Consider the following 115,343-nt stretch of genomic DNA (forward strand, 5'->3'; position numbering starts at 1 on the left):
ATTTCTTGAACTATGAATCACACTGCTTGGCACTTTAAGAGCTATTGATCTATTGGAGTTTATCCATTCTTCCGCTATTTCCGCCAGAATCGATGGAGCAGGGTAGTTTGTCCAGTTATCCGGCAAATCTTTTATCTCAATTTCATAAATTGAATCATCAGGAATCTCTAGGGTCAAGATATCCAAAGCTGGAACTATGGCTGGTGGAGTATGTACAATTATTTCGAGCAGCGCTAATTCTTTGCTTTCTCCAGTGTAGAGTACAGGCGAACCTTTTTTATTCCAGCGACCACCAAACATAGCTGCACCTGATCCATAAATATTACTAGCATGTTTTTTACCGGCAATTCGATATACCTTCATGATTAACTGTAAACACCATGCTCGATTCTACCTAAAACATCTCTCACTTTGGATATTCCACCAGGAATTTCAATTAATTCCTGAGGTTCAATATCTCCCAAGGAAGTATTGGGAAGGTGTAACCATTTGAAAAAATTTTCTTTGCTCTCAAAAACTTCGATACCATACAGGAACAAATCCGCAGCCTCAAGTAATTGAACTGAGCTATTCCTTTTTAGATCCTGCTTTGACCTTAATAATCGATACAGCGTTGGTTCTGATAAGTTTAATAAGGTAGCGGTGAAATTTTTGGAGAGATTGAAATAAACGCTAAAATGAACAACAGCATCAGAATTTATGCCTTTGGTCGCTAGTGTAATGAAGTCAAAAGGGCTGTCAACTCTCTCCTTCAAATTGTCTTTGCCAAATACTTCATTCAATTTTTGATACCTATCAATTGTCTTTTCCATGTCTTGTCATTTGATAATATAATTTATCATATGAACGAATATGCGACAAATATGTTAGGAAATGAAATTAATGGAGTAATCTTTATTTCTTTTATTTTAGAAAAATAATCACTGTTGATATTTGATAATCAGTTGATTATACCTATTTATTGAAATTAGCTATTTCTGTTAATAGGATTCTTTTTCAAACTGAATCATTTTCACTCTCTTTTAGTTATCCCAACTGTGCTTTATCCAGATTATCGATTCGTGAATTTCATAAACTCGGTTTGGGATTGGGACGGCACAAAAGTATCTTTACACCTCATTCATCAAAATGATCTATTGTGGCAAATAAAACTGTAAAAGTTGGCTTAGTCCAGTTGGGTTGCTCTTCTGATGTAGCTGAAAATATGGCGAAAACCATCGCTGGTGTTCGTGAAGCTACTGCCAAGGGCGCACAGGTTGTAGTTTTGCAGGAGCTTTTCCGCTCCCTGTACTTCTGCGACGTGGAAGATTACGAAAATTTTAAATTGGCTGAGGCTATTCCTGGACCATCTACCGATACACTTGGAGAACTAGCCAAAGAACTTGGTGTGGTGATCGTGGCTTCTCTTTTTGAGAAAAGAGCCGAAGGTTTATACCATAATACCACCGCTGTTTTGGATGCTGATGGAGCCTATTTAGGCAAATACAGAAAAATGCATATCCCTGATGATCCGGGATATTTTGAGAAGTTCTACTTCACTCCTGGGGATTTGGGTTACAAAGTATTCCCTACCAGATTCGGTAAGATCGGCGTATTGATCTGCTGGGATCAGTGGTATCCGGAAGCAGCGAGAATCACGGCTTTGAAAGGAGCGGATTTCTTGGTTTATCCTACAGCTATAGGCTGGCACAAGGATCAGGATGGACTCACCAATGACGAGCAATATGGCGCTTGGCAGACCATTCAGCGTTCCCATGCCGTAGCAAATGGTATTCCGGTAGTTTCTGTAAATAGAATTGGTATCGAAGGTGATATGAAATTCTGGGGCGGTTCTTTCGTCTCCAATCCTTTCGGTAGAGTGTTGTTCAAGGCATCTCATGACGAGGAGCAAGTACATGTGGAAGAACTGGATTTCGCTGGATCTGACCGATACAGAACGCACTGGCCTTTCTTGAGAGACCGTAGAATTGATTCCTATCAGCCGATCACCAAGCGATATTTGGACGAAGAATAATGAGTATGACAGATATCTTTGCTTTAGCCAATTCGGGTGAGAAGACACCAGCCGAATTGGGATACTATTTCCCTGCGGAATTTGCCCCACATACAGCTACTTGGCTCAGTTGGCCTCATAAAGAGGAATCTTGGCCAGGGAAACTTGACAGCGTTTACGCTCCGTATTCTGAGTTTATCAAATATGTGGCACTAGGCGAAATCGTCAATATCAATGTCGCTGATGAGGCGATGAAGGCTTTTGCTTTGGCACATTTGCAGAAAGCAGGAGTGAACTTGGCGAATATCCGTTTTCACTTTTTCCCAACAAATGACGCTTGGTGTAGAGATCATGGCCCAGCTTTCTTGATCAATCCAGATGCGGATGTGAAGAAGGTATTGGTGAAATGGGATTACAATGCCTGGGGAAATAAATATCCGCCTCACGATCTCGACAACCAGATTCCGATCAAAATCGCTGCTGAATTAGGAATTCCTTGCTTCAAACCTGGAATCGTCATGGAAGGTGGTTCGGTGGAATTCAATGGAAAAGGAACGCTTTTGACTTCAGAAGCTTGTTTGCTTAATGAAAATAGAAATCCACATCTCAACCAAGATCAGATCGAGAGATACCTTCAGGATTATTATGGAGTGAATCATATCCTTTGGGTTGGTGACGGGATCATCGGTGACGATACGGATGGGCATATAGATGATATCACTCGCTTTGTCAATGAAGATACCGTGTTGACTGTGGTGGAAGAAAATAAGTCAGACGAAAATCATTTGTTGCTTAAGGAAAATCTGGAGCGACTGCACAAAATGCGTTTGGAAAACGGCAAGCAATTGAATGTGGTAGAACTTCCTATGCCGGATCCGGTGATTTGGGAAGATCAGCGATTGCCAGCTTCTTATGCTAATTTCTACATTGCTAATCATGCGGTTGTAGTTCCGACTTTCCGAGATAAAAAGGATCAGCAAGCATTGGATATTATTTCAGATTGTTTTCCTGATCGTAAAGTCGTAGGTGTAGATTCCAAAGATATCATCTGGGGACTTGGTAGTTTTCACTGTCTGAGTCAGCAGGAACCGGCGGTATAAAGAATTGGCTCTCGCAAAGGCGCGACGGCGCAAAGGTGAATTTATCTTTGCTCCTCTATCTCTTTGCGAGAGCTATTATTTTTTGAATTTGATCTAGAAGTTCTCTTTGCATCGTTTCTTTAAAAAACACTTTATTCAATGAGCAAAATATTCCTAGCCCTTATTTTTACTTTTTTGATGAGCTCCTGCGCTTTTCAAACACTTCATAGAACAAAAGACATCAACTACATTTCCGCCAACACTCAACAAGATTTGCCTAATAAGAACCTAGATGTTTACGCCCCTAAAAAAGCTAGTAATCTTCCTGTTCTTGTGTTTTTCTATGGTGGAAGTTGGAAGTCGGGGAAGAAGGAGATGTATCACTTTCTTGGGAATAGATTAGCTAGAAGGGATTTGATAGTTGTGATTGCTGATTATCCGTTGTCTCCCGATTATCAGATTTGTACTATGCAGGAATCAGCATTGGCAGCAATTAATTGGACCAAGGATCATATAATTGAATATGGTGGTGATCCGGATAGAGTTTTCGTTTCGGGGCATTCTGCTGGAGGACATTTGGCTTCTTTGATTGCTGTGAAGGAGGATGAATTGAAGCCTTCAGAGAATGGAAAGAAGTTGGCTGGTTCTATTTTGATTGATGCAGCGGGTTTGGATATGTATGGGTATTTAGAAGAAACAAGTGAAGGAGAAGGCAAAAAGTATTTGAATGCATTTACTGATGATCCTGCGGTTTGGAAGGAATATTCTTCGATGTATTTTTTGACAGACAATTTGTCGCCTATGCTGATTTTGGAAGGAGAGCGCACTTACCCTAGCATCCAAGGGAGCAGAGAGCGATTTATGAAGCGTATTGAAGAAAAAGGAATCGAAGATGTGACTGCGAAAATTTACCCTAAGAAAAAGCATATTCCCATGATCACACAGTTTCTATGGACTGGAGGTAGAGTATATAAGGATGTGTTGGGTTTTATTGAGGAAGTGACTGATGATCAATTTTAGCTAACCAAAAATCTAATAATATCATTATAATTTAGAAAGTTGTTAAAATACCAACTTTTTGTTTCTTTTGATGTTAAATAGATAGGCATGACTATCCTTTATCTTACCAAGCTTATTTTGTTTCCAGAAAGCATTCAGATTCAGGGAAGAGTTTGACTACTTGGAAAAATATTGTTGAATTGGCTCAATGGAGGAAAAGTCAAGATATCCTAGATAGCTTTCCCAAAGCTAAAATTATCAAGGGAAATCGAGCACGATTTAAGATTGTCGGTAATAAATACCGATTGATCATTGAGGTGGATTATGAAGATGAAACGGTGGAAATACGTTTTATAGGAACTCACCCTGAGTATGATAAAATAGATGCAACTACGATTTAAAGATTATGGAAAAAGATACGTTCAGAAACTGGTATTTACTTGAGTCAGAAGAGGATTTTGATCGAGCGATAGCTCGCTATGAACTGTTGAAAAGTGCTGAAAAAGGATCAGATGAACATAAAGAAAAAATGCTTTTGGTTCATCTAATTGCAGCTTATGAAAATAAACTATGGGATTTGCCAGAAGTGGATCCTGTGGAAATGATCAAAATTAGGATGGAAGATTTTGGATACAATGCGACAACTTTGGCCAAAGAATATGGAGATAAAGGGACTATTAGCAAAGTTTTGAATTATAAGCAATCTCTCTCACTGACTATGATTAGGAAGTTTAGTCATTTACTCAAAATTCCAGCTGAATGCCTGATAAAGGAATATCCTTTGAAAAAGGCTGTTTGAAGAGAGTATAGGGATTGCTTATTTCGAAAGACTTTCCATCAATTCCTCTGGAGTAATCACTTGCAAATAGGGTTTTGAGAGTTTGAGGAAATCACGGTCTGATGTGACGATAGCATCCATGTGGTGATTAAGACAAATGAAATAATGGATGGAATCTTCTATATCTGTGTGGGTGGATTGAATTGCAGAAAGAATTGAATTTTGATCTCCTTCCAGCAGCGTAAACTTTTCACAAATCACACCTATTATTTCTTTGCAAACGGGAAGATCTTTGGCCTGCTTGAGGTAATATGCACAAGTTTGAATTACTGAGATCGTCACATGACCTTGTATTTGGTTATTGTCCAGTTTTTCAAAAATTGAATTTATTAATTCTTGCTTTGGACTTCTTTCCAAGAAAAAATCAAGCAGAATATTGACATCAAAGAAGATCTTCAAAGCCGTATTTTTTAGCACGTTCCTTATAAATCTCTTCTTTATAATTGTAACCTTTTGGGAATTCTATTTTTGATTTGGGTAAGGATTGCATGTATTCCACCAAGCTCATTCCGTTTTTTAGTTTTGGCTTTGGTTTGATTAGAGCTTCGAAATGCTCTTCTACTAGACTTGAAATACTAGTCTCATTCTGATCTGCATAAGTTTTGATCTTATCCAGCAGATTTTCCTCTATGGTGATATTGAGCCTCTTCTTCATGTGTGTATAATTTTTTTTAAAGGTCACATGGAATCTCGCTTACTAGATAATCATCCAACCGTATGACGATTTCTTCATGCTCGATTTCATAATCTATGCGTATGATTCCGTAATTATACGCATGAATATATGAAAACGTTTTTAACTTACTGATCGAATGTGTTAGTCAATTCTCTGTTTATTAAAAATTCTAACTATTTCAATGTTTTTTAATATCTTAAATTCAGTAAATAAAGAGATATGATAGTTCAAACCACAAATTCACTCAATACAAAAGATTTGCTTCAGAGTTTGAAGAGTCAATTTCCCAATTACTCAGTTTATAGGTTCGATACGAAATTTCAAAAAAGTATAGTTGTACGCAAGTCTGCCATAGTTGGCGCTCAAATAACTGTACATGAAAACGAAATCATGGTTGACGCATGTTACCCAAATATATTTATATCCTCTTTAATGAGTTTGCTTACTGCCAGTACTATTTTCCCCTTCAACTCTTGGCGTAACTTTGAAAGTAAAGTAACTAATTTCTTGAGATCAATATATAACCAGCAAGATTCCTTTCAATAGTTTGATTTTTCGATCTTCCAATCAAATCCTTATGAAGGATCCACATCCACCACAAACCGCACGGAGCGAAACTCAGGTCTTGATTTGAGCTCTTCTGTAATTTTCCAGAGGTGTTCTTTGAAAATTACCGGAGTATTTCCTGAGCGATCTAATTTGATCAAACTCTCAAACTGATACTGATTTTTGATTCTGGCGATGATACCTTTTTCTGGGCCCAGCACGATTTTCTTGATAGGAATTTCAGCCATGCCGTGATGAAGATTCAGCGCAGCTTTTTCCGCTACTTTGAAATCTGTATGCCTGGTCGTGATCTTTACCAGTTTTACAAAAGGCGGATAATAAAACTTCTTACGGTCATGAATTTCATGATTGAAAAACTCAAAGTAATCTCCCTTAATCACCTGAGCATAAATCTGAGTTTCAGGATCTCTGGTTTGCACGATTACCTGTCCCTGAACCTCCCTTCGTCCAGCTCGCCCTGCTACTTGGGTGATTTGCTGGAATGCTCTTTCACCAGCTCGGAAATCGGGGAAGTTTAAAATTCGATCTCCATCCCAAATCCCAACAACAGTCACTCTTCCAAAGTCTAGTCCTTTGGTGATCATCTGTGTACCCACGAGAATATCCAGATTTCCAGACCCAAATTCATCCAATATACGCTGGTATCCATGTTTGTTTCTGGTCGTGTCCAGATCCATTCTGCCGATTCTGGCTTCAGGAAAAAGTAAGCTCAGGGATTCTTCTATTCGCTCCGTTCCCATGCCCATCGTGGTCAATTGGGTACTTCCGCAAGCAGGGCAGGAGCTAGGCGTTTTTTCCTTGTACCCGCAATAATGGCAGCGAAGTTCTTCGGAGAATTGATGGTAAGTCAAGCTTACGTCGCACTGTACGCATTGCCCTGTCCAGCCACAATCCTCGCACTGTATATAAGGTGAGTATCCTCTGCGATTTTGGAAGATCAAGACTTGCTCTTGCTTGGCGAGTGCATCTTGGATTCGCTCGCGCAAAATGCGTGTGGTATCTAGCTTGAGTAAGTTTTTGCGCTTATCTGCTGCCAAATCTGCCAAGTGAAATAGAGGCATGCTGGCATTGCCAAATCTATTGGTCAATTCTACGTAACCAAATTTACCTTGACTAGCATTGAAATACGATTCAAAAGAAGGTGTAGCTGATCCTAAAAGCGTCCTTGCCTGATGAAAATAGGCAAGCATGATTGCAGAATCCCTTGCCTGAAATCTTGGCGCAGGATCAAACTGCTTGTAGCTTGACTCATGCTCTTCATCGACGATGATCAGCCCTAAGCTATCAAATGGCAAGAAAATAGAAGATCTCACGCCGACCACGAAAGAGAACCTTCCGCTTAATACGCCATTCCAAACTTCCACGCGCTCATTATCTGAATACTTCGAATGGTATACGCCCATTTTGCTTCCAAATACCTTTTTCAGGCGCGTCACAATCTGAGTAGTGAGGGCGATCTCTGGTAAAAGAAGTAAAACCTGAGAACCGCTAGCCAGCACTTCCTGAATCATCTGGATGTAAATCTCAGTTTTTCCACTGCCAGTCACACCATGTAGCAAGACAGATTGCTTGCTTTCGAATTGATGCTTGATCTCTTCAAAAGCGGATTGTTGGCTGGTTGAAAGAACAGCTGGTTCGGATTCTGGTTCCTCCTCTGCAAGTCTGTTTACTACTACTTTGAAGGATTCGAAAATCCCGTTTTTGATCAGCGTCTTCAGTGAACTTTCAGAATCTCCTTCTTCTAGCAAAGTAGCCTTGTCCACTCCTTTTTCGTTAGACTTTGGCAACTTCATTACAGGAACGTCACGAAGGTATTTCAATAGGATTGATTCCTGTTTAGCTTTGCCAGCCAAGGCTTCAAAAACTTCCTGCAATGCGTTTTTACTTCCAGCAATCTCAGGAGTCAACCGAACTCTGGTTTCTACTTTTGGCGTATATTTTTCTTGAACACGCTCAAAAATCAGGATCGCTTCTTTCTTGACAAGACTTTTGAGGATAGGATGAATACTTTTGATAGAAAGCACTTTTTCACAGTCCTCATAAGAAAGCTCAGGCTTATCTTCCAAAGCATCTAAGATCATAATCTCCCGATCATCCAATGGATATTTGCTCGTTTCTCTTTCGAAATTCGGATTGAGCTGAACTTTGCTTTCGCTACTTAATCGTAAGCCGGAAGGCAAAGCTGCATGCATGACCTCCCCGATATGGCAGAAGTAATATTCAGCCATCCAAACCCAAAATCGAATTTGAAGCGGATTCACGCTAGGTGTATCATCCAACACTTCCAGAATTGGCTTAGCCTGATATGCCTGCGGAGGCTTATTGTGCACCTTCCCAATAATTCCCGTGAGGACTTTTTTCTTCCCAAACTGTACAATCACACGAGCGCCAAGATTAATCTCGGATTGCATGGAATACGGAATACTATAAGTGAACATCCGTGGAATCGGAACGGGCAGGATGATATCTGCGAAGTTATTTCCGCTTTCTGGTGGGTACAAATCTTGATCTCCAAACAGGCTTTCCAAGGATCAGGCTAAATAGGGGAGTTGTGAAATGGCTTCATCATACGTACCGACTGGTTTGCGGCAGGCATGATCAAAGCAAACATAAATTAAGGCATTTCCTTGAGGATCGGGAGTCTTATCGGAGAGAATTGCGGCATTTTCTGTCAAACTTTCTGAGTAAGCCAATATCATGTTAGGAGAATAGCTCTGCTGAAATTCCTTAGCCTTGTCCAATGCTCCGCTTCCGACAATTGCGATTTCCGCTGTTGGGACCAGTTTCTCCAAAAATAGATTTGCCCAGTTGCAAAGGAAGCTAGGCTCCTTTTGGATGAGTTCTTTCATTCCTCCGAGCATTTTGGAGGCGATTTCCGAGTATTTTTCTTCGTAAGTGAAAAGTGAAAGGCGATGGAGATTCCTTGCCATAACTGAATTGGAAGCAGGAATCACATTATCAAAAAGTTCTTTTTTATTGGCTATCAGCTTTTCTGCTTTGGGATTGTTGAAAAAGAAAAAGCCGTCGCTTTCATCGTAAAACTGAGCGATGCAAAAATCAGTGAGTGACCTTGCAAAATCCAACCATCGAGCATCTCCAGTTGCTTCAAAAGCCATCATGGACGCTCTGATCACAGCTGCATAATCTTCCAAAAACCCGGGAGTATATGCATTTCCATTTTTGTACGCTCGGTGAAGCACACCATCTATCAACAGTTTTTCTTGGAGAAATTCCAGATTTCCGATAGCTAATTCCAGCATGCTCTTTTCGCCGGTTGCATAATAGGATTGAATCAAGCCAGCGCTCATCAGACCATTCCAGCCGCTCAGAATTTTGTCATCTTTCCCGGGATAGATCCGTTTGTTTCGCACCTCGAGCAGTTGTGCTTTTACCTTTTTTAAGTTGGATTTGAACTCAGACAAGCTCATTCCAAACTCTTCCGCTAGTGTTGCTTCGTCTTCTGTTTGGAAAAGAATATTTACTCCTTCTTCCCAGTTTCCTCCCGGTTTTAGGTTGTACAGTTTACTAAACCATGGTAATTCTTCCGGAATCAATTTCTTCAATTCCTCATAGGTCCAGACATAGAATTTGCCTTCCACTCCCTCGGAATCTGCATCCTGAGCTGCATGAAAGCCACCTTCGCCATTTAGCATTTCTGCATCTAGCCATTGAATCGTTTCAGTGACTTTTTCTTTGAAGAAATTATCTTTGCTTACTTGATATGCTTTTGCATACAATTCCAAAAGTTGTCCATTATCATAAAGCATCTTTTCGAAGTGGGGAGCAAACCATTCTCCATCTACAGAATAGCGGGCAAATCCACCTCTCAACTGGTCATAGATTCCGCCCATTCCAATCTTTTTCAAGGTGAAAAAGACTTTTTCTAGCATTTGATCATTTTTACTTAGCACGGCATAGTCTAGAATGAAATGCCAGATTGCCGGCATAGGGAATTTCGGAACACGATTCATTCCCCCCCATTCTGAATCAAATTGAGCAATTATCTTGGTAGCAATCTCTGCGAGTTCATCGGGATCCAATTCCTGATTTCCGGCAGAAATTCCATATTTCTCGGTTTCTTTTCTATTGAGACTGGTACCAAATCCTTCGGCGCTTTCAGCCAATTGATCTTCATTTTTCTCAAATGCTTTGGCGATGTTTGATAACAAACCTTTCCATTGCTGATTTGGGAAGTAGGTACCGCCATAAAAAGGCTTCTGATTTGGCATCAAAAATACATTCAGAGGCCAACCGCCTTGCAATCCCATCGCCTGCACCGCATCCATATAGATATTGTCGATGTCTGGACGCTCTTCCCGGTCGATTTTGATGCAAACGAAATGTGCATTCATTACCTCCGCTGTAGCTTCATCCTCAAAACTTTCACGCTCCATCACATGACACCAATGACAGGCCGAATAGCCAATGGAAACTAAAATGGGTTTGTTCTCGCTTTTCGCTTTTTCCAAAGCTTCTGCTCCCCAAGGCATCCAGTCCACAGGATTGTGTGCGTGTTGGAGTAAGTAGGGGGATTGGCTTTCTGAAAGTTTATTGGTGTGTTTTGGCATGGTAAAGTTGGAACTTGTCACACTGAATAATGAAAATTTAAAATTTATAAAGGAGCGATGACGTTGTCCGCCTGAGCACTTGAGAGACGAGAGTCTCGAAATCGAAGGCTCTTTTAAATTCATGTAAAATTATTGTCCTCGATCCCGATAGCTATCGGGACGCTCGGACTGACACAATTTGCTGTGAAAACATAATCAGTCATTGGTATCCAGGGCGAATTGTTGTAAGGTTAAAAGTTGGAAAGTTGAAAAGAAGTGGATTCGATTTCTTTTGAAAAATCAAATTTCTCATTCAATCGTTCCAGCTTTTGGAGAAGATTTGTAAGAAACGTCAGATGTGCTTCAGTTTTAGGATTGAGTGGTCTGTGGGCTAGTTCTTGTTTCACTTTTTGAATTTGATTGACTTTTTCCTGCGTTTCCGAAGAGAAATGAGACTTACTCCACTTTTCCCAGATATAATCTTCGGCTTCTTCAGATGGGTGAATTAGGTCCTTTTTATAAAAACGATAATCACGTAATTCGTCCATCATCACCTCATAAGCTGGAAAATAAGAGACAAATGAAAAGCGATTTTCCAACTGCGAACTAAGTACCCGAAGTAAACTTTTACTAAGCTGATTTTCCGGAATCCCATCTTTAGTGTGACGGACTGGGCTTACTGTAAGGATGATTTTTAGATTGGGAAAAACTCTGGAGATATTCCCAAAAATGTGGCTAAAATGTAATTCCATTTCGTCCAGCGGCACGAGTTTCTTTCGAAACTGCTTTTGGGGAAGTTTATGGCAATTGGCCACTCTGCCAAATTCTTCTGTCTCGTAAATCCATGCTGTACCCAAGGTCAGGATTAGATGTGTGCCGGTTTCCAGGTATTGCTTGACAGTAGCAAGCTGATGAGCATATTTCTGTTTGAGTTCCTCCGGCGATTCAGCATATAAGTCAGAATGTGCTCCTAGATAGAAGAACAGTCCGTCACGCTCCAGAATCCCGTCTTTCTCCAGCTTGTCCTGAAACATTGCATGGTCCAGCAGATCACCCAGAATCAGAGGATGGAAGATCGTCCCAAAAGGATTCACGATACAATCCATTTTAGCAGCTATCATTTTTTGTCCTATCGTCTGCGCAAAGCAAGAACCCATACTTAGGGTTTTGCTCTGATGGGAGATGGGGAATTGTGATTCAGGAATTGTGAATTCAGTGGACCATTGCATACCCGAAATTAAGCATTGTGACTCGATTCCCTAACTGAAAGAAATATGCGTTTCCAATTAATTTTGGATACTTTCTAAATAATTTTCAGCAATTCTGTGATTTTTCTCAAAGATCATAGACTAATGGAGTAAATGAAATCAAATGAGTAAAGAGGAACAGTTCGTCAATCTTATCCATGAAAATCAGGGACTGATCTACAAGATCGCTACGATTTATGCGAAGGAAAAAGCCGAACAGGATGATTTGTATCAAGAGATCGTGTACCAGACGTGGAAGTCTTTTGATCATTTCAAAAAAGCTTCGAAACCGAGCACTTGGCTCTATAGGGTAGGGATGAACACGGCTATTACTCATTTGAATAAGTCCAAAAAGCAATTGAATACCCTGCCTTTTGATCAGGTGACTATTCAGTTTTCTGAATCAATCGATTCAGAGAAAGAGGAGAAAATCCAATTGCTCTATGCTCAAATTAGAAAATTGAACTTGCTTGACCGTGGAATTATCTTTCTGTTTTTGGAAGAAAAAACCTACGAGGAAATTGCTGAGATATCCGGAATCTCTGTGAGTAATGTGGGGACAAGAATGTCTAGAATCAGGCAAAAATTAAAATCAGAAATGAATCCTAAATCTACTACAGATGGAACTCGATGAAATGAAATCCCTTTGGGCTGACCTCAGCCTGCAGGTGGAAAAACAAGATAAAATTCAAAAAGAACTTCTTATGGAAATCACCAAGCAAAAATTCAGAAGCAGTCTTAATAGTGTCAGGATTCCTGAAATCCTTGGGTCTATCGTGTGTGCTGGCTATGCAATGTATTTTCTTTCCCGTTTTTCAGATTTTGAAATTTGGTACAATCAAGTTTTTGCGTTGGTGAATATATTCATCATGATCGCACTTCCTGTGGCTAGCTTGACAGCGATAAAAGGTATGAGAAGCGTTCGAATTGACTTAGAAGCTCCGGCAGTGATTTTGGAAAAGTTTAATAAAAGTAAGATCCGATTTTGGAAGGTTCAGCGCTACGGAATGATCTTGGGAGCTGTACTTTTATTCACCTTAATACCCCCACTTACAGAGCTGAATGGTTCAATTGAAAAGATTCAAAACCCTACATTTTGGATGATTTACATACCCTCAGGACTATTGTTTATATTCTTACTGACCCGATTTGTGTACAAAAAATATAAAGGAACAATTGAAGCTTCTGAAAAAATGTTACGTCAAATAGATTGATTGAATTAAAACAGAGGAGCTGTTTTGAGCAGCTCCTCTATCTTATTATTCGGATTCTTCTTTTTTCAATTCTTCCCAAAGTCGTTTCACTTGCAAATCGCCGTAGCCATAAATTGCATATTTTATGTGAAATGCTCTGAAAATTTTCCCAAAATCATCTGTTTCCAATTGAGCTGCAATTTCTTTCAATGCTTCTTTTGGTTTGCCAAGGTACTCTCCATGAGGAATGGAATCTTTCCATGCTTGTACAGCTGGAAGTAGAAAAGGTAGCTCAGGACTGACCTGCTTAGAAAGCGTAAGTGCTTCGGAAATGTCTGGTCTTTCATATAGCTCCCACATATGACTTAAAATGTGCTTTTCGTTTGCGGTTAGCAATTTGGCATCTCTAAATGCTTGCTCCAGTTGCAACTCGTTCATTCCTCCAAAACCTTCGATTAAATCAGTGGTAGGAGATATCAGGTATACCGAGCCCGTATGCTTTTCCATCAAATGCATCACAAACCATAAATTCACCTGACAAAAAAGATCATGCTCAAACCAGAGATAGACTTTTGTCTCATGTGAGGCAGTTAGGATTTTTTTAAACTCAGGGACTACTTTGGTGTAATAATTCTCATCAGAAGCAGTAGGGTAAGTTGTAGTGAGGTACTTATCCCGAATCACATAAAGCTCTTCGATAGAGTCAGCATCTACTGGACCATCCACTAGGCATTCCTTCGCGACTGCAATTTCGCCGGGGATGCTTGCTGGAAATGAAGATGCCAACGAATCACCATTTAAAACATGTAGCATATTAGTGTTGTGGGTTATTAGTTCGGACTAAATTTATGGAAGTTCGGATCATTTCCCTAAAAACACCTTCATCAACATCAGAGAATTTGTGGATATAGAGACATCCTTTTGATTTTTTATGTTTACCCAATTTCGCTAGAAAAGGTTACAGATCTGCCTCTCCTAACATAATGTAGATAGATAAAGATTGTTTCCTAGGGGAATAGCCTACGGGAGGTCAGTCTATTTCTTTGCCTGAATTGTATTTGAAGCTACCAAAACCAATGATACTTGATCCCCACATGACTGGTTCTTCACAAGTTTCCTCTTTGAAAAGTTGTAAAAGCTTCAGCCCATCAGCTTTTCGGAGAGGATGTTCTATTGCGTTAAGAAAGTCTTCAACTGATTCATCTGTTGCTTTGGTTTTTGGTCCTGACATAGTAGCTGAATTTACGGTTTTGTAGCTTTAGGTTAAAAATTAAGTCAATAAGTAGCCTTTTCCTGTACAGATGGTAAATCTCCCTTTTATTTTTTCTGATTTATTCAATAAGTTGTAGTTTAAATGGTTTTTTCGCCTTTCATCTTAATCTAAATGTGCTCCTGAAAAGTTTGTGGTATTTTTCATTGACCAAAATATAATATAATGAAATTAAGAGCTTCAATAATCTTTGTGTTAGTTGTTCTACTCGGTTTTTTTGGGTTTGAAGTAACGGCACAAAATACTTATCAAACGCCTCCAAAATCCATTGCTGATTTAGTAAATGCACCAAGTACACCTTCTGTAAGGTTTAGTAAAAATGGTGATTGGATGATCCTGATGGAGAGGTCGGACAATCCAAGTATTGAAGTTCTCTCTGAGCCTGAATTGAGAATTGCTGGTATGAGAATCAATCCTGCTACTTCAGGGCCTAGCCGTCAGATAGGTGTAGAGAATATCAAAATCAAAAAAACTCAAACAGGCGAAGAGATTCAGATTTCGGGATTGCCTGCTCAGCCTAATATGGGCGACTTTAGATTTTCGCATGACGAGAAGTATATGGTTTTTACTCAGACAGAGTCTGATGGAATTAGTCTTTGGATAGTTGATTTGAGCTCTAATTCAGCTAAAAAACTGACCGATAAAATAATTAATGATGTTTATGGGAATTCTGTGCTTTGGACTCCGGGTAATAAACTGCTTGTGAAAGCTGTGAATCCAACTCGAGGTGCTATTCCAATAAGGCCAGCCGCTCCTGCAGGACCTATTATACAAGAAACTACTGGCGATGCAGCGCCTAGCAGAACGTATCAAGACCTGCTAGAGAATCCATACGATGAAACACTCTTTGCTTATTTCATGGACTCGCAATTGATGGAAGTAGATTTGGATGGAACCAAAAAGCCAGTAGGTTCAGCTGGGATGATTAAGTCAATAGATTTATCCCCTGACGGAAACTATATAATGGTGGAATTGATCAAAAAGCCATTTTCCTATTTAGTGCCAGCGAGTAGATTTCCATATGATGTAGAAATTTGGACAAAAGCTGGCGCGAAAGTTAAAGCATTGGCACAAATCCCCTTGGATGAAAATAGACCAACGGGCTTTGATGCGACAGTGACCGGGCCGAGAAGTATCAGTTGGAGGGCCGATAAGCCAGCAGTACTCTATTGGGTAGAAGCACAGGATGGGGGCGATGCTCGTAACGACATGGAAGAGCGTGAAATTGTATACACATTGGCAGCTCCGTTTGCAGGAACAAAGCAAAAACTAGCTACTTCGGCGTATAGATTTGCTGGGATTGATTGGTCAGACGATTCGTTCGCCATCATGAGTGAGCGTTGGTCTAGAAGTAGAAAGGATATGCGATCAGTAATAAACCCTTCTAAACCTTCTCAGCCCAAGCAAGTAATTATCGAACGTTCTTCGGATGATTTGTACAATGATCCAGGTGATCCAGTAATGGTAGAAAATGAATTCGGAGAAAATGTGTTGCTGAGAAAAGGTGATTTAGTATATATGACTAGTCCAGGTGGTTCTTCTGAAGGAGATATGCCATACTTATCTACGTTCAATACAAAGACGAAGGAAGAGGATATTTTATGGAGGTCAAAGGCGCCTTTCTATGAGCGTGTGTCAAAAGTCTTAAATGATGATGCTTCGGAGTTTATTACGATCAAAGAAAGCACAGATATTCAGCCGAATTATTGGTTGGTAAATACTAAGAAAAGAATAGCGCCTCAGCAACTTACTAATTTTGATAATCCTTCTGAATCCATTAAGGGCATTCAAAAGCAATTGGTTACTTATAAGCGAAAGGATGGTTTGACACTTTCGGCGGTGATTTATACTCCTGAAGGTTTTGAAGCAGGTAAAGACGCACCTTTACCAGTTTTGATGTGGGCGTATCCTCGGGAATATAAGTCAAAAGAGGTGGCATCGCAGGTTAGAGGATCGCAGTATTCATTTACTCGTGTGAGTTCCGGGTCTCCTCTTTTCTGGGTTACGCGTGGATATGCGATTATGGATAGAACTGAAATGCCAATCGTTGGTGAAGGTGATAAAGAGCCTAATGATTACTTTATCGATCAGCTTGTTGCAAATGCTGAAGCCGCTATAGACGAAATAGTGAATCTAGGGATTGGCGATAGAGATAGAATCGCTGTTGGTGGTCACTCCTATGGTGCATTTATGACTGCAAATCTTCTTTCACATACTAACTTATTTGCAGCTGGAATTGCTAGGAGTGGCGCATATAATAGGACTTTGACCCCTTTTGGCTTCCAATATGAGCAAAGAACCTATTGGGAAGCTCCAGAGGTTTACTTCAATATGTCTCCATTCTCTTTTGCGCATAAAGTAGAAACTCCGATTTTACTTATTCATGGACAGGCAGATAATAACTCGGGTACCTTCCCAATTCAGTCAGAGCGTTATTACAATGCATTGAAAGGTCATGGAGCAACAGCAAGATTAGTTTTCTTACCAAATGAAAGCCATGGGTATTCTGCAAAAGAGTCTATTAACCATATGTTGTGGGAAATGGATACTTGGTTAGAGAAATATGTGAAGAATAAAAATGAGATAGAACGGACCAAATAATTACCCCTTCTATTAGTGAAAACCCTTCTTGAAATATGTTTTAGGAAGGGTTTTTTTAATTTATATCCATTGTCCAGCTGAATATGGTTTTATGTTTTATTCGTTGTACACGATTTTTTACGTTCATTTTTTATTTAAACGGCTTGCTCATTTTATGTATATCAGGTTATTTTTGCACAATGATTCAAAACAATAATGAATTGTATCAAGTTTCCTGTTTAAAATACCAGGGAAAAAAATTCAAAATGTGTAAAAATTTGAAAAAACAGTTTTTATAGCATTTCGAGAAAAGAGTTGACTTTTACGATTTTCCCAAAATCATTTTTTCGCCTGTCAATATAAGAGTTCAGTTTCAGTCAAGTGATAATTTACAATTAAGCAGTCAACGAAGGCTGTGATTTATGTTAACCTTTAATTAAAATTTATGAAAAAAACTTTACTTAGTTTACTCCTGGGGTTGCTAGTAAGTGTTTCAGCTTTTGCTCAAAGCAGAACTGTAACAGGAAAACTAGTATCAGCCCAAGATCCAGAAGGACTCATAGGAGTCAGTGTTTTGGTAAAGGGTACTACCATTGGTGCAGTATCTGATCTTGATGGTACTTATTCCATAGATGTACCAGCAGGGGGAACCACTTTGGTGTTTAGTTACATTGGCTTTCGTTCCCATGAAGAAATAATAGGGAATAGATCTGTCGTGAATGTGACTATGGAGACAGATTTACAGAATCTAGATGAAGTGATCATTGTTGCTTATGGTACAGCAGATAAAGGCAACTTTACCGGATCGGCTGTTTCTTTGAAAGGTGATCAGATAGCTAATCGTCCTATTAACAACGTTGCTAATGCAATAGAGGGGCAGTCTCCGGGTGTCATTACTACTTCGGCATCAGGTCAGCCAGGATCAACCCCTGATATTAGAATTAGAGGCGTCGGATCAGTAAACGCATCCAGTTCTCCACTATATGTAGTAGATGGTGTTCCTTATGATGCAGCTATTTCAAACTTGAATCCTGAGGATATTGAAGATATGACTATCCTTAAAGATGCATCTTCTACTGCATTGTATGGTTCAAGAGCTGCAAATGGTGTGATTATGATCACTACTAAAAGAGGTAAAAAGAACAAGCCCAACTTTACTTTCAGAGTACAGCAAGGTACAGCAAGCAGAGCACTTCCTGAATATGATCGAGTTAATGCTGATCAGTATTATCCTTTAGTTTGGGAATCATTGAGAAACAGTCAGCTAACTGGCGGAAAAGATCTTGCAATTGCAAACACCTATGCATCGGAAAACCTGATTGGTGTATTGGGGTACAATGTGTATAATGTTCCAGACAATCAGATTGTAGGTACAGATGGTACGTTGAATTCTTCCGCAGTTAACAATTTCCAAAGCTTAGATTGGTTTGATGATATTGTGGAAAAAGGAGGTAGGTCTGAATACAATATGACCTATAGTGGTGGATCAGGTAAAACTGATTATTTCGCTTCTGTTGGTTATTTGGATGAGAAAGGATTTATCATCAATTCAGATTTCCAAAGATTTACTGGTCGTCTGAATATTAATACACAGGCTACAGATTGGTTCAAAACAGGCGTGAATCTTTCGGCTACAATGAGTGAAGGCAACAATGCTAGAACTGGTGGAAGCACGAATTATGTGAACCCAATGTTCTTCGCAAGAAATATGGGTCCTATTTATCCTGTATATGCACAAACACCTCAGACAGGTGGTTATATTTTGGATGAATTTGGAGGAAGAGTTTTTGATACAGGTGATTTAATTGGAATGGGCCTTCCAAGAAGAGGAACTGGTGGATCTCCAGGACGCCATGCGTATCAGGAAGCCTTGCTAAACGTTGATAAATTTGACAGAGACGTGATGTCAGCTCGTGCTTTTGCTGAAGTTACTTTCCTAAAGAACTTTGCTTTGAGAACGAACATTGCCACTGATGTAACTTCTTACCTAGATATAGGTTATGACAACCCAATCGTAGGTGATGGAGCTCCAGCTGGGCGTACCAATCGTGCCAACTCTCGAATAAATTCATATACTTTCAACCAGTTGTTGACTTATACGAATACGTTTAAAGAGAAACATTTTGTTGAGGTTTTGGTAGGTCATGAGAACTACGACTACAAATTAAACTTTCAGTCGCTTGCTAAGCAGGATCAAATCTTGGCTGGTAATATCGAGCCAGGCAACTTTGTGACTATTAGCTCTGCAAATGGTAGAATAGATAGAGATAGAATTGAATCTGTTTTCTCAAGAGTGAATTACGTTTTCGATGACAAGTACTCAATATCTGGATCATACAGAGCGGATGGTTCATCAAGATTCTATCAAGATGTAAGATGGGGTACTTTCTTTTCTGCTGGTGCTGCTTGGAATATTGATAAGGAATCTTTCTTTGATGTTGAGTTCTTTGATATGTTGAAGTTGAGAGCTTCCTACGGAGAGGTAGGTAATAATAATTTGCAGCAAAATGGTAATACGTTGTTTTATCCATGGCAGGCACTTTATGACTTAGGTTATAATAACGCTTCTGAACCAGGTATTTTGCAGGCAAGCCTTGCCTCAGAGGATCTTGAGTGGGAGTCCAATAATACATACGATATAGGATTGGATTTTGCGTTTGGTCGCAGGTTTTCTGGTACTTTGGAATACTATAATAGAGAATCTCAAAACCTACTCTTTGATGTTCCTTTATCATTGACTACTGGTCTTTCAAGTAAGTCTCAAAATATTGGTACTCTTTCTAACACGGGTATTGAATTCAGCATCCAAGGAGATATTATTAGAAATAATGATTTCAAATGGACTGCAAGCCTTAACGTGTCGACTTTCAAAAATGAATTCAAAAAACTTCCTTTTGAAGAGCAGATCACCGGAACCAAGAAGCTAATGGTAGGTAAATCAATCTATGACTACTGGTTGAGAGAATGGATGGGAGTAGATTCTGCAACAGGAGAAGGTCTTTATAGAGCTGAGGAATATGCTGAAAATGATGCTACTACCAGAATTGTAGGTCAGGATACTGTGACTACTCGTCAGAATAATGCTAAATATCACTACGCTGGAACTTCAATTCCTGATTTCTTCGGTGGAGTAACTAATACGTTCACTTATAAAGGCTTCTCTTTAAATGTATTGGTGTCTTATTCTGTAGGTGGTAAAATCTATGATGGAGTTTATGCAAATTTGATGAGTGCTGATCCTAATGGAAATGCGCTATCTACGGATGTACTAAATAGATGGCAAAATCCTGGTGATATCACAGATGTTCCAAAAATGGATGTTACTGGTGCTGCACAAACAAATGCTGCATCTGATAGATGGTTAATTGATGGTTCATACCTCAACTTAAGATCAGTAAATCTGAGCTATACCTTGCCTAAGTCTTTATTGCAGAGAATTAGCGTAGCGGGTGCTAGTATATATGTAGCAGGAGAAAATCTAGGATGGATGTCTAAAAGACAAGGAATGTATGTGTCAGGTAATTTTGCCGGTACTACATCCAATACCTACACTCCAGCAAGAACCTTTACGGTTGGTCTTAATGTCAACCTATAATCTGATATACTTATGAAGAAGATATTTAAATCAATAGTTGTAGTCGCGCTTTTAATGAATTTTAGCTGCGCAGATGATTACTTGGATACTATTCCAACGGATGCAGTATCTGCATCAGCTGTGTTTACCTCTACTCAAAATGCCATGGCGGCTTTGAATGGTATTCATAGAATGTTGCTTTTGAGGTTCGATAGCCAAGGACAAGCTGCGGAAGGTGCAGTGATGATCATGCGAGAAGTATTAGCGGATGATGTGGTAATGACTACTCAAGGCAACGGCTGGTATGTGTCAATTTGTAGATGGCAAAACCTCAATTTAGAGACTAGTGGCGATTCTCGCTTTGTATGGAGATATTATTACAAGATTATTGGTAATGCCAATATGATTTTGCAAGGTATTGATGAGGCAGTAGGTCCTCAGTCTGAGAAGGATGAAATCACTGGTCAAGCATTAGCTTACAGAGCTTGGGCACATTTCAACTTGGTTCAACTGTATGCTCAGCGCTATGATGCTGCTGGTAGCAATAGCCAATTGGGAGTTCCAATAGTAACAGAGCCAATCACAGAAGGTGGTGCAAGAAATACGGTAGAGGAAGTGTATACTCAAATCAATGCGGATCTTGATGCTGCTATTGACTTACTTGACGAAAGTAGAAATGCTAAATCTCACTTGAATATAAATGTGGTGAAGGGTATCAAAGCTAGAGTTGCTGCTACTCAGGGCAATTATGGACTTGCTGCTACACTTGCAAATGATGCAAGAGAAGGCTATTCACTTATGTCTAAGAGTGCCCTTTACGAAGGCTTCAATAATACTTCTAATGTGGAGTGGATCTGGGGTAGTCGACAAGTAGATGATCAGCAAACTTATTTTGCTTCGTTCTTTGCTTACATGTCTCTGAATTTTAGCTCGACTAACATTAGAAACAATCCTAAAGCAATTAACAGTACGCTTTATGATATGATTCCTGACACAGATGCTAGAAAAGGTCTTTGGGATCCAAATGCTTCTAAGCCTGCTTTAAGAGATCCTTTCATTGATGAGATGACACTTACCAGTTTCTCTAAGAGAGACTACATGAACCGTAAGTTCATTGCTCAGGGTAATGCTTCTTCCGTAGGTGATGTGCCTTACATGAGAGCTGCAGAAATGATTTTGCTTGAAGCGGAATCTTTAGCTAGATCAGGTAGTGACACTCAAGCAGCAGGAGTTCTTTTTGAACTTGTTTCTGCTAGAGACGATGCCTATACTTTGTCCACAAATACAGGCCAAGCATTGATCGATGAGATTATGATTCAGAGAAGAATAGAGCTTTGGGGCGAAGGTTTCAGGTTCTATGATTTGAAGCGTTTGAACTTACCTTTGGATAGAACTGGTGCTAACCATGTGGAATCTGTAATAAACGGTAAATTCACTGAGCCTGCAGGTACTAATAACTGGCAGTGGTCAATTCCTATTGATGAGTTGAACGCAAATGATAATATGGTTCAAAATCCTTCTTAATTTGTAATCTTAATTTGGTTTATATCCGAAAGCCCGAGGAAATTTCTTCGGGCTTTTTTTGATTTATAGATGTCCTAGACTTCGTAAAATTCAATTGGTAACTCATCTGGATCGGCGATAAATGTGAAGCGCTTTCCTGTAAATTCATCTATTCTGATAGGTTCTATGATAACTTGATGCTCTTTTAGATGTTCAACGCATTCATCTAAATTTTTCACAGCGAAAGCCAAATGCCTGAGACCAGCTGCTTCCGGTCTGGAAACTCGCTCTGGCGGAGAAGGAAATGAGAATAACTCAATAACGTAATTTCCATTAAGGCAAAGGTCCAGTTTGTATGAGTCTCTTTCCTTACGATATACTTCTCTTACGATTTCAAGACCTAGAATTTCAGTATAGAAATTTTTTGAACGGGTATAATCAAAGCATATAATTGCAATGTGATGGATGTGTTTTAATTGTAGCATTAATTATTGACTAGTCCATGAGGTGTTTTTTCAAGAAATCTGCAGTCGCCTGATCTACTCTGATCATATTTGACCACTTCATCCAGTGATGTGTGTCACCGGGAATTAGAATGGATTCATAGGGTTTTCCTAGCTCTTCAAATCTTCTAATCAAATCTGCAGTTTGACTTACGCTTACATTGCGGTCATCGTCTGCATGTATAAATAGAACTGGTGAAGTCCATGTGTCCAAATCGGCCATTGGTGAAGATTCCCAGGCTATTTTCTTTGCTTTGTCTAAATCCGCTGCCATTTCATACGTTTCTGGAAGTTCATACCTTCCATCCAAATCATGTACACCGTGAATATCCACACCGACTTTGAATAAGTCTGAATCTCGAGCTAAAGCCAAAGCTGTCAAATAACCGCCATAGCTCCCTCCATAAATTCCGATTTTATCTCTATCGACTTGAGGCAAGTCAGCAAGGAATTCACCTCCAGCTTTGATGTCCTGATACTCTACTGCGCCTTGATAATAGCCATAGGAAGGACGATGAAACTCGTAACCATAGCCAATCCCCAGCCGGTAATTCACAGATAAAACCACAAAACCAAGTTCAGCCAAATACTGATTGACAGAATAAGTATTAGAGTAATAATCCATATAGGACCAACCCAACAACATCTGACGCTGAGGTCCACCATGAGCGAAAATAATTCCTGGCTTTTTGGCGGGACCACCTTCTTTCTCAAATAATTGCCCATAAACTGTAGTGCCATCTGGGGCAATGAATTTCACTTGTTTTGGAACAACTAGCGAAGATTGAGGGAAATCATTTGGTATAACAGACTCTTGTAAAAGCTTAGTTTTATTACCGTCATTCACTGCGATCAGATGCGAGCGCTTCGCAGTTGCACTGAAATAAGCTTTCTTGCCTTCATTGCCGACCCAGACTGGATAGGCTTCTATGCCATTTCCAGTAGTTTCCCAAGCTAATTTTTTGTCGGCTATATCAATGGTTCCAATATGTCTTCGATCCAGATCTTGAGGTTCTGATCCGGTATTTCCGGAGAAAACCAGTTTTGACTTGTCAGGGCTGATTTTAATCTGCTCTACCATGTAATTACCAGGGGTGAGAAGAGATGTTTTTCCAGTATCAACTTCTAGTGAGTACAAATGCTGCCAACCATCTTCATAAGATTGGAAAATCAGATTTCCATCGGAACTGAATGAGAAAAAAGGATAGGAGTATGACCCTCTAAGAGTTTCTGGTGCTTGCCAATGGTTTTTTGCTTCTCCGGAAGTGACATCTGCTATCCATATTTCCCAGGGAGTGTGTCTTGGTTCCAAAAGATCAAATGCAGCTCCTTTTCCTCCCTGAAGTCTGATGAAAGCTAGTTTTTTGCTATCAGGAGACCATTGAGGAAGTACGTCACGATGAAATGAAGGGGAAATCCACTGTATGGGAGTTGCCTCATTCTGATATATTCCAACCAAAGAATGCGAACCTCTGTTTGATACAAAAGCCAATTTGTCTCCATCTGGAGAATACTGTGCGTAATTGACGTTTCCTTTTCCTTCAAAAAGTTGAGAAGGGTTAGCTGAGGATTCTAAATCTACAGTCCAGATTTGGCCTGCTTTTATGTAACCTAATTGATGAGGGACTCCAACAAATGGATCATCAGCTTCAGTGATTGCTTCAACCTTGCCATCTTCTAGATTGATTTTCCAGATTTCTACTTTCGGGAGTTTTGGTAGATTCTGAGCATTGACGGTGGAGGAAGCATTACCTCCTCCATGGTCTCCACCACGAACGAAGACTAGCCAATTCCCATCTGGTGTGAACTGTAAGCTGCTGATTTCTTGTCCGTCATCTTCATTAAAATCCGTCAGTTTCTTCGGCTCAAAAGCTGGACCCACAGCCCAGTATATATTCCGTTTTCCTTGTTCATTCATCGCCCAGGCTATTTTCTCCCCTGAAGGCGAGGAGGTCAGTTCAGAAGGGAAACTGAATTTTCCCACTTGCTCCATAGTGAAGGATTGGGCAAGAATTAGCTGTGATAAGAATGAAATGAATAGAGTTAATATGAGTGTCTTTTTCATGTGTCTATAATAGATTTATGGGTCCTCCCGCTAGCTAAAGTGAGGGTTCTTTAATGCCCGATTTCAGGAATTAATACTTGTCGTGAATGTAATAAAGCACTTTTGTCAATTCTGTTTTTAACTCAGTTCCTGAAATAGGATAGTTATTCATTAAGCATGAAAAATGTAGGATTTTACCACTTTTGGTAATTAAGTAGCCACTAAGCGCATTACTCATGGATAGTGTCCCAGTTTTGGCGTAGATATAAGGAGGCTGACCATCATCTGCTGGGTACCAATTTCGAATAGTACCCGATTCGCCACCGGCGGGGAAATAAGCTTTGATCTTTTCGAAAGGCACTTCTGCTCTGATTTTGCCTAGAAGTGCGATGATGCTTCTGGGTGTAAACATGTTTTTAGCAGAAAGTCCTGATCCATCTACCCAAAGTGGTTCATCGGGTAAGTCTGCTAATAAATTCTCCTTAGAATAAGCTATTGCGTCTGAAATACTCAAGGTGTTGTTTAATTGATCTGAAACTAATACCATGAGCTGCTCAGCTAAAAAATTATCAGAGATTTTCATCATCTGTGCATAAATACTGTCTGCTGGAGTAGTTAAGAGTTTGGTAGGTTCCTCTGTCAGGTAATTCCCACCCTTGATTAAAGTGACTTTCTTGCCTGTTTCCTCTGTAAGGAATTGTGCAGCATATTCGGGTGAAGTCACAAAAGGGATATCTGTTTCAAAGGGATCTACTTTGTTGTCATCCTCCAATTGATAGCTAAAAAGGTTGCTATACCGATCTCTTCTAAATCTATATCCTTTCCAATCATCTGTTTTTTCAGCAGCAAGAAAATTGGTAAAACGTTTCGGGTTGATTGTGAATCTATTTTGGCCTTCCTCTAATTTGAACCTGACTACGTTGCCAAAAATTGGTAGAGCTGAGCGCTCAGTTGCATAATAATAGTTGTACCAATCCCAAGACCATCCAGGACCGAAAGCATCTATTTGGCTGAAATTATCTAGGAGGAACAATCTCTTGTCTGATTTTTTCAAGAACTCCAGTGCCACGTCATTTTTAAGATCAGGATGTAATAGTCCTGGATCGCCTGTTCCCCAAAAAATCAACGAATCGCCACGTTCTAAATAATTTAATCCATTGACCAAACTATCGCCTAAAATTGAGTAGGAGGTGTAAAATGTGAATAGTTTAGTGTTTGATGCGGGGATGAAATATTTGTCTGAATTGATATCAACCAGCACCTTGTCCTTAACTGGATCAACTAGCATAAATCCTAAATGACCTTTTTCGAAGACATCAGATTTAGTGAGGGATTTGTTGATACGCTGAACGGTACATGAGCTCAGAATAATCAATGCGTAGAGGAATAGGTTTTTCATTTGGAGTGCTTTGTGGTCTTAAGTTAAAATAAAAAAGTCTCCTATCGTAGGATAGGAGACTTAGTAAAAGGGTCAAGGTATTATTGGTCCCACCAGATTCTGTCAAGAAGTGTTACAGAAGGGACATTTGATCCATTTCTACTTACTTCACTGTCAGGATAAGCCAATCTTCTGATATAATCGTTACCCAAATTTGGATTTAAGTTTTCAGGAAGAGTCATGTCCTTATAGGCATAATCAAATCTTCTAGCATCATTCCATGTTTCAGGGTGTAGGAACATAGCTACATATTTTTCCTTGAAAATGTCAGCCATAGTCAAAGCATCAGATCCCATACTAACACTGGCATCGGCTAGGTAGGTTTCTTTTTCACCTTCAGGAACACTTAGCATATCCATATGAGCATTAATTCCAGCTAGGTAAGCAGCATATGCCGTAGCTTTATTTGTTTCAAAAGCAGCTTCTGCTTCAATGAATTTTAATTCAGCGAATGTTGCTATCAAAAGAGGTGCTTGTCTAGAAGTATAATACTGTCCTTCCACCAAAGTAGAACGAGCACCTTGCTCAGGAGCATTGCCACGACCAGCACCATTTACGGTACCTAAGAATTCTCCATCATCTGTTGTTCCTACCATAAGCTTCAATCTAGGATCAACAGTAGGATAAGAAGTACCATCCAACGCTTGAATAAACTGCTCAGAAATCCAGCCAGTTAATAGCAAGTTTGCATTGTTGATTGCGTCTTGAGCCCATGGGTTAAAACGTTGCTCAAAGAATGTAACTGATGCATTTTCATCATTTGAAGTGAATCCATTTGCTGCAGCAGCAAGAACTTCTGATGCACTGTAGCCAGATGATCCTTTCATATGGATCATGTAACGGGCTTTTAAAGTATAGGCAAACTTCAACCATAAGTCGATATCTCCTTGATAAATGAAATCATCATTTCCGATAGAAGAACTTGATTCTTGATTCAAATTAGCTATTCCTTGATCTAGGAGACTGATGACATTACCATAAAGTGCCTGGTCATCGTCATAGGAAGGTGTAACCGTACTGAAATTAAAACTTTCAGAAAATGGTACATCTCCAAACAAATCTACCGTCATTCCAAGATTCAATGCCATTAATACCTGACCTGCTCCTAAGTACTGAAGAGCACCTTCAGCTTCAGCTTTTTCATTCATAGTGTACAAATCAGTCATTACATTGTAAAGACTAAACCACATGCTGCTGAAATTAAGTGGCTCCATGGTATCTGACCCACTTGCAGGGTTTGGTGAAGCCAAGTATTGCACGTAATTGCTAACGGCGCTACCTTCTCTATATACATTTAAGCTAGTCTCATAAGTAATGTTGGTCATTAGACCTGAGATAGGAGCGTCTTGCGGGTTGTTTGGGTTCTCATTGACATCCAAATATGAATCACAAGCCGAAGCCGTTAGAATCAAGGATGTTCCCAAAACTGCTTTTATTTTATTATTGAATTTCATGTTTCTGTTGGTTTAGTGGTTATAGACCTAAATTCAAAGTGACGAAATAGCTCTGTACACCTGGGAAACCTAGCCCAGTGAACCCAACTGCATTTCCTCCTGCACCTGCCGAGAATGACTCTGGATCAAAACCATCCCAAGGTGTGGAAAGGATAATGTTATTTGCGGCTAATGATATTCTAGCAGATCTAAATGGAGTTCTATCCAATAGTTGTGGCTGTAGACTGTAGGCTAAAGTGACGTTTCTTAGCTTGATGAAACTTGCATCATTCACGAAGTTTTCAGAAACACCTCGGTAATAGTTTCTCCAGTAACCAGCTCCATAATTTACTCCGTCAGGTCCAACTCCTTGGCCTAGCCAAACTTCTTTAGTGTTTTGAGATCCATCAGAGAGGACTCCTGGGAATACCACGGTATCATTTCTTCTGTTAGCATCTTCCTGCTTACCAAATGCAGAGAGGAAGTTTCCAAATTGATCATATTGATCTAATCCTGCTCTGAAGTCGACTAGGAAAGAAAGTTCAAGACCTTTGTATGTGAATTGATTTCTCAAACCTCCAAAGAATTTTGGAATAGCATTACCCAGGATGATCTGGTTACCCGTTCTTACCGGGAAGCCATTCGCACCAATTTGTTGTGTCAATCCTCGATCCAATTCAGTTGCTCCCTCTGCCATATTAGGTCTTATATAATAGCTACCTGAAATGTTTCCGTAAGCTTCTCCTTCTCTTAAGATCATTGTTGTAGTAGCCCCGGCATATCCAAATTGGCTACCCACTACAATTTGATCAATTCCTTCACGGATTGATTTCACTTCATTTTTGTTAGTTGTGAGGTTTGCAGTTACATCCCAACGGAAATCTCCAGTTTCAATTGGAGAACCTCCTAATACGATTTCAAATCCTTTATTTTCGATTTCACCGGCGTTTGTGATGTAAGAAGAGAAACCGGTCGCATCTGAAATTGGAACTGGAATGATTTGATCTGCTGCATTTGACTTATAGTAAGTCACATCCAAATTCAATCTATTATTAAAGAAGGCTAATTGAGTACCAAATTCCACGGAATTTGTTTGCTCAGGCTTCAAATTTGGATCGCCAAAAGTAGAGTTCTTCGAGAAACCTACTTGCCCATTCAGTGGGAAAATAGAAGGAGAAACGAAGGTTGATCCCAAGATATGTGGGTTGGTATCCTTACCTACCTGAGCCCAAGATGCTCTTAACTTACCGAACGTAAACCAAGATGGTAAATCTAAATTCTCGCTAAATACATAACCTAGATTTACGGAAGGATAGAAGAATGAATTATTGTCTTTTGGCAAAGTAGAGGAGATGTCATTTCTTCCAGTAACGTTTAAGAAAAGGAAGTTTTTATAATCTACCATCAGGTCCCCGTAAAAACCAACCAATCTTCTGATACTTTTACCTTGTCCTCCAAATAACTGAGTCATATTACTCAAATTGTAGAAACCTGGAATAACGAAGTTGCTTCCTGAAAGAGAAATACGGTCGTATTTTCTTTCGAATACATCATTACCAAGCCTAAGCTGCGTGTTCCAGTTGTCATTCCACTGCTTTTTCAAGGTAATGTAGAAATTGGAATTGAGGTCTTTGCTGTTGATTCTGGTTTCTTCCATGTTACCAGTAGAGCTCAGTGCAAGTTCCCCATCGATTCCCATTGGGCCAGGGGTGATTTCTGTTCGGCTATCACTGTAAAAATCTGTTCCCAATCGGTAAGAGAGCATTAACCAATCTGTTGGGCTGTAATTCAGATTAATATTTCCTATTAATCTATTTACATCATCTTCATAAGTTGCAAAACGCGCATCATAAATTGGATTTGTATTTCCATAAGTCTTCATGGTGCCGTCTTCATTGATGTAATCTCTCACATCTGTAGTTTCAGACCAGTACATCATTCTTTCCAAGAATCTGTCATGTGGAACTCTATTCCCTCCTGAATTGGAGTAATTGATGGATCCTGAAAAGTTAAATTTCTCGCTTGCTTTTACAGTTCCTGAAAGCTTAGCAGTCGTTCTTCCCCAAGATGAGAAAGGGATGATTCCCTCTTGGTCTAACTGGCCAAAAGAACCATAAAATGTTGCATTTTCATTACCTCCTGCGATGCTGACAGTGTTATCAATTGTTTTTCCTGTGTTGAAAGCATTGGTCCAATTGTCCTGATATACATAGCTCGGATCATTTTCATCAGCGATATTAGCTCCCCAAGATGGCCAGAAACTTGAATCATCTCTTGAACCACTAAAGCCTTGTCCATATTGATCTTGAAGTGCTGGTTTTTTGACCAACTTATCCATTCCAAATGAACTGGAGACATTTATCTGAATTTGTCCTGCTTTACCTTTTTTGGTAGTAACAATTACAGCTCCATTTGCAGCACGCACACCATACAGAGCAGTTGCTGCTGCACCTTTTAGCACAGACATGGTCTCAATATCATTCGGGTTGATATCCGCAATTCTATTGGTCATACCTCTTGGAGTACCTGAAGATTCTACGGTAGAGTTATCTACTGGAACACCATCCACAACGAATAGCGGTTGATTATCGGCACTTGGATCCAATGAGTTGATGCCACGAATAATAATTCTTGCTGATTGGCCAGGGGCTCCACCTGAGTTGGTTACCTGTACACCTGCAACTTGGCCTTGAAGGGCGTTCACAATATTCGGTTGTTTTGAAGTGGTGATAGCTTCAGAATCGATACTTTGAGCTGCATAACCCAATGATTTTTTCTCTTGGGAAATACCAAAAGCTGTCACAATAAATTCATCAAGATCAGAAGCAGCTGTAGCTAGCACTACGTCCAATGTAGTGGCTGAGCCTACGGTAAGACTTTTTGAATCAAACCCTATAAAAGAGAAAACCAATACAGCATCTGAATTTGGAACTTCGATGCTATAAAAGCCATCGATGTCCGATACAGTGCCGGTGTTGGTACCTTGGATCATAATACTTGCTCCAGGAAGAGGTCCCCCATCTTCCTGAGCTGTTACTTTTCCTTTTACCGTTTGCTGGGCATAGAGAGGGATACTCACCAGAAAACCAAATAGAAAAAGCAATGTCATTGCGTAGTTTTTCTTCATTTGTTTTTTGTTTATAGATTAAAATTGGTTTTGTTCTTGCAGTTCCTTGCATTCTTTTAATGATGTAAATGGCAAGAAAAAATTCGTGAAATGGCCTAATTCCCCATATATAATTGAATTATAGAGTTTTATGACTTTTATTCCAGTTTGTGTTTGTTTTAACCTTTTTTATAACAATGTGTTGAAATTGAGCGGTTGTTTGAGCTTTTTAATACCATCAATGCATAAATTACAGATAATAGATTAATTATTTTAATTTTTTAGAAGTGATTTTTATCAAATTGGTAAATATTTTCTTGAATTAAAACAACATTTGCTCTTGCTTGTTTATGCCGTATTATATTTTGAATACATGCAATATTATGCTAACTATCTAAAAATTAGGCATAAAAAAAGACTGCCTTAGTTCAGGCAGTCTTTCTGTTAGCTTTAAGTGTATATTAATTAATCCACCTTCTTTATTTCAGTAATAGTCTCAGTCACCACTTTTTTTCCGTCCTCGTATTTGATTTCTTTTTTGATCTCCACTTTTTCTGACATCGCTCCAGTGTGCGGACGCTGACTGATATGTGGTGCTATAATCAAAGCTACGATAGACATCAATTTGATTAGGATATTCATAGAAGGGCCTGAAGTATCTTTAAAAGGATCACCTACCGTATCACCAGTCACAGAAGCTTTGTGTGGCTCGGACTTCTTATAATGCATCTCGCCGTCGATCTCCACACCTTTTTCAAAAGATTTCTTAGCATTATCCCAAGCGCCTCCGGCATTTGACTGGAACATGCCCATCAATACTCCTGATACCGTTACACCTGCTAGTAATCCACCTAGCATTTCAGCAGAAGATACTTGCTCAAAGACACCTTGGAAACCAAAACCTATCAAAAGAGGAGTGATCAAAGCGATAGCTCCAGGAAGAAGCATCTCGCGAAGAGAAGCTTTGGTAGAGATCTCCACACACTTATCGTACTCAGGCTTGGCTTTGTATTCCATGATACCTGGTATTTCTCTGAACTGTCGTCTTACTTCATTCACCATGTCCATTGCCGCTCTACCTACAGCCGCAATAGCCAGTGATGAGAATATATAAGGAATCATACCGCCAACAAATAAAGCTGCCAATACTGGAGCTTTGAAAATATCAATCGCATCAATTCCAGCTACACCTACAAATGCTGCGAACAGAGCTAAAGAAGTCAATGCTGCTGAAGCAATAGCGAATCCCTTACCAGAAGCGGCAGTTGTGTTTCCTACTGCATCCAAAATATCAGTACGATCTCTAACTTCTTTAGGAAGTTGGCTCATCTCTGCGATACCACCTGCATTATCTGCGATAGGACCAAAAGCATCGATGGCCAGTTGCATGGCTGTAGTCGCCATCATACCTGCTGCTGCTATTGCTACTCCATAAAGTCCAGCAAAAGCATAAGAGCCCATGATACCACCTGCCAAAACAAGGATAGGAAGTACTGTAGATTCCATTCCAACGGCTAAGCCAGCTATGATGTTCGTTGCGTGACCAGTTGCTGACTGCTTGATTATTGATTGCACAGGACGTTTGCCCATAGCTGTATAATATTCCGTGATGATACTCATCAGCGTTCCCACTACTAAACCAAGAATGATGGCATAGAATACATCCATATTGGTGAAATCATAACCACGGATAGACAAGGTCTCTGGCATCATGTGTTTTACTACAAAAAATGAGGCAATTCCTGTAAATAAAATGGAAGACCAATTACCCATATTCAAGGCATGCTGTACGTCACCTTTATCATCTTTAATGGTCACGAAGAACATTCCCATGATAGAGAATACGATTCCCAAGCCAGCCAATACCATTGGAAGTAGGATAGGGGCGATTCCTCCAAAATTATCTACTGAAACAATCTCACGTCCCAAAACCATTGTGGCGAGGATCGTTGCAACATAAGAACCGAATAAATCAGCTCCCATACCAGCTACGTCACCTACGTTGTCACCCACGTTATCTGCTATAGTTGCAGGGTTTCTGACATCATCTTCTGGGATTCCAGCTTCTACTTTTCCTACTAAATCAGCTCCTACATCGGCAGCTTTGGTATAAATACCGCCACCCACACGAGCAAAAAGAGCTATAGATTCAGCACCTAAAGAGAAACCAGCAAGCACCTCAAGTGCTTTTTCCATTTCTACACCATTCACTCCAGCACCTACACTCTGCACATATAGGTGATAGAAAAGAATAAAGAGTGAGCCTAATCCCAAAACAGCCAAGCCAGCTACTCCCAGTCCCATCACAGATCCACCTGTGAATGACACTTTAAGTGCATGCTTTAAACTAGTTCGGGCTGCTTGCGTAGTTCGTACGTTCGCTTTGGTAGCGATATTCATTCCTATATATCCTGCAAAAGCTGAAAGTACAGCTCCTATAAGAAAGGAGATCGCGATAACTGGACTGGATGTCTCTACTGACATTCCGGACCATACCAAAAGTATAACGGCAATAACTGCAAAATAAGAAAGTACTTTCCACTCGGCTTTTAAGAATGCCATAGCGCCGTCGGCTATGTAGCCGGCAAGTTCCATCATGTTTTTGTCACCTGTTTCCTGCTTGGTAACCCAGGCAGATTTAATGGCCATCACGATCAGGCCCACCAGTCCCAACGCGGGGACTACATAAATCAAAGCTTGTTCCATAAAGTATGTCGTACTGTTAATTTTGAAATTGTTAATTGAGCAAATATATAACTTCTCATTTACCGACCAATTGCAGATTATTATTGTTTAAATCACTGTTTTTGAAGAATTTATTGATGATTGTGTAAAGAAATCATTATTTGGTGTCTGTCACTTACTAGAATATCTAGAATTTATTGAAATATGGCAAAAGGAGTAATTGTCCGAATTGTATAAATATTTAAAGTTTTTGGTTGCGGTAATGAGACTATAAAGCAATTTTACTAAATAGACTTTCAGTAGTTTCTCCTCTGTTTTATTTGGGAAATATTTTAAATAACTAAATTTCAATTGTTTAAAGAGGTAGAAGTCAATATAAATAGTAAATTAGTTTCTTTATAATTTTTAAAAATCGTTCCAAAGCCTGTGGATTTACAACTCAAGAATTTTGAATGCACTATTAGAAAATTGTTTGCAGAGCGACTGAATCCTAAAGTTTGCTACCATAATTTAGATCATACTTTATCTATTGTGGCCAAAGTCAATGAAATCGGACTGTACTATCAAATGGGTAAAATTGAATTAGAGGATTTGTTTCTTGCCGGCTGGTTGCACGATGTAGGTTATTGGGGTGGAGTTGCGCTGGACCATGAGAAAAGGGGAGCTGATTTTGCTAGAGATTTTTTGCCCAAGTTTAAGATATCAGAAAATAGAATAGAAGCCATTTGCAAAGCTATACTCGCTACGAAAGTCCCACAACAACCTAAGAGTCTCATGGATTCTATAATTTGCGATGCGGACCTTTATCATCTAAGTTCAGACCAATGCTATGCTCAAACCTTACTTTTGATGAAAGAAAATGAGCAACTGAATGACAGACCTGTTGTGCTTTTGGATTGGCTGCAAAACAGTGAGAAATTCATGGAAAACCATCACTATCATACTGATTATGCCCTCAAATTTTATCAGACGGGCAAGAATGAAAATTTGATATTTCTACAATCCAAAATAGAAGAATTAGAAAAGGTAGAGATGAAATCCTCTCAGTAGGGCAGTCCTTCCAGGTATTTTTCAAAACCCTCCGGTTGCTGATAGGACTGATTTGGGTTGAAATGATTCCAGATCAGATTTGATATTTTTCGGGTCATTACCCATGCTTCATTATCATATCCCCAGCTTTTATCTTCATTATTATCAGTGAAAATAGCACACACATAATCTCCCTGAGGTGAATTCACCAGAAACACTTCTGACCTAGATGCATTGACCATTCCTTGTTTGCTGGCGACATTTACTCCTGCAGGAATTCCTGATAGTGCGTAGTCAGTGTAAAAAGTGTTAGATAACAAACGATACATCTGCTCTGATGCTGCTGTGCTGATCAATTCTCGATTATTTAATTTGATGAAGATATCAGCTATCTCTCTTGGGGTTGTCTGACCCCAGCCATACTTTTCCCAGATGCTTTCTCTGCCAACTGTCCGGCTGTTAACGCGTGTATTTTGGTATCCTATTCTATCCATCAATTCGTTGATTTCAGCACCTCCGCCGGCTAGTGATTGATTCCAAAGAGATGTGGTATTGTCAGAATAACTGAGCATTAAAGCAATCAAAGTGCTTAAGTCTGTTTGGGTAGAATCCTTAAAAAACTGCATGATTCCTGACCCACCGTATCTAATAGAATCCCGATATATCAATGGTTCTCTGTAATGTAATTCCTCTTTTTCAATCTTGTCAAATATGCCTAAGAGAATAGGGATTTTGACAATACTGGCAGTGGGGTAAATCGTATCTGCATTAATTTCCACTGTAGCTCCTGACTGTAGGTTTTGGATATAGATCCCTACATCTCCATGAAATGACTCCGTGAGCACGCTGATAGATGACTCTAATTTTTTGTCAGTTTTCACTTGAGCGAGTATGCTATTGAAGCATATCAATGTTAAAATCAATAAAATAGGCCAGCTTTTAGAAAACATAATTTGAAGTGTTTAGGCTTTAAATATGTGAAATTCTAAGGGCTAATAACAAGGAAATAAAGCATTGAATTTAAAATTTCCTACATTTTGAGTTGCAAATAGAAGTTGAATACCCTTTTTGCCGTGTTAAAGTCTTAGCTAAACTGTAGGAATTCTTTTCCCTGTGAGTCGCTGCCAAGTGCTGCAGTTCCCATAGATCCGGCTGAATTTTGATCCACAAAGGTTCCACTACGTAATACATTCAATGCACCAGTGGGACGAGTTGGGTCAATGGTTACCTGATCCTTGTCGTCAGCACATGAGACTAATCCTAAAAAGCCAACATAAAAGATAATTAATACTTCACTCATGATATTGAGATTTTGGTTGATCCAAAATTACCCTTAGGATATCACAAAAAAGTCACGAAAGAGTAACCAATTTATACCTGAGGTTCTTTTCTTTGGGGAGAAAAAAAAGGAAATGGCACAAGACGATAAGAAAATTGCTGATTTTTTGGAATCAGAAGATAAGGTCAACGAATACACTCCTATACTGAAGGCACTTTGGTATGATGGAAATGGTGACTGGGAAAAAGCACATGATCAAGTGGACAGTATGGATGGTAAGGATGCTGCTAGAATCCATGCTTATCTCCATAGAAAGGAAGGTGATCAATGGAATGCTGATTACTGGTATAGAAGAGCTGGGGCTTCACGGCCAGAGTTAACCTTAGAAGAGGAGTGGAAAATGTTACTTACCCAATTTTTACTTTAGTTATTCCATGTTTTTGGCGAAAATTTTTAGTTAAATCCTAATAAATACCCTGTATAGGGTATGTTTTCATGAGTGTTTGGTTGGTACTTTTGAATAAGTAATAACCTATAAGCATTGCTATGAAATTCTTCTATTTAGCATCCAATCCAAACGATAATGGTTTACATGAAGTACACGATCGTGATTGTGAACATATACCCACCACCTATGATCGAGACTATTTAGGTCCATTCAATACAGGTAATGAAGCAATGAGAAAGGCAATGACACTAAAGAAGAAGGTAGGGTTGTGTGAGAATTGCTGTAAATCGGAAAATAAGCCTCCTATTTTTAGCATAAAATGAAACCAAGATTATTTCTGGTCTCTATCCAATTTAAAAATTGAAGTAGGGGTAGTATATTGGTAGTCAGCGTTTAATTGCTCTTTGTAAAGTAAATTTTTATTGACTCTTAAATTACCCAAAGTCGTTAGTTTTTTGAGAATTATGATCTCCCATGAACTTTCATTTTGGCCTCGCAGAGATATCTCTAGTGAGGTTATTTATTTCTACTAGGGGAAACGATTGGGTTATATATTGATATGAAATGTGACCATCTTTCATTTTTGTTTAGTTGGACATGTGTTTGTCTTTCTGGCTATTCGTAAATTAATTTGAGTTATCTTAATTGCTTTCTATTGCATGCCTTATCATGAAGCCACTTAGAATTTTCATTATGAGATTACTAATCATCTCCATCTTTTTCCTTATGACTCTTCCTTCCTTTGCACAACTTCAACCAGTTAAATCTGGGGTATTCCATTGGAATGATCTTGAAGCCAAATCTAATGGAGACAGACAAGGGAGAGCAATCCTCGAGGGTGTTTCTCCACATTTCGAATACTTAGAGATGCATGCTACGACTCAAGCTGTAGGAGCACAAGCTAGTGCTGCTCATGCCAATGAGAATATGGAGGAACTTATCATTGTCAAAGAAGGGGTTATGAAGGTGACAATAGATGGGATGAGCTCTATTCTAGGAACTAATGGTGTGATTTCATTGATGCCGCAGCAGATGCATTCTATGCAAAATGTAGGCGACAAACCTCTTACTTATTATGTAATTAGATATCGATCTAAGAAGCCTATGAAGTTAGAAAGAGGCATCGCTTCGGGTGGATCTTTGATGATAAATTCAGACTCGTTAGTATTCAAACCTAACGATAATGGAGGCAGCCGTGCCTATTTTGATAGAGCTACAGCGATGTGTGAGCGACTTGAAATGCACGTGACAACTTTAACTAAAATAGGACCAAGTCACGAACCCCATGCCCATGATGAAACTGAGATTATTCTTATGATTTCAGGAGAAACAGCAATGCATATCGATGGCGTAGAATATACTGCCACGGCGGGAGACTTTTATTTCGTAGAGTCACAATTATTTCATGGTATTCGCAATACCTCTGACCAGTCTTGTTCTTATTTTGCTTTTAAATGGAAGTAAAACCTTAATAAAGTTTTGGCTAGTCCTGGATAGGCGTTACAGTTTATAAGGATAAATTTAGAGAGTAGCGAATTTCGACTCGTCTCCATTTTTATTTTTTCAGATTTTTTGTTCCTGATAACTCGTGGCAAATAACTTGACCTAACCTAAATTTTTGTAACGCAAACCTAGATCGACCGAAAAAGCATTCTAGGTAGCGGGGAAAAATAATTGGCCTTCTTTATGCAAATCGTGTTTAAACAAAAAAGACACTTACGAAATATTTATCGTAAGTGTCTGATTATTGAGTGGGCCCACTTGGAATCGAACCAAGCACCTACTGATTATGAGTCAGTTGCTCTAACCGAATGAGCTATAGGCCCGTTACTCTTAAAACTTCCAGTTTTAGCTCGTATTCGCTATAAACCTTGGTTTTGGGAGTGCAATGTTACATATTTGAATGCAAATACACAACCCATATTTCGAATGAAAAATGCACCGGATGCAGACTTTTTGATTTTTGATTTAGGCAATGTCATCGTTGATATAGATTATCAGAAAGCATTGCAGCGTATCAAACAGGAAATATCTTCGGAGTTTCATGATAAGCTAGATGGCTTTTATCTCACTGATTTTCACAAGGATTATGAGGTAGGAAGAATAAATTCTGCTGCTTTTAGAGACGAGGTCAGAAGCTATTTTCAGCAAGAATGGAAGGATGAAAAAGTGGATGAATTATGGAATGATTTGTTGCTTAAAATTCCTGTAGAAAGGCTAGAATTAATTTCAAAATTGAGAGAAAAATATCAAGTTGGCGTTTTGAGCAATACCAATTTGATACATATTCATGCTGTAAATAGAATTTTGAAGGAAGACCATAGTCTTGAAAACTTCGATCCAATCTTTGACTGGGTATTTTTAAGTCATGAAATGGGACTATCTAAGCCTTCTCCTGAGATCTACGAAAAAATGCTAGTTGATCTTGGAACATCTGGTGATCGTGTGATTTTCTTTGATGATTTGATAGCCAATGTGGAAGGTGCTAAAGCAGTAGGTATTCAGGCGGTACATGTGACGGGCCCTGAAGTTATTTTCGATTATTTTAAGAATGTATAGTAAAAAAGAATACCTCCGTCACGGAATCCTATTTCTCGCTACCCTTATTTCCACCACTCTTGCCGGAGCAGAGTGGGTATATGGGAAGTCAGTTTTGGGAGAAGGGGAGAGCCTCCTTACTTGGGAGTATTTCTGGATGTCAATGGCCTTCTCTGTACCTTTTATAGGGATTTTGCTTATTCACGAGTTGGGACATTTTTTTACGGCTATTTATCATAAGGTGAAGTGCACCCTTCCATTTTTCATTCCTGGCTGGTTGGGGTTTATAGGGATTCCAACCATAGGGACATTCGGTGCAGTGATTCAGATGAAAGGTTTTGTAAACAGCCGAAATAAATTCTTTGACATAGGTGTGGCAGGGCCATTAGCTGGATTTATTATTGCATTGCTAGTGCTAATTTATGGATTCACTACGCTGCCTGAGGCTGATTATATTTATGCCATACATCCTGAGTATGCAGACGTTGATTTTCAAGGATATGAAGAAGGGGCTCTAGATTTTGAACTTGGAAACAATTTGCTTTTCTGGGGGCTTGGAGAGGTTTTCGCTGACCCTGATCGCATGCCAGCCATGTCTGAAGTAATTCATTACCCGTATCTATTTGCTGGCTTTCTCGCGTTATTTTTCACTGCGCTAAATCTTCTCCCTATTGGTCAGTTGGATGGTGGGCATGTCATTTTCGGCCTTTTTCCGAAGCGTCACAGAGAGATCTCGCTGGTGGCTTACATTCTGTTTATAGGCTATGCGGGATTGGGAATGATCAGCCCATATTCGGCTATGGAAGATCTAATGCTATGGATTCCATTGTATGTAGGCTTCCTGTTCATTTGCTTTACTAAATCAGGACTCAGTTTAAAGAATAGGATTACACTCATATTATCTATTGCGGCGGCTCAATATGCTGTAGCTTTCGTGATTCCAAACGTTCACGGATACCAAGGGTGGTTATTTTACGGCTTTTTGCTGGGTAGGATAATGGGCCTGAGACATCCAGAAGTTTCTGGCTTTCATGAGTTGGATACCAAAAGGAAAGCGCTGGGTATACTAGCCATTGTGGTTTTTATCCTTTGTTTTTCACCAGAGCCATTCATATTTACAGAAGATTCGAGCTTCTAACTGTATAGGGGATTCTAAAAGAGAAGGATTGGAAAAATGGCCTTCAAATCCAACTGAAGCAGGATAATACAAAGCTGTACAATCTGTATCGGGACTTTGTGTAGTCAGCGGTTAAAAAGTTTAAGAAGGCATAAAAAAACTCCCCGAAGGGAGTCTGTTCTAAAAGGAGTTCCTTATAAGTTTCTGTAAGCTAAAATGCCGCCTGTTGTATTTCGGACTTTCGAAAATCCTTTGGTCTCCAGGAATTTCTTTGCATTCATGCTTCTGGCGCCAGAACGACAATGAACTACTATTTCAGTGTCTTTATAATCTTCTAGCTCCTCAAGCCTAGTAGGTAAATCTGCCAACGGGATATTTTTAGCTCCCAAATTGTCATCCTCGTATTCCCATTCTTCACGAACGTCAAGAAACACGAATTTTTCATTTTTATCCAATCTGGATTTCAGGTCTTCTACAGTTATATCTTCCATATTATTATTTAACTAAAATTCTGTATGAATGCATCCCGGTTTCTGTACTCAAGTTGAGAACGTAGACGCCTGGACGCTGTCCAATAAAATTAACAATTTCTCCTTTAGATGAAAGTTGACGCTCAAGAAAAATCTCTCTTCCGAAGGAATCAAAGATTCTGGCTTGACTAAATCTGCCTTCAAGGTTAAGTAGTGTTTCTACAGGGTTTGGATAAATCAGAATGTTTTCATCTGGTATAGATGCTTCCTCAAAAGGTACATCTAAACTTACATGTGGTCTGATCATCAGTGATCCATGTACTTCTTCATTTTGAGCCCAAGCACCCACTACATTATAAAATAGCTTATCTCCAGTATCATTCACCTTATCCAGTCCTACGTGGATGAAGTCATTCGTGTACTGGGCAAAACCTATGTAGAAGTCCCCATCTACTTTTATATTCGTATCCAGAGAATAGTAAAGAAATTCTTGACCTGCTTCTTTAACAGCGATCAGATCCTCTCTTGTGAAAATTGGATCCTCGTCTAAATCCTTCCAAACTTTGATGTCCACAGCTTGATTGGCTTGGCGAGGATTGGTAAAATTGATAGAAATACCTTTGAGGAATACTTCCTGAGGGGTAGTGTATTTTACAGCCAATTGCCCTGCTCGTTGATTGATTCCAGCTGCATAATCAGCAGAACCATTATCATAAGCAAAATAGTCTAAGAGCGGAAAAGAAGTTCTTACCGTATCGTTCAGTTCATAATTCACACTTGAGAAAAAGGTAGTGTCTCCGGATGCTACTTCGTAAAGTAGCCCATCACCAGATGTAATTGAAGAAATGACTTCTAAGGTGGTTTCATTCTTCGGTACAGGGATTTCCTCGAATTCTCTGCTTCCAAATGCTCTACGTTCCAGTGCGTTTGGAACTGGATTGAAAGGTGTGTTGAGATTGATAGAAGTGGTGGTCATCGTGGAAGAATCTCTGAGCACGATAGAATATTCCATCGCTCTAAATCGATTTTCCAAGTTATAGAATTCATTTTGAACAGTACTCCAAAGTCCATTTTGGTTACCTGCTAGAAGTGCAAAAGGATAGGCGCCATAATCTCCGATTCGAAGATCATTTGTTCGGGTAAGACTTCTGTCTTTGTAATCAAGGGCAGTACCTGTTCTACCGTCATTTAAATAGATGTAGTCAATCAGCCAGCTATCAAATGGGCCTGATTGTCTCCCTTGGGAAAAGAAGCGGAACTGGAAATCAGCATGTTGCCAAGCTGGTAGAATCTTAATGATTTCCTGAGTGAAGGCTGTTCTGTTTAGAGCTACTCCACCTAGTTGGCTCCAAATCGTTACCCAACTCCCTTGTGGATTCAGGATTTGTAAAGTCAACTCATCACTTTCGTCAGGAAGCTCTGCTCTTCCTCCTGCCTGCCAAAAGAAGCTTAAATAAAGACTTTCACTGTTGGATGAATTCAGAGAGCTCAAGTCAAATGGCTTTGAAGTTATAAAGTCCGTTTGGCCCTGATCAGTTTGTTTGACAGCGTAAGGATTGCCATTTGCAGCTACACCATCAAGCAGGACCATGCCAATTGAAGGCGCGTTCAAACCTATGGTTTCTGTATAGGAAGCTCCAGATACCGTCCACTTTAGCGTATCTATACCTTGTGAAAAATCATCCCAAAATGGGAGGATGTTACTTTGTACTATTCGTGCGCTTCGTTCTGCTGAATTGTAACTCTTGATTTTTTGATGTTGAACCGGGGCAAACTCCACCAATTGGCCATGAGCCAAAGTCGAGATGAAAAGGGCTAGGACTAGCCCTGTCATTCGAAACATATGGTGTGTTTGGAGCATGTAGCTTAAAAATTATCCTTGGCGATCCATAGATCAATTAATTCACCTGTTTTCACTTGCACTGACGCAGGAGGAGTTTGTCTCAAGACTTTTCCTGCTCCCACAGAATCAGTATCAAGATAGTATTTATTACCCACTCTTAAACTTGATCCCAAAATCAGGAATTCAGCATCGACTTCATCCATACCTTTAAGATCAGGAACAGCTAGAATCTGATTACCTAGTCCATCACCCACTACTAAATCAATTCTGGCACCTTTAGGGATTTCGAAACCTTCAGGCACATTGACTCCACGGTATTTTTGCTCTAGAACCACATTGATACCGATATCTGGAACGTAAACAATGTCGCCGCGATCAAGTCCCATGTTAGCCAAAATTTCCTGCACATTCTTTAGAGGAGTGTTCACCAAATTAGGCATTTTGAGCATAGGGGGATTTCTGGCATTCAGAGTCAGGTAAACAGTTTTACCACTTTTTACCTGTGCATTTGCTTCCGGGATTTGTTTGAGTACAGCAAAAGGCTTCAGATCAGTATTGAATCCGGAGTCAAGAGAGACATCGTATTGAAGGTTTGCTCGATCTAAAATATCGACGCTTTCATCGAATGTATACCCGGATAAATCAGGCACAGAGACCGATTCCCCATGATTTGTGTACATAGGAAGGTACATTTTCAAAAAAAGGAAACCCAGTAAAACTGCTATTCCGGAAATTACTAGAAGGTTAATTAAGATCTTTTTCAAAAGAGATGCTGAATGAAATACTTGAGAAATTTTAATAGTTAAAGATAAGCGGGAAATTCAATCCTCACAACGAAGGATTCCTCTAAAACTGATGAAATCTACTGGCAAAAAATAAGCCGAAGAGGTTTTCTTCGGCTTATTTGTGATTAATTAATAATCAGCCTTCGAGTTTCCCTTATCGAATTACTTGAAATATTTATAATAAATACACCCTTAGAAAACAGCTGAGTGCTAAATGAATATGTTTGGTTAAGCGTGCCTGGGTATTCTATTTCCTGAATCAGAGCCCCAGTACTAGAGATCACTTGAATAGTTACATCTTCAAAATCAGGCAAGTTGAATGCAATATTAAATACATCCCGAGCTGGATTAGGATATAATACTGACATTCCTACAGCAGGAATTACCGGTTCAGGGTTAGCATTTAGGAAAAGCTCGATATTGTCCAAGAATATTGGAGAATCGGATACACTTCCACCCTCAATTACGAAAGCAAGTCGTGCGTTCGTATTACCTGGGCCGGCAAAATCACTCAGATTAATGAATTTACGTGTGTAGTCGCTTGCGCTGTTTGGATTGGCTTCCCCTACAGAAACTGTAGAAAGCTCGGCACCGCTTGCAGCCCAAACTTCTGTGTAATTAACTCCTCCATTAGTACTTGCAAGAATTTTCAAAGTAGTAGAAGTGCCAACTTGTCCTGCAGCTAAATCAAAGAAGATGCTGGCTTGTTGACTTCCTGAAAGGTCAAAGACAGGTGTGCCTAACCAGTAAGATTGTCCAGTCACACTAGTAACTAGTCTGGCTACATTATTTGGTCCTTCTCCAGATGAAATTGAAGTGATTTTCCAAGCTTCACTATCAGATTCTGGATTAATAGTTTTCCAAGGGTTTAATGCACTACTGTTATTGAAGTTTTGTCTCCAGGGCACAGGTACAGTGGTAGCATCTTCAATAATGTATCTGGTTAAGCTATCAGAGTTATTACCGTTCTGGTCAAAATTTGGCGACGAAACCACAAATTTGAGACTGTTTTTACCTAGTGAAGTTGAGTTAGCTGTGGTTAGATTAAAGCTCTCTCCCGGCTCAGCGTTGGAACCACTTGCCACAAAGGTTTGCTTAGAGCCACCATTAGTGGTTTTTGAAAATACAAAGCTTGAAATAGGGAGGTTTCCTGTATTGGTAACAGACACTATCTCAGATTCATGTGTACCATCAGAGATTGGACTTGGAGTTAGCAAATCATCTATTCCCAATTTATAAACGAATTCTTTATTTGGTAGTATTCTGATATTTCGGATGTAAATGTTATTACCGAAACCATTCTCCGTGATGAAAGCTAAGCGAACTGATCCTTGACTTGAATACTCACTTAGGTTTACTATCTCCGTTCTGAATTGATTGTTATTTGTTGGGATAAATTCATCTAGAGTTACGGCAGCTGTCTGCAATTGCAGACTGTTTTTATCATAAGGCGCATTAGCGATATCAAACGTGTTTCCACAATCCTGAGACAAAGCAACGATTAATCTATCCGCAAAGCCAGACTGATCATAAGGCGCATAAGCCAGCTCAAATACGAGTTGTGCATCTGGATATTGCGTCAGATTTATAATCGGAGAGGTATAATAGTCAAGCTGCCCCTGTGCTTCATATTCGTAGTGTCGGATATAAACCAAATCTTGAGGAGTACCTGAAATCATTAGATTTCTTTTTTCCCAAGTCAATAGTTGATCTGGGTTAGTAATTGTCCATGGAGAGGGGAAAGTGCTCAGATTTGATGTGTAAGGAAGATTGACAGCTTGCTCCAGAATAGGAGTGACAGTCTTACTATTGTTAGTAGAGACGTTGTCAGGAGCGTCATTGGTCTGAGTGATTGTAAACTCGATTATATTAGTACCAGCTAGTAGATTGAATTCTTTGAAATTGAGGAATGCACTTTCTCCAGTGTTTATGTTGAAAGTAAATCTCTTGGATTCTAATAATTCTCCATTTCTTCTAAGTTCCACTCGTCCAGAAGTCAGGGTGTTTTTACCTGCATTCAAAACCTCTATTGAAGGATTAATCTGAGGGTCACATTCGAAGTTTCTAGGCTCAATCACTTTTGCTATTGCCAAATCATTGTCTGCAAGTACAGGTTCTTTAGTAGCTCTGTTGTTGATTAAAGTGACTCTTCGTGGACTATTTGCCAATACTACATTAAATCGCTCTACTTGTCCTTTTGTAAACAAGTTCATACATGCATCAGGAGTATAATCCATGTAATTCTGGATCATATCGCTCGAGTTGCAACTAAAACGAGTAGCATTTGGGCTACAGGTACTATTGGAATTATCTTGCTCTGGAGTATCAGCTACGAAATCATCCACTCCGCAGCCACCGTCACCCCAAATATGGCGTAATCCAAAAAAATGTCCCACTTCGTGTGTTGCTGTGCGTCCTAATGATGCTGAGATAGCGCTTCCACCAATACCAAAAAATCTATAATCAATCACTACTCCGTCAGTAATAGATGAAGTTGGAGCATTATTAAGTCCTGGTAAATCAGAAATTGGAAAGGAAGAATAACCAATATATGGGCTTACCAATGGAACAACATACATGTTCATGTATTCATCCGGATTCCATTGGATCAGCTGTCCGATAGTGCTTGCATCAGTATTAGGATCATATCCTGTTTTTGATCCTTGAGTACGAGTAATGCCATCTGTAGGTAATCCAGAGGGATCTTGCTTAGCTATTACAAATTCAATATTTGTCTGACCAGCAAATGGTAGAAACATAGCAGGTGTATTTGAAGCGTCTGCATTTAACCGCTGAAAATCTTCATTTAGAATCCTGAGCTGCTCAACTATTTGGGAAACAGGGACATTGGTGTGAATTCCTACAGGATCTCCGTTATGTATTACATGGATTACTACTGGGATCAGGATTGGATCAGCATTGATTTTAGCTAGAATTTGAGGTTGATAGGTTTTATCCTCAATTTTCGCATTGATCCATTTTTCGAAATAAGGCTTTGAGCCAAAATAGCCCAACTCCTTTTCCATTTTTTGTTCCAAAATCTCATGCCCACATTTTTCTCTATGTGTATGTGTATTTGACTGGTCAGTGATATCAAAGGTTTGGAATTGCTGCGCAAAGCCTGTTGAAAACACAAAAAGCGCTCCCAGTAGGAGCGTACTGGCTTTGTCAAAAATCCGGAAACCTTTTTTCATTAAAATCTAATTAAGCAACGGTTAGGTTAACGGCTTCTACTCTTACGATTTCAGGAATTGCACGCTTAATTGCTTCCTCTACTCCAGCCTTAAGTGTCATAGTAGACATAGGGCAGGTGCCACAGGAACCTAATAATTCTAATTTAAGAACCATGTCATCAGTTAGTTCTACTATTCTCACATTGCCTCCATCTGCTTCCAGATAAGGGCGAATTGTATCTAGTGCAAATTCTATTTGTTCTCTAAGTTCTGGTTGCATAGTGTTAAGCTTTAATTTCTACTACTTCGGTTTTACCCGTAGAAGCATTTCTTATGGCAATTTGTCTAGCTATCTCTTCAGCTAGCTTCATGTAAGATTCTTGAGTGATTCCATCTTTAAGTACTGCAGGGTAGCCTGAATCTCCACTTTCTCTAATACTTTGTACAATTGGAATTTCTCCCAAAAACGGCACATCATATTTTTCAGCTAATTTTCGTCCCCCTTCTTTACCAAATAGGTAGTACTTACTGTCCGGTAATTCTTCTGGCGTAAAATAAGCCATATTTTCAATAACACCTAAGATAGGTACGTTAATTTGAGGCTGTCGAAACATCGATAATCCCTTATTAGCATCTGCTAACGCGACTTTTTGGGGAGTAGTGACAATCACTGCTCCGGTTACTGGAACAGTCTGTACCATCGTAAGGTGGATATCGGAAGTGCCGGGAGGCAAGTCTATTAATAAGTAATCCAACTCACCCCAATCCACATCAGAAATAAACTGTTTCAAAGCGGAACTAGCCATTGGGCCTCTCCATACTACCGCACTATCAACTGGAGTTAGAAATCCAATCGACATCAGCTTCACACCATATTGTTCGATAGGGATGATGATATTCTTATCACCAACTTTTTTCACAGCTGGTTGCTCAGCCTCTACATTGAACATGGTAGGAATAGATGGACCTGATATATCCGCATCGATCAAACCAACCTTGGCTCCAGTTTTAGCTAAGGAAACTGCCAAATTTACTGCTGTAGTAGATTTACCAACTCCGCCTTTGCCTGACGCGATAGCGATGATGTTTTTTACTTGAGGTAAAACAGGTGCGGCATCTCTTACCGTCGTGACTTGGGAAGTCATAAACAACTCCCATTCTGGTTCCTTGCCAAAATCTTCCTCCAAAACTTCTAAGCAATTATTTTTAATTACTTCTTTTAGAGGACAAGCTGGAGTAGTGAGAACTACATTGAAGCTGACTTTATTAGCGTTGATTTCTATCTTTTGTATCATTCCCAACGTCACCAAATCCTTCTTTAGATCAGGGTCTTGTACTCGGGAAAGTGTTTTCAGGATATTATCCTTAGTTAACTGCATGAGGTGAAGGTTGTAATTTTGCGCAATTTAGAGGTTAAAGACTTCTAAATAAAGAATCAATTAAATCTATTGTACTTCTGAACTAGATGAAACCTCAGAAAGTTCTCATTTTTTGGATAGAGCGCTTAACTTTGCTTCATTCATTTTCCTATGGGCATTAGCAAACTTACTACAGACAGGGTCAAAGAACGCATGGACATCGAAGAGGTGCTCGGCGATTATTTACCTATGAAAAAGAAAGGCCAGAATCTCTGGGCCAACTGTCCATTCCATGGGGAAAAAACGCCTTCATTTTCGATTTCTCCTGCGAAGCAAATTTATAAATGCTTTGGCTGTGGTAAAGCCGGTGATCCTATTCAGTTTGTGATGGATATAGAAGGCATAGGCTTTCAGGAGGCTATTAAACATATTGCCGGAAGATATGGCATCGAAATAGAGGAGGACGAAACGAGAACTCCAGAGCAGAATGAGGCCCAAAATGAGCGTGAAAGTTTATTGATCGCACTGGGTTTTGCCAGAGATTTTTTTGTCAAGAATCTGCAAACTCCAGAAGGCAAGTCGATTGGGTTAAGCTATTTTAAGGAGCGTGGATTTACACCTGCTATTATTGAGAAGTTTGATCTAGGGTACGCACTGGAAGGATGGGATAATTTATTGCAGGCTGCTAAATCAGCGGGTTTTAGGGAGGATATTTTGCTAAAAGCAGGATTGATCTTACAGAAAGAAGGTGATGCCACCCGTGTGTATGATCGCTTTAGAAATCGGGTGATTTTCGCAATTCATAATATCAGTGGTAAGCCGCTAGGGTTTGGTGCCCGAATTCTCACAAAGGATAAGAATCAACCAAAATATATCAACTCTCCAGAGACTCCAGTTTATCACAAAAGTGATGTGCTGTACGGGATGTTTCAGGCGAAGAAAGCGATTCGAGAGAAAGATAACTGTTACCTCGTCGAAGGCTATACTGATGTAGTGAGTTTACATCTGTCGGGGATTGAAAATGTAGTGGCCTCGTCGGGCACTTCACTCACGGATGGTCAGATTAAACTCATCAAGCGATTCACTGATCAGGTGACAGTGCTTTATGATGGTGATGCTGCAGGTATCAAAGCTTCACTCCGCGGTATTGATTTATTACTGGAAGGTGGACTGAATGTAAAAGCAGTAGTTTTTCCTGATGGAGAAGATCCAGATAGTTACTCGAGAAAAGTGGGATCTCAGGCATTTCAAGACTATTTGGAAAACAATAGCAGGGATTTTATAGGGTTTAAGATTGGCCTGTACAAAGAGGAATTTGTAAAGAATCCAATCCGAAAAGCGGAAGTAATCCGAGAGGTGGTTCAAAGTATAGGGAAAATTCCTGACCCAATTATCCGCTCAGTATATGCCAAGGAAGCTTCTGGGCTTTTGGGGATAGAAGAAGATATCATCCATGCGGAGCTGAATAAAACGCTCCTTAAATCCCAGAAAGAATACTACAATAATAAGAAGGATGATCTTTTTGCCGAGCAGGCAATGGAAGAGCTGATTCCTGAAGAGACAGCGACATCTTTTTCTGAAATCCTTAGAATTCAAGAGCGTGAGATGGTCAGGCTTCTGGTCAATTACGGTTGGCAGAAATTAGTTGATGAAGAAATGCATCTCTGCCAATATTTACTTTCGGAGACAGAAGAGTTAGAATTTACCACACCTATTTATAATAAGATACTGTCACTTTATCGTAGTAATCTATTGCTGGGTGAAATCCCTACATCTGAGTATTTTATAGGTTTAGGTGATCAGGAAGTACAAAAAGAGGTGATTGATTTAATTACGGTACGCCATGAGGTTTCTCATCACTGGGCAGATACACATCAGATTATTATCAATACAGAATCAGATGATCTTACGCTCACAGGCTTTAAATCCATATTGAGATTAAAAAAGAAGATGGTGCAAAAGCTAATGGAAGAGGCGAAAGAGAAGATAAAAAATGCAGAGTCAGAGCACCTAGATGATGAAAAAGTACATGAGTTTCAAGTGATTTACTTTGAACTTAAGAAAGTACAACTTGAGATCGATAAGGAGCTAGGAATAGTCATTGGGTAAACCAAACTTTATTTGGCTTCATCCTGTTTAAGATTTGAAAGCGTGTAAATTTGCCTTTCTAAAAATTAATCCAAACACAAATTTCGTGGAAAAATATATTCTGGATCCCATAGAAGATGCTATTCAAGCAATTAAAAATGGTGAAGTGATCATCGTAGTTGATGATGAGGATAGAGAAAATGAAGGTGATTTCGTCTGTGCTGCTGAGACAGTGACACCGGAAATCATCAATTTCATGGCTACTCACGGACGTGGTTTGATATGTGCGCCTTTAGTAGAAGACCGTTGTGAGAAGCTAGGTCTTGAGCTGATGGTAGGGAATAATACTGCTGCGTATGAAACACCATTTACAGTTTCTGTTGATTTGATCGGACATGGTTGTACTACTGGTATTTCTACATCTGATCGGGCTAAGACTATCAAAGCTCTTGTAGATGATTCTATAGATCCAAACGAATTGGGTAAGCCAGGTCATATTTTTCCTCTAAAAGCTAAAAGAGGTGGAGTATTAAGAAGAGCAGGGCATACAGAAGCAGCCATTGATTTAGCTCGTTTGGCTGGATTTTCGCCTGCTGGAGTTTTAGTAGAAATCATGAATGAGGACGGGACGATGGCTCGAGTTCCTGATTTGGTAGAAGTTGCCAAAAGATTTAATCTTAAGTTGGTGTCTATCAAAGATTTGATTGCTTACAGATTGAAGCATGAGTCATTAATTCAGCGTGAAATCGGTGTGGATCTGCCTACTGATTTTGGTGATTTTGAATTGATCGCTTTTCGTCAGACCAATACCCAAGAGTTGCACCTGGCTTTAATTAAAGGCAAATGGGATAAAGACGAGCCTATTTTGGTTCGAGTTCACTCTTCCTGTATGACTGGAGATATCTTTGGTTCATGCAGATGTGACTGTGGAGCTCAGCTTCACGGAGCTATGCAGATGGTTCAGAAAGAAGGAAAGGGAGTAATACTCTATATGAATCAAGAAGGTAGAGGTATCGGCCTTATCAATAAACTGAAAGCCTATAAGCTACAAGAAGAAGGAATGGATACAGTACAAGCAAATCTTGCACTTGGACTGCCTTCTGACAGTAGAGATTATGGGGTAGGAGCTCAGATTTTGAGAGATTTGGAAGTGAGCAAATTACGGTTAATCTCCAATAACCCTCAGAAACGTGTTGGTCTGTTAGGCTATGGTTTGCAAATCGTAGAACAAGTACCTATCGAGATCGCTCCAAATGTGCACAACGAAAAATATCTCCAAACTAAAAGAGATAAAATGGGGCACAATATTTTGAAGTAAAACCCTGTTCTTAACTTGTTATTTGTTAATATTCTCTAATGAGTTTCAACCTGACTCTAGGTAATTGCGTAAATAAAACCATGAAGACGACCATGAAAAAAGCACTATTCTCGCTTAGCTTATTGCTTCTGGGTATTACTACATCTTTTGCACAGAATCAATTCCCTTCGCAGGTTTGGCATAAAGGAAATATATACACCACAGACGGAAAGGTTTATGGTGGAGAAATCAAGTATGATTTAGAAAATAATGTAGTTCAGCTTCAGGATAAAACTATCGATACATTCTCAGCGATTAATGTTACTTACTTTGAGTTGTTCGATGAGATTTATGGTGGCGTGCGTAAGTTTTTCAGCTTGCCTTATTCATTAAATAGTGATTACGACACTCCTATTTTTTTTGAAGTCCTTACAGAAGGGGATAATATAGCCTTGCTTTGTCGGGAGTATGTGGCCACCGACTCAAGAGGGATGAATTCCTATGGTATGATGGGCGGATATGGAATGAATCCATTTTATGGGCCACAATCAATGATGGGCCATAAATTAGCGTTTAAATATTACTTCTTGAAAAATGGTAAGATCGAACAATACAGTCTGAAGAAAAAGGATCTATTTGAAATGCTTCCAGGGCATGATGATCAGATCTCACTTTTTATGCGGAAAAACCGCCTAGCTTATGATAAGAGAGGTGATCTCCTTCGTATCACAGCATATTACAACGAATTGAACAAAAACTAAATGTCTAAACCTTTAATTCTCGTCTCAAATGACGATGGCATCACATCCAAAGGGATACGTGTTCTCGTATCTGTCATGAAGAAACTTGGGGATGTGGTCGTAGTAGCACCCGACAGTCCTCAATCTGGAATGGGACATGCAATAACCATCGGAGAAACACTTCGCCTTGAAGAGGAGGATATATTCGAAGATGTAAAGGCATATAAGTCTAGTGGTACTCCTGCTGATTGCGTAAAACTAGCTAAGCATTACGTGATGAAGGATAGAAGTCCTGATTTGATTGTAAGTGGAATAAATCATGGTTCCAATACATCAATTTCAGTGCTTTACTCAGGTACTATGTCTGCAGCCATAGAAGGGGCGATGGAAGGTTATCCGTCTATTGGGTTTAGTTTGTGTGATTTTTCTTCAAATGCTGATTTTTCACATGTGGAAGAATGGGTGGAGAAAATCGCACGACAGGTATTAGAAAAAGGAATGCCAAAGGGCGTTGCGTTAAATGTGAATTTCCCTCCAAAACAAAATGAGGAAATCAAAGGAATTAAAATTTGCCGCCAGGCAGAAGCTAAATGGCAGGAAGAGTTTGATGAGCGCTTTGATCCCAATGGCCGAAAGTATCTGTGGCTAGCGGGGAATTTTGTGAATTTTGATAAAGGGGAGGATAATGATGAGTGGGCGATAGCAAATAATTATGTATCTATAGTCCCTTGTCAATATGATTTGACTGCACACCATGCGATTACCCAATTGAATAAAGATTGGGATTGGGAGGAGCTAAAAAAATAGATATCTAGAGGTTGTTTATTTTTTTGATTGTGATTGAATGCTTTTAGTTATTTTTACCACTCTTAAATAGAACAAACCGTTTGAATCGAAAAATATTCATATTCCTGATATTTATTATCAGCGCTCCATTGAGAGTAATAGCTCAGATTCCGGATATAGATAGCCTTAAAAATATTTTGCCTACCGCCAAAGGGAAGGAAAGATTGACCGTTCTCAATGAGTTGTCAACTTACCTTCGAGAAGTGGAACAGCAAGTAGCATTTGACTATGCTCTAGAGGCAGAGAAACTTGCCCAAAAACTCAAGGATAAATCCGGTGAGGCTATAGCCAAAGAAAATATAGGGTGGATCTACTATCGCAGAGGTCAATGGAAAAAAACATTCACTTACTCCAAAGAAGCCTACGAACTTTCTATTGAAGCAAATAATCTGGAGGAAGCTTCTAGGGTTCTAAACAGTATGGGTGCCCTTTACTATGAGCAGCAAAACTATTCTATGTCTATTGCTCAGTTCAAGAAAGCATTAGAGATCAGTGATAAAGTGGACGATTTTTACACGATGATCAGGAGTCTTAATAACATAGCTTTCAATTATGTAAAGTTAGAAGAGCTTGATTCAGCCATGTATTATGCTTCTCAAGCAATAGAAACCAATGAGAATGCAGGTTCACCTTATTTGCTTTCCTTTTCAAATCGGGTCATTGGAGATATTTATTTGAAGAAAAATCAACTTGATTCTGCTGAGATAATTTTTGAAAAAGCGTTGGAAAACGCAGAGATCAGAGGTCTTACTTCTTTTAAAGCTAGTATTCTTCATAGACTAGGACATACTTACCTTCTCAACGGAAAACCTGAGCGAGCAAAGAAAGTTCTACTTGAAGGTGTAGAGCTATCCAGTCAGAATAATCTGCTTGATGAACTCTCAAAAAGTCATAAATATTTGGCCGAATACTATCTGCAATCAGGGGATTTTAAGGAAGCTTTCAAGGAGCAGTCACTATTCATTACTTTAAATGATTCTCTTGAAAATAAGTCTAACAAAGATAGAATAGCTTTGATGCAAGGGATGTTTGAGGATGATTTGAATCAGTCAGAGCTTGAACTTCTTACTGCTCAGTATGAAAATCAGGCTAGTACTTTGGCCTTTAACCGAAAGATTGTTTTTATAGTGAGCACGGGCTCATTACTGATTTTTGCACTCCTTTTATGGTTGTTTTATCTGAATCGAAATATAAGGAAGTACAACTCAAGTTTGATATTACAAAAGCAACATATCCGTCGTCAAAACGAAGATTTGGGCACGAAATCCAAACAGCTAGAGGGAATTAATCAGACTAAAAATAGACTTTTTTCCATTTTGGGTCATGATCTCAAAGGACCTGTAGGACAAGTGAAATCTATTGTGGATTTATTGACTGAAGGGCATCTTACTCAGGAAGAATTTGATGAACTAATTCAAAATTTAAAAACAGATGTTGATTCAGTTTATTTTACTTTGAATAATACATTGAAGTGGTCACTGGCCCAAATGGAAGGCTTCAAGCTTCAAAAGGTCAACTTTAACCTTTCAGAACTGGTCAGATCCAATATTAAATTGATCAAGCCACAGCTAAAAGAGAAATTACTTAAGATAGATAATTCATCCTTGGCAGATGACCTTGAGATATATGCTGATAGGGATCTGATAGAAGTAGTGATCAGGAATATTTTGAATAACGCAGTGAAGTTCTCCAAACCTGGCGATGTAATCCGACTTTCGGCAGAAATAGATAACATGATGATTAACTGGTGTGTGATAGATCAGGGTGCTGGAATGCAGGAAGAGCAAATAGATGAATTGCTCTCCGCAGATTATGTCATCACCAATTCCAAAGTGGGTACTAAAATGGAAAAGGGATCTGGATTAGGGCTGCAGATTTGCAAGGAATTTACCCGAATGAATGGTGGAGAGCTAAATATAATAAGCAAAGAAGGAGAAGGAACAAAAGTGTGTGTGAGAATTCCTGCCAGTAAAGTTTTAGTCAATAATTGAGATATGATCTGCCACAAGGAATTGCTCGAAAGGTAATTTGTTAGTTATAATTCCAAGTTCTTTCATGATCTCCATGGATTTATCCAATTGAAATTTTGAAACCTCCGCATCAGTCGCCCAAAGGGTCTGTGCAAACCATTCTTTCACATCGATTTCACTCAACGCATAGTTTCTGGATATTTCCCCAATTACAGAATTGCTGTCGGACTGAAGCTTCTGTGAAGCTACATACACGAGATCTCTCAATTGGAATATCAGTTCGCCAAATTCTGCTAAAGCTTTGTTTGACGCTATAATAGCAAAGCATGGCCATGGGCTAGGGACTTCACCTATACGCTTCATTTGTTTGGTATCGACCCAAGGCTTAGTAGTGTATTTTTCCCAAAGAAACATTTCTGGTTTTTCTGAAGTCATTACCTCCAAAGCCCCAGGGAGATTGTTAACTGTTTTAAAATCCAAATTTTCAGAATTCCAGCCTTCACGTTTAGCAAGAACGTAGCTCATTAACTGTGAACCAGATCCTATTCTACTTATTAGAAATGTAGGATCTATAATTTCATCCAAAGAATTCACAGGTGAATTTCCAGAAATATGAATTCCCCAGATTAAGGGAGATTTAACGTGAAGTCCAATCATTTTAGATGGATTTCCTGCTTCGAAATCCTTCAAAAAGCTTTCTGTTAATACTATCGCAATGTCAGTTTTATCTTCCCTCAAATCCTTGTTCATCTGACCGGAACCTCTGGATTCATCCGACCATTGGAGTGTGATTCCTTGCTTTTCGAATGGTTGAGCTGCTACTACTTTCTTCCAAGGGAAATTAAAATGCTCAGGAACTCCAGTTATTCTTAGGGTTTTCATAGGGGAAGAGTTGACTTGAGTCAAAAATACTAAAGAGATCATTAAAAGAACTAATTTCCTACTAAGCTTTAAAGCTTTCAGAGGATCAAAAAAAGTTTCCTTAAAGGAGTAGACAAAAATATGACTGGTTATAATAGTCTCTTTTGCATCAATTCTTAAAGTTATAATGTTTTGAAATCGATTGCGCACATAGAAATGCTTTTTTGAAGGATATTTTAGAATTAGATGTGGGTAATTATAAGTAAGGGATTTATATCTTTGAATTCTACGTTAGAAATATGGGCTCTTTACGGGCACTTTAACTTGAAATAAACAAACCTAATACGATATGAAATTTAAACCTGGAGTAAAATACGGTGAAGAGCTTAGAGATCTTTATGCTTACGCAAAAGAGAATGAGTTCGCTATGCCGGCGGTAAATGTGATCAACACCAACTCTGTGAATGCGGTTTTGGAGACAGCGAAAAAGCTTAATTCTCCTGTAATCATTCAATTCTCAAATGGTGGTGCACAGTTTTTTGCTGGAAAATCTCTAGCTAACGACAAGCAGCAGGCAAGTATCGCTGGTGGTATCTCTGGTGCGCATCACGTGCATTTGATGGCTGAAGCATACGGCGTACCGGTTATTTTACACACAGATCATGCAGCGAAGAAATTATTACCTTGGATCGACGGCCTTTTAGAAGCTGGTAAAGGGTATTACGCTGCGCACAAAAGACCATTATATAGCTCTCACATGCTTGATCTATCTGAAGAGCCTTTAGAAGAAAACGTAGAGATCTCTTGCAACTACTTCAAAGAATTCGAAAAGCTGGAAATGGCTATTGAAATCGAATTGGGAGTAACAGGTGGTGAAGAAGATGGCGTGGATAACACAGACATCGATTCTTCTAAGCTTTATACTCAGCCTGAAGAAGTGGCTTATGCATATGAGCACTTGAAGGAAATCGGGGATCTATTCACTATCGCTGCTGCCTTCGGTAACGTTCACGGTGTGTACAAGCCAGGTAACGTGAGCTTGAAGCCTATCATCTTGAAGAACTCTCAGGATTTCATCAAAGAAAAGCATGGTTTGACTGGTAAGCCTTTGAACTTTGTATTCCACGGTGGATCAGGATCTACAGTAGAGGAAATCAGAGAAGCAAATAGTTACGGATCTATCAAGATGAATATCGATACAGATATGCAATGGGCATTCTGGGAAGGTATCTTGAACAACTACAAAAAGAACGAGGCATATCTTCAGACTCAACTGGGTAGCCCAGATGGAGCTGATAGCCCAAACAAGAAATATTACGATCCAAGAAACTGGTTGCGTAAAGGCGAAGAGAACTTCGTGAAGCGTCTTGAGCTTGCATTTGAGATGCTTAATGCGGTGAATAGAAATTAATTTCTACTTAGCTTAGAATCAAAAAGTCACCTGTGAGGGTGACTTTTTTTGTTTCTGGTAAGTACGGATTTCACCAAAATCCCGAAAGGATGAAATGATTTTAGAGAATAAGTCTTCTGATGGAGCTGAACCCAGTATAGGAGAAAAAGGTGTTCTGTAGCCAATTCTGGGTTTAGTATTTCTTTGATTCCCTAGGTAGTTCTATTATTCTGACAAGCCTTCAGCTTTTCTACCGTTCCTAAATCAAAAAAAAACCTCTGGATCCAGATATATACCAGGATTCAAAGGTCAATTATTGAAACCTTCGGGAATTTGAAAACTCCAAAGGTTGAAAGGAATTATGTAGATAAGATCTTCGCTACACGGAAATCATCCTCATCAACTGATTTATCATCAACGATTGCTTTTTTGATAGGAGTGTAGACCACTTTGTTATTGATCAGTCCAGCCATTACGTCGTATTTACCCTGAAGCAAACCTTCTACAGCCGCAACTCCCAATTTGGAAGCAAGTAGACGGTCATAAGAGCTAGGTGAGCCACCGCGCTGTAAGTGACCTAGAATAGTTACTTTGATATCGTAGTAAGGAAGGTGCTTTTTCACAAGAGAAGCTATTTCTGTTGCTCCTCCGCTTTTCCCACCTTCTGCCACGATCACAATATTGGATGCTTTTTTGGCTTTCGTTCTTATTCTTAATTTATCTACCAAGTGTTCAATCGGCATTTTTTTCTCAGGAATAAGAATCGCAGCAGCTGCACTACCGATGCCAGCATTGATAGCAATAAATCCAGCGTCACGTCCCATTACTTCCACAAAGAAAAGCCTATCGTGGGATGTAGCTGTGTCTCGGATCTTGTCAATAGCTTGAATAGCCGTGTTACAAGCAGTGTCAAAACCAATGGTTGAATCTGTGCCTGAAAGGTCATTGTCAATCGTACCTGGAAGACCAATCGCTGGTACACCAAATTCTTTATAGAATAAATGCGCTCCAGTCAAAGATCCATCACCCCCGATAACCACAAGTGCATCTATACCATGGCTTTTCAGATTGTTATAGGCAGTTTGTCTACCTTCTGGAGTACGGAATTCAGCACTTCTTGCGGACTTTAGGAATGTTCCACCACGCTCGAGCACATGTGTGATGTGCTTTGATTCTAGCTTTTTGATATCATTTTGGATCATACCTTCGTATCCGCGGTAGATTCCATACATTTCTATATCGTAGTACAATCCTGCTCTTACTACAGCACGGATTGCAGCGTTCATGCCTGGGGAGTCTCCTCCAGAAGTTAGAACGCCAATTTTTTTAATGGTTTTAGCTTCCATTTTTTAGGTTTGAGTAAAGGCTTTAAACATAAGTTCGGCCGAAGCCGGGTTGGTCGCTAACGGGATATTGTGTACGTCACAAATCCTCATCAGCATTTGAACATCTGGCTCATGCGGATGCTTGTCAAGTGGGTCTCTAAAGAAAACAACCATTGCTAGTTCTTTCTGAGCTGCCATAGCGGCAATCTGTGCATCTCCTCCATAAGGGCCAGATAGCAGTTTTTCGACTTCAAATCCGGCTTTTTCTATATGAGAACCAGTGGTCCCTGTAGCTACCAAATCCACATCTGCCTGTAGCAGTCTTTCACGGAATCCACTTAAAAAATGAACCATGTCGGCTTTTTTACCATCATGGGCTATAAGAGCAATTTTCATTAGGTATAGTGTTGTAATAGGTTCGTGCCAAAGTTAGGGAAATCTTTCCCTGATCGGTTGGCTTATTTGATATTTAAAGCCTACTAACTAGTAGGCTCAAATCAATTTTTCCAAATAAAGTAAGAAAGTGTATTCTAGTGCCATTTCTTTCAGGGAATTGAATCTACCTGAAGCTCCTCCATGTCCTGCTTCCATATTGGTATGGAGAAATAGAAGTTTTGAATCAGTTTTCAATTCTCTCAGTTTTGCCACCCATTTGGTAGGCTCCCAGTATTGTACCTGGCTATCATGTAGTCCGGAGGTGATCAGTAGATTCGGATAATCTTTGGCTTCCACATTGTCATAAGGTGAATAGGAGAGCATGTACTCATAATATTCTTTATCCTTGGGATTTCCCCATTCCTGAAATTCTCCGGTAGTCAACGGGATGCTTTCATCAAGCATCGTTGTCACTACATCAACGAATGGTACAGCTGCAATTAGTCCATTGAAAAGATCTGGTCTCAGATTCATTACAGCTCCCATTAATAAACCGCCTGCACTACCTCCCATAGCATACAAATGCTCAGGAGATGTATATTTCTCAGCGATCAGGTGCTCAGCACATGAGATGTAATCGGTAAAGGTATTTCGCTTTTTTAGCATTTTTCCATCCTCATACCATACTCGGCCTAAGTCTTCACCACCTCGGATATGAGCTATAGCAAAGACGAATCCTCTATCCAATAAACTCAAGCGACTGCTGGAGAAATAAGCATCCATGCTGTAGCCATACGATCCATAGGAATAGAGTAGGAGAGGATTGGAGCCGTCGGGAGAGAATTTATCGATTTTGTATACTAGCGAAATGGGTACCATGACTCCGTCTGAAGCTTTTGCCCAGACTCTAGCTGAAGTATATTCCGAAGTTTCATAACCGCCCACGATTTCTTGCTGCTTAAGCAAAGTTTTCTCCTTAGTCACCATATGGTAATCAAAGGTGCTAGCAGGAGTTACAAGAGAATTGTATCCAAAGCGAAGGATTGTAGTATCATATTCTGGGTTCGTGCTGATCCAAGCGGTGTAGGTTTCATCGTCAAATTCTAAGGAATGTGAAGGTGTGCCATCCCAAGGTTTGATATTGATTTTGCAAAGTCCATTTGTTCTTTCTTGTACGACAAGAAAGTCGGAGAAAATATCGAAATCTTCAAGCAAGACAGTTTCGCGATGGGGGATCACATCTTCCCAATTCTCCAAATGAGGTGAGGAAATAGGTGCTTTTACCAGCTTGAAATTCTGGGCTTCTAGATTTGTTCTGATCCAAAAGTGATCTTGATAATGATCTGCAGCGTATTCCAAATGAGGAATTCTAGGTTGAAGAAGTGTGAACTCTCCTGTAGGATTAGCTGCTTCCAAAAACCTCATTTCAGAAGATATTGTGCTTTCGGAATGAATGAGTATGAATTTTTCAGATTTGGTTTTATGTACTACACAGGAGAACTCCTCATCTTTTTCTTCATAAATCATGATGTCACTTTCAGTGGAAGTGCCCAGCTTATGTGAATAAATTTGATAAGAGCGAAGAGTCTCGGGATCTTGTTTGGAGTAAAAAAGTGTTTGGTTATCAGCTGCCCATGCGAAATTCCCTGTGATAGCTGGAATGTGATCAGATAGAATTTCACCTGTCTCAAGATCTTTAAAATGAATCTCATAGATTCTTCTTCCTACTTCATCTACTGCAAATGCAAGTGTTTTCAAGTCAGAAGTAGCTGCTGTTCCACTTACCTGATAGTATGACTTGCCTTCAGCCAGTCTATTGACATCAAGGAAAATTTCTTCAGGAGCCTCTAAATTTCCTTTTTTTCGACAATACAAGGGGTATTCACCACCTGTTTCGTATTTGATGTACCAGAAATAGCCCGATTTACGGTAAGGAACACTTTCGTCATCTTCCTTTATTCTACCTTTCATTTCCTGAAATAACTTCTCTTGAAATTCTTCAGTGGATTTTAAATTTGTTTTAAGGTATTCATTCTCAGCATTTAGGTACTCGATGACCTCAGGATTTTCCCTGTCGCGCATCCAATAATAGTTGTCGGTACGCTGATGACCATGTGTTTCTAAGAGCTGAGCTATTTTTTTGGCTTTAGGTGCCTGCATTATCTAGAGTATTTAAGCCTGCAATGTTAAGGAAAAAAATGGGCGTAGAGTTCTCTTCTATCTAGGAAAATGGAAGTTCAATTGCATTTTCTACTAATTAAAATGTCATGTAAATAGGTATTGAGTCTTGGATTGGAGATTTTTTTTTAAAATATTCAGTAAATAATTAAACCATTAACCAAAAACTTATGGGATTTCTGAAAGAGTTTAAAGAGTTTGCCGTCAAAGGCAATGTAGTTGATCTAGCTGTTGCTGTGATCATAGGTGGTGCTTTCGGTAAGATTGTCGCATCCTTTGTGAAAGATATCGTAATGCCACCAATTGGTGTATTGCTAGGGGGAGTCAGCTTTACTGATTTAGCGATAGTACTAAAGGAAAGTAGCGTAGGACCTGCAGGAGAAGATCTAGGCCCTGTATTGCTTACTTATGGTATTTTTGTCCAAAATGTATTAGATTTTGTCATTATTGCATTAGTGATTTTCATTGCTGTGAAAGCGCTCTCCAATATGAAGAAGAAAGAAGCTGTTGCTCCAACTCCTCCGCCTCCAGCACTTTCTAAATCAGAAGTACTTCTTGAAGAAATCAGAGACCTATTGAAAAAAGTTTAACGCATAAAAAAAGCGGCTTTAAGCCGCTTTTTTTATTTCTTGTCATCATCCCTTCGCCTTTGGTAGATATGTCTAGCAAATTCTCTGGACAGTCCATTCAGCTGAATAATTTGATTAAAGGTAATTACACTAGAAAGATCTTTTACAAATTTCTCTTCATCGACGATCATTTTTCGTTCGATTTCGAATTTTCTTGTGAGTCTTGATTTTGCTTCAGCTTCAGATAATTGAGTATCTCGCACTCTTCCCAATTCAGACATTTCTCTGAGACTTTTTTCTCGTGAATCATTGAAAACATTGTAGATAGGCCAGAATTTTTGAGCTTGTTCTGGTTTTAGATCCAATCTAGTAGTGATAAAAGCTACTCTTGCAGCCTCCAGTTTTTCACGGTCATATCCTTCTCCTGGGCGTTGGGCTTTAGTAGCTCCTATCGCCAGAAAAAAGATGAGTGCTATTAGTGCGTATTTTTTCATAATTTTTAGTACCAATGTTGATCATTTTCATCTACCATATCTACTTCATAAACCATTTCTTCGGCAATGATCTGATCCAATATTTCTTCAGGATTATCTACCATGGAAAGCACATCCTCTGCAGTCCAATATTGACTTTCGATGAATAAATTTACTTCCTCATCCATGGATAGAGTTTCAAACTGAGTTTTTGAAGAATTAAATTGCCAGACTCCCAAACTCACCACAAGGATAGCAGCCGCAGCGGCATATTTCATCCATTGAATAGATTTATGTGGCTTGATCTCTTCCATTATTTTATCTGGAAGGCTATCGAAATAACCCTCTGGCGCTTTAAAATCCTGAATTTTTGGAAGTTTTTGCATGGTATAAGTTTAGACTGGCTTGATGGTCAATAGTTTATTCTTGTGATAAGGAATATTCGATTTTTTTTACTGCATGGTGATAACTTGCCTTGAGAGCCCCTATGCTAGTGCCGGTTATTTCAGACATTTCTTCATAAGTAAGCTTTTCTTGATATTTCAAGTGAAACACTAGCCGCTGCTTATCAGGAAGTGTGAGCAATGCTTTTTGAAGTAAGCGCTGAATTTCGTCACCATCGATGTTTCCAGGCTGATCAATATAAGACTCCATTTTTTCCTGATGATCATCTAGAGAGAAGAAGTGTCGCTTTTTCTTCTTTTCTAGGAATGTCAGGGATTCATTAGTTGCTATTCTGTACAGCCAGGTGAATAAACTTGATTGCCCTTGGAATTTGTCGATGTACTGATGAGCCTTAATAAAGGTGTTCTGGGTGAGATCATCCGCATCCTCATGTATCAAAACCATTCTCCTGATCACGTGATAGACTCTCTTTTGGTAAGTCAGGATTAGCTGCCTGAAACCCATCTCCCTTGTCGTAGGGTCTTGGATGAGTTGGAGGATTTCCTGATCACCGTTTTTCTTCATCTGCTTTTAGACCCAATTTATAGAAAATGGTTTAGAGGAGTATGCGAAATTGCTTATTAAGCGTTGATTATCAGCTTTAAAAAAAATGTAAGAAATTGAAATTGTTAGATTTCAAGGATGTAGTCTAATATACCCGCATTCTTGCCTTTAGGTCTAGTTACCAAAAGTGGAATACTATCGTTGTATTGAATTAAACGCTCAGCCATACTTCCTATAAATAATGCTGTAGCAGCTGTTCGGCCTTTAGCTCCTATAATAATCCCATCTGCACCCATTTCCCTCGCCTTTGCCACGATTTCTTCCACCGGATCATCATTGACGTCTTGGGTATATACAGGTGTGATTTTGTTTCCTTTCGTGTCTATTTTGCGAATGAATTTTTTGTAATTAATCTCGGCATGCATGCGCATGATCTGAGTAAATTCTTCGTAGCTTTTTCCTGTATAATGATAGCCAGAAGGGACTGTGAACACATTTTGGCATACAATTTCGAGACCACCATGCTTTTCAGCTATCATAATAGCCTCTTCTAAGGCGTCCTTAGAATAATCAGAAAAATCGCTTGGCACTAACAAGCGTTGCATTTTTGTCTCTGAGCCTTCTGGTACTATGAGTAGTGAACAGCTTGCCCGTCTAGCTAATCTTGAAGAAGCAACCCCAGTTCCAGGTAGATGTACTTTTCTGCCTATCAAGATCATGTCAGCAGATTTTTCCTCGGCAAGTTTTAATATTTTTTTAGAGAGAGACCCTTCCTTTACTATGTAGTTTAGAGAGATTCCCTTTGGGTTTTGGAAATGCTCTTTAACCATAGATTCCATGGCTTCTTGGCGCTCACTGACCATGTTATCTACCAGATTAGGGAATTCCTCTAGCACCTCTTTGGGAATGCTTAGATTCTTTATCACATTTACGAAGTAGATTTTTTTGGTTTGATTTACCTGAGCAATAAAAGCTGCATGTTGAATCAGGGTTTGATCCAAAGAAGTCTGATCTAGGCAAACGACCATTTTTTTAATCAAATACATAAAGCGCCAATGGTTTTAGGAATGCAAATTTAAGAGTAAAACGAGTAAAACTTTAGGTATTTAGTGAAATAAAATTTCGATTAAATTCATTTTTCAGTTGATTAACGATTGCAATCGATTGAAGTATGTATTTAAATGAAATTTTATTTTGATTTAAGCTCTTGAGGTTCAGATTTTTTTGAATTAATAACTATACATTATCGGAATCATCCTGCAAACTTGCCAACCTGCCGTGTAATAAATCGTATATTTGTACTGTCCGGGTCGCCGACATGTTCAAACTTCACAAATTACAAATTTACCGAGTGAAGCCCTTCTCAAAAACAGGCCTCATCCCGATTCAGTCGGGACCTCGTCTCGCAAGAGTCAGGATAACAGTGGAAGTTTGCGGTAAACAGGCAGCTCAAATCTTGTCAAGTAGGAGGTTTGCAACACTCTAAGATCCGGACTTTTTTATTCTATTTTTCACCCATTCCCACTCCTCGGTTCCTACACCCAGCAATCTTGAGAAAAACAGGTAGGTGCCAAATACCAAAAGACTTGTTAGCATGATATTTAGAAGTGGTGATTGAAAAACTGAGTTGAGATAGCCTGGAGTAAAAGCAGTAAATCCAACAAAAATAATCTTCACTGTCTCTGTAGAAAAAGGCTCGAAGCCTAATTTGATTTTTAGGAAAAGGTACTTCACCAGGTTGAATAAGAACATCACTACCACAGAAGCCATAGCAGCACCTTCGATTCCATAGATAGGAATAAGCAGGTAATTCAACCCAATAATCAAAACACTCATCCCAATTGTAGCAATCAGATTGAAACGATAATGCTTAGAGAAGACTAGGATTTCGCCATTTACGGAGAATACTACGTCAAAGAGTTTTCCTAGACCAATCAAAACGACCACGTATTTACCTGCTTCGTAGATATCACGATTTGGGATGAAATAATACAAAGCATCTAGATTTGACCAGATTCCAATAAATAGCAACAAGCAGATATAAAGTTGACGATTTGAAATCTGCTTATAAAGCTTGTTGATTTCTTCGTGATTTCCTTTAGCAAAATGATCAGCAATGACTGGCATCACTACTTGAGAGATTGCCCTTCTAGGCAATTCTATCACCAGTGCCATACTGAATGCAATCGTGTAGATAGCATTTGCTTCAAGACTGATCATCGAGCTTACCATGATGCTGTCAATCTTCATGATCAAAGTGGAAGCTGCGGTTGCGAGGAAAGTGATTAGACTGAATTGGATGAAAGATGTACGAAATCCTTTTGGAAATGTACTCCAACGGAAATCAAATTTTAAAACTCCCAACCAAAGTAAATAGATCAAAACCCCCAAAAAGGCAAATCCATATACAGCTACCAAACCTTGCATTACTTGGGGAAAAGTAAGCCATTTGAGCAAGTAAGATCCTACTAGAATCCCTGTGAGAAGTCTAAGGAAAACTTCACGCATGAGGGTAGGGACAGCTACTTTGACATAGGACCTACTATATGCGTCCAGTATGCTACTCAGTAGCGAGAATAACGTGATCAGTAAAACGACTCCGAAAAAGTCAATTACCTCAGGGGAGTTGACTGCAAATAACTCAATGATTTGGGTTTTGAAACCTAGGAAAATTGTACTCACCAAAGCGAAACCTACCATGGAAAAGACCAAGCCATAGCTCAGTAAGGCAGATTGATTGGATTTCAATTGTGGGAAAAAGCGTGTGATACCATGTCCTACACCTAGCTGGGCAAAGGGAACAAACAATAAGCCCAGATCCTGAATAGTCCGGAATGTACCTAATTGAGAAGCATCTAATGCATAGGGATAAAGCCAAAGTACATTGACATACCCTATGACAACTCCCAAGTACGAAAAAATGGTGGTTTGAATACTCTGCTTGGCTACTTTGCCCATGAGCTTAAAAGTATCAAAAAACTACTAATAAGAAGTTACTTGAGTAAAAATTCAAGGTTTGGCGCACTTGTCACAGCCAGCTTCAGACTTTGATTTGAAGAAATATTTTTTCACCAAATAGCCTAATGCTGCTAATACAATTACTCCAACTAGAATTTCCTGCCACATATTACGATAGAATTTGATAGACCAGTAGCGCAGAGAAGTACGCCAACGCAGTCATGTATACTGTTTGAATCAACGGCCATTTCCATCCTTTAGTTTCCCTATAGACTACAGCAAGCGTACTCATGCACTGCATCGCAAAGGCATAGAATACCATAAGTGAAAATGCTGTTGCTGTATTATAGACTTTATCTCCAGTTACAGGGTTGATTTGCTGGTTTAGCTTTTGTCTGATAGTAAGCTCATCCTCTGTATCTGATCCTATACTATAAATGGTAGCGATTGTCGAAACGAAAACTTCTCTTGCAGCAAATGAGGTGATCAACGCGATTCCGATTTTCCAATCATATCCTAAGGGACGGATGGCTGGCTCAATCGCTCTTCCCATTATGCCAATGAAAGAGTTTTCCAATAACAAGGATGCCGTTTCGTTTTCAATCACTGGAATTTCCTCTGGCGCAGCTTGAGCTAGCTTTACTTCGCTTTCTGCTCTGATAGCATCCATGCGCTCAGGTGGGCCATAGGAAGCCAATACCCAAAGAATGACTGAAATAGCAAGTATTACTTTTCCTGCTTCGAAGACGAATGTTTTTGACTTATTGTACATAGTCAATAAAACATCTAGCCAGCGTGGTGCACGATAGGTAGGAAGTTCTACCATCAGGAAGCTTTTCTCTTTGGTTTTTAAAATGTTTTTCAAAAGTAATGCTGTAAGCAAAACACCAACTACACCTAATAAATAGAGTGATAGTAAGGCTAGTGCTTGCATGTTGATAAACCCAAAAATCCTTTCATTGGGAACAACCAAGCCAATTAGAATGACATAGACTGGAAGTCTAGCCGAGCAACTCATCAGAGGTGTCACCATAATGGTGATGATTTTTTCTTTCCAGTTACCAATGTTTCTTGCGGCCATCACACCTGGAATCGCACAAGCTACACCTGAAACAAGGGGGACTATACTTTTGCCATGAAGCCCAAATGGTCGCATCCAGCGATCCATCAAAAATACAACTCTGGACATATATCCAGTGTCTTCAAGGATAGCCAAAAAACCAAAAAGCATGGCAATCTGCGGGATGAAGATTACTACTCCTCCGATGCCCGGAATAATCCCTTCAGTAATCAAACTTGAAAGAGGGCCTTCTGGTAGAAAATTTGCAACTGAACCAGCGAGTTCGGCAAAGAAGCCATCAATCATATCCATTGGAACAGATGCCCAAGCAAAAATGGCTTGAAAAATTAAGAGTAAAATCGCTCCGAATATTAGATATCCGAAGACTGGATGAAGTAAAATCTTGTCAATTCCATACTCCTGCTTTATGACTGGAGTTTTTACTACGGCCTTTTCAACTATGGTGGTAATCTTTCTGTATCGAATCTTTGTTTCCTCGAGTTGCGCTGTATCTAGGTCAAATTTAGTTTCCTCCAGTTTAGCTTTTATCCAATTCCTATCATCCAGAGAAAATGATTTGTCTTTCTCTCCAAATCGAAGCATCTGATAGGCCTGATAGGAATTTGAAAGCTTGAATTTATCTTTCACTTCAGAAAGCAAAGCAGTAGGAACTACTTCCTCGATATTGATAAAAGACGATTTCTTACTGAAGTTTTGCTGATGAATTAATTCTCTAATCTGATCCAATCCTTTTTCTCCTCGGGCATCCGTGCTCAAAATAGGTACACCAAGAGCTTTGAATATTTCAAAGCTTTTGATCGCTATATGCTTTCTTGTTGCGATGTCTGCCATGTTGAGCACCAAAGCGAGATTTAGACCTAAGTCAATCAATTGAGTTGCTAAAAATAGTCCTCGGGAAAGCTGGCAAGAGTCAATCACCATCAATACAAACTCAGGTCTTTCCTCTTCTCTTAATTCATTCAGTACTCGGTGGGCAATGATTTCATCCTCAGAATTGGGATAAAGACTATAAGTGCCTGGTAGATCTATGATTTCATAACTGCTTCCATGGTAATTCATCCAACCCGTCTTCTTATCCACAGTTACTCCAGGATAATTGCCGATTTTTTGGCTTAATCCAGTGAGTTGATTGAAAATGGTCGATTTACCAACATTCGGGTTGCCGATGATAGCAATCTTTGGTGATTTGACTAGGGAAGGCGTGGTAGACTCAGGCATGAAATTCAGAGCAATTGTACTTCTATTAGAGAAGCTTCGGTTTTTCTTAAGGCAAGAATGGTTTCTTCAAGTTTGAACGCCATAGGTCCTCCTAAAGGGGCGGAATGTTGGAGAATGATTGTTTTTCCAGGTAAAAATCCAAGTTCCATCAAATTGATTTTCAAAGGAGAATCAAGGATTTCTTGGATAATTGCTGCCCGGGTGACAGGTATAGAATCAGCTGTTATGAACATAGGATTGTGCTGGTCGTTTGACCGAACGCAAAAATAGAACTATTTGGAATGAATCTAAAGAAAAATAAAGAAGATTTTTGTCATGTTTTAAATATGCATGCTTTTTTATTGAAAACTCTCCCATGATTGTGGCTTAAATTATAGGTAACTTCAATGCTAATTCGGATATTAAATCAAGTTCCACTTCCGGTAGTGAATTCCATTTTTCTCATGAAAGGCAGTAAGTACTTCAGTAGCTATAACCTCACTATAATGTATGTGGCAATTTCTGCAAGTATGGTTTTCATGCACGTTTACATATCGAGAAATTTTGAAGTAAGGAGCTAGATATCTAAAGCAATTAAGGTAATATGCCAAGAGAAAATACACTATTGAAAAATCTCCCAAGTTTCTATGGAAGTATTTATTTGTGTAATTGTGATATAAATCACTTAAAGAAAATTTCTTGATCTATTAATTTATCCTCACTTTATTACGATATGACTAAAGAAGAACTACAGGAAGCACTCCCAAATTTCACTGATCCTGCATTGTTGGAACAAATTTTAGCTAAAGGACAAATTATGAATTTGCAGGCTGGTAAAGTGATGATGGAGCCAGGGCAATTTGTGAAGATGGTTCCAATCGTTTTGGATGGTTCGATCAAAATATCCAGAATGGATAATGAAGGAAGAGAATTGTTTCTTTATTATTTGGATGCTGGTGAGACATGCGCGTTGTCCTTGACTTGTTGTTCGGCTTCCAAGCCTAGTGAGATTAAAGCAGTTGTGGAGGAAGATTCTACTATTATCGCTATTCCTATTACAGCCATTGATCAGTTTTCGAGTGAGTTTAAGCAGTGGAAAGATTTTGTCTCAAATACATATCAAAGTCGTTTTCAGGAAATGCTTGTCGCGCTAGATGCCGTTGCCTTTAAGCGAATGGATGAACGTCTGATGAAGTACATTGTCACTAAAATGAAGCAGCATAAAACTAACGAGCTTCATACCACACATCAGGAAATTGCTAATGAACTCACCACTTCAAGGGAGGTGGTGTCACGTCTATTAAAGCAATTAGAGAAAAAGAAATGGATAGAATTGGGGAGAAATGTAATCTATATACGAGATGATTTTGAGGAATTGATCAGTAAGTAATCAAGTCATTACGAGAAGAGGGACTTTAGAGTGGAACACCATTTCTATCGTTTGACTTCGACTTAGGACTTGCTCCCAGAGATTTTTGTGTTCATGACACATGACTAATATTACATTTTCATTTTCTTCCAAAAACTGATCTAACCCTTCTACTGGCGTTTTTGCATAAAAGGTGTGGATTTTCACTGGTAAGCCTGGATGATGGGTAGCTATAAATTTTTCTAATTTTTTGATGCCAGGCTCTTCTTCAAAATCATTAGCTGTTTGTACGTGCACAAATTCAACTCCTCTTTCCCATCTTTTGCTCATGTCGATGACCCAGTCTATGAATTTTTCTTCGTGAGTTGCAAATTCTAAGGCTAGAGCAACTTTTCGTATTTCTGTAGCATTTGATTCTGCCGGAACGACTAATACAGGAACAGAGGATTCTTTAATTAGATTGATAGTGGTGCTGCCTATAAGTGCAACCTTAATACCACTTGCACCTTGAGTGCCCATTACTATCAAGGTAGCATTGATATCTCTGGCTAGTCTAGCTACAGAAATAGAAGCGGTTCCCTCTTTGATAATTGTGGTAAACTTTAGTGTAGAATCCTGATATTTTTCTACAGTTTTTTGCATGAGAGACTCAGCATCGCGATGCATGCTTTCCATGGCTACAGAAGCCTGTGAAGCAAAATCAAAAACTGCTTCTATCACATGAATTAGAATTATTTCACCATCTCTTTTTCCAGCAAGAGCTATAGCAAAATCCAATGCGTTAAGAGAGTTGTCCGAAAAATCGATAGGAAGAATTATTTTCATTGCCTTTGGTTTACGCAGATTAATTTAGTCAATTGTAGAGGAATAAATTGGTTACTTGAAAGTTCTAGTCAGAATTATTTTGATTTAGGGGCTGCTCAATTTTTCTGAAAATATTTAGTGTCATTTTATCTAAACACAATTGAGTGTAACATTTGTCACTTCTAAGCTTAGAGATCACGGGTACTTTTGTGAGATCAAATCAAAGAAAATTTAATATGGAAATTATAGCATTAGTAGGGTATGCGGCGGCGATTATTATTGGAGTTAGTTTAGGTCTTATCGGAGGAGGTGGGTCAATCTTGACTGTTCCTGTACTCGTCTATATTTTAGGTATTGATCCGGTTTTAGCTACAGCCTATTCGTTATTTGTGGTAGGTAGTACATCGTTGGTAGGTTCTTTTACCTATATGAGAAAGCAGCTAGTTGATTATAAGACGGCTTTAGTATTTGCTGTGCCTACTTTCATTGCTGTTTTTTTAACCCGGAAATTTGTTGTTCCATCTCTTCCAGATCCGTTGTTTGCAATGGGGGAAATGCAAGTGACCAAAAGCATAGGCATCATGGTATTTTTTGCGATTATAATGCTTGCGGCTTCTTATTCTATGATAAAGGGAAGTGGGAAGAAAGATTCTGAAGAGGAAAATGAGGTTAAATTTAATATCCCTTTAATTGCAGTTGAGGGACTTGTAGTAGGTTTAATCACAGGCCTAGTAGGCGCGGGTGGCGGATTTTTGATAATTCCAGCACTGGTGCTCCTTGCTAAACTTCCGATGAAAATGGCAGTGGGAACCTCCCTTCTGATCATTGCAGCCAAATCATTAATTGGATTTTTAGGGGATGTTTCAAATCAAGTGATCGATTGGAATATGCTATTGATTTTCACAGGATTATCTATTGTAGGTATTTTCATAGGCAGTTCCTTGTCCAAAAAAATTAACGAAAAGGCGCTTAAAAAAGGTTTTGGTTGGTTTGTGCTGATAATGGGAGTTTATATAATATTTAAGGAACTGATAGCAATGTAATACCGCTAAGTAAAGTTGTAGGTAAATATTTAATGAGGGGTCAGTTTACGCTGATCCCTTTTTTTTGCAAATTAGTTAAGCTCGATAAACCATCATATACCAGGTAAGCCAAATCGCCAGAGGTATATAATAGGAGACGAATACGACAATAGTGCACTCTCCAAAAGGCCTGCGGCTAATCATATGAAAACCATAGAGCCATACAATTCCGTATATAATTTCAAAAATATTAAGAGTGGCTAAAGCATAATGAAATTGTGGAGCAACATTACCCGGGCCAAGGAGTGACAGCAATGAAAGTGCTCTGAATTCATCTATTTCAGTATAAGTGACGCCTGTTTGCGGAGAAATATAAACTAAAAGCCGAACTAACTCAGGGAAAATAAATACGACTTCGGCAATAAGTGCAAATTGCCAGAGTTCTTTATAGGGCACTTTGTAACCTATGAGGAAGGCTCCGAGCCAAAAAAGGAAAGAGATGACAGTAAATTTCCAAAGTAGTGCAAAAGGAGTCCAGAGGTAATTTAGCGCATTGAAAATATGAAAAATCATAAAATCACCTCTTGCCTCCAAATTATCGTAATCTGGGATGGCTTCAAGGATCAGTGTGTTAGTGAGATACCTTATTAGCAAAAACAAGAATACTAATACTAAAAAATAAATTCGCTTGTCGAAATCTATTAGTTCTTTTAGACGTTGTCCTTCTGGAGTTAAAGTTTTAGCCATTTTTAAGATGAATCTTGTCCAAATCTAAAATTTTGTTTGGGAATACCTCTAATTTTGGAGTCTAAATAGAAAGAAATATATGTTAGCAAGAGTTGCTGTGATTTTAAGTATTTGGTTAGGGGGATTTGGGATTGTCCAAGCTCAGGAGGCAGAATCTGATTCTGTGATCATTGCGCATTCCAAGTATTTGCTACTGGACAAAGGCCTCCAATTTAGAATTACCAAGGCCATCAACAGTATGTATAATTTTGATTTCCCTACTGCGGAACGAGATTATGCTGTACTCGCTATTCAATATCCCAACCATCCATTGCCGGAATTCTTGGTGGCACTGGGCTATTGGTGGAGGATAGAAGTGGATGTGACCAATGAAAAGTACGACGCGACTTTTGTCAAATACTTAGATAGAGCTATCTCAAAGGCAGAGGTAATGTTTGACGAAGATGAGGAAAACAAGGAGGCTGCATTCTTTTTGGCTGCAGGTTACGGTTTTCAAGCTCGTCTATATTCGGAAAGAAAGAGCTGGACTAAAGCAGCGTGGGCAGGACGAAATGCTCTGAAATATATGGATTTGAGTAGGGGTGAAGAGGAGTTTAATCCAGAGTTGCTTTTGGGAGATGCGCTCTTTAATTATTTCTCTCAATGGATTCCGGAAAATTACCCGCTTTTAAAACCTATTATGGCACTTTTCCCGAAGGGGAATAAGAAGCTAGGACTGCAGCAGCTGGAGCAAGTAGCCAGTAATGCATTCTATACACGAGTCGAAGCGCAGTATTTTTTGTTTAGGCTATATGCATCTGAAGAGAAAGAGCCATTAAAAGCATTACAGATTTCGGAGTATTTGATTAGTAAATTCCCAAATAACCCATATTTCCATAGATCGTATGCCAGGCATTTATATGCTGTTGGACGATGGACAGAAGCAGTAGAGCAGTCGAAAGAGATTTTGGAACGTATTGATGCGAAGCAAACGGGGTACGAATCAAATAGTGGGAGATATGCTGCCTTTTACATCGCACAGTTCAATGAGCGTATGGGAGATCGGGTTGAGGCCAAAAAATACTACCTCAAGACCTTGTCTTTTGGAGAGGAGTCTGAATCACAAGAAAGTGGGTATTACCTACATTCTTTGTTGCAATTAGGAAAGTTTGCTACAGAAGAAAAAAACAAGCCATTGGCAAAGAAGTATTTCAAAGAAGTAAAGAAGTATGCTAAGAGGAAACATCCCGCTCATCAAGAAGCTCGGGATTATATCAAAAAGAATAAACTTTAACTTAAAAAGTGACGTACTACCAACTAACTAACAGGAGATAATTTGAATTTTCCACAGGAGGCAAGGTATTTTGAAAGGATTGTTTGTATTAAGGCTTGGAAATATTAATAATATTTTGAATTTCATCTTTAAAATTCTGATGAATGGTTTAAAACAATCATCAATTATATTAACTTTGCACCATATAAAATTTTGTAAATGCAAGAGATCATGGATCATAGCTTAAGAATAAAATTCGATAAAATCGATAGGAAGATTCTAGAAATCCTTCAGGCTAATGCCAAAATCACGAATGCTCAATTGTCCAAGGATATTGGACTTTCTCCAGCTCCTACTTTGGAACGGGTGAAGAAATTGGAGCAATCCGGTATTATAAAGAGTTACCACGCAAAGCTGGATCCGGAAAAGATAGGATTAGGTGTTAGCACTTTTGTGTTAGTGAGCTTGATCGGTCACAACAAAGGAAATATTGATGCATTCATGCGTGAAATCAATATAATTCCTGAAGTGATTGAATGTCACCACATCACAGGTACAGGTGACTTTATCCTAAAGATTATCGCAAAAGATATTACCTCATATCAGAATTTGATGCTTGAGAAAGTATCAGAAATCAAAGAAGTAGATTCCATGCAATCCATGGTTATTTTATCTACTTTCAAGGATTCTAAAGTAATGCCTATCCCGGCTTAAATAGCCTTATTAACTTATAAAGGGTGGCGAAAGTCACCCTTTTTTTTTGAGAAAATGGATCAAAACCCCTGGAAAACCAACAAGATTAATCCGATATATGAAAACCCTTGGATTAAAGTTGAGCAACATGATGTCATAAATCCTGCAGGCAACGAAGGGATTTATGGCAAAGTGCATTTCAAGAATAGAGCAATGGGCATAATACCTATTGACAAATACTTGAATACCTGGCTGATAGGTCAGTTTCGCTACACCTTGAATGAGTACGCATGGGAGATTCCTATGGGCGGAGGACCAATGAATGAGGATAAATTGGAAAGCGCTAAACGCGAATTGAAGGAAGAAACAGGGTTAATCGCTGAGAAATGGACTGAAATCTTGAAGATTCATACTTCAAATTCTGTGACGGATGAAGTGGGGTTTGTTTACTTGGCGGAAGATCTTACTCAAGGAGATACAGCGTTTGATGAAACTGAAGTTCTTAAAATAAAGAAATTGCCATTCATCGAAGTTTTAGAGATGGTGATGAATGGGGAGATTACAGACGGAATCAGTATTGCCGGTATACTTAAGGCGGCTAGGATTCTAAACTTATAATATGACTATTAAAGATCATTTTAAAACAACTTTCATTTTGGCTTTCCCGGTAGTATTGAGCCAGTTAGGCCAAGTATTAGTTGGAGTGGCTGATAGTATGATGGTTGGCCGCATGGGGGCGGTTCCACTGGCGGCAGCATCCTTGGGCAATAGTATATTTTTCGTGATACTCATGTTTGGAATGGGTATTTCAATGGGTATTACGCCTTTGGTTTCTGTGGCTGAGGGCAAAGGTAAGTTTAAGCGAATCGGCCATTTGTTTCAGCATGGCTTATGGATAAATATTGCCACGGCAGTGCTTCTTACCGTGGTGGTCATTGGTTTATCTCAAGGTCTTCATTTCTTAAATCAACCGGAAGAAGTAGTGATTCTTACGATCCCTTACCTCTATATAATTACCGCATCACTTTTGCCTTTCATGATTTTCCAGTCCTTTAAGCAGCTGGCAGAAGGGATTTCGCAGACAAAACAAGCGATGTACGTCACGATTTTTTGTAACGTAGTCAATGTATTTCTAAACTGGGTACTGATCTATGGGAATTTAGGCTTTCCAGAAATGGGGTTGAATGGGGCAGGAATAGCTACGTTGATATCCAGAGTTCTGATGCCAATCATGATGGGCCTTTATGTATTGCGTTCCAAAAGATACAGCGTGTTTAATCTTCAGTTAGGCTTGGGTAAGCTGAGGTTTTTATTACTGAATAGAATTTTAAAAATTGGCGTCCCTACGGGGTTCCAATTTATTTTCGAAGTAAGTGCCTTCAGTGCTGCTGCCATCATGATGGGCTGGATAGGTGTAAATGCACTCGCTGCACATCAAATTGCTATTAATTTAGCCTCAGTTAGCTATATGATGGTCTCTGGGCTGAGTACTGCCGGGATGATTCGTGTAAGTAATCAGATTGGGAGAAATAACTTTAAAACCATGCGTGAAGCAGGAATGGTGGTTTTTGGAATGGCTCTGGTCTTCATGGCTATTACAGGCTTGGTGTTTATTCTCATGCGATCCTACCTACCTACACTCTATATAAATAATGATGAGGTAGTCGCAATGTCAGCTTCCTTGTTAATAATTGCTGGAATGTTCCAGCTTTCAGATGGTATTCAGGTTGCTGGTTTGGGAGTATTGAGGGGTATGGAAGATGTGCAGTTTCCAACAATAATTACACTAGTGGCTTATTGGGTAATTGGCCTTCCTTTAGGTTACTTCTTAGCTTTTGAGCTAGGCATGGCTGAAAAGGGAATTTGGTACGGTTTATTAATTGGACTTAGTATAACTGCTATAGTGCTATTTTACCGCTTTTATAAATTGAGTAATCGTATGATCGCTTCTAATAATCCGACTGTCACAGCCTAAGAGTTCTTGACTAGAATCGTTCTTCCTAATTATACTTTTTGTTTCATTTGTATATCCGTTTTTCTGCCAGTAAGGGTCAAAAACAAAATAGGGTATGGTTAACTCAAACATTGAGGCCACTTCGGTCACCCGTCTTCGGTCGTCTGACCGGGTGAGCAAAGAAAAATTGGCTGCTGGCATGATTACGGATAATCATATTGTTTTATATTCAGGACTAATCCATCCTCATATGATCAAAAAGCTACTCTTCGTATTCTCTTTATTCCTAATTTCTAATCTAAGTTCTTCCCAAGATTTGGCCGTTCTGACGCAGCGCGAACAAGCTGAGGTGATAGATAGCTGGTTGGAATACCGTATTCAGAACTTGCTTCCAAGTCTAATGACTGAAACTGGAGTAGATATGTGGGTGGTGATATCCAGGGAATACAATGAAGACCCAGTGATCCGAACCATGCTTCCTGCTGCGTGGATGGCGGCGAGGAGGAGAACGATTCTGGTGATGTATCAGCCTTCGGCAAATGCTCCTGTGGAAACGTACGCTGTGGCAAGATATGATGTAGGGAAATCTTTCAAAAGAGCTTGGGATCCCGAGACTCAGCCTGATCAGTGGAAGGCATTGATGGAATTGATTTTATCAAAAAATCCGAAGAAAATAGGGCTGAATTACGCAAAGGATTATGGACATGCAGACGGTTTGACCACCAATGAGCACCAAGTGTTTTTAGAATATTTGCCTCAAAATCTTCAGTCTAATGTAGTTTCTGCACAAACACTTGCTGTTCGCTGGTTAGAAACTAGAACTCAGCCTGAAATGGCCACTTACAAGCATATTCAGGAAATCGCACATTCCATAGTGAGTCAAGGGCTTTCTGAAGTGGTGATCACACCTGGTGTGACTACTACAGAAGATGTGGTCTGGTGGTATAGAGAGAAAATCAAAGAGTTGAAATTAGACACTTGGTTTCATCCATCTGTGGATATTCAGCGTGCCGATCCTGCAAACAATGAGCAAAACAGAAACTTTGCAACCAAGTCCCCTGAGTCAGTGATTTTGCCGGGTGATTTGCTGCATGTGGATTTTGGGATTACTTATCTCAGATTAAATACAGATACACAGGAAATGGCTTATGTGCTAAAAGCAGGCGAGACTGAAGTTCCAGCGTATTTAAGCAAAGCTTTTGACCAAGGAAATAGAGTTCAGGATATCTTGACTTCCAATTTTGTAGCAGGGAAAACAGGTAATGAAATTCTCAGAGCTTCCCGTAAAGTGCTGGATGCAGAAGGAATTCGTGGAAGTATCTATACGCATCCTTTAGGCTTTTATGGGCATTCCGCTGGCCCAACGATAGGCATGTGGGATAATCAAGGCGATACGCCTGGAGCTGGCGACTTTCCACTTCACGCTAATACTGGCTATGCTATCGAATTGAATGCTGTAGTTTTTGTGCAGGAATGGAATAAAGATGTGAGAATCATGCTGGAAGAAGGAGCCTTATTTGATGGCAAAAAAGTGATTTATTACAATGGTCGCCAGAAAGTGATTTTTTCAATTCCTAGAGTAAATAAACATCTTGGGTATTAAGCAGTCTCAGGTATTCGGTTTTCCCTTTTGATAAAAAGCAGAAAAATGAACGCAATCCCAGCAAAACCCGCGCTGGTTAGGAATACCAAGCGGAAGTTGTCTGCACTATTTGCGAAAAGAAATCCTGAAGTAAGTGCTCCTATACCTATTCCAGCTTCTAAAGCGATATACATCGTAGCTAGTGCACGTCCTCGAAACTTATCAAGTGACAGATCTATGACCCATGCCGCCGTGGTAGGACTGTACATTCCTACTGCACATCCAAAAAGAACACCTGATCCCAGCAAGGCAAATTTGGTTTCTGCAAAAGCAATCAAAACCATTGCGCAAATTAAGGTCGCGCTGGCAGCTTGCATTACTGGCACTCTGCCATAACGGTCAGATGTTTTGCCAGCTAATAACCTGATTCCTAATGAAGAAAGTGTAAACACCCCAAAGAATAGCCCTTTGTTTTCAATGCCTAAGTAGGTAGAGAAATCTGGGATAATAGTAAGAACTACCCCAAAAGAGAAGCAACAAAGGAATAGAATCCCTGAAGGCACAAGCACTCGCTTTTCAATAATTTCATGCTTTTTTAGTTGCAACATTTTCCATGAAATCTTCTCTTTGTTTGGAAGGGTTTCTTTTAGCTTTAGTAGAATTAGGATAGAAAATATAGCAGTAAAAGCAGAAACATAGAAAACTGTTTCAATCGAAAATAGTGTAGCTAGCCATCCGCCTATGGCAGGTCCAGCTGCCATTCCCATAGACCCGAAAAGCGAAAATAAGCCCATAGCTTCGCCTCGCTTCTGATAAGGAACAATGTCTGCAACATAAGCTGAAGCTCCAGTGGGAGTGAAGCCTGTAGAGAATCCATGTGCAAATCGCAAAAATAAAAATCCACCTACAAAACTGAGGAGGGGATATAGCATTCCGACTACGAAGCATACACTTGCTCCAATCATCATTACCGGGATTCTTCCGATTTTATCTGCAAGCTTTCCGCTAAATGGTCTGGAAAGCCCCGCTGATAGTGTAAATAAAGCAATGATAAAACCCTTGTAATCTTCTCCGCCTAATGAGGTAAGGTAATCCGGAAGCTCCGGGATAATCATGTTAAAAGATGAAAAAAATAAGAACGAGCTCATGCAGAGTAGCGAAAAATCTACTGAAAAAAATGAGGCCCGTATTTTCATAAAAAGCTTGTGTAAGGAAAAAGGCCAGAAATTAATCCTGGCCTCTAGTATTAGTCTTTTTTTACTTGCTCTTCGCTTTGCGCGAGCAAGAATGCTTTCATAAAACCATTTAATCCTCCATCGAGCACGTGCTGCGTGTCAGAAGTCTCAAAATTCGTCCGGTTATCCTTCACTAGTTTATAGGGATGGAGTACATAATTTCGGATCTGTGAACCAAAATCTACACGCATCTTGGAAGATTCGATCTTTGCGATTTCTGCATTTCTCTTTTCCAATTCCATCTGAAACAAGCGAGATTTAAGCATTTGCATGGCTTTCTCTCTGTTGGCAAGTTGAGAACGCTCAATCTGACAAACCACCACGATTCCAGTAGGCTTGTGAGTCAATTGAACTTTGGTTTCCACCTTGTTCACGTTCTGTCCACCAGCACCACCTGATCTAGAGGTATGCAATTCCACATCTGCAGGATTGATTTCGATTTCTATCGAATCATCTACTTCTGGGTAAGCATACACTGAGGCAAAAGAAGTATGTCTTCTTCCTCCTGAATCGAATGGAGAGATTCGAACTAAGCGGTGAACACCAGTCTCGGATTTCAAAAATCCATAAGCTAGTGGCCCTTCAAATTCCAGTGTACAGGATTTGATACCGGCAACTTCCCCTGGCTGTATGTCCACTTCACGAACTTTATAGCCATTTTTCTCGCCCCACATGATATACATTCTCATGAGGATAGAGGCCCAGTCGTTACTTTCTGTTCCACCAGCTCCAGGATTGATTTCTAATACTGCATTCAGCTGATCTTCTTCCGAAGAGAGCATTTTTTTAAGTTCCAGCTCCTGTACTTCAGCTTCAGCTTTAGTGTACTCGGTTTTGATTTCTTCTTCAGAAACCTCACCTGCGCTATAGAACTCATACAATACGTCGAGATCCTCGATGAGCTTATTGAGTGATTCAAATGAACTTGTCCAAGTTTTTCTTGCTTGAATCTGTTTCATGCTTTTTTCTGCCTCTTCTGGGTTATTCCAAAAGTCAGGCTGGGCCGATATGGCCTCTAGGTCTTCTATTTCTTCAATCTTACGATCGTAGTCAAAGATACCTCCTCAAAGCCGATGTGCGGGCTTTCAAGTCTTTCAGTTGTTCTGAAGTCATCTGTCTAGGTTAAAATTTAGGGTGCAAAAGTCCGAAATAATATCTGTTTATACCAGTAATCATCCATTAATCCATTCTCATTTGGATAAGCTGAATCTTATTTCGGCCTGTATTCTTAAATGTTTTGTAGCGTAACGGTAGCAAAGCAATACCAGTTCCTAATAAAATTCCTGAGGCAAGTCCCACACCGCTACTTATTGAAAACTCTTGTTCGTGATATATACTGTTAATAGATTCAGCGCCCAGCAATATTGCGCCAGCCCCAATGGTTAGTACATTCAGCGCACTTAAAGTGCCATTTCTACGGTCTTTATCTCGAATATCTACTTCTGTAATAGTCTCAGGCGAAAGAATATTTTCGCTGAGGTAGATGAAATTATTATCTATGCTCTTGATTACATCCGTGACGAAGTAGTCAATTTTTGTGCTTTTGTAGGTGATGGTTTCACCGGGGTAATAACGAATTTGAGATTTTTGTTTTGCTCCTCTTTTCAGAATAATGAAATCTGTCTTTTGAGCAAAGGAGGACAGAGAGGCTGTGAAAATCAGAAAAAGGACTAGAATGCTTTTCATGGTACTAAATAAAAACAAAATGGGGAAAGATCATGGTATGTATTCCAGAATTTTGGACAAGTAAGGATATTATTTAACTAAGACATCTGTAAAACGAAATCTTGGGCTGATTTACTCCCGTTGAGGTTTGTGTTTTTATTTAAGATAAAATTGTCTTAAATAAAAAAGATCACTTACATTTGGATAATTAAAGACAAGCAATGTTTTCAAAAGCCACTGAATACGGAATTAAAGCAATCATTTATATAGCCTCTCAGTCCATGCTCGAAAGACGCGTGAAGATAGGGGAGGTGGTTGAGCATATTGACTCACCGGTGGCTTTCACAGCCAAAATTGTAGGTGCCTTGGTGAAAGTGGGTATTGTTCAATCTATCACTGGACCATATGGAGGTTTCTACATCGACAGACATCGTATGGATCAAATTAAGATGATTGACATCGTCACAGCCATTGATGGCGATTCTATTTTCAATGGTTGTGGTCTGGGGCTTAAGGAATGTGATGATGAACAGCCTTGTCCAATGCATTATAAGTTTGTCCAAATCAGAGCTGATCTTAAGGATATGCTTAATTCCACTTCTATTTTGGAATTGGCAGAAGGACTAAAGTCTGGTAAGTCCATTTTAATGCGCTAAAAAAATTTTACTCTATTTAAGACAAAATTATCTTAAATATGAAATTACCTCATACAAGAAATATGTCCAGTGTTAAAAACCCCATTTCTCTAATATCCACCTTTCTCTGGCTTGGATTTGTGTGTGCTATCAGCTTTATGGAAGCATGGTTAAAGTTCAGTGCGCCGGGAATTACGCTTCCCTTGGGACTAGGTATTGGGAGATTGGTTTTTGAAGCATTGAACAAAGTAGAGTGGGTTTTTGCATTAGCAATCTTAATGAGTGGATTTATGGTGAAAGAAAAATGGCTTTCGCTAAAAACTCTCGTATTTGGATTAGCTCTTATTCTACTGATCATTCAAACCTTATGGACACTGCCAGCCCTTGATGCGCGTGCAGAATTGTACATCACAGATCAACCAGTCCCAGCCTCCAATCTTCATTTTTACTATGTAGCAATGGAAGTTTTCAAGGTGGTATCTCTCATACTATTCGGAATTAAACACTTTAAATCAAACTAATTATGACTCCTACAAGCAACTCTATCATCGGCGAATTGGTAGCTCAAGATTACCGTTTTGCCACTGTTTTTCAGCAAAACAAAATTGACTTTTGCTGTCAAGGCAATAGAACTATCGAAGAGGCCTGTGCCAAAAAAAGTGTAAACATCGATCAGCTTATCAAAGAATTGAAAGCGGCATCTAAATCAGATGAAGCATCATCCACTGACTTTAACTCTTGGCCGCTAGACCTTTTGGCTACTTATATCGAGAAAAAACACCATCGTTATGTGGAATCTAGAATCACTGAGATCAAGCCTATGCTTGCTAAAATCGTGAAAGTACATGGTGATTTGCATCCTGAGTTATTGGAGGTAGAAGAGTTATTTCTAGGGTCGGCTGGAGAACTTACTGCACACATGAAGAAAGAAGAGTTTATTTTATTTCCTTTCGTCAAAAAACTGGTTCAAGCGTCTGAAGATAAAACGGAATTGACTCCTGGTCATTTTGGAACAGTGGCCAATCCAGTAGCTATGATGATGGATGAGCATGAAGCGGAAGGAGAGCGATTTAGAAAAATTGCTGAGCTGACCAATGATTACACTCCTCCACTAGGTGCTTGTACCACATATATGGTTACCTTCTCGCTATTGAAGGAATTTGAACAGGATCTGCATCTGCATATTCATCTCGAGAACAATATTTTATTTCCTAAAGCAATTGAACTGGAGAAATCCCTAGTCTATGCCTAATCTACCGATTAAAAGACATGTAGCACTTCAACCTTTAAGTCGTGATCATCATCACGGCTTATTGTTCTGTTGGAAAATCAGATCCGGAGTAAAGCGGGGCATAGATACCAGCAGAATGGAAGCTCATGCTGCTTGGTTCTGGAATTCACATTTAGAATTTCATTTTGCAGAGGAGGAAGAATTTGTATTTCCAATTTTGGGCAAGGAAAATGAATTGATTCAACAAGCACTAGCCGAACATGCTGAGTTAAAAAAGTTGTTTTCACAAGAAGATATGGACTTTGAATTTTTGAATTATCTTCAGATCGCTTTAGAAAAACATATACGATTTGAAGAACGTATCCTTTTCAATGAAATTCAAGAAGTAGCTAGTCCTGAGCAATTGGCGATGGTAGATCAACACAATGCTGCTGGTCAAGAGGAATTGGAATGGGAAGATGATTATTGGAATTGGAAAAGTTAGATAAGTATTGAATTTGACTTGAGGCTAAAGTGTCTCTCAGCATGAACATTACAGGTATTTGGCTGATTTTTTCGTTGAATTTTCAACCTTAATCCCTGAGTAACGTAAGTGGTATAAGTTATACAAATAGCGATCAATTTAGATTTTGCTATTTTTTAAAATCTGGCCTTGCTTGGAACCTCAACTGTCATATAAATCCTTCGGTAAATTTCCTGTAGCTCCAGCTATTGGCCCGGACATTTGTGTGTTTTGCCAAAAGAACAAAGCCTTTATTTCTTAGCCCTCAGTGATTTTTAGTATTACCTAAGGAGGGCAATTTACCAGTCTTCTCACTATCCTTCACCCTGTACTATTTGTGCCGGGTTCACTTACTTATTTCAGAAAAATATGAAGCCTATACTCACAAAATCAGATTATAATACTATTAAGGACTTGATAGTCAATACACCTTCTCATTTGATTACCAAAGAGATCTCTTTGTTGGCAAGAGAAATTGAAAAAGCCAAACTCGTTCCTGAATCTAAAATCGATTCCCATGTAATTCGAATCAATTCTCATTTTGAAGTTCAGGATGTAGCTTCTGGCCAACTTTTGAAATTCCAATTGACAATGCCCAAGTTTGGTAATATTGCTGAAAAAAGGCTGTCCATACTTTCACCTTTGGGGGTTGCTATGATTGGTTTTCAAGAAGGAATGGAGATTGAATGTACATTGCCTGGAGGCCTCAAAAAACTTAAAATATTGAGTGTCCATACTCCAGTTCTTACAGAATAAAAAAAGGCTGTCTATTTCGAATAGACAGCCTTTTTTTGCTAGTTAGAAACCAATTTTTTAGATAGTTATGATCCAATTATGTGGATCGGCTATTTCAGCATGTTTAATACCATCCAGCTCAGCTAGAACTCTAAAGGAAAATGCGTCCTCAGATTTTGCAGGAAGCATGTAATCTTTGCCATTTACATTGATTCGCTGTACATGAGCGATAGTCGCAGCTGTTCCAGTACCAAAAGCTTCTTCCAGTGATCCGTCATTTAAGGCTGTCTCGAGTTCTGAAACGGTTAGGAATCTTTCTTCCAAAGGTTCATTCCAATCCTTTGCCAATTGAATGACAGAATCTCTGGTGATACCTTTCAGGATGGTTCCTGTATTCGTAGGTGCAGTGATCAGCTTGCCGTTGATTTTGAACATGATATTCATAGTCCCACTCTCTTCGATTTTGCTGTGAGACTTCCCATCAGTCCATAGAAGTTGGTCGTAACCAGCCATTTGAGCTTGGCGTGCAGGATAAAGTGAAGCGGCATAGTTACCAGCTGTTTTTGCAGCTCCAGTACCACCTTCAGTAGCTCGGGTAAAAGTGGTTTCTACTTTTACACTTACTGGTTTGTTGTAATAGTTTCCTACCGGACAAGTGAAAATGATGAATTTGTAAGTATCAGAAGGTTTAACCCCGATGTAATCATCCGTAGCAAACATGTAAGGCCTCACATAAAGCGATGCTCCTTTAGCAGTAGGTACCCAGTCTCTTTCGAGATCTAGCAGTTGGGTCATTCCTTCCATAAAGATTTCCTCAGGAAGGTAAGGCATGCACATTCTTTCGGCTGATTCATTCAATCGTCTCCAGTTCGCATCCGCACGAAAGACAATGACTTTTCCTTCATCATTTTTGTAGGCTTTTAATCCTTCAAAAATTGACTGTCCATAGTGAAGTGTTGCGTTCGCTGGATTTAAACTAAGTGGTGCGTAAGGCACAATTTTAAGATCAGACCATTCACCATTTTTGTAATCCGCCACAAACATGTGATCGCTGATCGTGCGTCCAAATACTAAGTTGGAAAAGTCTGTTTCCGCTAATCTAGAGTTCTGAACTTTAGTTATCGGTAGGGCAAGTTGTGTCTTCATTTGTTTTGCCTTTAATCTGGCTGAGCCAAGGTAGCTATTAATTATTTTCTGGGATTCCAGATTACTTCATTTACATTAAGTTCTTGAGCCATCTTTCTGCATAGCACAAAGAGGTAGTCAGAAAGCCTGTTAAGGTATTGAATGACTAATTCGGAGACTTCTTCCATAGCTGCCAGCTCGGTTACTATTCTTTCGCATCTCCTGCAGACTGTCCTGGCCAGATGGCCAAAAGAAACAGAAGGATGACCACCGGGAAGTATAAACGATTTCAGAGGAGGAAGTGGTTTTTCCATTTCATCGATTTGCTTTTCCAGCATTTCAATGTCAGTTTCCAGCAAATCAGGCTTTTTTACATTCTGCTTGGCAGGGTCTGTGGCCAGATCTGCTCCAATAATGAACAGCCTGTCTTGAATTTCCTTCAAAACTTCAGCTCTCATCCAATTAACCTCTTGATCTCGGAGCATTCCAATGTACGAATTAAGCTCGTCCACGGTGCCATAAGCATCGATTCTTATATCGAATTTAGGAACTCTCGTTCCTCCCAATAGTGAGGTTTGTCCTTCGTCTCCTGTTTTCGTATAGATTTTCATCTTTTTGTCCTTGATTCCCTTGGGACAAAAATAAGAATCTATTTGAAATTATAAGGTGTGATTAGGCGTGCATTGCAATTCCTCTGGTAGGATTCGGGTTTACTGTGTCCGATTCTACCAATCCATCGCGCAATCTTACGATTCGGTGTGCGTAATGTGCAATGTCATCTTCGTGCGTTACCATGATTATGGTGTTGCCTTTGGAGTGTAAATCATGGAAAAGTTCCATGATATCGTGAGATGTCTTTGAATCCAAGTTACCTGTTGGCTCATCGGCAAGGATAATACTTGGAGTATTTACTAAGGCTCTGGCAATCGCTACACGCTGCCTCTGACCACCTGAAAGCTCATTTGGGCGGTGCTTAGTTCTATCTCCAAGTCCTACATTTGATAGAGCTTGAAAAGCAATATCTTCTCGATCAGATTTGCTCATACCTGCGTAGACCAATGGAAGCGCTACGTTTTCTAGGCAGCTTGCTCTAGGCAGAAGGTTGAACGTCTGAAATACAAATCCAATTTCTTTATTTCTAATTTCTGCCAATTCATTCTCGGTCATGTCAGATACATCCTTATTATTTAAGACATAAGTACCAGAAGTAGGTGTGTCTAGACAGCCAATGATATTCATCAACGTTGATTTTCCCGAACCAGAAGGCCCCATGAAAGCTACATATTCTCCTTTATCTACTGAAATGGAGACAGACTTGAGTGCTTGAATAATTTCAGAACCCATTCTGTATGTTTTGTTGATTTCGTTGGTTTCTATAATTTTCGTCATGGCTGGGGGTTTTGCTAAAGTTAATATTTTGGGATAGAAAATAAATTTCCGCTTACACAAAAAACGTTAATGGAATTCAATAGTTCATGTTTTGGAGGAGTTCAAGCTCTGCTGGACTTACCCATTGTTTTAAAATCTCTAAGGATTCATTCGCATAAGTATCAAGTCCACTCTCTCTGGCTGCCTTGATTTTTTTTATCCAAAGGATAGGGTCTTGATTAAATTCAGTAGCTGCATTCAATATTTCGTATTGAGTAAGTGGATCAGTATTTATATCTACTGCGCTAATTATCAATGGACTAAGGTATGGATTTGCAGTAAGTTCATTGCTAGCCTTTACCCATGAAATAAATGAATTTACAGCATCGATATTCTTCAGGTCTGGATTGTTTACGAATGCTTTAAGTTGTTCTTGCGGGCCAATTATGTCCGCAATATATTTTTCTAATTCTTTTAAATCTGCTGATGCTAGGCCATGTGCTTTGAATACAATTAGACGAATTGCTATGTCCGTTTTCAATTCATTTTCAGGAAGTGTCCGCCATTGAAGCAGTATTTTTTGTGGCAATGTCTGGTGAAAACGACCGATTATATTCAAATACTCATGAATAGTAGTGTCCTGATTCGATACGTAGCTAGGGAGTCGAATTTGATATTTTTCTCGAATTTCTACTGCTTTTTCAGGCATTCCTGCCAGTCCAAAGATACTCCAGTGATGTGTGCTGAATCCTTGAAAACCTTTGTCCTCGGCAGCTATAAATTCATTGGCTGCTTTTTGAAAATCCAGGTTTTGAGCTAAAATACTTCCCGAAAGCTGCAAATAGTAAGCAGCATCATTGGGGTTTCTAAAGGCCAAACCATTTAGGTTTTTCACCGCCTCAGTCACTCTTCCAGCCGCCAAACTTCTAATTACGGCGGTTTCTTGAAGTGACATTAGGTAGTCTAGCATTTCAGGTTTTTGCCCCAGACTATCTAAAAACGCAAGATCTGAATTGGGATCATTTCTGTTGATCTCAGACATCAGGTTTCTCCATCCTGCATTAATAAGCATAGGAGAGGTCTCATCCTGCAATTTTCCTTTAATGGATTGGACCAGTTCTTCTGAAGGAATATTGGCCAAGGCATTTGATGCTGCAAGTTGATTGAGTTGCGAGATCAAATCTAACGGTTTAGTTAAATTGACTTCTGGCTGCCCAAGCTTGGTTTTTAAAGCGGTCAGGTTAGAATTCAAAACTGGATCATCACTTTCGGACTGAGACATCAATTCCAATGCTTCAGCTGACTTGTTGACCTTGGTATAAAGCAAACTTAGATTGTTAACCAAGTGTGGCTCGTTTGGAAAAATAGTGAGACCTTTTTCCAAATAATATATCGCATCAAACACTTTGTTTTCCAAGTGAAGTCTTTCGCTCAAAAGCAAAATATTATCTACTTGTGGAGCTTCTGTAATGCTTTCTTCCAAATTCTGCTTTGCCAAGGTAGGCTGCTTCAGATCTAACAGTAATTTGGCAGTAGCAAACTTGGCTTTAGGGTTTTTGCGGTAGCGCATCCAGGCATTTTCATATAAAATACTGGCCTCAAGTTTCTTGTCAATTTGATAGTAATAATCCGCAAGAATATTACTCGTCATACCGTTAGCCTGAACTCCTACTATTCCCTCAGCATAAGTTGTAATGACCAGAATTGTAATTAATCCACCTATCCTAACATGATAATAGACAAGTGAATATGGTTTGTAAATTATTTTGTCAATCGCCTTACCTGAGTTCATGACCGCCATGAAATTTGCCATTAGGTAGATGAAGAAAAATAAAGAGAACCCAAACTGCGAATACACAAGAAGATGTTTAAAAAGTTCTTCCCCAGGTTGATTTCCTGAGAGTTTCAATTTCCAAACAAGCCATAATGAGAGACCGAATCCAATTAAATGAAGTGCTTTAATGACAGCAGAAGTTGACACTAGCTCCTCACTTTGATCTACTTTTTCTCCAACAGAAATCCATCCAAATATCCCTAGTGGTATTAGGAGGAATAGTGCGGAAAATACCGGGAATGGAAAATTTAAATCTCCCTGCAAGTCCAGGAGAAGAATGAAAAGTGTGACTAAATAAATCAAAGCTATGAAGCTGATTTGAACAGTTATGTTCACATTGAGATTACGATTTGCTCTGGCAAGCAAAATGTAAATCCCGGAAATTATTCCGTGACCGTTCCAAAATATCCAAGCAAGTGCTAGACAAAAACCAATAGTAAGACTGTGCTCAGCAAGATAGATTTCTGGACTTGTTATTGGGCTTTGAATGATAAGTATAGCAAGAGCAGAAAATGTCCCTGCAAAAATCGTTATCCATTTGATTACTAGATGTGTTTTTTGGCCCCAAAGGTGAAAATAGATCAACGGAACCAGTGTCCCCGTCAGAAGAATAATCAAGGGATAATTAGCACTTTGGCCTCCGATATTTAGGCCATTAAAATTGCTTAGTGTGAGTAGTGCTATCCAAATAATGCCCCCAACAATGAAGAACACTTTTTTGAACTCGGTAAGCAAAGCCAAAACTGAAACTACTCCCAGCCAGACTATGCCGGCATAGATATAGGATTCGGTTAGATGGATTTCAGGGGCTAAAGCTTGGAATTCCTGGAAAACCAGGTAATTATCTACTTTAATTGGAAAGGAAATAGGTCCAATCTGAACCCAGTCAAATGGGATTGCAATGGTATCCAGAAATGAGCCTGCCTGAATATTGATATAAGGTTGAGGGTCAAAAATCAGGTAATACAGCGCAAAAAGCCCTCCTGAAATTATGAATAGGAGGGCTAAGATTTTAAATACTAGGGAGGTTTTCAATGTGTTTTTCAAAAGTGCTATTCCATTACTTTAGGTACTCGGAAGTAGTCAGAATCTCTTTTAGGGGCGTTTTTAAGCCCAGATTCATGGTCCAGTTGATGGCCTACTTTATCCTCACGCATCACATTCACTTCGGATGACATGGTGGTCAGAGGCTCTATATTGTCTGTATCAATTTCATCCAATTTTTCTACCCAGTCGAGAATTTGACTCATGTCCTTCGACATTTTCTCAGCACTGCTTTCGTCAAATTCCAGCCTCGCTAAGTGCGCGATTTTCTTGATTGAATTAGTATCTATTTTCATATGATTATAAATTGTTTTTTAAAGGCCATCCCGATAGCTATCGGGAGGAATCTCGCAATTCTGCAAATCATTCTTCTTTATAACTCTTGGTCCTTGCTCGATTTCATGTGTTTAAATTGTCTAGGGCGAGTTGAGTCTGGATTACTTGGAAGCATTCTTCTTTCAAAGCCTTTTCAGAATCAAAATTATCAGGAAACAATGGGTCATGGAGAACCATTTTAGCTGATCTCCAATGAAACAGAAGTTTCCCGTCATCGGGTAAAATTAGATGATTATAGGATAAAGTGACAGGGATAATGGGGATTTGTTTGTCTTTAGCCATTCTGAAAGCCCCGTTTTTGAATGGAATCATCTCAGGAGGATTTTTGGTAAAGATTCCCCCTTCTGGAAAAATGATCACTGAACTTCCTGATTCAAGTGCTCGGTCAGTGCGTTTCATCGTTTCCGCTCTACTTCTCAATCTATCCCTATCCACTGCAATATGAAGATTCTTGAAATAATAGCCGAAGAGTGGCGCTTTCCGAATGGAAGCTTTTCCTACAAAAAGTACATCTCCGGGAATGAATCCCATCATGGCAATATCCAAGTAACTGAAATGATTTGCCAAATAAATGTAGGGTTTGCCTTTTTCAATCTTCTCGCTTTTCTCAAACTTCACAGGAAGGAAAATGCACGTAAAATATCCTCTTGCCCAGTAGCGATTGATTCTTCTGCCGTATTTGTTCCAACCAGGAATCCAGATACAAATCAGAATAAAAGGGAAGATTATAAGAAAGCTAAGGATGAAGATTATTGAGGCATAGATCGAATACAGCCTTGCAAGAAGGTTATTCATGATTGATCATATGGTTAGCAGCCTTGACAAAATAGCTCATCATGGCCTCCCGAATATTCGTTTCTAGTTCAACTTGATCCAGCGCCACTAGCATAGCATTCATCCAATGATCACGCATGGCAGCATCTATTTTCCATTTGGCATGCCTCATTCTCAGTCTTGGATGGCCTCGCTGCTCAGAGTAAGTCTCAGGGCCTCCGAATACTTGGAGTAAAAAGAGAAAAAGACGCTCTTCAGCTGGAGCCAACTCATCCGGATACAGCTTTTTCAAAGCATCATTTTTGGAAACTTCCTGATAAAAATAGGAGGTAAGTAAGCGGATTTTTTCTTCGCCGATCAGGTCGTATATCGTCTGAGAGGTATTCATGGGGCAAACTTACCAATTTCTGTCAAGCCTCCCATTTTTTCACTTTCAGCGAAGTGCCTTCAGTAGAAATGACAATGATATTTTCACCCTGATCAATAAATTCTCCTCGGGAATATGCGTCATAGATGTCTCCATTTATTTCGATTTTTCCACTTGGTCTTAATCTAGAGTGAACCACGCCAGTTTGACCTTTTAGGGTATCTGCATAGAAAGATGAAGTGTAGCCATCGCTTCTTTGCTGAGTAGTGGCTAGCGTGATAGTTTTGAATGCTCCCCATTCATTTACTTTTGGTGTAAGCCAAAAAACCAATCCTACGGAGGCTATTGCAGCAATTATTACGGTGAGCAAAGCTCCAAAGAGATCTGCGGCCGGTACAAATTCAAAGTTGAAATTCTGATTAGGGATCATACCTAGTACCAATCCTGTCAAAATCCCGATGATGCCCAATACGCCGAAAATTCCAAAACCAGGGATAACAAAGAGTTCTACCGCCAATAAAATCACACCTATAAAAAAGACTAAGATCTCCCAATTTTCAGCCAAACCATTAAGATAGTATGGGATGAAATAGAGAAGCGCTGCTATTACGGATGCTAGAATAGGGAAACCTATGCCTGGAGTTTGCAACTCAAAGTATAAGCCGCCGATAATGATCAGGATCAAAAACCCACTTACGGCGGGATTTAAGAAGAAGGCGATTATTTGTTCTGCTACATCTGTTTCGTATTCAATAATTTCGGCATCTGCAAGGTTTTGAGATTCAAGAATTGCTTCAATTGAGTCGTATTGACCTTCGCTAAAACCGTATTTTTCAGCCTCGGAAGCAGAGAAAGTAATCACAGAACCAGCTTCTGATATTCCTTCGATCTCGATTTTCTCATCTACCATCGCTTCTGCTATTTTTGGATCTCTACCCTGCGCTTCAGCAGTACTTCTCATCATCGAACGCATGTAGGATTGGTATTTGTCAGGAGCCGCAGCTCCATCCGTTCCGTTAACTACAGTGGCTGCGCCTATACTTGCACCAGGTGCCATGTAAATACTGTCCGTAGCTATGGAGATCAATGCGCCTGCTGAGGCAGCATCCTTATTTATAAAGACATAAATAGGGATTGTGGAATTAAGGATCATTGTTCGTATGGCATCTGCATCGTTTACAGCTCCACCATACGTATCCATGTCAATTATAATCAAATCAACATCGTCTAATTCGGCTTTTTCCAGCGCTAGTTTCACCCTACGTGTCATGGCAGGATCAATATCCGTGTCGATTTTGAAGGTGAAAACCTTCTTGTTATTACCAGTATCAGTTTGGCCTAGAACCAGTTGAGAAGAAAGTAGGAGTAAAAGTAGTAATGAGCTAAAATAGATTTTCATTTTTGGATTGCATGTACGAATGATAAAAGATACGAAATACCCATAAAAAGTGATTCTTTTCTTCACTTAGCTGTGATTTATTGATGGAATATTCACTTATAAATTCCGATTCTTGGACTATTCTTCGATCTTTGCTTGGAATACAGGATGAGTAATGCTCGATTTCTTTTCTAGCATAATTCTTGCCCCAATTGACTTTGGAAATTAATCTTGTATTTCTAATTCGTTTACTCCCAACTCAGTACATCCCTATGAATAATAGATCACAGTTTTTCTGGTCCTTTCTTCTTGTTTTCACACTTACTTCTTCATTATCAGTGGCTTCCGAGCTTACTTCTATCGATTCGGTTGGGGTGCAGCGTATCGGAGATCAGTCTTACATCCTACATGAAGTTGATCCAAAGGAGACTCTTTTCGGGATTTCACGCCGATATCAAGCAGCCGTAAGTGATATTGTCAATGCTAATCCTGTCTTGAAAGAGGGGTTGAAAATTGGCCAAACGATCAAAGTGCCTTTTGTTTCAATGGCTGAGCTTCCTGCAGGTTCTGTATTGCATAATGTAGTTCCTGGCGAAACACTTTTTTCTATTTCAAAGAAGTATGGAGTATCTGTAGAAAGTGTGATGAAGGAGAATGGTCTGAAAGGCAATGACCTAAGTGTAGGACAGTCCTTGATTATTGAGCCGGCTGTTCCAATTGCTGTCGCAAAAGAACCGGTTGTTGCTGTTACTACCACGGCCACGACAGAAGTTAAGACTAAAGAAAAACCTACTAAGAAGGTTGAGGAAGCTCCGAAAGTAAAAGAGAAAGTTGAGACTACTCCTAAACCTGAAGCGGTAAAAGCTGCAAATCCTGAGACAGTTTCCAAAACAAGTAAGCCAATGGTGCCTGGTGAGTGGAGATCTCATACTGTTCAAAGTGGAGAGACACTTTTTTCTATTGCAAGTCAGTATTCAGCTCGGGTTGAAGACTTGATTACATGGAATGCATTGACGTCAAATAACCTGCAGCAAGGCCAAGTATTGAAAGTGGGTCGAGGAGCAATGGAAGAGTCTACTGTTCCAGTGATCGGAACTCCAAGAGTTGTTACCAGTGTAGATGAAATGATGGTGGAGCCTGCAGATGCTTCTGGAGGGTTTAAAAACATTAAAGAAACAGGCCAAGCTGAACTTATTGAAGGTACAGGCGGGCATAAAAAATACTTAGTGCTTCACAGAACTGCTCCAGTCGGTACGATCATGAGAGTGAAAAATGAAGAGAATGACGTGACTATTTTTGCTAGAGTAGTAGGTACGCTTCCACAAACTGGCGACAATAGTAAATTAGTGATTAAGCTTTCTCAGGCAGCATTTGATCAGTTGAAAGCTGTAAATGGAAGATTCCCTGTAGAAGTGATGTATTAAGAAGCTGGAAGACCGAAGACAGGAGACAGAAGTAGCTTTCAAATGAACGACTACAATGTCCCCAACACACTTATATTTAGAAGACCGTCAGATTTGGCGGTCTTCTTTCGTTTTGAACCTATAGTTTACTCCTTAGGTTTTAAGAGGGAATTTTGGTTTCCGCAAAGCCACTGCTAATTTTGCATTCCAGCTATGAATAAAGTCCAACTCATATTCCACCACATTTTCCGATTTATCTGGAATTTGATTTTTATTATTTCTTATCCGATTTTGGCAAGTTTTGGCTTGCTGTTTATTGGTGTGACTTATGTTTTTTCTTTGCTTTCCAGATTCCTGAATAGACTTCGTCCTGAAGGTAAAAAGGTTGTTTTAAAAGAGTCAGAATGGGAAGATTTGCCGTACTCGGGAGATTTGTTGGAGGCCAAATTGATCAAACAAATTGTATTTGGACCTTCTGGATTCAAGTTTAGAAGAAAAGATGGAGTGCCTTCGGTTCTCTCTGATTTTGTTTTTGGTAAAAAAGTAAGAGTACTCGAAGAAGGTTATATTTTGGAAAAGTGGAATAGTACTGATTCTAAGGATTTGCCGGATTTTGATATTTGCTTATATGATCCTGATGAGGACTCACTTCGCTCACTTACGAATATCAAATGCTTTGACTGGCACGTTTCAGAGAAAGTAGAAAATGAGTTGTGCTTCAAATGGTTTGATGGTACGCAAGGCGGGGAAGTGAAAGTTGCCCTTTGATGCAAAACCTCAAGGATTTTTTAGACGAGAAAGTTGAGCAATACAATCGTCCAGGGTTTATCACGCTTGATCCAATATCAATTCCACATCGATTTTCCAAAAAGGAGGATATTGAAATTTCTGGTTTCTTTGCTGCTATTTTGGCTTGGGGGCAGCGCAAGACAATCATTAATAAATGCATAGAATTGTTTCAGATGATGGACAATTCACCGCATGACTTTTTGCTGAATCATCAGGAAGATGATCTGAAACCGTTTTTGAACTTCAAGCATAGAACCTTCAATGACATCGATACCTTATATTTCATCCACTTCTTAAGTTGGTTTTACAAAAAGCATGATTCACTTGAAGAAGCTTTTTTATTGGGTCAAACGGGCGAAATAGATGCTATGCAATCTATTTTGACAAGATTTCAGGAATTCTTCTTTTCCATTCCAGATTCTCCACACCGCACCCGAAAGCATATTGCTACACCAAGTCGTAAGGCTGCATGTAAGCGTATTAATATGTACTTGCGTTGGATGGTGAGGGATGATGATAAAGGAGTCGATTTTGGGATATGGAAGAAGATCTCACCCTCGCAATTGATTTGCCCTTGTGACTTGCATGTGGATAGAGTAGGGAGGAAGCTTGGAATGATCACCAGAAAGCAAACGGACTGGCTGACAGCTTTAGAACTGACACATAAACTTCGTGAATTTGATGCCACTGATCCTGTCAAATATGACTTTGCTCTTTTTGGGCTGGGAGTGGAAGAGAAGTTTTGAGGGCTGTCTGATTTAGTCTATAAACCAGACAACCTTTATTGGATAGCAGACTTAATGAAACTTCTTAAGCTCAGGAGCATCTGCCACTGTAGAAAACTCTCTTGCAATTCGCTCCGCGTAGTCATCCAATAGTTGCATTACTCGATCCTGATTTTTGGACTTCACAATCAAGCCCGCATGGTATTCAAGTGGAACTCGAAAGTAAACTTCAGGATCATCGAAACTACTCAAATCAGGATGTTCAAATTTGGAAAGTGTCAGTAAGATTCCTGCATAGTTCTTTGCAACTTTCGGTAGTTTGTAAGTATAGCTTTTAGCGAGAGAATCTTCAATTTTAGCCCATTCTGCCCAGAGATTGATGTCTGTCGCAGCTTCTACCATTTCTGCCAAATGTGCTCCACCTACACGGGAGGACGTTTCTAGGAAGTAAATTTCTCCATCCTCACGCGATTTGATGAATTCTGTATGAGTAGCTCCTGACTTCATGCCGAATGCTTTCATGATCGCAGCATTCGCTTTTTTAATGGCCTTTTCATCTTCAGATCCGTACTTCAAATTCGCTGAGCGAAAGATCCCACCACCTTGAGAAATTTCCATCGGAGTAGATAAATATTTCGAGACCGAGCAGAATAGGCTTTTCCCATCTAGCATTAATCCATCAGCATGATATACATCACCTGGTTTGAATTGCTCTACTAAATAATAGAGCCTGTTATCTCCTAATTCATGGATGTTTTCCCAAAGAGAATCTTTGTCGTGCACCTTAATGATTCCATGTGCAGAAGCTTCAGAACGAGGTTTGAGCACCCATGGAGCAGGGATGTGATCTGCGAACTGATTGATATCATCGTCATTGAATAGCGGAGCAAAAGCTGGAACTTTTATATCAGAGTCATGTGCTTTGATTCGCATGGCGAGCTTGTCGCGGAAAAATCGCCCCGTAGTCTGACCCATTCCTGGGATTCTTAGATTCTCACGGAGATAAGTGGCTTTTTCCACGTCATAATCATCAAGAGCTACGATGCTTTCGATTTTATGATTTTTCATCAATCCACCGACGCCTTTCATCAAAAGCTCAAGATCCCAGTCTAAATCCTGACCAGGCATGTAGAAGATCTCATCTATGTATTCAAAGGCCCAGGGCTTGTTTTTCAGTTTTTCAGAAGTGACTAGAAAGACTCGATTGCCTTGCTTTTTCAACTGAGTTAAAAATGCATTTCCCTTGAAAAAATTAGAAATGCAAAGAAAAGTCTTGCTCTGATCGCCCATAATTACAATTGATTTTCGATGAATTTAAGTAATAATTGCACTCCAAAAGCAGTCCCTGACTTGGTTTTGGCAAATTCACTATCTCCAAAAGCTACACCTGCAATATCCAAATGAGCCCAAGAAGGATGTTCATGGATAAATGCCTCCAGAAATTTGGCGGCTGTGATGGCGCCGGCAATTGGCTTGCCGTGATAATTTTTGATATCTGCGATCTCAGAGTCCATCTCAGATCGGTAGCTTTCCCACATTGGAAGTGGCCAGACTTTTTCACCAGACTGCATTCCAGCTTCGCGAAGTGAATCTGAAATAGCATCAGAATTAGAGAATAGGGCTCCACATTCATAGCCGAAAGTACCAACACTACTTCCAGTTAATGTTGCCAAATCGATTAGCTGATCCACTTGGTAGTTTTTAACCAGATAGGAAAGGCCATCAGCCAAGATCAAGCGACCTTCGGCGTCCGTATCGATCACTTCTATGCTCAATCCGGCATGAGACCCTATGACTTCCGAAGGGAGGTAAGCATCCTTATCTACTGAGTTTTCTACTGCGGGAACAATGGCGGTGAGGTTAATAGGAAGTTTGAGAGCAGCAATAAGTTGCGTGGCTGCGAGAACAGCTGCCGCACCGCCCATGTCAGATTTCATATACACCATTCCCTGAGTTTTGATATTCAATCCACCAGTATCAAAAGTGACTCCTTTACCAACCAAACCTAAATGAGATTTGGCCTCAGGATGTCGGTACTCCATGATGATGAACTTTGGAGCTTTTGCACTGCCGCGAGCAACAGCCAAAAAAGCATCCAAACCTTCAGATTTGGCTTTTTCTTCGTCAAAAATAGTTACCTCAAAGCCATGTTCTACCCCTTGCTTCTCAGCCCAATTTGCTAAGTATTCTGGAGTAACCACATTAGGAGGAAGGTCAACTAATTTGAATCCTTCAATCTTTGCAGCTGCAATTTTAGCAGCTCTATCGAGTGTTTTTTCTAGTCCTTGTGAGGAGGAAATGACATTGATTCCTAAGTTTGAGAAGTCTTTCTGACTTTCTTTCTTCTGCTTAAAAAAGCCAATGTTGTAGGCTCCAAGCTGAAAACCAACCAGAGCACTTTCAATCAATTCTGAAGAAAAGTCATCAGAGAAATCAATAGTAACAGAAGTTTCTACCAGTTCTTTGTTTTTGGAAAGCACTCTTCGGAATGACTTTTCGATGCTAGCAACATCAGTTTTTTCTCCCAATCCTATAACTAGGATCAATCTTCCGTTGATTTCCAATTGGTAGGAAGTATCCTTTTTTCCAGAGAAAAGAGATTTGCTAACCTCGTATCCAGAAAGTTTCTCTTTGAGGATTGCTTCTGGATTTGCGCCCAAAACAGGGATGATCAGAAGCCCTGCTTTATTACTAGTATCTGTATGAATAGTGAATTGCATAGTGTGTTGATTTCGCTGATTAGTCTTCTTTATTACTGAAAAATAGCCATTCTATGGCTTTTGGGAACTCATCACTCCAATAGGTCTCGTTGTGTTTGCCCTCTTCATTGATGCTGAGATGAACTTTCATTTTCCCTTTTAAACTCTCTCTTTTGAGCAAGCGTTTGCGGAATTTGAGAACATGTTTCACCATCGTTTCACTTTCATCGCCGCCGGCATAGAGATATAAGCGAGTTTCTTGAGGTTCAAAAATATCTAGAAAGCCCAGTTTGATTTTTGGAATGACCCAAAGCGAGGGCGAAAAAACCATCAATTTCCCAAACACCTCCGGATAAATCAGACCTGAGAAAATGCTCACCAAACCTCCCATGGAACTGCCACCGATTCCAGTGAATTCCCGCTCAGTCTTGGTGCGATAGGTTTTGTCTACAAATGGTTTTAGGGTATCGGTGATGAACCGAATGTACTTTTTGCCACTTCCAGCTCCAAGCACCGTTTTTCCTACGTTATATTCCTGCAGACGCTCGGATTCACCATGTTCTACAGCGATTACAATGATTTTTCCAATTCCATAGTCAGACATTACAGCCAGTTTCTTGTCAATCTGCCAACTGCCGAATGCAGCATTTTCGTTGAAAAGATTTTGAGCATCATGCAGGTAAAGTACTGGATAAGTTTCATCGCTACTGTTATAATCGTGCGGTAGGAGTGCCCAGACTTTGCGTGTCTTATTGAGTTGCGGGATTTCAAATTCTTCAGAAATCAAACGGATAATCGGTAGTTGACTTGGACGATAGGGTAGCCAGTTTTTACGCCATTTTGCTACTTTTTCGACTTTAGTGTCCTGATCGTCATTCCAATATCTATTAGGAGTTCTATTGCCATACCGATCGATCTCTACTTCTGACCAATCACCTTTGGTGAATTTATAAATAAGCTCTTTTTCAAATTCTCCGCTTGCAGGAAATGTAAATTCATACTTTCCTTTGGAGATTTTTTTCATTAGAAAACGACGATCCTGAGTTGCCCAATTATTGAAATTACCTGAGATATAGACAGGCCTTTCGTCGTCAATAGGAGTAGTCAGAATTATGGTTTTCGTCTTCGTGGCTTGTAGGGTGTTTATATTCGGTTGTGATTCAGAATTCATTCAAATGGGTGATTAGGGGCTAAACCCAGATTGCAAAAATAAGGGTTGCAGACATACCAATGAAAAAAACTTCTGTTCTTAAATCTTTTCGTCTGGTCGGAAACGAATCTCGTCAGGATAGGGGAAAGCATGAATCAGTTCACCAGCAGCAATTCTTTGCTGAACGCCTTGCCAATAAACGGGATCAAAAAGATCTTTGTGATAATCCAGAAAATGATCCTTGATATCTTTTCTACCTATCATCCATCTTTTGAAGTCTTCCGGGAATACGTCATTTTTCGCAATGGAATACCAAGGCTCTGGAGCATATATCTGTTCATAAGTTTCAGCTTTTGGCTTGACCCGGAAATTCATATCCGTCAGAAATTCTATTTCATCATAATCATAGAAAATCACCCTTTTTTGGCGTGTAAGCCCAAAGTTTTTTGTCATCATGTCACCAGGGAAAATATTTGCCTGAGCCAGTTGTAAGATAGATCTTCCATAGTCTTCAGCCGCTCTCATTCCTTCTTCAGTGCTGCAGTGTTCCAAGAATAGATTTAAAGGTTCCATTCTACGCTCTGTATATAAATGCTTGATAATTAGATGAGAGTCGGTGATTATAAGATGAGAGTTGGTAGTCTTTCGAAGCTCTATCATCAATTCAGTGCTGATCCTACCAATAGGTATTTTGAAGTATTCAAATTCGTGTGTGTCTGCCATTCTTCCCACCCGATCATGTAGAGAAACCAGTTTGTACTTGCCACGGACTTCTTGTCTAGTCATGGTTTTTGGAGGTTCAAAATGATCCTTGATCATTTTGAAGACAATGTTCAAGGATGGTAAAGTAAATACGGTCATTACCATTCCTTTTATTCCCGCGGCAACTTCGAATTGATCATCACTAGCTTCTAAATGATGGAGGAAATCTCTGTAAAATAAGGTTTTGCCATGCTTATTGAAACCGATGGCATTATATAGTTCGTGAATTTTCTTGTGCGGGATTACTGAGTTGAGAAATCCGACTACTTGGGATGGGATTTCGGCTTCGACCATGAAATATGATCTGGTAAAGCTGAACATGCTGCTCATCAGGTTGGGATCGAAAATCAGCGTATCCACGAAAACTCCTTTTTTCCCATGTACCACAGGGATGATGAAAGGCATCCATTTATGTCCCAGAAAAGTCCTTCCTATTAAATAGGCGGCCTTATTTCGGTAGAAAACGGATTTCAAAATCTGAGTTTTCGTCTCTGGGCCAACCCTGTATCTAGTTAGAATAACTTTTTTAACACTGGCTATTAAGAATTTGATATCCTGTTCCTGATCCATAAATGGAGCTCCAAAGTCATAATCGTCGAGTATTTGCCTGATGTTCTTTTCCAGTCCAAGGAATGAAGGGTAAGTTCTAAGTAGTTCTTCGGACTCTCTCACTGTACAGGAGTCAAATCCCTCCATGACAAACATTAGGTCCTCATCGATTGTCATCTTGGGAAATGCCTTTCTGATTACCGAATTGAAAAATGTTTCTGCCAGTTCGAGATCCGGCCTATTTGCAATTAGCAATTGGTACTCAGACTTTATTTTCATCCAACTAGAGGAATCAGATGCCTGATCACCAAGCATTTCATTACACTCTTTTGCAAGCGGGAATAGTAAATCCTTATAAAGCCGAAGCCGTTGCTTGTTATTTAAATGTGTTGCGTGCCAGGCTTTTTCGCTGAAATATTTTGGTGCCAATCGTGTGTAAGTATTGAAAAGCTCCATATAAGTCATGAATCCAGTTTCAATTTTCTCAGCTAATTGTTTCGGAAGTGTTAAGGTCATAAAAGTTTATTCGCTGAAGCTTAATAAAAAGCTCAATTTTAAATGAAAATATTTTTGGCGTTTGCTAAGATATAATTTCATTGATTTTTAAGGGTTTATCTCGGGAAATCTTTGGGGAAATAAAATTTCGAAAATCTTTCGCAATCGATTGTTTGGAGTATATGAAAACATTTTATAATTTTCGCAGGTATTCATAAAACGAATATCTACAATAGGTTTAATAGGTTTGAGAGCAGGAAAAGGTTGGGTCAATGTCCCAACCTTTTTTGATTTTTAGTCGCCAAGACTTAGCTTAACCTTCTCAATTAAAACTTCTATGGGGAGTCCAAAATTCACACTTACTTATTTTGCAGCTTTTAGCGTCGCTTTAGTCTCACTTTTTGCTTGTGACACTAGTGAAAAGAGTACTAATGAGCGAATCGAAAATGTTTCGCTCGACGAAGAAGAACTAGATAAAAATAGATCTCAAATTGATTTGGCACTTGCGCAAAATAAAAATTGGTATACGCACTGGAGTAGTGATCTAGGAATATTTGATGCCTCCCAGTTTGAGTTGGTGATGACAGATACCATCGATCCCATGGAAATGCCTGAACGTAATCCGATTCTCAAGGGTGACCCGTTGTTTCCGTATCAAATGCCTCATCCAACCGGGAACGGGACGATGGATATCTATAGCTATAAGGTCGAGGCGCAGGATGCTATTGATGCTCCGTTCCTCAATCCAGATTCCGAAGTCGTTTGGTACAAGGAAGATGGGATGAAAGAACGCTTACTTTTTATGGGACCTTCGGGTATGTTTGAGGAAGGGCTTTGGCTGAGCGAAAGTGAATTTTTAGTCCTTGGATTTTTTCAGGAAGAAGCTGGTTATAGGCCAATGGCTTGGCTGATCAATGTTGATAATCATTCTCTGAGACAATTTCAGATGAATAAGGTTTCAGAATCTTACGTGCCACAATCTTATATCAATTCAAAAATCAAACAGGTAGATTTGGGGTAATATGGATTTTGAAAGCGTGCTGAATTTGTTGGAAAATGGGATGAAACATCCTTTGCCAGGCAAAGAAGCGCAACTTTCTATGTCTCCAAATCCTGTGGATATGAGAAGGTTTGACCCAAAACTTCCAGATAATCATAGAAAAGGGGCTGTATTAATATTGCTTTACCCTTACAAAAACAAAGCATTTTTTCCTTTGATCAAAAGGCCAGTTTATCAGGGAGTTCATAGTGGACAGATTGCATTTCCAGGTGGGAAGATGGAGGAAGAAGATGAAGATGAAGTGGATACGGCACTTCGGGAAGCCTGGGAAGAGGTAGGTATTATGCCTGAGCAAGTCAAATTGATTGGTAGAATGAGTGATTTATTTATTCCTACCAGTAATTTTTTGGTTAGTCCTGTATTGGGTTATTCGGAAGTGGTTCCAGAGTTTGTTCCTGAAGAAAAAGAAGTGGCAAGAATTATACAAGCCGCTGTCAGTACACTCTATGAACCCAGTATTCGCAAGCAGAAGATCCTAGAATTCAGCAATAATTTCCGCTTGGATACACCCTATTTTGAAGTAGATCAGGAGATGGTCTGGGGAGCGACAGCGATGATTTTAAGTGAATTGCTACAGATTCTCGAAAACGGAAAGCTTTAGACTCTGGGCTTTTTGGACAATTGTTGGTATTGTTGCAATCGATTATCCCAGATATAATGGAAGAAAATACCCCCTTGCTTACAAATGATGCTGTAGTTTTTGGATTGCTTATGGCAATTTTGGCTATAATTTTTGTCACCTCAGCTAGTGATAAACCTTTTTGGCAGAAATTCTACGGTGTTGTACCCACTGTTTTGCTCTGCTATTTCATACCTGCGCTTGCCAATTCCTTTGGGTTGATCTCAGGCGAAAGCTCTTCACTGTATAAAGTTGCCAGTAGGTATTTGCTTCCTGCTTCCTTGGTATTGTTTACGATCAGTATTGATATTAAAGGGATTTTGAAATTGGGACCTAAGGCGCTGACTATGTTTCTGGCAGGAACTGTTGGGATCATGCTAGGCGGTCCACTGGCATTGTTGACTGTAGGTACATTATTCCCTGATTTATTGGGAGGTAGTGGTCCAGAGGAAGTTTGGAGGGGATTATCTACGATTGCGGGTTCTTGGATAGGAGGAGGAGCGAATCAAACTGCTATGTTGGAAGTTTTTGGGCCTAGTCCAGCGCTTTTCAGTCAGATGATTGCTGTGGATGTGTTGGTGGCAAATCTCTGGATGGCCGTATTGCTTTACTGGGCTGCAAAGCCTGAGAAGATAGATAAGTTTTTCAATGCTGACAGTACCAAAATTTATGAGCTTCGTGATAGAATAGAAGAGTTCAGAAAGGGAATCATGAAGATCCCAAGCCTATCAGATACTATGATTATTCTTGGTGTTGGCTTTGGTGTCACAGGAGTGGCTCATTTAATTGCAGATTTTCTTGCACCATTTATTGGAGAGAATTATCCCAATCTGAAGCAGTTCTCTTTGGATTCAGCTTTCTTTTGGATAGTTGTAATCGCTACTACCGCAGGACTATTACTGTCCTTCACTAAGGTTAGGAAACTAGAAGGCGCCGGAGCTTCGCGTATGGGAAGTGTTCTGCTATATGTATTGATCGCTACCATAGGGATGCAAATGGATCTAGGAGCCGTCTTAGATAACCCACTTTTGTTTGTCGTTGGGATAGTATGGATGTTTTTCCATATCATCATCATGCTTATCGTAGCATTTATTATCAAAGCTCCATTCTTCTATGTCGCAGTAGGATCACAGGCAAATGTTGGCGGTGCGGCATCTGCCCCTATAGTAGCGGCAGCTTTTGATGCATCACTCGCGCCAGTTGGCGTGCTTTTGGCTGTATTAGGATATGCTGCGGGTACGTATGGTGCGTATCTTTGTGGCTTGATGATGCAGGCTATTTCGGGAGGATAATGAAACACACAAGGAAACTAGTTTTTATATGCAATGGATCCGATTGTAAGCAAGGCGGGGCTAAAAAATTATATAAAGAGCTGAAAGGTCTTACTGATGTACCACCGCTCAAAGGGAGCTGTAAATTCATCAAAACCAAATGCATGGATATGTGTAAAACAGCGCCAAATGTGATAGTGGGTGATCATTTCTGCAAGAAGACAACTGCTGATAAAGTATTGTCACAAATAAAAAAGTCCTGATTTTCAGGACTTTTTGTTTTAGTTAGATGGTCTAGTGATCTGTTTAAGCGTCACTTCAGGACTGGATACTTCATTACTTCGATTAAGCGCTCTATCCTGTATTGATACATCTATTCTTATCGTATCTGTTCTGAAAATAGATTCCCAGCCCGATGATAGCATTCCGTAACTGATATTTCCTTCTACAGCTTGACCCACTTCAGAGGTAAGGATTCTTGGAAAACGACCATTGAAAGTGGTATAGAATGGAGGGTCTTGCCATTTGAATTCTTTGAACTGACCATTTCTCTTGATAAAGAACTTCAGGAAAATATTGAATTGGTTTGGGTTTTGTTTTACCCAAATAGTGTCTTTGACAACCTGGTTATTTACAATCGGATCCACTAGCCAATCAATAGGATTGTAAGATGGAGCCTCCGAAGGTCTGGTACTATAGGTAATCAGCTCTCCCGTAGAATTCCTCTGAAAATCCACATCTTGAAAAGGAGGATCATCATCCGTAGCTGATAATCCTAGATCTCCTTCGGCATCTTGAAAATCAATTCCGATAATCAGGGAATCTGCACCTGAAGTTGGCGCGTATTCTATTGATTCAAAGACAATTTTAGGGACTGAAGGAAAATTATCAGGTGGATTGATACAGGCAGTTGCGAGGATCAGCAAAAAGAATATTCCTAAATAGCTTTTTAAACGCATAGGGTGAAAGTAAATTTACCACCAAATTAAACCATTACTTTGGTACGATTGATGCAAAATATAAAACGATGCAGGATTTTAAAAGTTTTTCGAGTAGGCTAAATAATTTGAAACCGGATGTATTTGAAAATCTTGCGTTAGAACTTTTTCATTTTCAAGCTCAGGCTAATTCAATTTACAAGAAATACCTAGAAGCTCGTAACATAAATACGCAATCGGTGAAATCCTTGGATCAAATTCCATTTTTACCAATTCGCTTTTTCAAAGACCATGACGTGATCTCTGCCCCGAATGCTACAATGAAAGGATACTTCTCCAGTAGCGGAACTACGGGGATGATTACGAGCAAGCATTATTTCTGGTCTGAGAGCTGGTATCAGCAACATGCACAACAAATCTTTGAAGCTAAGTATGGAGAGTTAAAGGGGTTCCATGTTTTGGCACTCTTGCCTGCTTATTTGGAGAGAAAAGGAAGTAGCCTAGTGAGCATGGCGGATCATTTTATCAGAGAAAGCAAATCGGAGCATTCTGGGTTTTATCTGTACAATCAGGATGAATTATTGAAGAAAATGGAATTGCTGGCTAATGATGGACGAAAAGTATTATTACTAGGAGTCACTTTTGCCTTGTTGGATTTGGCCGAATCTGGCAAAAAGTTCGCTGCACCATCAAACCTTATTGTAATGGAGACTGGCGGAATGAAGGGGAGAAGAAAGGAGATGATTCGCGAAGAAGTTCATGATATTCTCAAACCATTTTTCGGTGTAGATGCTATCCATTCTGAATATGGAATGACGGAGTTGATGTCTCAGGCTTATTCCAAAGGTCATGGGAAATATACCTTACCCAATTCCATGCGCGTTATGCTTAGAGATGTGAATGATCCGCTTTCACTTTCTCAGAGATCACAGGGAGGAATTAACGTGATTGATCTCGCTAATTTCCATTCTTGTGCATTTGTCGAAACCCAAGATTTGGGTAAGTATGATGAAAATGGAATGTTGGAAGTGCTAGGAAGATTTGATAACAGTGAAATCCGTGGTTGTAATCTCTTGGTGCAGTAATTGCTATCTTAATATTAATTGGACATATTTGAACAGAACAAAAATCACGACATGAAAAAATTAGCCACTGCAGCATTATTAATTGGGATTTTAGCCTTGGGAGCTTGTGCTTCCAGCAAGCCATGCCCAGCTTACGCGAAAGCACCTACATCTCAGGACGCCAATAGCTAAAAAAAATACGCTGACTTAATAGTCAGCGTATTTTTTTATATCCTCTAGGCTAATTTCAGGTTCGCCCAAAATCACCAATCTCTCTACTACATTTCTTAGTTCCCGGATATTCCCAGTCCATGGATAATCCTGCAATTTCGCCATAGCGGCTTTACTGAAGCTTTTTGGCGCATCTCCATTTTCCTGTGAGATATCATCCAAAAACTTATTTACAAGTAAAGGGATATCATCTTTTCTGTCCTTCAAAGCAGGGACTTGTATCAGGATCACACCAAGTCGGTGGTATAAATCCTCTCTGAATCTATTCTCCTCAATCTCTTTTTTCAGATCCTTATTCGTAGCGGCCAAGACACGCACATCCACTTTGATGTCTTTGTCCGAACCTACACGATTGATCAGATTTTCCTGAAGAGCACGTAATACTTTGGACTGGGCTGAAAGTGACATGTCACCGATTTCATCGAGAAATAGTGTGCCACCTTGAGCTTGCTCAAATTTACCTTGACGCTGCTTATGAGCTGAGGTGAAGGCTCCTTTTTCATGTCCGAAAAGCTCACTTTCAATTAACTCTGAAGGAATAGCAGCACAGTTCACAGCTACAAAAGGATGGGCAGCTCTATTGCTTTTGGCATGCACCCAATGTGCCACCAGTTCTTTACCTGTTCCATTTGGACCTGTGATTAAGACTCTGGCATCCGTGGGAGCGACCTTTTCAATCGTTTCTTTTACCTGTTGAATGGCATCAGATTCCCCAACCATGTCCAGTTTTTTGGAAAGCTTCTTCTTCAAAACTTTAGTCTCTGTGACAAGATTCTTTTTGTCTAAAGCATTTCGAACTGTCAGAAGTAAGCGATTAAGATCCGGAGGTTTGGGGATAAAGTCGAAAGCTCCTTTTTTAGTGGCTTCGACTGCAGTTTCAATACTACCGTGAGCGGAGATCATGATGAATTGAGGAGATCTGTCCAATGCCTTAGCTTTTTCCAGAACTTCAATTCCATCCATTTTAGGCATTTTGACATCGCAAAGAACTAGATCGTAATCGTCTTCCTGCAATTTTGCCAAGCCTTCCTCGCCATCCTGGGCTTCAGTAACAATGTATTTCTCGTATTCTAAAATTTCGCGTAATGTAGCGCGGATGACTTTCTCGTCATCGATGATCAGTATTTTCGACATAGTTTCAATATAAAATAAAAAAGTGCAAGTCTATAAGCCGGGTCCTGTTTCCTCTTCTATTTTCAGAATTGGTTTCTTGTCATTTATCTAGTCCCGATTTCACAATCGGGATCAATCGATCTACCCGTTCCGCATAAAAGCGAGCAACTTTTCTCGGAACTTAATCCGACGCGGAACCTATTTGATCTTTCAACCCATAAGGTTTGCCGTGCCCCTGACATCACTGCCAGAGCGGTGGGCTCTTACTCCACCTTTTCACCCTTACCCTTCGACAAGCTCAGGGCAGGCCCCGAAGTCTAATGGCGGTATATTCTCTGTTGCACTAGCTGTAAACTGACCGTCACCAGTCAGCCTCCTTCCCGTTAGGAAGTATGGCGCTCTATGTTGCCCGGACTTTCCTCCTCCTCACTATTACCATGAGACGGCGACAAGACGACTTGCACGTTGCAAAGAACGTTAAAATCTTGCTATCAGTTTTAAAAATGTACGATAGTAAACAGCCTAGGAGAAAGGTGATGCTATAAGTCGTTCTTTTTCTGTGGCTTTTGACTTATCTTTTTCGAATGGATAGTAGCAAAAGCAAGAAGTTTAGGAAAATGATCCGAGCCGTCAATTGGTATCCACCATATCTGTTTTCAGGAATTAAGGTGATTGATTATGCAGCGGATTTTTCTATGTTTCGCACCAGACTCAACCTCACCTGGTTTAATAGGGATTTGATGGGAACAGCTTTTGGAGGCTCGCTCTATGCTATGTGTGATCCATTTTTCATGTTTATTTTACTGATTCAATTGGGAGAGGAGTATATCGTCTGGGATAAAACGGCGAGCATTGAATTTCTAAAACCCGGGAAAGAAACTGTTTATGCAGAATTTAAGCTTTCTCCTTCCCAAATTGATGAGATAAAAATAACTGTGGATCGGGATGGAAAAGGAGTGTTCGAATTTCCCTGTGAAGTAACAGATGGCGTAGGAAACATAATCGCAAAGCTCACCAAAGGTGTATACGTTCGAAGAAAAGACTTTGTGAAGCCGAATGCCTAGCTTTCGATTGCTTAACTTTGCGAGCTAACAAAGAAGACCATGATAATAGTAGGAGATACCGTGCTTTCGGATGACATTAAAGAGAATTTTTTCGTTTGTGACCTGGAGGCATGCAAAGGCGCATGCTGTGTGGAAGGAGATGCTGGAGCTCCTTTGGAAGATGAGGAAACCAAAATCATCGAAGATATCTATCCAATTGTCAAAGATTATATCACTGAGGAGGGACGTCAAGCTATTGAAAGGCAAGGTACTTGGGTATTTGACAAGGACGGTGACAAAGGAACTCCAACCATTGGTGACAACCGCGAATGTGCTTATGCACTATATGATGATAGAGGTATTTTGAAATGTGGAATTGAGCAAGCTTACCTTGATGGGAAGACTTCTTATAAAAAGCCTATTAGCTGCCATATGTATCCGATTCGCGTCACTAAATACGATCAGTTTGATGCATTGAATTACGATCGCTGGCATATCTGTGATCCTGCTTGTCAGTTGGGATCAAGTCTAAAAGTTCCGATTTACAAATTTCTCAAAGATGCTCTGACCCGAAAATACGGGGAAGCTTGGTATGCGGAGTTGTTGGAGGAGATTGAGGGGTAAATTGAGTTCCCTTGTCTATTGATTTCCAGTTCCTATTGGCAATTCACTTTACGCTACAGTATTTCTACCACAATTTGGATTTGCTCGAATGAGGCGTGGAGAGCTCGAATTAGTATGGGCACAGCTTCTTTTTACTTGAATGATTACAGCTGTAATAAGTTATAAATTACTTTGGAAGTATATTCTGATTGATTTTGAATAAATTATTTGGGTCATATTTCTTTTTTATTTGACTTAAACGCTCGTAGTTATGTTTGTAGCTCGCTTGTACGCGTTCCTGACCTTCATCCATCATAAAATTGGAATAGGCTCCTCCCGCAGAATAAGGATGTAAAGCTTTCCAATAATCCTTACACCAATGTGTGATTTTATCACTATTTGCTGGATCAGGATCTACCCCTACGATTACCCCGGCGTACTTGGCATCTCGATATGCCCAAGGAGTTTCTTCAGGACCAACTCTGCTTGCAGCCCCACTAATAGGATATAAGTGCATTTGAGAAAGTGGAGTGGGGATAGTAGAGCCGAAGGCTAAATGTTGTTTTCTTAGTTCGGGGCCTAATTCATCAAAAAAATCTGCACGCCAGTACCATTGTAATCCTGGAGGGAAAAGTCCGTCAAATAAGGTCTGGATAGCTGGATAAGGCATTTCACCTACATGATCGAATATTGGGTTCATTTCCAATATTGGCTTAAATACTTCTTTTGCCTTGTTCATATCTCCTGTGTAGCACCATACAATACCGCAAAATTGTTTGTTATGTAAATTCTCTGGAAAGGGAGGGCCTGGAATAACCAGCGTTGCTATGAATCCATTCAAGTCATCCTCAGCCTTGTGAATGAATTTGTGATACCAATCCATTATTTCTTCTGTCTTTTCTATGGGCCATAAAGTGGGGCCACCAAAAACTGTTTTTACCGGATGCGCCTGAAATTTGAATGAAGTTACAATGCCAAAATTCCCACCTCCACCACGGATTGCCCAGAATAAATCTTTGTTTTGTTCAGCACTAACAGTGACAAAACTTCCGTCCGCCAATACCATATCTGCTTCTAGCAAATTGTCAATAGTTAATCCATATTTTCTTGATAAATAGCCAACTCCACCCCCAAGTGTTAAACCTCCAACTCCTGTAGTAGAAATAATTCCGGCAGGTACTGCTAGACCAAATGGATGGGTAGCATGATCCACCTCTCCCCAAAGATTTCCTCCGCCAACTCTTACAGTATTGTTTGAAGTATCGACTCTGACAAATTTGATCCCCGAAAGGTCTATTACCAATCCATCATCGCATAGGCCAAGTCCGCCTCCATTATGTCCACCACCTCTAATTGCAACAATAAGATCATTTTCCCTGGCAAAATTAACTGCGGCAATTACATCGGCTACATCCCTACATAGGACAAACATTCCAGGGTGTTTGTCGATCATTCCATTAAAAACCTTTCTGGTTTCATCATAATCCTTGTCCGATGGCTTGACAACTTTACCTCTGAGTTGAGAAGTCAAATTTTCAACTAGTGATGAGTCTATGTCTTTTATAAGATTCTCCATGATTTTCAGTTTTTTCTATGATGACTAAAAATAGGTGCTCTTAAAATGAAGCTGAGCTACATTTCATTCAAAAAACAGGGAATTCTGACCATAAGAGATTTGCAAGTAAAGAAAGTTGAGAAGTAAACTACTGAATGCACCCTCAGTAAATTTTAAGATTCATTTAGTACTTAGGAGGAGAGATTACTTGTTTTTGTATATACGGATGGAAGTATATCATATGCTTTTTGGAAGCATTTTGAAAAATAAGCTGGCGTATTAAAACCTGTTTCGTACGCTATATCTGAAATATTCCCATTTTTTTTATTCAATAACTCTATGGCTCTATCTAACCTATACTCCTTTAGAAAACTGTTGGGTGATTTTCCTGTTATAGCAATCATTTTTCTATATAGCTGTGACTTACTATATCCCAAACTCTTACTAAAATCATCCGCCGTTAAAGATGTATTCCTCCATTCTTTTTCCGTGTAATCCATTAAACCATTCAGGAATTTTTCATCAATGGAATCCAATGCATTAATATGCTCGTTGTCTATAGGAGTATTAAGGTTTTCACTTTCATATAGATCCCTAACTTCGGCAGATATCGCAATTTTCCCCTTTACTACATCGCATATCCGTTCTGCCAATTGTATGGTGTCTTCAAAAATACCTTCTTTTGAAGTTACTGGCACTCCGGCGCTTAAGCCTATTTTAGTAGTGAAAGAAGTAACAATATCGGATGCTGCTGTATGTTGATTTCCAGTCTGGATCTTCAAGGCGCATTCTATCGCATCGGTTACGGAATTGAAAGAAATCAAAATGTAATTGTTTTTTTGCTTTACGATTCTCCCATTTAAAGTAGTTATAGTTCCAATTATGGATTTGTTGTACTCATCTATAGCTTGTTTAACTGATCTTCCGGATGGGTTTTTTAAAGATAAATGTTTGATACTCGCAACCATTATGGTCCTGAAGGCAGGATCATTAATAATATTTAGTGCGGTATTTTGTGATTTTTTGGGGTCTTCAATTCGGCCTAAAAATGATTCCACCACAGTACTATCTACCTCGATAATCCTATGAGGAACAGCTCCATGTGCCTTATCATGCATTTCTTGAATAGCCTTCTTATTTGGAGCTTCAACTAAGCAAAAGGCTGTTTTTCTTGTATCGTCAAACCAATAGGTTAATCCTTTACAATTAAATTTATGCTGAATTTTTAAATCCTTTTGATGTAAATCGGCTACAATTTCAGCTGTTACTTCTTCCGAAACATCGTGGCGATCCATGTAAATTGGCATAATCTAAAATTTAAAAGTTACCTTTTTTGAAAATAATTCTATTGTATTTAAAAGCTACTAGTCTATAATTTAACCATTTAAATTGAAATAACTGGAATTGAAATAACCTAACAATAGATGTTTAGTACGATGTATCAACTCCGATATGGCATCTAGAAGTTGTCCTGTGAAATCAGCTTTAAAGTGATCCATATCAGTAGGACAGAAAATGCAGACGCATCGAAAATGTACTGCCAGAAAGATTCAAGGAAATTATCAAAGAAGAATACCTGGAGGGGTATGAGGTCCCCTAAATTGATAAGTACCACTTTCCTCTTGAGGAGCATAAGATATCGGATTCAATCAGTTTGAGACGAGCAAGTGGAGCTTCTTATTGATTTACAACTATGAAACCTCCTGATTTCTCAAAAGCATTTTCCCCTGGTTTTGTTATTGGTCTGGATTTCAGAGGATTATTTAGTTTCCTGATTTAATGTGTTATTATCTAAAACTTATAATAATTATTCAATTAAAGTTTTAAGGTTTTTGTAAAATCACTACTTTCACAAAACCAATAGAGAATAGTATTATTCTAATAAAATGCGTTTTATTACGCCTAAAAAACATTTAAATGAGTGTGCAATTATCTGGAATTGAGTCTTATCATATTCTCGATACAGAACCTTCCGAGCAATTTGACAAACTAACCCAATTAGCAGTTAAAATCTGCAATGCTGACGCTGCTTTTGTGTCCTTAGTTGATAAAGATAGACAGTGGTTTAAGTCTAAGATAGGGTTTAACTATTCGGAGGTTCCGTTGTCCAAAACCATTTGTCAATATATGATAAAAGAAAATCTGTCTCATCTGTATATTCCTGATTTGAGCTTGGATGAAACCTTCAAAGAATATTTAGCTTTTGTGGAATTCGGAGTAAGGTTTTATGCAGGTTTTCCTCTTAAATCTGCGGACAATTCCATACTTGGAAGTTTTTGTGTAATTGGTTATGAGCCTCAACTCCTAGATGAAGTACAGTTAGAATTCCTTAAAACCATGGCTGATCAGACCATGATTTTAATTGAATCCCATAAGCTTAATCATGAATTATCACTGCAGGCAGCTCAGCTAGAAAAAAGAAGAATTGTGACTAATACGGCTGCTGTGATTGGTAAATTGGGAGGGTTGTATATGGATTTGTCTGGGAAGGAAATCTTCTGGACTCCTTCGAATAACGTCTTGTTTAATCTTAGAGTGGATTATGCTATGACATTTGAGGAATTCGAATCAGGTACTTTTACTATTGATAACTCAGCTGTATCATTATTTGAAAAAATCAGAGATTTTAGTATTTCTCTTACTGCTTTAGATTCCAAATATTCATTTGATTATGAAACTGAGGATAGAAGGATAGAAGTTCATTGTGAATTAATTGGCAGGGAATTATATGTAGTTTTTCAGGATGTGACAGTCGAAAATAGGTTGAGAGAGCAGCTTCAAATGAGTGAAATCGAAGCTGTACGAACTGCTAATAATTACAAATCTCTAGTAAATAATTCAACATTTTACATCTGCAAAACTGAGCTTGATGGCAGGCTAAGCTTTTATAATGATTTTTATGCCACTGAATTAGGTATGAGTCCATTGCAGACCTCAGAAGATGCAATAGATTTTTTTCACTCTGTTAAACCTGGCTATTTAGACTATGTCAAGGAAGCTTTTTTCAAAGTTGCTTCTGGAAGAGAACCCAAATGCAGAGTTCTAGTGAAGGAAACAAATCATAATCAAGAAGAGGTAGCCAACCTATGGGATTTTATAGGGCTAAAAAATTCTGAGAATGAACTTTCAGAGGTATTATGCTTGGGTTATGATGTTACTGAGTTGGAAGATAATAGAGTTCAAGTTCAGCTTCTTGCTGATTACACTGCTTTCCAGAACAAAAAACTTTTAGAATACAATTCCATCGTTTCCCATGATATCCGTTCTCATGTAGCCAATGCTGTGGGCTTAATCAGTTTGATGGATTTAATAAATGATAAAGATGAGCAGCAAAACTATTTTAGACTTCTGAAAAGGGAGATTAAAAAAACTGACCGGACTATCATTGCCTTGGATAAATTGACTTCTTTAACATCGGTTTTTGAAAGTGGCAAGGAACCTGTTTCTCTATACCATTTGATAGAGCAAGTATTTGAACTTTTAAGAAAAACCAAACCCCATGCCCGCTTCACTGCTGTTAATAATATACCTCTCGACTTAATTATATTTTCAATCAGGGAATACCTCGAAAACGTGTTTTTAAACGTATTCGCCAATTCACTTAAACTCGTTTCCCCAGAAAGAGAGCTTCAAATTGAAATTGCTGCAGTTCAGATTACTAATTCAATCCTGCAAATTAAAATTGAGGACAATGGGATAGGAATTGACATGCAGCAGTATGGAGATGAGATATTTAAAATTCAACGACCACTGAAGGATACACAATATGGAAATGGCATAGGGCTTTATCTGGTTAAAAAACAAATTGAGGCATTGGGAGGACGGGTTGATATTCAGAGTGAAGATGGTAAGGGTACAACCATTGCTTTAGAGTTTTTGAACTATGAGGATTAAACTATTAATTATTGATGATGACTTGGTCTCCTTATTGATCGCCAAGAAGTATTTGACTGTCTCTGGTTTTGAAGAGATAGTAGAAGAACTATTGATTTTTAATAAACCTATAGATGGCTTGAACCTATTGTTTGCAGCAGAAAAAACACATGAGGTTTGCCAATATTGGATTTTATTGGATATCAATATGCCGAAAATTAGTGGGTGGGATTTTTTAAATAAGGTGGAAAGTTTGAATCTTGAAAATGATGTAAAAGTGATTATGGTCACTTCCTCCATTAGTGAGGAGGACAAGAATAGAGCTGCGTCATTTAGTTCAGTGTATGGTTATATATCAAAGCCCTTGGATAAGAGAAAGTGTACTAAAATCAAGCAAATAATCCTGAAATCAGAGAATAGCTAGTGAATTTCTAATTCTGGATGATGAATGAGGACAGCGATTAAATTGCCCCCCATAGTTATGTGAGTTTTTTTGGAGCTACGACTGGAGTCCGAAATAGAAGTATTGATCAATCCCATGTCTCGGCATACCTGCATGGAGCTTCCGAGCAGTTGAAAGGACAAATTGCCCTTGCTAAGATGACCATGGCTCGACTTGCTTCCCATCAGTTGTAGTATGTGTTATCCATATCGAGTAAATACATTGAAAGGCTTGTTGATGTGCATGACAAAGTCTTAATTTGGTAACAGCAGACAGCCGATTACCTGAGGATATTACGTTTCGAGGCAATAGTGTAGTAAAAATGTAGTAATTACGAGTGCTAACAGCAAATCCAAAAATGATCGAATTATTAACCTATTTGAATCAAATACAAAGCCTATCAGATAAGTCTGAGCAAGCATTAGTTTCTATTTGTAATGAAATTATTGTCAAAAAAGGTAAAGACTTACATCCAATAGGAAATACTTGCAGAAATATTTATTTCATAAAAAAAGGGTTTTTAAGAATCTATTATTTCAAAGATTATACAGATGTGACGGAAAGTTTTGAATTTGAAAATGCTATCGTAGCTAGAGCGGATAGTTTATTTAATTCCAACCCTTCAAAAAAAGGTATTCAAGCAATTGAAGACTCAGAGTTAGTTGCTATTAATTCAGCTCAACTTTTTAAATTATATGATGAATTTCCTGATATTGAACGGTTGTTTCGGAAAATATTTGAAAATGCATATGTTGAAACAGTTAATAGAATAGAAAGTTTACAATTTCATACAGCAGAAGAACGTTACGCCAACCTTTTAGATCAATCAAAGAATATTATACAAAGAGTTCCTTTAAAATACATTGCCTCCTATCTAGGGATTACTCAAGTTAGCCTAAGTAGAATTAGAGCTAAAAGGTAATTATTTAACATATGTAAAATATTTTCTTAGTATTCATTCTGACCTTTGCAGTACCAAAAGCAAAAAATATGAATGAAGTAAAATTGGGGCTGAAGGAAAATTTGAAACAGTTTTCCATATTAGTTATCGTAAATGCATTTGTTGGTGGAATGGTGGGCCTAGAACGCTCCATTTTACCTGAGATAGCAGGAAAAGAATTTGGTTTAGTTGTAAAAACTGCAATTCTATCTTTTATCATAGTATTTGGCATTACAAAAGCTATTACCAATTACTATACAGGGGCTTTAGCCAATAAGTATGGGCGGAAAAACTTATTGATATTAGGTTGGATTATTGGTATTCCAATCCCTTTTATCCTAATGTATGCACCAAGTTGGAATTGGATCATTTTTGCCAATGTTTTACTTGGAATCAATCAAGGACTTGCATGGAGTAGCACTGTTGTAATGAAAATTGATTTAGTTGGCGAAAAAGATAGGGGTTTTGCAATGGGGTTAAATGAATTTGCAGGCTATTTATCCGTTGCAATTGTTGCTTTTTTAACAGGCTGGATTGCTAGTAATTATGGATTAAGACCATATCCTTTTTACATTGGAATTGTACTTGTGATTTTAGGATTGATTTTTAGCATCTTCTTTATTAAGGATACAAAACTGCACGTAGCTAAGGAATTAAAATCAAATACTACTCCATTACTAAAAAATATTTTTTGGGATACTACTTGGAAGAATAAGAATCTAGGCTCTGTTTCTCAAGCTGGCTTAATAAACAACT

General features: G+C 39.3%; 103 protein-coding genes, 1 tRNA gene, 1 other RNA gene and 1 pseudogene (2 of these 106 cut by a window edge). 48 read left to right on the forward strand and 58 right to left on the reverse strand.

Annotated features, from left to right (window positions below; all coding sequences use genetic code 11):
* Positions 1-363, reverse strand: partial view of an RES family NAD+ phosphorylase gene (locus tag ESV85_RS04800; RefSeq protein ID WP_146915286.1) — the 5' portion only. 90 nt of this gene lie to the left of the window's left edge; only the first 363 of its 453 coding nucleotides appear in the window; the start codon lies at positions 361-363; the stop codon falls past the left edge of the window.
* 2 nt (positions 364-365) lie between these two features.
* Entirely contained in the window at positions 366-812 is a 447-nt protein-coding gene (locus tag ESV85_RS04805; RefSeq protein WP_146915288.1) for an antitoxin Xre/MbcA/ParS toxin-binding domain-containing protein, read from the reverse strand.
* Between the two features lie 326 nt (positions 813-1,138).
* Between ESV85_RS04805 and ESV85_RS04810 the strand changes: the two genes are divergently transcribed.
* The 5 genes from ESV85_RS04810 to ESV85_RS04830 all read left to right on the forward strand — a co-directional run bounded on the left by ESV85_RS04810 (position 1,139) and on the right by ESV85_RS04830 (position 4,870).
* On the forward strand, positions 1,139-2,014 hold the full coding sequence (locus ESV85_RS04810; RefSeq protein ID WP_146915290.1) for a carbon-nitrogen hydrolase: 876 nt from the start codon (positions 1,139-1,141) through the stop codon (positions 2,012-2,014).
* 5 nt (positions 2,015-2,019) lie between these two features.
* Positions 2,020-3,093: an agmatine/peptidylarginine deiminase gene (locus tag ESV85_RS04815; RefSeq protein WP_146915292.1), complete on the forward strand. Its 1,074-nt coding sequence runs from the start codon at positions 2,020-2,022 to the stop codon at positions 3,091-3,093.
* 138 nt (positions 3,094-3,231) lie between these two features.
* Positions 3,232-4,092, forward strand: a complete 861-nt coding sequence (locus ESV85_RS04820; RefSeq protein ID WP_146915294.1) for an alpha/beta hydrolase — start codon at positions 3,232-3,234, stop codon at positions 4,090-4,092.
* Positions 4,093-4,244: 152 nt separating this feature from the next.
* Complete coding sequence (locus tag ESV85_RS04825) at positions 4,245-4,472, forward strand: type II toxin-antitoxin system HigB family toxin (RefSeq protein ID WP_223275909.1); 228 nt, start codon at positions 4,245-4,247, stop codon at positions 4,470-4,472.
* Between the two features lie 5 nt (positions 4,473-4,477).
* Positions 4,478-4,870, forward strand: a complete 393-nt coding sequence (locus ESV85_RS04830; protein WP_146915304.1) for a type II toxin-antitoxin system HigA family antitoxin — start codon at positions 4,478-4,480, stop codon at positions 4,868-4,870.
* 18 nt (positions 4,871-4,888) lie between these two features.
* Here ESV85_RS04830 and ESV85_RS04835 read toward each other — a convergent pair whose 3' ends face one another.
* The 5 genes from ESV85_RS04835 to ESV85_RS04855 form a co-directional block, all read right to left on the reverse strand.
* Entirely contained in the window at positions 4,889-5,308 is a 420-nt protein-coding gene (locus ESV85_RS04835; protein ID WP_191321936.1) for a type II toxin-antitoxin system VapC family toxin, read from the reverse strand.
* Positions 5,292-5,564 (reverse strand): DUF6364 family protein, encoded by a 273-nt coding sequence (locus ESV85_RS04840; RefSeq protein WP_146915308.1) that lies wholly within the window; start codon positions 5,562-5,564, stop codon positions 5,292-5,294. Before ESV85_RS04840 ends, ESV85_RS04835 begins: the two co-directional genes overlap by 17 nt.
* Before the next feature lie 596 nt (positions 5,565-6,160).
* On the reverse strand, positions 6,161-8,680 hold the full coding sequence (gene priA / locus ESV85_RS04845) for a primosomal protein N' (RefSeq protein WP_146915309.1): 2,520 nt from the start codon (positions 8,678-8,680) through the stop codon (positions 6,161-6,163).
* Positions 8,681-8,683: 3 nt separating this feature from the next.
* A complete protein-coding gene (locus tag ESV85_RS04850; RefSeq protein WP_146915311.1) occupies positions 8,684-10,720 on the reverse strand; it encodes a thioredoxin domain-containing protein in 2,037 nt (678 codons plus the stop codon).
* A gap of 230 nt (positions 10,721-10,950) precedes the next feature.
* The gene (locus ESV85_RS04855; protein ID WP_146915313.1) at positions 10,951-11,928 is read right to left on the reverse strand and encodes a GSCFA domain-containing protein; all 978 of its coding nucleotides are present in this window, start codon (positions 11,926-11,928) and stop codon (positions 10,951-10,953) included.
* Positions 11,929-12,070: 142 nt separating this feature from the next.
* Here ESV85_RS04855 and ESV85_RS04860 point away from each other — a divergent pair, with 142 nt between their 5' ends.
* A complete protein-coding gene (locus ESV85_RS04860) occupies positions 12,071-12,580 on the forward strand; it encodes an RNA polymerase sigma factor (protein ID WP_146915315.1) in 510 nt (169 codons plus the stop codon).
* The gene (locus ESV85_RS04865) at positions 12,567-13,160 is read left to right on the forward strand and encodes a hypothetical protein (protein WP_146915317.1); all 594 of its coding nucleotides are present in this window, start codon (positions 12,567-12,569) and stop codon (positions 13,158-13,160) included. Before ESV85_RS04860 ends, ESV85_RS04865 begins: the two co-directional genes overlap by 14 nt.
* A gap of 45 nt (positions 13,161-13,205) precedes the next feature.
* Here the strand turns inward: ESV85_RS04865 and ESV85_RS04870 are convergent, their stop codons facing one another.
* Together ESV85_RS04870 and ESV85_RS22450 are read right to left on the reverse strand one after the other, a co-directional pair.
* Positions 13,206-13,952 carry a DUF1835 domain-containing protein gene (locus ESV85_RS04870; protein ID WP_146915319.1) on the reverse strand — a complete coding sequence of 249 codons (747 nt, stop codon included), beginning with the start codon at positions 13,950-13,952 and terminating at the stop codon, positions 13,206-13,208.
* 217 nt (positions 13,953-14,169) lie between these two features.
* On the reverse strand, positions 14,170-14,370 hold the full coding sequence (locus ESV85_RS22450) for a hypothetical protein (RefSeq protein WP_223275910.1): 201 nt from the start codon (positions 14,368-14,370) through the stop codon (positions 14,170-14,172).
* A gap of 204 nt (positions 14,371-14,574) precedes the next feature.
* On the opposite strand from ESV85_RS22450, the gene ESV85_RS04880 reads away from it, so the two are divergent.
* The 3 genes from ESV85_RS04880 to ESV85_RS04890 all read left to right on the forward strand — a co-directional run bounded on the left by ESV85_RS04880 (position 14,575) and on the right by ESV85_RS04890 (position 22,087).
* The gene (locus tag ESV85_RS04880; RefSeq protein WP_146915321.1) at positions 14,575-17,010 is read left to right on the forward strand and encodes a S9 family peptidase; all 2,436 of its coding nucleotides are present in this window, start codon (positions 14,575-14,577) and stop codon (positions 17,008-17,010) included.
* 424 nt (positions 17,011-17,434) lie between these two features.
* Positions 17,435-20,584: a SusC/RagA family TonB-linked outer membrane protein gene (locus tag ESV85_RS04885; RefSeq protein WP_146915323.1), complete on the forward strand. Its 3,150-nt coding sequence runs from the start codon at positions 17,435-17,437 to the stop codon at positions 20,582-20,584.
* A gap of 12 nt (positions 20,585-20,596) precedes the next feature.
* Positions 20,597-22,087 (forward strand): RagB/SusD family nutrient uptake outer membrane protein, encoded by a 1,491-nt coding sequence (locus ESV85_RS04890; RefSeq protein WP_146915325.1) that lies wholly within the window; start codon positions 20,597-20,599, stop codon positions 22,085-22,087.
* A 74-nt stretch (positions 22,088-22,161) separates the two neighbouring features.
* Here ESV85_RS04890 and ESV85_RS04895 read toward each other — a convergent pair whose 3' ends face one another.
* The 6 genes from ESV85_RS04895 to ESV85_RS04920 all read right to left on the reverse strand — a co-directional run bounded on the left by ESV85_RS04895 (position 22,162) and on the right by ESV85_RS04920 (position 33,296).
* Positions 22,162-22,551 (reverse strand): VOC family protein, encoded by a 390-nt coding sequence (locus tag ESV85_RS04895; RefSeq protein ID WP_146915327.1) that lies wholly within the window; start codon positions 22,549-22,551, stop codon positions 22,162-22,164.
* A gap of 10 nt (positions 22,552-22,561) precedes the next feature.
* The gene (locus ESV85_RS04900; protein WP_146915329.1) at positions 22,562-24,634 is read right to left on the reverse strand and encodes a prolyl oligopeptidase family serine peptidase; all 2,073 of its coding nucleotides are present in this window, start codon (positions 24,632-24,634) and stop codon (positions 22,562-22,564) included.
* Between the two features lie 70 nt (positions 24,635-24,704).
* Positions 24,705-26,012, reverse strand: coding sequence for a D-alanyl-D-alanine carboxypeptidase (locus ESV85_RS04905; RefSeq protein ID WP_146915330.1), 1,308 nt, complete (start codon positions 26,010-26,012; stop codon positions 24,705-24,707).
* Between the two features lie 80 nt (positions 26,013-26,092).
* Complete coding sequence (locus ESV85_RS04910; protein WP_146915332.1) at positions 26,093-27,505, reverse strand: SusD/RagB family nutrient-binding outer membrane lipoprotein; 1,413 nt, start codon at positions 27,503-27,505, stop codon at positions 26,093-26,095.
* A gap of 19 nt (positions 27,506-27,524) precedes the next feature.
* Entirely contained in the window at positions 27,525-30,611 is a 3,087-nt protein-coding gene (locus ESV85_RS04915; protein ID WP_146915334.1) for a SusC/RagA family TonB-linked outer membrane protein, read from the reverse strand.
* 444 nt (positions 30,612-31,055) lie between these two features.
* On the reverse strand, positions 31,056-33,296 hold the full coding sequence (locus tag ESV85_RS04920) for a sodium-translocating pyrophosphatase (RefSeq protein WP_146915335.1): 2,241 nt from the start codon (positions 33,294-33,296) through the stop codon (positions 31,056-31,058).
* 405 nt (positions 33,297-33,701) lie between these two features.
* On the opposite strand from ESV85_RS04920, the gene ESV85_RS04925 reads away from it, so the two are divergent.
* Positions 33,702-34,325, forward strand: a complete 624-nt coding sequence (locus ESV85_RS04925) for an HD domain-containing protein (protein WP_191321937.1) — start codon at positions 33,702-33,704, stop codon at positions 34,323-34,325.
* Here the strand turns inward: ESV85_RS04925 and ESV85_RS04930 are convergent.
* Together ESV85_RS04930 and ESV85_RS04935 are read right to left on the reverse strand one after the other, a co-directional pair.
* A complete protein-coding gene (locus ESV85_RS04930; RefSeq protein ID WP_146915339.1) occupies positions 34,319-35,254 on the reverse strand; it encodes a serine hydrolase in 936 nt (311 codons plus the stop codon). The genes ESV85_RS04925 and ESV85_RS04930 overlap by 7 nt on opposite strands.
* Before the next feature lie 134 nt (positions 35,255-35,388).
* Positions 35,389-35,604, reverse strand: a complete 216-nt coding sequence (locus ESV85_RS04935) for a hypothetical protein (protein ID WP_146915341.1) — start codon at positions 35,602-35,604, stop codon at positions 35,389-35,391.
* Between the two features lie 112 nt (positions 35,605-35,716).
* Between ESV85_RS04935 and ESV85_RS04940 the strand changes: the two genes are divergently transcribed.
* Both ESV85_RS04940 and ESV85_RS04950 read left to right on the forward strand, forming a co-directional pair.
* Positions 35,717-36,010, forward strand: a complete 294-nt coding sequence (locus ESV85_RS04940) for a hypothetical protein (protein WP_146915343.1) — start codon at positions 35,717-35,719, stop codon at positions 36,008-36,010.
* A gap of 714 nt (positions 36,011-36,724) precedes the next feature.
* Positions 36,725-37,495, forward strand: a complete 771-nt coding sequence (locus ESV85_RS04950) for a cupin domain-containing protein (protein ID WP_191321938.1) — start codon at positions 36,725-36,727, stop codon at positions 37,493-37,495.
* 288 nt (positions 37,496-37,783) lie between these two features.
* On the opposite strand, the gene ESV85_RS04955 is transcribed toward ESV85_RS04950, so the two are convergent.
* Positions 37,784-37,857, reverse strand: a tRNA-Ile gene (locus ESV85_RS04955).
* A gap of 103 nt (positions 37,858-37,960) precedes the next feature.
* On the opposite strand from ESV85_RS04955, the gene ESV85_RS04960 reads away from it, so the two are divergent.
* On the forward strand, positions 37,961-38,590 hold the full coding sequence (locus ESV85_RS04960) for an HAD family hydrolase (protein WP_146915349.1): 630 nt from the start codon (positions 37,961-37,963) through the stop codon (positions 38,588-38,590).
* Positions 38,583-39,707 (forward strand): site-2 protease family protein, encoded by a 1,125-nt coding sequence (locus ESV85_RS04965; protein WP_146915351.1) that lies wholly within the window; start codon positions 38,583-38,585, stop codon positions 39,705-39,707. The genes ESV85_RS04960 and ESV85_RS04965 overlap by 8 nt, the downstream gene beginning before the upstream one ends.
* Positions 39,708-39,880: 173 nt before the next feature.
* On the opposite strand, the gene ESV85_RS04970 is transcribed toward ESV85_RS04965, so the two are convergent.
* The 6 genes from ESV85_RS04970 to ESV85_RS04995 form a co-directional block, all read right to left on the reverse strand.
* Positions 39,881-40,177: a rhodanese-like domain-containing protein gene (locus ESV85_RS04970; protein ID WP_146915353.1), complete on the reverse strand. Its 297-nt coding sequence runs from the start codon at positions 40,175-40,177 to the stop codon at positions 39,881-39,883.
* A gap of 4 nt (positions 40,178-40,181) precedes the next feature.
* Positions 40,182-42,017 carry a T9SS type A sorting domain-containing protein gene (locus ESV85_RS04975; protein WP_146915355.1) on the reverse strand — a complete coding sequence of 612 codons (1,836 nt, stop codon included), beginning with the start codon at positions 42,015-42,017 and terminating at the stop codon, positions 40,182-40,184.
* Positions 42,018-42,022: 5 nt separating this feature from the next.
* Complete coding sequence (locus tag ESV85_RS04980; protein ID WP_223275911.1) at positions 42,023-42,679, reverse strand: PASTA domain-containing protein; 657 nt, start codon at positions 42,677-42,679, stop codon at positions 42,023-42,025.
* A 230-nt stretch (positions 42,680-42,909) separates the two neighbouring features.
* A complete protein-coding gene (locus ESV85_RS04985) occupies positions 42,910-45,978 on the reverse strand; it encodes a M43 family zinc metalloprotease (RefSeq protein WP_146915358.1) in 3,069 nt (1,022 codons plus the stop codon).
* Between the two features lie 10 nt (positions 45,979-45,988).
* A complete protein-coding gene (locus ESV85_RS04990; protein ID WP_092895214.1) occupies positions 45,989-46,237 on the reverse strand; it encodes a NifU family protein in 249 nt (82 codons plus the stop codon).
* 4 nt (positions 46,238-46,241) lie between these two features.
* Positions 46,242-47,336, reverse strand: coding sequence for an Mrp/NBP35 family ATP-binding protein (locus ESV85_RS04995; RefSeq protein ID WP_146915360.1), 1,095 nt, complete (start codon positions 47,334-47,336; stop codon positions 46,242-46,244).
* Positions 47,337-47,486: 150 nt separating this feature from the next.
* Here ESV85_RS04995 and dnaG point away from each other — a divergent pair, with 150 nt between their 5' ends.
* The 5 genes from dnaG (at position 47,487) to ESV85_RS05020 (ending at position 54,277) form a co-directional block, all read left to right on the forward strand.
* Positions 47,487-49,424: a DNA primase gene (dnaG, locus tag ESV85_RS05000; RefSeq protein WP_146915362.1), complete on the forward strand. Its 1,938-nt coding sequence runs from the start codon at positions 47,487-47,489 to the stop codon at positions 49,422-49,424.
* 85 nt (positions 49,425-49,509) lie between these two features.
* Positions 49,510-50,721: a bifunctional 3,4-dihydroxy-2-butanone-4-phosphate synthase/GTP cyclohydrolase II gene (locus tag ESV85_RS05005; RefSeq protein WP_317130769.1), complete on the forward strand. Its 1,212-nt coding sequence runs from the start codon at positions 49,510-49,512 to the stop codon at positions 50,719-50,721.
* Positions 50,722-50,813: 92 nt separating this feature from the next.
* A complete protein-coding gene (locus ESV85_RS05010; RefSeq protein ID WP_191321939.1) occupies positions 50,814-51,461 on the forward strand; it encodes a hypothetical protein in 648 nt (215 codons plus the stop codon).
* Positions 51,462-52,247, forward strand: a complete 786-nt coding sequence (surE, locus tag ESV85_RS05015) for a 5'/3'-nucleotidase SurE (protein WP_146915365.1) — start codon at positions 51,462-51,464, stop codon at positions 52,245-52,247.
* Positions 52,248-52,327: 80 nt separating this feature from the next.
* Positions 52,328-54,277, forward strand: a complete 1,950-nt coding sequence (locus ESV85_RS05020; protein WP_146915367.1) for a sensor histidine kinase — start codon at positions 52,328-52,330, stop codon at positions 54,275-54,277.
* Here ESV85_RS05020 and ESV85_RS05025 read toward each other — a convergent pair.
* Complete coding sequence (locus ESV85_RS05025) at positions 54,263-55,138, reverse strand: ABC transporter substrate-binding protein (protein ID WP_146915369.1); 876 nt, start codon at positions 55,136-55,138, stop codon at positions 54,263-54,265. The two genes, ESV85_RS05020 and ESV85_RS05025, sit on opposite strands and share 15 nt — an antisense overlap.
* A gap of 328 nt (positions 55,139-55,466) precedes the next feature.
* On the opposite strand from ESV85_RS05025, the gene fbaA reads away from it, so the two are divergent.
* Entirely contained in the window at positions 55,467-56,528 is a 1,062-nt protein-coding gene (gene fbaA / locus ESV85_RS05030) for a class II fructose-bisphosphate aldolase (protein WP_146915370.1), read from the forward strand.
* 338 nt (positions 56,529-56,866) lie between these two features.
* Here the strand turns inward: fbaA and pfkA are convergent, their stop codons facing one another.
* The 3 genes from pfkA to ESV85_RS05045 all read right to left on the reverse strand — a co-directional run bounded on the left by pfkA (position 56,867) and on the right by ESV85_RS05045 (position 60,367).
* The gene (gene pfkA, locus ESV85_RS05035) at positions 56,867-57,853 is read right to left on the reverse strand and encodes a 6-phosphofructokinase (RefSeq protein ID WP_146915372.1); all 987 of its coding nucleotides are present in this window, start codon (positions 57,851-57,853) and stop codon (positions 56,867-56,869) included.
* Positions 57,854-57,856: 3 nt separating this feature from the next.
* Positions 57,857-58,228 carry a methylglyoxal synthase gene (locus ESV85_RS05040; protein WP_146915374.1) on the reverse strand — a complete coding sequence of 124 codons (372 nt, stop codon included), beginning with the start codon at positions 58,226-58,228 and terminating at the stop codon, positions 57,857-57,859.
* A 96-nt stretch (positions 58,229-58,324) separates the two neighbouring features.
* Positions 58,325-60,367 carry a S9 family peptidase gene (locus ESV85_RS05045; RefSeq protein WP_146915376.1) on the reverse strand — a complete coding sequence of 681 codons (2,043 nt, stop codon included), beginning with the start codon at positions 60,365-60,367 and terminating at the stop codon, positions 58,325-58,327.
* A gap of 188 nt (positions 60,368-60,555) precedes the next feature.
* Here ESV85_RS05045 and mscL point away from each other — a divergent pair, with 188 nt between their 5' ends.
* The gene (gene mscL / locus ESV85_RS05050; protein ID WP_146915378.1) at positions 60,556-60,975 is read left to right on the forward strand and encodes a large-conductance mechanosensitive channel protein MscL; all 420 of its coding nucleotides are present in this window, start codon (positions 60,556-60,558) and stop codon (positions 60,973-60,975) included.
* 32 nt (positions 60,976-61,007) lie between these two features.
* On the opposite strand, the gene ESV85_RS05055 is transcribed toward mscL, so the two are convergent.
* The 8 genes from ESV85_RS05055 to ESV85_RS05090 form a co-directional block, all read right to left on the reverse strand.
* Complete coding sequence (locus ESV85_RS05055) at positions 61,008-61,448, reverse strand: hypothetical protein (RefSeq protein WP_146915380.1); 441 nt, start codon at positions 61,446-61,448, stop codon at positions 61,008-61,010.
* Positions 61,449-61,453: 5 nt separating this feature from the next.
* On the reverse strand, positions 61,454-61,813 hold the full coding sequence (locus tag ESV85_RS05060) for a hypothetical protein (protein WP_146915382.1): 360 nt from the start codon (positions 61,811-61,813) through the stop codon (positions 61,454-61,456).
* 34 nt (positions 61,814-61,847) lie between these two features.
* Positions 61,848-62,396: an RNA polymerase sigma factor gene (locus ESV85_RS05065; RefSeq protein ID WP_146915383.1), complete on the reverse strand. Its 549-nt coding sequence runs from the start codon at positions 62,394-62,396 to the stop codon at positions 61,848-61,850.
* Between the two features lie 104 nt (positions 62,397-62,500).
* Positions 62,501-63,421: a universal stress protein gene (locus ESV85_RS05070; protein ID WP_146915385.1), complete on the reverse strand. Its 921-nt coding sequence runs from the start codon at positions 63,419-63,421 to the stop codon at positions 62,501-62,503.
* 436 nt (positions 63,422-63,857) lie between these two features.
* A complete protein-coding gene (locus ESV85_RS05075) occupies positions 63,858-65,333 on the reverse strand; it encodes a lipopolysaccharide biosynthesis protein (protein WP_146915387.1) in 1,476 nt (491 codons plus the stop codon).
* Between the two features lie 51 nt (positions 65,334-65,384).
* Positions 65,385-65,501 carry a FeoB-associated Cys-rich membrane protein gene (locus ESV85_RS22735; protein WP_139229046.1) on the reverse strand — a complete coding sequence of 39 codons (117 nt, stop codon included), beginning with the start codon at positions 65,499-65,501 and terminating at the stop codon, positions 65,385-65,387.
* Position 65,502: 1 nt separating this feature from the next.
* A complete protein-coding gene (gene feoB, locus ESV85_RS05085) occupies positions 65,503-67,632 on the reverse strand; it encodes a ferrous iron transport protein B (protein ID WP_146915389.1) in 2,130 nt (709 codons plus the stop codon).
* Between the two features lie 5 nt (positions 67,633-67,637).
* Positions 67,638-67,865 carry a ferrous iron transport protein A gene (locus ESV85_RS05090; protein ID WP_092895252.1) on the reverse strand — a complete coding sequence of 76 codons (228 nt, stop codon included), beginning with the start codon at positions 67,863-67,865 and terminating at the stop codon, positions 67,638-67,640.
* 479 nt (positions 67,866-68,344) lie between these two features.
* Between ESV85_RS05090 and ESV85_RS05095 the strand changes: the two genes are divergently transcribed.
* Positions 68,345-69,001 (forward strand): Crp/Fnr family transcriptional regulator, encoded by a 657-nt coding sequence (locus ESV85_RS05095; RefSeq protein ID WP_146915391.1) that lies wholly within the window; start codon positions 68,345-68,347, stop codon positions 68,999-69,001.
* Here ESV85_RS05095 and ESV85_RS05100 read toward each other — a convergent pair whose 3' ends face one another.
* Positions 69,002-69,805 carry a universal stress protein gene (locus ESV85_RS05100; RefSeq protein WP_146915393.1) on the reverse strand — a complete coding sequence of 268 codons (804 nt, stop codon included), beginning with the start codon at positions 69,803-69,805 and terminating at the stop codon, positions 69,002-69,004.
* A gap of 215 nt (positions 69,806-70,020) precedes the next feature.
* On the opposite strand from ESV85_RS05100, the gene ESV85_RS05105 reads away from it, so the two are divergent.
* Positions 70,021-70,827: a sulfite exporter TauE/SafE family protein gene (locus ESV85_RS05105; RefSeq protein ID WP_146915395.1), complete on the forward strand. Its 807-nt coding sequence runs from the start codon at positions 70,021-70,023 to the stop codon at positions 70,825-70,827.
* 75 nt (positions 70,828-70,902) lie between these two features.
* Here the strand turns inward: ESV85_RS05105 and ESV85_RS05110 are convergent, their stop codons facing one another.
* A complete protein-coding gene (locus ESV85_RS05110) occupies positions 70,903-71,553 on the reverse strand; it encodes a sulfate ABC transporter permease (RefSeq protein ID WP_146915397.1) in 651 nt (216 codons plus the stop codon).
* 79 nt (positions 71,554-71,632) lie between these two features.
* Here ESV85_RS05110 and ESV85_RS05115 point away from each other — a divergent pair, with 79 nt between their 5' ends.
* The 5 genes from ESV85_RS05115 to ESV85_RS05135 all read left to right on the forward strand — a co-directional run bounded on the left by ESV85_RS05115 (position 71,633) and on the right by ESV85_RS05135 (position 77,055).
* Positions 71,633-72,826: a tetratricopeptide repeat protein gene (locus ESV85_RS05115; protein ID WP_146915399.1), complete on the forward strand. Its 1,194-nt coding sequence runs from the start codon at positions 71,633-71,635 to the stop codon at positions 72,824-72,826.
* 210 nt (positions 72,827-73,036) lie between these two features.
* Positions 73,037-73,519 carry an Lrp/AsnC family transcriptional regulator gene (locus tag ESV85_RS05120; RefSeq protein WP_057936775.1) on the forward strand — a complete coding sequence of 161 codons (483 nt, stop codon included), beginning with the start codon at positions 73,037-73,039 and terminating at the stop codon, positions 73,517-73,519.
* A 54-nt stretch (positions 73,520-73,573) separates the two neighbouring features.
* Positions 73,574-74,116, forward strand: coding sequence for an NUDIX domain-containing protein (locus ESV85_RS05125; protein ID WP_146915401.1), 543 nt, complete (start codon positions 73,574-73,576; stop codon positions 74,114-74,116).
* A gap of 1 nt (position 74,117) precedes the next feature.
* Entirely contained in the window at positions 74,118-75,473 is a 1,356-nt protein-coding gene (locus tag ESV85_RS05130; protein WP_146915403.1) for an MATE family efflux transporter, read from the forward strand.
* Positions 75,474-75,702: 229 nt separating this feature from the next.
* Positions 75,703-77,055: a M24 family metallopeptidase gene (locus tag ESV85_RS05135; RefSeq protein ID WP_146916122.1), complete on the forward strand. Its 1,353-nt coding sequence runs from the start codon at positions 75,703-75,705 to the stop codon at positions 77,053-77,055.
* Here the strand turns inward: ESV85_RS05135 and ESV85_RS05140 are convergent.
* From ESV85_RS05140 to ESV85_RS05150, 3 genes are all read right to left on the reverse strand, one after another.
* Positions 77,052-78,182, reverse strand: a complete 1,131-nt coding sequence (locus tag ESV85_RS05140) for an MFS transporter (protein WP_262713332.1) — start codon at positions 78,180-78,182, stop codon at positions 77,052-77,054. The two genes, ESV85_RS05135 and ESV85_RS05140, sit on opposite strands and share 4 nt — an antisense overlap.
* A 98-nt stretch (positions 78,183-78,280) precedes the next feature.
* Positions 78,281-79,382, reverse strand: a protein-coding gene (gene prfB / locus ESV85_RS05145) for a peptide chain release factor 2 (RefSeq protein WP_146915406.1) whose coding sequence is annotated in 2 segments (ribosomal slippage) — positions 78,281-79,321 and positions 79,323-79,382 — 1,101 coding nt in all. Because the reading frame shifts where the segments join, the coding sequence is not laid out codon by codon here.
* Positions 79,383-79,448: 66 nt separating this feature from the next.
* A complete protein-coding gene (locus tag ESV85_RS05150) occupies positions 79,449-79,955 on the reverse strand; it encodes a hypothetical protein (protein ID WP_146915408.1) in 507 nt (168 codons plus the stop codon).
* 200 nt (positions 79,956-80,155) lie between these two features.
* Between ESV85_RS05150 and ESV85_RS05155 the strand changes: the two genes are divergently transcribed.
* The 5 genes from ESV85_RS05155 to ESV85_RS05175 all read left to right on the forward strand — a co-directional run bounded on the left by ESV85_RS05155 (position 80,156) and on the right by ESV85_RS05175 (position 83,058).
* The gene (locus tag ESV85_RS05155; protein WP_146915410.1) at positions 80,156-80,590 is read left to right on the forward strand and encodes an RrF2 family transcriptional regulator; all 435 of its coding nucleotides are present in this window, start codon (positions 80,156-80,158) and stop codon (positions 80,588-80,590) included.
* Positions 80,591-80,628: 38 nt separating this feature from the next.
* The gene (locus ESV85_RS05160) at positions 80,629-81,090 is read left to right on the forward strand and encodes a hypothetical protein (RefSeq protein ID WP_223275912.1); all 462 of its coding nucleotides are present in this window, start codon (positions 80,629-80,631) and stop codon (positions 81,088-81,090) included.
* 2 nt (positions 81,091-81,092) lie between these two features.
* A complete protein-coding gene (ric, locus tag ESV85_RS05165; RefSeq protein ID WP_146915412.1) occupies positions 81,093-81,821 on the forward strand; it encodes an iron-sulfur cluster repair di-iron protein in 729 nt (242 codons plus the stop codon).
* Complete coding sequence (locus ESV85_RS05170) at positions 81,814-82,284, forward strand: hemerythrin domain-containing protein (RefSeq protein WP_146915414.1); 471 nt, start codon at positions 81,814-81,816, stop codon at positions 82,282-82,284. The genes ric and ESV85_RS05170 overlap by 8 nt, the downstream gene beginning before the upstream one ends.
* Positions 82,285-82,671: 387 nt before the next feature.
* A complete protein-coding gene (locus tag ESV85_RS05175; protein WP_146915416.1) occupies positions 82,672-83,058 on the forward strand; it encodes a GreA/GreB family elongation factor in 387 nt (128 codons plus the stop codon).
* Between the two features lie 57 nt (positions 83,059-83,115).
* Here ESV85_RS05175 and ESV85_RS05180 read toward each other — a convergent pair whose 3' ends face one another.
* From ESV85_RS05180 to ESV85_RS05215, 8 genes are all read right to left on the reverse strand, one after another.
* Complete coding sequence (locus ESV85_RS05180) at positions 83,116-84,183, reverse strand: branched-chain amino acid aminotransferase (protein ID WP_146915418.1); 1,068 nt, start codon at positions 84,181-84,183, stop codon at positions 83,116-83,118.
* Positions 84,184-84,224: 41 nt separating this feature from the next.
* The gene (locus tag ESV85_RS05185) at positions 84,225-84,773 is read right to left on the reverse strand and encodes a cob(I)yrinic acid a,c-diamide adenosyltransferase (protein WP_146915420.1); all 549 of its coding nucleotides are present in this window, start codon (positions 84,771-84,773) and stop codon (positions 84,225-84,227) included.
* 61 nt (positions 84,774-84,834) lie between these two features.
* Entirely contained in the window at positions 84,835-85,551 is a 717-nt protein-coding gene (locus tag ESV85_RS05190; RefSeq protein ID WP_146915422.1) for an ABC transporter ATP-binding protein, read from the reverse strand.
* A 76-nt stretch (positions 85,552-85,627) separates the two neighbouring features.
* Positions 85,628-88,399: a hypothetical protein gene (locus ESV85_RS05195; RefSeq protein WP_146915423.1), complete on the reverse strand. Its 2,772-nt coding sequence runs from the start codon at positions 88,397-88,399 to the stop codon at positions 85,628-85,630.
* Between the two features lie 17 nt (positions 88,400-88,416).
* The gene (gatC, locus tag ESV85_RS05200) at positions 88,417-88,704 is read right to left on the reverse strand and encodes an Asp-tRNA(Asn)/Glu-tRNA(Gln) amidotransferase subunit GatC (protein WP_146915425.1); all 288 of its coding nucleotides are present in this window, start codon (positions 88,702-88,704) and stop codon (positions 88,417-88,419) included.
* Between the two features lie 103 nt (positions 88,705-88,807).
* A complete protein-coding gene (locus ESV85_RS05205; protein WP_146915427.1) occupies positions 88,808-89,539 on the reverse strand; it encodes a lysophospholipid acyltransferase family protein in 732 nt (243 codons plus the stop codon).
* Positions 89,532-89,906 (reverse strand): cyanoglobin, encoded by a 375-nt coding sequence (locus ESV85_RS05210; protein WP_146915429.1) that lies wholly within the window; start codon positions 89,904-89,906, stop codon positions 89,532-89,534. The genes ESV85_RS05205 and ESV85_RS05210 overlap by 8 nt, the downstream gene beginning before the upstream one ends.
* A 22-nt stretch (positions 89,907-89,928) precedes the next feature.
* Positions 89,929-91,284 carry an NfeD family protein gene (locus ESV85_RS05215; protein WP_146916126.1) on the reverse strand — a complete coding sequence of 452 codons (1,356 nt, stop codon included), beginning with the start codon at positions 91,282-91,284 and terminating at the stop codon, positions 89,929-89,931.
* A gap of 251 nt (positions 91,285-91,535) precedes the next feature.
* Between ESV85_RS05215 and ESV85_RS05220 the strand changes: the two genes are divergently transcribed.
* The 3 genes from ESV85_RS05220 to ESV85_RS05230 all read left to right on the forward strand — a co-directional run bounded on the left by ESV85_RS05220 (position 91,536) and on the right by ESV85_RS05230 (position 94,201).
* Positions 91,536-92,687, forward strand: coding sequence for a LysM peptidoglycan-binding domain-containing protein (locus ESV85_RS05220; protein ID WP_146915431.1), 1,152 nt, complete (start codon positions 91,536-91,538; stop codon positions 92,685-92,687).
* A 192-nt stretch (positions 92,688-92,879) separates the two neighbouring features.
* Positions 92,880-93,434 (forward strand): hypothetical protein, encoded by a 555-nt coding sequence (locus ESV85_RS05225; protein ID WP_146915432.1) that lies wholly within the window; start codon positions 92,880-92,882, stop codon positions 93,432-93,434.
* Complete coding sequence (locus ESV85_RS05230) at positions 93,434-94,201, forward strand: TIGR02757 family protein (RefSeq protein WP_146915434.1); 768 nt, start codon at positions 93,434-93,436, stop codon at positions 94,199-94,201. Before ESV85_RS05225 ends, ESV85_RS05230 begins: the two co-directional genes overlap by 1 nt.
* A gap of 51 nt (positions 94,202-94,252) precedes the next feature.
* Here ESV85_RS05230 and ESV85_RS05235 read toward each other — a convergent pair whose 3' ends face one another.
* The 4 genes from ESV85_RS05235 to aceK form a co-directional block, all read right to left on the reverse strand.
* Positions 94,253-95,470: an acetyl-CoA carboxylase biotin carboxylase subunit family protein gene (locus tag ESV85_RS05235; protein WP_146915436.1), complete on the reverse strand. Its 1,218-nt coding sequence runs from the start codon at positions 95,468-95,470 to the stop codon at positions 94,253-94,255.
* Positions 95,471-95,472: 2 nt separating this feature from the next.
* Entirely contained in the window at positions 95,473-96,900 is a 1,428-nt protein-coding gene (locus ESV85_RS05240) for a leucyl aminopeptidase family protein (protein WP_146915438.1), read from the reverse strand.
* 19 nt (positions 96,901-96,919) lie between these two features.
* Positions 96,920-98,050, reverse strand: a complete 1,131-nt coding sequence (locus tag ESV85_RS05245) for an alpha/beta hydrolase (protein ID WP_146915440.1) — start codon at positions 98,048-98,050, stop codon at positions 96,920-96,922.
* Between the two features lie 78 nt (positions 98,051-98,128).
* Positions 98,129-99,856 (reverse strand): bifunctional isocitrate dehydrogenase kinase/phosphatase, encoded by a 1,728-nt coding sequence (gene aceK / locus ESV85_RS05250; RefSeq protein WP_146915442.1) that lies wholly within the window; start codon positions 99,854-99,856, stop codon positions 98,129-98,131.
* Positions 99,857-100,172: 316 nt separating this feature from the next.
* On the opposite strand from aceK, the gene ESV85_RS05255 reads away from it, so the two are divergent.
* From ESV85_RS05255 to ESV85_RS05270, 4 genes are read left to right on the forward strand one after another with little or no spacing between them, the layout of a single operon-like run.
* Positions 100,173-100,856: a hypothetical protein gene (locus ESV85_RS05255; RefSeq protein ID WP_146915444.1), complete on the forward strand. Its 684-nt coding sequence runs from the start codon at positions 100,173-100,175 to the stop codon at positions 100,854-100,856.
* A gap of 1 nt (position 100,857) precedes the next feature.
* Positions 100,858-101,496 (forward strand): NUDIX hydrolase, encoded by a 639-nt coding sequence (locus ESV85_RS05260; protein WP_146915446.1) that lies wholly within the window; start codon positions 100,858-100,860, stop codon positions 101,494-101,496.
* A 56-nt stretch (positions 101,497-101,552) separates the two neighbouring features.
* Positions 101,553-102,806: a DUF819 domain-containing protein gene (locus ESV85_RS05265; RefSeq protein ID WP_146915448.1), complete on the forward strand. Its 1,254-nt coding sequence runs from the start codon at positions 101,553-101,555 to the stop codon at positions 102,804-102,806.
* A complete protein-coding gene (locus tag ESV85_RS05270) occupies positions 102,806-103,048 on the forward strand; it encodes a (2Fe-2S) ferredoxin domain-containing protein (protein WP_146915450.1) in 243 nt (80 codons plus the stop codon). Before ESV85_RS05265 ends, ESV85_RS05270 begins: the two co-directional genes overlap by 1 nt.
* 18 nt (positions 103,049-103,066) lie before the next feature.
* Here ESV85_RS05270 and ESV85_RS05275 read toward each other — a convergent pair whose 3' ends face one another.
* The gene (locus ESV85_RS05275; RefSeq protein ID WP_146915452.1) at positions 103,067-103,744 is read right to left on the reverse strand and encodes a hypothetical protein; all 678 of its coding nucleotides are present in this window, start codon (positions 103,742-103,744) and stop codon (positions 103,067-103,069) included.
* Between the two features lie 68 nt (positions 103,745-103,812).
* On the opposite strand from ESV85_RS05275, the gene ESV85_RS05280 reads away from it, so the two are divergent.
* Positions 103,813-104,808, forward strand: coding sequence for an acyl transferase (locus tag ESV85_RS05280; RefSeq protein ID WP_146915454.1), 996 nt, complete (start codon positions 103,813-103,815; stop codon positions 104,806-104,808).
* A 186-nt stretch (positions 104,809-104,994) separates the two neighbouring features.
* Here ESV85_RS05280 and ESV85_RS05285 read toward each other — a convergent pair whose 3' ends face one another.
* Positions 104,995-106,152, reverse strand: a complete 1,158-nt coding sequence (locus ESV85_RS05285) for a sigma-54-dependent transcriptional regulator (RefSeq protein ID WP_146915456.1) — start codon at positions 106,150-106,152, stop codon at positions 104,995-104,997.
* Between the two features lie 17 nt (positions 106,153-106,169).
* Positions 106,170-106,596, reverse strand: an RNA gene (rnpB, locus tag ESV85_RS05290) — RNase P RNA component class A.
* Between the two features lie 119 nt (positions 106,597-106,715).
* Between rnpB and ESV85_RS05295 the strand changes: the two genes are divergently transcribed.
* A complete protein-coding gene (locus ESV85_RS05295; RefSeq protein ID WP_146915458.1) occupies positions 106,716-107,195 on the forward strand; it encodes a PaaI family thioesterase in 480 nt (159 codons plus the stop codon).
* A 39-nt stretch (positions 107,196-107,234) separates the two neighbouring features.
* Positions 107,235-107,798 (forward strand): DUF3109 family protein, encoded by a 564-nt coding sequence (locus ESV85_RS05300; RefSeq protein ID WP_146915459.1) that lies wholly within the window; start codon positions 107,235-107,237, stop codon positions 107,796-107,798.
* Between the two features lie 166 nt (positions 107,799-107,964).
* Here the strand turns inward: ESV85_RS05300 and ESV85_RS05305 are convergent, their stop codons facing one another.
* Complete coding sequence (locus tag ESV85_RS05305; RefSeq protein WP_146915461.1) at positions 107,965-109,353, reverse strand: FAD-binding oxidoreductase; 1,389 nt, start codon at positions 109,351-109,353, stop codon at positions 107,965-107,967.
* A 170-nt stretch (positions 109,354-109,523) separates the two neighbouring features.
* A complete protein-coding gene (locus ESV85_RS05310; protein WP_146915463.1) occupies positions 109,524-110,639 on the reverse strand; it encodes a nickel-binding protein in 1,116 nt (371 codons plus the stop codon).
* Positions 110,640-111,249: 610 nt separating this feature from the next.
* Between ESV85_RS05310 and ESV85_RS05315 the strand changes: the two genes are divergently transcribed.
* The 4 genes and pseudogenes from ESV85_RS05315 to ESV85_RS05330 form a co-directional block, all read left to right on the forward strand.
* Positions 111,250-113,226, forward strand: a complete 1,977-nt coding sequence (locus ESV85_RS05315; protein WP_146915465.1) for a GAF domain-containing sensor histidine kinase — start codon at positions 111,250-111,252, stop codon at positions 113,224-113,226.
* Complete coding sequence (locus ESV85_RS05320; protein WP_146915467.1) at positions 113,216-113,629, forward strand: response regulator; 414 nt, start codon at positions 113,216-113,218, stop codon at positions 113,627-113,629. The genes ESV85_RS05315 and ESV85_RS05320 overlap by 11 nt, the downstream gene beginning before the upstream one ends.
* 376 nt (positions 113,630-114,005) lie before the next feature.
* The gene (locus ESV85_RS05325) at positions 114,006-114,569 is read left to right on the forward strand and encodes a Crp/Fnr family transcriptional regulator (RefSeq protein WP_146915469.1); all 564 of its coding nucleotides are present in this window, start codon (positions 114,006-114,008) and stop codon (positions 114,567-114,569) included.
* Positions 114,570-114,637: 68 nt separating this feature from the next.
* A pseudogene (locus ESV85_RS05330) lies at positions 114,638-115,343 on the forward strand (MFS transporter); its annotated part runs 491 nt beyond the window's last position; the annotation flags it as partial.

Source organism: Algoriphagus aquimarinus, from assembly GCF_007997215.1.
GTDB classification, from domain to species: domain Bacteria; phylum Bacteroidota; class Bacteroidia; order Cytophagales; family Cyclobacteriaceae; genus Algoriphagus; species Algoriphagus aquimarinus_A.

Bases quoted from the DNA above. Each gene is read 5' to 3' on its own strand.
- mscL (WP_146915378.1), top strand. From the start codon at position 60,556: ATGGGATTTCTGAAAGAGTTTAAAGAGTTTGCCGTCAAAGGCAATGTA.
- ESV85_RS05315 (WP_146915465.1), top strand. From the start codon at position 111,250: ATGAGTGTGCAATTATCTGGAATTGAGTCTTATCATATTCTCGATACA.
- ESV85_RS05110 (WP_146915397.1), bottom strand. From the start codon at position 71,553: ATGGCTAAAACTTTAACTCCAGAAGGACAACGTCTAAAAGAACTAATA.
- ESV85_RS22450 (WP_223275910.1), bottom strand. From the start codon at position 14,370: ATGTCAGGACCAAAAACCAAAGCAACAGATGAATCAGTTGAAGACTTT.
- ESV85_RS05280 (WP_146915454.1), top strand. From the start codon at position 103,813: ATGCAGGATTTTAAAAGTTTTTCGAGTAGGCTAAATAATTTGAAACCG.
- ESV85_RS05060 (WP_146915382.1), bottom strand. From the start codon at position 61,813: ATGCAAAAACTTCCAAAAATTCAGGATTTTAAAGCGCCAGAGGGTTAT.
- ESV85_RS04820 (WP_146915294.1), top strand. From the start codon at position 3,232: ATGAGCAAAATATTCCTAGCCCTTATTTTTACTTTTTTGATGAGCTCC.
- ESV85_RS04985 (WP_146915358.1), bottom strand. From the start codon at position 45,978: ATGAAAAAAGGTTTCCGGATTTTTGACAAAGCCAGTACGCTCCTACTG.
- ESV85_RS05125 (WP_146915401.1), top strand. From the start codon at position 73,574: ATGGATCAAAACCCCTGGAAAACCAACAAGATTAATCCGATATATGAA.
- ESV85_RS05255 (WP_146915444.1), top strand. From the start codon at position 100,173: ATGGGGAGTCCAAAATTCACACTTACTTATTTTGCAGCTTTTAGCGTC.
- ESV85_RS04935 (WP_146915341.1), bottom strand. From the start codon at position 35,604: ATGAGTGAAGTATTAATTATCTTTTATGTTGGCTTTTTAGGATTAGTC.
- ESV85_RS05215 (WP_146916126.1), bottom strand. From the start codon at position 91,284: ATGAAAATCTATTTTAGCTCATTACTACTTTTACTCCTACTTTCTTCT.
- ESV85_RS05230 (WP_146915434.1), top strand. From the start codon at position 93,434: ATGCAAAACCTCAAGGATTTTTTAGACGAGAAAGTTGAGCAATACAAT.
- ESV85_RS04920 (WP_146915335.1), bottom strand. From the start codon at position 33,296: ATGGAACAAGCTTTGATTTATGTAGTCCCCGCGTTGGGACTGGTGGGC.
- ESV85_RS04990 (WP_092895214.1), bottom strand. From the start codon at position 46,237: ATGCAACCAGAACTTAGAGAACAAATAGAATTTGCACTAGATACAATT.
- ESV85_RS05325 (WP_146915469.1), top strand. From the start codon at position 114,006: ATGATCGAATTATTAACCTATTTGAATCAAATACAAAGCCTATCAGAT.
- ESV85_RS04830 (WP_146915304.1), top strand. From the start codon at position 4,478: ATGGAAAAAGATACGTTCAGAAACTGGTATTTACTTGAGTCAGAAGAG.
- ESV85_RS05310 (WP_146915463.1), bottom strand. From the start codon at position 110,639: ATGCCAATTTACATGGATCGCCACGATGTTTCGGAAGAAGTAACAGCT.
- ESV85_RS05045 (WP_146915376.1), bottom strand. From the start codon at position 60,367: ATGCAGGCACCTAAAGCCAAAAAAATAGCTCAGCTCTTAGAAACACAT.
- ESV85_RS05130 (WP_146915403.1), top strand. From the start codon at position 74,118: ATGACTATTAAAGATCATTTTAAAACAACTTTCATTTTGGCTTTCCCG.
- ESV85_RS05245 (WP_146915440.1), bottom strand. From the start codon at position 98,050: ATGAATTCTGAATCACAACCGAATATAAACACCCTACAAGCCACGAAG.
- ESV85_RS05180 (WP_146915418.1), bottom strand. From the start codon at position 84,183: ATGAAGACACAACTTGCCCTACCGATAACTAAAGTTCAGAACTCTAGA.
- ESV85_RS05260 (WP_146915446.1), top strand. From the start codon at position 100,858: ATGGATTTTGAAAGCGTGCTGAATTTGTTGGAAAATGGGATGAAACAT.
- ESV85_RS05320 (WP_146915467.1), top strand. From the start codon at position 113,216: ATGAGGATTAAACTATTAATTATTGATGATGACTTGGTCTCCTTATTG.
- ESV85_RS04970 (WP_146915353.1), bottom strand. From the start codon at position 40,177: ATGGAAGATATAACTGTAGAAGACCTGAAATCCAGATTGGATAAAAAT.
- ESV85_RS05185 (WP_146915420.1), bottom strand. From the start codon at position 84,773: ATGAAAATCTATACGAAAACAGGAGACGAAGGACAAACCTCACTATTG.
- ESV85_RS04895 (WP_146915327.1), bottom strand. From the start codon at position 22,551: ATGCTACAATTAAAACACATCCATCACATTGCAATTATATGCTTTGAT.
- ESV85_RS04855 (WP_146915313.1), bottom strand. From the start codon at position 11,928: ATGCAATGGTCCACTGAATTCACAATTCCTGAATCACAATTCCCCATC.
- ESV85_RS04975 (WP_146915355.1), bottom strand. From the start codon at position 42,017: ATGCTCCAAACACACCATATGTTTCGAATGACAGGGCTAGTCCTAGCC.
- ESV85_RS04900 (WP_146915329.1), bottom strand. From the start codon at position 24,634: ATGAAAAAGACACTCATATTAACTCTATTCATTTCATTCTTATCACAG.
- ESV85_RS04840 (WP_146915308.1), bottom strand. From the start codon at position 5,564: ATGAAGAAGAGGCTCAATATCACCATAGAGGAAAATCTGCTGGATAAG.
- ESV85_RS05105 (WP_146915395.1), top strand. From the start codon at position 70,021: ATGGAAATTATAGCATTAGTAGGGTATGCGGCGGCGATTATTATTGGA.
- ESV85_RS05160 (WP_223275912.1), top strand. From the start codon at position 80,629: ATGAAATTACCTCATACAAGAAATATGTCCAGTGTTAAAAACCCCATT.
- ESV85_RS05040 (WP_146915374.1), bottom strand. From the start codon at position 58,228: ATGAAAATTGCTCTTATAGCCCATGATGGTAAAAAAGCCGACATGGTT.
- ESV85_RS04905 (WP_146915330.1), bottom strand. From the start codon at position 26,012: ATGAAAAACCTATTCCTCTACGCATTGATTATTCTGAGCTCATGTACC.
- ESV85_RS05205 (WP_146915427.1), bottom strand. From the start codon at position 89,539: ATGAATAACCTTCTTGCAAGGCTGTATTCGATCTATGCCTCAATAATC.
- ESV85_RS05055 (WP_146915380.1), bottom strand. From the start codon at position 61,448: ATGAAAAAATACGCACTAATAGCACTCATCTTTTTTCTGGCGATAGGA.
- ESV85_RS04910 (WP_146915332.1), bottom strand. From the start codon at position 27,505: ATGAAATTCAATAATAAAATAAAAGCAGTTTTGGGAACATCCTTGATT.
- ESV85_RS05095 (WP_146915391.1), top strand. From the start codon at position 68,345: ATGACTAAAGAAGAACTACAGGAAGCACTCCCAAATTTCACTGATCCT.
- ESV85_RS05305 (WP_146915461.1), bottom strand. From the start codon at position 109,353: ATGGAGAATCTTATAAAAGACATAGACTCATCACTAGTTGAAAATTTG.
- ESV85_RS05210 (WP_146915429.1), bottom strand. From the start codon at position 89,906: ATGAATACCTCTCAGACGATATACGACCTGATCGGCGAAGAAAAAATC.
- ESV85_RS04995 (WP_146915360.1), bottom strand. From the start codon at position 47,336: ATGCAGTTAACTAAGGATAATATCCTGAAAACACTTTCCCGAGTACAA.
- ESV85_RS05220 (WP_146915431.1), top strand. From the start codon at position 91,536: ATGAATAATAGATCACAGTTTTTCTGGTCCTTTCTTCTTGTTTTCACA.
- ESV85_RS05065 (WP_146915383.1), bottom strand. From the start codon at position 62,396: ATGAAGAAAAACGGTGATCAGGAAATCCTCCAACTCATCCAAGACCCT.
- ESV85_RS04980 (WP_223275911.1), bottom strand. From the start codon at position 42,679: ATGTACACAAATCATGGGGAATCGGTCTCTGTGCCTGATTTATCCGGG.
- ESV85_RS04865 (WP_146915317.1), top strand. From the start codon at position 12,567: ATGGAACTCGATGAAATGAAATCCCTTTGGGCTGACCTCAGCCTGCAG.
- surE (WP_146915365.1), top strand. From the start codon at position 51,462: ATGTCTAAACCTTTAATTCTCGTCTCAAATGACGATGGCATCACATCC.
- ESV85_RS05075 (WP_146915387.1), bottom strand. From the start codon at position 65,333: ATGGGCAAAGTAGCCAAGCAGAGTATTCAAACCACCATTTTTTCGTAC.
- ESV85_RS05225 (WP_146915432.1), top strand. From the start codon at position 92,880: ATGAATAAAGTCCAACTCATATTCCACCACATTTTCCGATTTATCTGG.
- ESV85_RS04930 (WP_146915339.1), bottom strand. From the start codon at position 35,254: ATGTTTTCTAAAAGCTGGCCTATTTTATTGATTTTAACATTGATATGC.
- feoB (WP_146915389.1), bottom strand. From the start codon at position 67,632: ATGCCTGAGTCTACCACGCCTTCCCTAGTCAAATCACCAAAGATTGCT.
- ESV85_RS04805 (WP_146915288.1), bottom strand. From the start codon at position 812: ATGGAAAAGACAATTGATAGGTATCAAAAATTGAATGAAGTATTTGGC.
- ESV85_RS04885 (WP_146915323.1), top strand. From the start codon at position 17,435: ATGAAAAAAACTTTACTTAGTTTACTCCTGGGGTTGCTAGTAAGTGTT.
- ESV85_RS04890 (WP_146915325.1), top strand. From the start codon at position 20,597: ATGAAGAAGATATTTAAATCAATAGTTGTAGTCGCGCTTTTAATGAAT.
- ESV85_RS22735 (WP_139229046.1), bottom strand. From the start codon at position 65,501: ATGTGGCAGGAAATTCTAGTTGGAGTAATTGTATTAGCAGCATTAGGC.
- ESV85_RS05025 (WP_146915369.1), bottom strand. From the start codon at position 55,138: ATGAAAACCCTAAGAATAACTGGAGTTCCTGAGCATTTTAATTTCCCT.
- ESV85_RS05070 (WP_146915385.1), bottom strand. From the start codon at position 63,421: ATGTATTTGATTAAAAAAATGGTCGTTTGCCTAGATCAGACTTCTTTG.
- gatC (WP_146915425.1), bottom strand. From the start codon at position 88,704: ATGAAAATAGATACTAATTCAATCAAGAAAATCGCGCACTTAGCGAGG.
- ESV85_RS05170 (WP_146915414.1), top strand. From the start codon at position 81,814: ATGCCTAATCTACCGATTAAAAGACATGTAGCACTTCAACCTTTAAGT.
- ESV85_RS04965 (WP_146915351.1), top strand. From the start codon at position 38,583: ATGTATAGTAAAAAAGAATACCTCCGTCACGGAATCCTATTTCTCGCT.
- aceK (WP_146915442.1), bottom strand. From the start codon at position 99,856: ATGACCTTAACACTTCCGAAACAATTAGCTGAGAAAATTGAAACTGGA.
- ESV85_RS05120 (WP_057936775.1), top strand. From the start codon at position 73,037: ATGGATCATAGCTTAAGAATAAAATTCGATAAAATCGATAGGAAGATT.
- ESV85_RS04850 (WP_146915311.1), bottom strand. From the start codon at position 10,720: ATGCCAAAACACACCAATAAACTTTCAGAAAGCCAATCCCCCTACTTA.
- ESV85_RS04960 (WP_146915349.1), top strand. From the start codon at position 37,961: ATGAAAAATGCACCGGATGCAGACTTTTTGATTTTTGATTTAGGCAAT.
- ESV85_RS05240 (WP_146915438.1), bottom strand. From the start codon at position 96,900: ATGCAATTCACTATTCATACAGATACTAGTAATAAAGCAGGGCTTCTG.
- ESV85_RS04815 (WP_146915292.1), top strand. From the start codon at position 2,020: ATGACAGATATCTTTGCTTTAGCCAATTCGGGTGAGAAGACACCAGCC.
- dnaG (WP_146915362.1), top strand. From the start codon at position 47,487: ATGGGCATTAGCAAACTTACTACAGACAGGGTCAAAGAACGCATGGAC.
- ESV85_RS05150 (WP_146915408.1), bottom strand. From the start codon at position 79,955: ATGAAAAGCATTCTAGTCCTTTTTCTGATTTTCACAGCCTCTCTGTCC.
- ESV85_RS04940 (WP_146915343.1), top strand. From the start codon at position 35,717: ATGGCACAAGACGATAAGAAAATTGCTGATTTTTTGGAATCAGAAGAT.
- ESV85_RS05155 (WP_146915410.1), top strand. From the start codon at position 80,156: ATGTTTTCAAAAGCCACTGAATACGGAATTAAAGCAATCATTTATATA.
- ESV85_RS05190 (WP_146915422.1), bottom strand. From the start codon at position 85,551: ATGACGAAAATTATAGAAACCAACGAAATCAACAAAACATACAGAATG.
- ric (WP_146915412.1), top strand. From the start codon at position 81,093: ATGACTCCTACAAGCAACTCTATCATCGGCGAATTGGTAGCTCAAGAT.
- ESV85_RS05295 (WP_146915458.1), top strand. From the start codon at position 106,716: ATGGATAGTAGCAAAAGCAAGAAGTTTAGGAAAATGATCCGAGCCGTC.
- ESV85_RS05300 (WP_146915459.1), top strand. From the start codon at position 107,235: ATGATAATAGTAGGAGATACCGTGCTTTCGGATGACATTAAAGAGAAT.
- fbaA (WP_146915370.1), top strand. From the start codon at position 55,467: ATGAAATTTAAACCTGGAGTAAAATACGGTGAAGAGCTTAGAGATCTT.
- ESV85_RS05235 (WP_146915436.1), bottom strand. From the start codon at position 95,470: ATGGGCGATCAGAGCAAGACTTTTCTTTGCATTTCTAATTTTTTCAAG.
- ESV85_RS05010 (WP_191321939.1), top strand. From the start codon at position 50,814: ATGAAAAAAGCACTATTCTCGCTTAGCTTATTGCTTCTGGGTATTACT.
- ESV85_RS05175 (WP_146915416.1), top strand. From the start codon at position 82,672: ATGAAGCCTATACTCACAAAATCAGATTATAATACTATTAAGGACTTG.
- ESV85_RS05285 (WP_146915456.1), bottom strand. From the start codon at position 106,152: ATGTCGAAAATACTGATCATCGATGACGAGAAAGTCATCCGCGCTACA.
- ESV85_RS05265 (WP_146915448.1), top strand. From the start codon at position 101,553: ATGGAAGAAAATACCCCCTTGCTTACAAATGATGCTGTAGTTTTTGGA.
- ESV85_RS04870 (WP_146915319.1), bottom strand. From the start codon at position 13,952: ATGCTACATGTTTTAAATGGTGATTCGTTGGCATCTTCATTTCCAGCA.
- ESV85_RS04950 (WP_191321938.1), top strand. From the start codon at position 36,725: ATGAGATTACTAATCATCTCCATCTTTTTCCTTATGACTCTTCCTTCC.
- ESV85_RS04860 (WP_146915315.1), top strand. From the start codon at position 12,071: ATGAGTAAAGAGGAACAGTTCGTCAATCTTATCCATGAAAATCAGGGA.
- ESV85_RS05140 (WP_262713332.1), bottom strand. From the start codon at position 78,182: ATGAGCTCGTTCTTATTTTTTTCATCTTTTAACATGATTATCCCGGAG.
- ESV85_RS05100 (WP_146915393.1), bottom strand. From the start codon at position 69,805: ATGAAAATAATTCTTCCTATCGATTTTTCGGACAACTCTCTTAACGCA.
- ESV85_RS04915 (WP_146915334.1), bottom strand. From the start codon at position 30,611: ATGAAGAAAAACTACGCAATGACATTGCTTTTTCTATTTGGTTTTCTG.
- ESV85_RS05115 (WP_146915399.1), top strand. From the start codon at position 71,633: ATGTTAGCAAGAGTTGCTGTGATTTTAAGTATTTGGTTAGGGGGATTT.
- ESV85_RS04880 (WP_146915321.1), top strand. From the start codon at position 14,575: ATGAAATTAAGAGCTTCAATAATCTTTGTGTTAGTTGTTCTACTCGGT.
- ESV85_RS05275 (WP_146915452.1), bottom strand. From the start codon at position 103,744: ATGCGTTTAAAAAGCTATTTAGGAATATTCTTTTTGCTGATCCTCGCA.
- ESV85_RS05270 (WP_146915450.1), top strand. From the start codon at position 102,806: ATGAAACACACAAGGAAACTAGTTTTTATATGCAATGGATCCGATTGT.
- pfkA (WP_146915372.1), bottom strand. From the start codon at position 57,853: ATGGAAGCTAAAACCATTAAAAAAATTGGCGTTCTAACTTCTGGAGGA.
- ESV85_RS05090 (WP_092895252.1), bottom strand. From the start codon at position 67,865: ATGTTCATAACAGCTGATTCTATACCTGTCACCCGGGCAGCAATTATC.
- ESV85_RS05135 (WP_146916122.1), top strand. From the start codon at position 75,703: ATGATCAAAAAGCTACTCTTCGTATTCTCTTTATTCCTAATTTCTAAT.